The sequence below is a fragment of the Porphyrobacter sp. AAP82 genome, assembly GCF_000331285.1.
GTDB lineage: Bacteria > Pseudomonadota > Alphaproteobacteria > Sphingomonadales > Sphingomonadaceae > Erythrobacter.
Genome location: NZ_ANFX01000013.1, coordinates 112,651 through 212,580, shown reverse-complemented (window position 1 = coordinate 212,580; position 99,930 = coordinate 112,651). Strand labels below are relative to the sequence as shown.

The following is a 99,930-nucleotide window of genomic DNA, read 5'->3' as shown; positions in this document are numbered from 1 at the left end:
CGGCTGATCCCCGCCCCGGCCGAGCCCGCCGCCTGAGGCGGGGCGCGCGCGCCTAGGTAAACATACGCGGTTCGGGCTTAACCTTTCCTCTATCGCCCCCTTTAAGACTTAATTGGTGAAAATGCCGCTGCGGGCACGCGAGGACGGCATATACCCGATCGCCCTTCACGCGTGGCCGCACCGTTCACTCCGCGACGTCCGCAAGGGTGCGCGCTCCACGGGGAAAGGTGAGGAACGTGATCAAATCGGTGATCTTCGGCGCAATCGTATCGGCGGTGATTGCGGTGGTGATCGGATCGCAGGGCACCAGCGCGGGGCCCTTGGCGATCCATATGGTTTCGCTGGGCGATGTGCGGATGTTCTGGTCGTGGCCGCTGTTTCTGTCGGGCACCGGGCTGTTCTTCGCGCTGTCGCCGTTGCAACGCTAGTTCCCGGGGCGGTGCGCATGAAAAAGGGCGGCTCCCTTGCGGGGGCCGCCCTTCCTGTATTCGGTAAGGCCGAGCCTTAGCGCTTCGAGAACTGCCCCCGGAAGCGCGACTGGCGCTTCGAGAACTGCCCCCGGAAGCGCGATTAGCGCTTCGAGAACTGGAAGCTGCGGCGGGCCTTGGCCTTGCCGTACTTCTTGCGCTCGACCACGCGGCTGTCGCGGGTGAGGAAGCCGGCCGCCTTGACGGTGGTGCGCAGCTCGGGCTCGTACTTGGTGAGCGCCTGGGCGATGCCGTGCTTGACGGCGCCCGCCTGGCCCGACAGCCCGCCGCCGCGCACGGTGGCGATGACATCGTACTGGCCGGTGCGGTCGGTGATGCCGAAGGGCTGGTTGATCACCAGACGCAGGGTCGGACGCGCGAAGTACACTTCCTGGTCGCGGCCGTTGACGATGATCTTGCCGGTGCCGGGCTTGACCCACACGCGGGCGACCGCGTCCTTGCGGCGGCCGGTGGCGTAGGCGCGGCCCTGCGCGTCGATCTCGCGCTCGCGCAGCGGGGCGGCGACGCGGGCGATTTCGGCAGCGTCACCCTGCGGCACGCTCGCGGCGATGTCCTTCAGATCGGCGAGATCCGAGACGGTCGTGGTTTCGTCAGCCATTATGCGGCCACCTTGTTCTTGCGGTTCATGGAAGCAACGTCGAGCACCTGCGGCTTCTGGCCGTCATGGGGATGCTCGGTGCCGGCATAGAGGTGCAGCGCCTTCATCTGCTGGCGGCCCAGCGGCCCGCGCGGAATCATGCGTTCCACCGCCTTTTCGAGCACGCGCTCGGGGAAACGGCCGCCCAGCACCTTGGCGGGGGTGGTTTCCTTGATGCCGCCCGGGTGGCCAGTGTGCTTGTAATAGACCTTGTCGCCCATCTTGTTGCCGGTGAACTTCACCTTCTCGACATTGATGACGATCACGTGATCGCCGCAATCGACGTGCGGGGTGTAGCTCGGCTTGGTCTTGCCGCGCAGGATGTTGGCGATGATCGAGGCAACACGGCCGACGACAAGACCGTCGGCGTCGATGATGTGCCAGTTCTTTTCGACCTCGGCCGGTTTGATCGACCGGGTCTGCTTGCTGAGCGCCTTCATGGCATGTTCCTTGGTTTCGAATTTTTCCCGTGCGGCGCATTCTCGCAGGAATGTTGCCGACAAGAATCGCTCGCCCTGACCTGAGCCGGGGGAGCGAAGTGGCGCGCAGATGTCGTTTGGGGCGCGCGAAGTCAAGCAAAAGCGCCGTTTCTGGATAGGGTATAATAATACCGCTAGTCCGGGACGCTCCCCGCCAGCCATGCGAAAGTGGCCGGATGGACCGCATCGGCGTGCCAGCCGATGATCGCGGGGGTATCATAGGGATGGAGCTCGCCGAGGCGCTCCACCACGTCATCGAGCCGTTCGGCGGTGGTCTTGAACAGCACGCCGACCTCGCTCCCGGTGGCGCGCGCGCCCTCCCACACGAAGCGGCTCTCGATGGGCCCGAGGATGTTGGCGCAGGCGATCAGCCGCTCATCGAGCAGCGTGTCGGCAGCGGCGCGGGCGGCGTCGGTGTCGGGGAAAGGGCACCAGACCAGCGCGGCGCTCATGCAGCGGGCCGCGCCGTGCCGTAGGCGTGCATCGCCCGCGCGGCGGCAACCACGGTCAGCGCGCCGACCAGCTGGTGCGCGGCGGCGACCCACAGCGACACGCCGCTCATCACCGTGGCGATGCCGAGCAGCACCATCGTGCCGAAGGCGGTGTGGACGAGGATGCTCTCCAGCCGCGCGGTGGTCCGCACGGCGCGGGCCAGCCACACCAGCGCGGCGACCGCGACCCACGCCCACCAGCGGTGCATGAAATGGAGCAGGTAGGGATCGTTGAGCAGGGTGAAACCCGCGCCGTTCGACCAATCGGCCTCGGGCACCAGCTGCCCGTTCATCAGCGGCCAGTCGCTCGCCGCGTGGCCGGCATTGAGGCCCGCCACGAAGGCGCCGAGCAGCAGCTGGACGAACAGCACCGCGCCCACCAGCGCCGCGCCAATCGCCAGCGGCGCGGGCCGCGCGGCGGGATCGCGGGCGAGGGCGCGCAGGTCACGCGCGGTCCACACCAGGCCCGCCAGCAGGAACAGCGCGTTCAGGAGGTGCGCGGCGAGGCGGAAATGGCTCACGTCGGTGAGAGTGCTCGCCCCCATCCCCGAGGACACCATATACCACCCCAGCGCCCCCTGCCCGCAGATCAGCGCGAACATCGCGGCGAGCCGCCAGCCGTAGCCCGCCGGGATCATGCGGCGCACCGCGAACACCGCAAGCGGCAACAGGAAGGCGAGCCCGATCAGGCGCCCGAGAAGGCGGTGGAACCATTCCCAGAAGAAGATGGACTTGAAGGCGGCAAGGTCCATGCCCGCCGGCCCCGCTTCCATGCGGAATTCGGCCGTGGCACGGTATTTGGCGAATTCGGCCTGCCACGCCGCTTCGCTCAAGGGCGGAAGGATGCCGCTCACCACGTTCCATTCGGTGATCGACAGCCCGCTCTCGGTCAGCCGCGTGATCCCGCCGACGGCGACGATCATCACCACCAGCAGCGCAACCGCCTCAAGCCAGCGGGCGATGGCGAGCGGGCGGGCGCGGGTCCCGGCGGCGGGGGGGAAGAGGTTTGACACGGATGCGGAGGTGGCCATGACGGTCCGCTCTTTGTCCCCGCGCCGCCGCCCATGCAAGCCCGTTCGCCGCAAAGCGCCGTGCGCCAGGCGCAAGTGCACCTTGCACTATGTAACAACATAACATACATGCGCCCCCAAAGCCCATGACCCCCGATGCCCTGCCCCCTGCGAATCGTACCATCGCGCGCCGCCGACTCGACCAGCTCGGGATCGGGCTCGCGGGCCTGTGCGCGCTGCATTGCCTGCTGACGCTGGTGGTGGTCTCGGCGCTGGGCCTTGGCGGGCATTTCCTGCTCGACGAGAACATCCACCGCGTCGGGCTGCTGCTGGCGCTGGCCGTCGCCGCGCTGGCGATCGGGCGCGGCATGCTGCGCAGCGGGCGGCGGCTGCCGTTCGCGGTGGCGCTCGGCGGGCTTGCACTGATGGGCGTCGCGCTGCTGGTGCCGCACGGGACCGACGAGTTCCTGCTCACCCTTGCGGGCGTCGCCATCGTCTCGGCTGCGCACTGGCTGAACATGCGCGCGGCCCACTGATCAAAACGCGCGGGTTGCCTCGCGGGCGCGAGGGACTATGTCACCCGCCATGACCAAGAGCATCACCCTGAACGGCGCCCCCCATCGCTCGGCGGCCGCTACCATCGCCGATCTGGTGCGCGAGCTGGAACTGGTGCCCGAAAAGGTCGCGGTGGAGCGCAACGGCGCAATCGTGCCGCGCTCGACATTGGGGCAAGCCGCGCTGGCCGAGGGCGACATGCTGGAAATCGTGCACTTCGTCGGCGGGGGGGATCATGCGGGCGCGGACACCTGGACCGTCGCGGGCCGCAGCTTCACCTCGCGGCTGATCGTCGGCACCGGCAAGTACAAGAGCTTCGAGCAGAACGCCGCCGCGGTGGAAGCGAGCGGGGCCCAGATCGTCACGGTCGCGGTGCGGCGGGTGAATGTCTCCGATCCCAAGGCGCCGATGCTGACCGACTTCATCGACCCCAAGACAATCACCTACCTCCCCAATACCGCCGGCTGCTTCACCGGTGACGAGGCGGTGCGCACCCTGAGGCTGGCGCGCGAGGCGGGGGGCTGGGATCTCGTGAAGCTCGAGGTGCTGGGCGAGGCGCGCACGCTCTACCCCGACATGCGCGAGACCCTGAAAGCCACTGAAGTGCTGGCCAAGGAGGGCTTTCTGCCGATGGTCTACTGCGCCGACGATCCGATTGCAGCCAAGCAGTTGGAAGACGCGGGCGCGGTGGCGATCATGCCGCTGGGCGCGCCGATCGGCTCGGGGCTCGGCATCCAGAACCGCGTCACGATCCGGCTCATCGTGGAAGGCGCGAAGGTGCCGGTGCTGGTCGATGCAGGGGTCGGCACGGCGTCCGACGCGGCGGTCGGCATGGAACTGGGCTGCGATGGCATCCTGATGAACACCGCCATCGCCGAGGCGAAAGACCCGATCCGCATGGCCCGCGCGATGAAGCTGGCGGTCGAGGCCGGGCGCGAAGCCTATCTGGCGGGTCGCATGGCGCGGCGGATGTATGCGGACCCGTCCTCGCCATTGGCGGGATTGATCTAACCCACCTCGCGTATGGCGCTGTAACGGCTGCGCCGCAGCCGCAAGGCCGAACGGCCGCCCGCAGCGGAAGCGAAGCTGAACCGCCGCAGGCGGGTCACCCGACCTTCAGGCCGTGTGAGCGAGGATTTCGCAGCCCGGAGGGGCTGCGGACAACAAGAACTCTACCTAACCTTAAATTAACCATGTCCTGCGACGTTCTCCCTGTCCGAAGGAGACGCGCCATGATGATGCCGATTGCCGAGATGCGGGAATTTGCAGGGTTCGCCCCTGCCGAGCAGCGCTACATCAAGCGCAGCCTCGATATCGGTCTCGCCCGGACCGACGCTTTCCGCCGCTGGGGCCGCTCGGAAAGCGAGAACACCGCGATCCGCCGCCAATATGTCGCCTATCAGGATTTGAAGAGCCTGCGCGGGCTGATCCCCGAGGACGGCACGCCCTATGAGGTCGAGCGCTTCCTCGGCAAGTTGGTGCGCCTTGCCGCCTTCGATCTCGAACAGGAGCGGCTGGCGAGCTTTTCCGCCTTCCGCTTCCTCTACGAACGCCTCTTGGGCGCGGCGGTGCGGCCCTATCTCCCGGCCGCCTTCTGCGCCGCGAGCGCGCTGCCGGTGATCCGCCCGGAGCGCCGCAAGCTGCTGCTCCAATCGCTGAGCGAAGCCGCCGCCACCGCGCCCGGCTGGTCCGAGCGCGAGCCGGTGTTCCTCCCCGAATATGTGGACGACTTCGAAGCGGCCTGACCGGAGCATCGCGCAGAAAAGCGGGAACCGGTTTTCTGCAAGTAGCGATGCGACCACAAATAGCTGCTAACAGGGCGCGGATGACGTCGCCCTATCACCCCCCGGTCAAGCGCTCGCTCGCCATCGCGGGTCACCAGACCTCGATCAGCCTCGAACCGCTGTTCTGGGACATGCTCAAAGCCGCCGCCGCGCGCGAAGGGCTGGCGGTCGCCGCGCTGGTCGCCCGCATCGATGCCGAGCGGATCAAATCGCCGACGCCCCCGGGCCTCGCCAGCGCGATCCGGGTGTGGCTGGTGGTCAATCAACCGTAAAGCGCAACGCAGCTTGGGCTTGGGCTTCGCCGAAAATCGTGCCAGCGCAGCACCCGGCGCGCGGCGACCTTCAAGGTCGTGAGCACCGGAAGGTCGTGCTGGGGCGATTTGCAGGCCAGCACAAGGCCAGGCGTCAGTCGTCCACGCGCTCGATGTCCGCCCCCACCAGCTGCAACTTCTCCTCGAGCCGCTCGTAACCGCGGTCGAGGTGGTAGAGGCGCCGCACCGTCGTCTCGCCCTCGGCGGCGAGGCCGGCGATGACGAGGCTCATCGAGGCGCGCAGATCGGTGGCCATGACCTCGGCGCCGGTCAGGTGCTGGGTGCCCTTGACCACGGCCGTGCGGCCCTCGGTGGTGATGTTCGCGCCCATGCGCGCGAGTTCGGGCACGTGCATGAAGCGGTTCTCGAAGATCGTCTCCTTGAGCACGCTCGCCCCGTCCGCCTTGCACAAGAGCGCCATCAACTGCGCCTGCATGTCGGTGGCAAGGCCGGGATAGGGCGCGGTGGTGAGGTCGGTCGCCTTCAATGGGCCGTTCGCCTTGACCGTCACGCTCTTGGCGTCCCACGTCACCTCGACCCCGATCGCCTGGAGCGCGTGGATCGTGGCCATCATGTCTTCGGCCTTGGCACCTTCCAAGCGCACCTCGCCCCCGGTGATCGCGGCGGCGCAGGCGTAGGAGCCGGCCTCGATGCGGTCGGGCATCACGCGGTAGGTTGCGCCGTGGAGGCGCCCCACGCCGTGGATGGTGAGGTTGGAGGTGCCGATCCCTTCGATCTCCGCGCCCATCGCCACCAGCATGTTGCACAGGTCGACGATCTCGGGCTCGCGCGCGGCGTTGAACAGGCGGCTGGTGCCGTTGGCCAGCACGGCGGCCATCAGCGCATTCTCGGTCGCGCCGACCGAGACGACGGGGAAGTCGAAATCGCCCCCCGGCATCCCGCCATCGGGCTGGACCGCCTTCACATAGCCCGCCGCGAGTTCGATATGCGCACCGAAGGCTTCGAGCGCCTTCAGATGCAGGTCGATCGGACGGTTGCCGATCGCGCAGCCGCCCGGCATCGAGACCGTCGCCTCGCCTGCGCGGGCCAGCATCGGGCCGAGCACGAGGATCGACGCGCGCATCTTGCGGACAAGGTCATAGGGCGCGACGGTGGAGGTGATGCGGGTTGCCTCCATGCTCATCACCCGCCCGAAATCCTCGGGCCGCGTGCCCTGGATCACGGTGGTGACGCCGAACTGGTTCATGAGGTGCTGGAACCCGTCGATGTCCGCGAGCCGCGGCAGGTTGCGCAGCGTCAGCGGCTCCTCGGTCAAGAGCGCGCAGGGAATGAGCGTCAGCGCCGCATTCTTCGCGCCGGAGATGGGGATGGTGCCCTGGAGGCGGTTCCCGCCCTTGATGATCAGCTTGTCCATGGGAATCCGCCTTAGCGAAAAGTGCCTTTGGTGCAACTCGCACGCGCGCGAGGGGCCGCATGGGTGACGATTCCGAACAATCATTGACCTGCGTTGTGGCTCAAGGCACGGAGCCACGCGACGGACGCATGCGTTCCACCTGTTGACCAGCCGAAGGTGTCTGATGTCCTCCAAGCCGATCCGTAAAGCCGTCTTCCCCGTCGCCGGTCTCGGCACGCGCTTCCTGCCCGCAACCAAGGTGGTGCCCAAGGAACTGCTGCCGGTGGTGGACCGCCCGCTGATCCAGTACGCGGTCGACGAGGCGCGCGAGGCGGGGATCGAGCAGATGATCTTCGTCACCGGGCGCGGCAAGACGGGGATCGTCGAGCATTTCGACATCGCCTTCGAGCTTGAAAAGACCATGTCCGAGCGCGGCAAGGACCTGTCGGTGCTCGATCCGACCCGTGCGACGCCGGGCGACGTGATCGCGGTGCGCCAGCAGGTGCCCCTGGGCCTCGGCCATGCGATCTGGTGCGCGCGCGCGATCGTGGGCGACGAGCCCTTCGCGATCTTCCTGCCCGACGAGCTGATGGTCGCGAAGGACGGCGGCACCGGCTGCATGAAGCAGATGGTCGAGGCTTACGAGCAGGTCGGCGGCAACCTCATCTCGGTGCTCGAAGTGCCGATGGAGCAGGTGTCGTCCTATGGCGTGATCGATCCGGGCGCGGTGAACGGCGCGCTGACCGAAGTGAAGGGCCTCGTCGAGAAGCCCCCTGTGGCCGAGGCCCCGTCCAACAAGATCGTCTCGGGCCGCTATATCCTCCAGCCCGAAGTGATGCGGGTGCTGGAAAACCAGGGCAAGGGCGCAGGGGGCGAGATCCAGCTGACCGACGCGATGGCGAAGATGATCGGCACGCAAGCCTTCCACGCCGTCACCTTCGACGGCGCGCGCTACGATTGCGGCAGCAAGGTCGGCTTTGTCGAGGCGACGCTGGCCATCGCCCTGTCGCGCCCCGACATGGGCGCCGATGTGCGGGCGATTGCGCTGGATCTGCTGAAATAGGGGTTCAGGCCGGCGTCACCCGCAAAGGCAGGGTCTTCAATCCGCCGACAAAGGTGCTGCTCGCGCGCTTGGCCTCGCCCGCCGGCTCCACCGCCGCCACCTTGTCGAGGATCGCTTCGAACAGGATCCGCATTTCGAGCCGCGCCAGATGCAGGCCGAGGCACTGGTGTGCGCCTGCGCCGAACGCCAGATGCCGGTTGGGCGAGCGGGCGGCGTCGAACCGGCGGGGCTCTGCGAACTGCGCGGGGTCGTGGTTGGCGGCGACGTAGTTGATCATCAGCCAGTCGCCCTTTTTCACCTGCTGGCCGCCCAGTTCGCAATCCTCGGCCGCGGTGCGCATGAAGTGCTGGACGGGGCTGGTCCAGCGGATCGCTTCCTCGACGATGCCGGGGAGCAGCGAGCGATCGGCGCGGACGCGGGCATATTGCGCAGGGTCTCGCGCCAGCGCCTGCATCGCGCCTGCGGTGCTCGCCGAAGTGGTGTCATGCCCGGCGGTGGCGACGATGATGTAATAGCCCGCCATGTCGCGCGGGGGCAGCGGCTCGCCATCGACCAGCGCATTGGCGATAACGCTCGCCACATCCCCGGTGGGGTTGCGGCGGCGCTCTTCGGCCAGCGCCGCGAAGTAATCCTCGAAGGTCTGCACCGCGCCCGCGACGATGTGCACCACCTGTTCGGGGGTCATCTTGTCCATGCCGCTGCCCGACAGATCCTTGTCCTGCCCGCCGAACAGCTGCTGGGTGAGCATCTGCATCCGGAACTCGTCTTCTGGCGGCACCCCGAGAATCTGCATCACCACGCGCAAGGGATAGGGGCCCGAAACCTCCTTCACGAAGTCCACTTCCCCGCCCTGTTCGAGCATCCGGTCGACCGTCCGCGCGGCCAGCGCGCGCAGCTCGTCTTCCAGCCGCGCGAGGTTCCTCGGCATGAACCATTCCTGGGTCAGCTTGCGGTATTTGGGATGGACCGGCGCGTCGAACACCACCAGCGAATCGACCAGCATGTTCGATCCGGTGGCCGCGCGGGAAAATTCGATCGCCTGGTTGAAGCTGAACACCACCGGCCGCGGGTTGTTGAGGAAGGCGGCATTGTCCTTCGAGATGCGCATCACATCGTCATAGCGGGTGACGAGCCAGAACGGGTCGAACAGGCCCGGCGTGTCGGGCTGCACCCGGGCGACCGGCGTGCTCGTGCGGATGGCGTCGAAGGTGTCGAGCAACCCGTCCCACTCGGCATAGGCGTGGGGGTCGATGACCTTGCGGGCGAGGTCACCCGATAGGACTGCCTCCCCGTGTCTGGCCACGCTCACTGCGCGGCTTCCTTCGCCCTGGCTGCGAATTCATCGCGCAATTCGCGCTTGTAGAGCTTGCCATTGGCCTCGCGCGGCAGATCGGGACGGAAATCGAACAGCTTGGGCATCTTGATCTTCGACAACGAGGGCGCGAGGAACGCCCGCAGCTCGGCTTCGAGCGCCGGGCCGGCATCGGCCATGTCCTTGGGCTGCACCACCGCCACCACCTTCTCGCCAAGGTCGGGGCAGGGCGCGCCGATCACGCCTGCGTCCATCACCTTGGGGTGGGTGACGAGCAGGTTCTCGATCTCCTGCGGGTAGATGTTGACGCCCCCGCTGATGATCATGTGGCTCTTGCGGTCGGTGAGATAGAGGAACCCGTCGCCATCCACATGCCCGATATCGCCCAGCGTCATCCAGCCCCTGGGGTGCATCGCCTCGCGGGTCTTGTCGGGGTCGTTGTGATAGGTGGGGAGCAGCGCGTTCTCGAAATAGATGAGCCCGTCCTCGCTCGGGCCCACTTCCTCGCCATCGGGCCCGCAGACGTGGAGCGTGCCGTAGATCGAGCGGCCGACGGAGCCGGGGTGCGCCAGCCAGTCGGCCGCGCCGATCATGGTCATCCCGATCCCTTCGGAGCCCGCGTAATATTCGTTCACGATTGGGCCCCACCATTCGATCATCTCGCGCTTGATCGGCACCGGGCAGGGCGCGGCGGCGTGGAGCGCGCGCTTGTGGCTCGACAGGTCATACTTCGCGCGGATCTCGGGATCGAGCTTCAAGAAGCGCACGAAGTGGGTCGGCACCCACTGGCTGTCGGTGATGCGGTATGTCTCGATCGCGGCGAGCGCGGCCTCGGGCTCGAACTTTTCCATCACCACCAGCGTGCCGCCGAGCCGCTGTGCGGCCGAACACCAGGCCAGAGGGGCCGCGTGATAGAGCGGAGCGGGGGAGAGGTAGATCATCGAACCATCGGTCGGCATGCCGGCGCCCATCGTTGCAAGGCCGATGAAGGGGATGATCGCCTGCGGATCGGGATCGGCGGGCGGGGCCGGGCGGATGCCCTTGGGCCGCCCGGTGGTGCCTGACGAATAGAGCATGGTGAGCCCGGCGCGCTGGTCGGGGATCGGGCTCGCCGGATGCTGGCCGAGCGCGGCGGCGAAATCCTCCGCGTCGCCGCTGCCGGTCACCAGCACATCGAGATCGGGGCAATCGCGGCGGATATCGGCCATCACGCGATCGAAATAGGGCGAGGTGATCAGCAGCTTCGCGTTGCTGTCCCTGAGAATATAGGTGATCTCGGGCGCGGTCAGGCGGCTCGAGATCGGCACCAGCAAGGTGCCTGCGCGCTGCGATCCCCAGATCAGCGTGAAATATTCGATGCGGTTTTCGAGCAGCACTGCAAAGGCATCGTCCGGCCGGAACCCGCGCGCGCGCAGCAGCCGGGCAAAGCGGTTCGCCGCCTCGTCCATTTCGCGGTAGGTCATCCGCTCGCCTGATCCGGCCATGATGACCGCGGGGTGATCGGGACGGTTTGCGGCGTGCGCGATGGGGTGCAGCGACATGTTCTCTCTCCCGTTGGCAGGGCCCGCGCGGGGACTGCCGACACTTCTCTCGGGAGAAAATCTAGCGGGCGCGGGAACGCTCGCAAGGGAAAAGAGTATCTGAAGTGCTACTCAAAAGGCGCGCCGGCCCTCGATCGGATGGCGGCGCAGTGGCCGAGAGACAAAAAAAGGCGGCGGGATAACCCGCCGCCCATGTTCGGACACCCTCTCCAATGTCCGGCCCGTTTCACGGGCAATTCCTTGAGGCCTCGTGCCCGGGCGGTTATTCGCCGCCCTGGCCGGTGAGGCGCGCATCGCGGGCATAGGCCAGCTGTGCTTCGCTCTCCACCGTATACGGAATCGGATTGACTGCAAGACCTTCCACGCGAACCTCGTAATGGAGGTGCGGACCGGTCGAACGGCCGGTCGATCCGACATAGCCGATGAGGTCGCCCTTCTTCACGCTGTCACCTGCGGCAACCGCGAGTCGCGACAGGTGGGCATAGCGGGTCTGCATCGAGGCGCCGTGCTCGACGCTGATGTACAGGCCGTAGCTCGAATACCAGTCGGCGCGGCTCACCACACCATCGGCGGTGGCGTAGACCGGGGTGCCGCTCGGCGCGGCAAGATCGATGCCCTGGTGCTGGCGGCGGCCGCCGAGCACCGGGTGGGTGCGCATCCCGAAGCTGCTGGTCAGCGCCGCGCCTTCGAGCGGCATGCGCGAGGGCACCGAGATGCCGCGGGTCGGGATGGGCGAGGAAAAGGCGGTGAAACCGGGCGCGGCGATCTCGGTGCTGCCGGCGGTCGGCGCGGTCTTCTCGATCGCGGTGATGCTGGCGAACAGCGACTTGAAGCGGGTATCGCCGTTGTCGGCAATCTCGCCCGCACCGCGCAGCGGCTGGACGACATCGGCGCTGGCGGTGGTGGAGCTGGAGGCTGCCGAATTGGTGTTGGCCATCGCCGGCGCAGCGGCAGATACCAGAATGGCGCAGGCGGTTGTCCCAACCAGCTTCAGCGCACCGCGGAAGGCAAAAATCATAAAAAGACCCGGTCCCGATTGAGGCCCGCCTTTTCGGGGTCGGACCCTAGGAGTGTTCCGGCACGTCGATCGCGCGCCTTTCGCTGGGGAGGGGTTATCCGGCCCGATCGCTAATAGGCAATCGTCGCATAGAAACCGCGCGACAAACCGGCAGCAAGACGCGCCGAGTCGTTGAACGGCGCCTTAACCTGTCCTCGGAAATGCCGTTTTACGAGGTCCTGCCAGAAAGATTCGGGCTCCTTGCGCGCCATTTCGGCACATTGCAGAAAGTGCTTGGTGCCCGCCGCGACATGGCGGATTTCGTCGTCAAGTATCCGCCCGAGAATTTTCGCTCCATTCTGGTCCCCGCCTGCCGCGACCCGCTCGCGCGTTGCCGGCGTCACGTCGAGCCCGCGCGCCTCGAGCACCATCGGCACCACCGCAAGCCGTGCGGCGACGTCGTGGCGGGTGGCGAAAGCGGCCTCCCACAGCCCCGCATGCGCCGGGAGCGCGCCATAGTGGCTGCCGAGGCTGTGGAGCTTTCTGTCGAGCAGCGCGAAATGCATCGCCTCGTCGGCGGCGACATCGAGGAAGTCGCTGACGAATTCGCGCCCCATCTGAGCCCCGAATCGCCCCGCCATGTCGAGCGCGAGGTCGATGGCGACGAATTCGATATGCGCGAGGCTGTGCCACAATGCGATCCGCCCGCGCTCGCTCCCGGCCTTGCGGCGCTTGGGCATCTGGCCGGGCGGGAGCAGCACCGGCGTTTCGGGCCAGGCGGGCTGGTCGGGCATGGCGACGTCGCAGGCAAACGCCAGCCCCCCGCGCCGCCATTCCCGCACCAGGGCGCGGGTGGCAAGGCACTTTTCGCGCGGCCTAGGCGTCAGGAGCGCGGCGCGGATGGCGCGGGCGACACTCGTCACGGGACTAGAGAGCTCGGGCTGCGGCCAGCACGTCCTCGGCGTGGCCGGCGACCTTCACCTTGTCCCAGACCTGCGCGATCTTGCCGTCCGGGCCGACCAGATAGGTCGCGCGGACCATGCCCATATAGGTCTTCCCGTACATCTGCTTTTCCGCCCACACGCCGAGCGCGTCGCTGAGGCCGCCCTCCTCGGCGTCGGTCGCGAGCGGGGCGGTAAGACCGTGTTTGGCGATGAACTTGGCGTGCTTCTTTGCCGGGTCCTTGCTGACGCCGAGCAGCCTGGTGCCGGCCGCCTCGAACTGGTCCTTCAGGGCCGAAAAATCCTTGTTCTCGGTGGTGCAGCCCGGGGTGTCGTCCTTGGGATAGAAGAAGATGACGAGCTTGGAGCCGGCGAAGTCGGACGGCTTCACGCTCCCGCCCTCGGGGGTTTCCATGGCGATATCGGGAATGGCGTCGCCGACGCCGGGGAATTTGCTCATGACGGGGTCTCCTGTTCGTCTGCGAGAATGTCTGTGCCCAGAATTTGTTTCCACGCCCTGGCGACCTGGCTGCGCGCGGCGGCGAAGGCGTCCTCGAGGCCTGCGAAGCAATCGAAGCCGCAGGCCCGCGCTAGCGCCCGCGCGCCGCTTGGCGGGGGGATGCTGCCGTCGGGGGCCAGCAGGCGTCCGGCGACCAGCATGCGGCTCATCAGCGCATGCGGCCCGGCAAGCTGCGGCCCGATCAGCCCCGCCGCCGCCAGCCCTGCAAGCGCCTGTTCGAGATCGGGTGACAGCGCCCCGGGCTCGGCCTCGGCGAGCGGGCGGCCGTCCGCCGTCTCGCCCTTGAGCTGGAGGTAGTGCACCAGAAATTCGATATCGACGAGGCCCCCGCGCGCGAGCTTCGCATCGACCGGGCCGGTCGGCGGCTTGTGCTTCGCCATCTCGGCGCGCATCCCCAGCACCGCGCCGCGCAAGGCGTTCCGGTCGCGCCGCGCGTGGAGCACCTCGGCGAGCACCCCCTCCAGTTCGCTGCGCGCTTGCGGCGAGCCATACAGCACCCGCGCGCGGGCCAGCGCCATGTGCTCCCACGTCCACGCCGCCTCGCGCTGGTACTTGCCGAAAGCCTCGCAGCTGACCGCCAGCGGCCCCTGGTTGCCCTGCGGCCTCAGCCTTGTGTCGACCTCGTAAAGCGCGCCCTGCGCGGTCGGCACTGACAGAGCCGCGCTGACCCGGCTGGCGAGGCGGTTGTAGTAGATCGTCCCCCCCAGCGGCCGCTCCCCGTCCGACATGGCGGCAAAATCGCCGGTGAAGAGATAGACGATGTCGAGGTCGCTCGCATGGGTCAGCGCCCCGCCCCCCAGCCGCCCGAGGCCGAGGATCAGCAACTCGCTCCCCGCGATCCGCCCGTGCCGCAGGGCGAATTCGCGCGCGCTCGCCTCCGCCGCCAGTTGCAGCGCCGCCTCTGCCGTGCGCGACAGGGCGCGGGCGATGGCGAGCGGATCGGCCAGCCCCTCGATCAGCTGGATGCCGAGCGCGAAGCGGATTTCGCCGGTAACGATGCGGATCGCGTCGAGCAGCGCCTCGTAATCCTCGCGCACTGCCGCGCCCTGCATGCGCGCCATGATCGCCTGCGTGTCGCCCGGCAGGTCGAGCGCGTGGCGATCGATCAGGGTGTCGAGCAGTTCGGGTTTGCGCGCCAGCTCGTCCGAAAGAACCGGCGCGAGGGTGAGGGCGGCGACCAGTCGGCGGGTCAGGTCGGGGCGCGCATCGAGCAGGCGGAAGGTGGTGATCGCGGATGGCACGCTCTCGATGATCCGCTCCCAGCGGGTGATCGCGCGCATCGGATCATCGCTTGCGGCCATCGCGGTGAGCAGCGCCGGGGCGAGCCGGTCCCACGCCGCGATGGCCTGGGGGCTGCGGATCGCGGCGTGCCGCCCGTCGCGCCAGCTCTCGATGCGCTCGGCGAGGACTTCGGGTTCGGGGAAGTCCCATGCGGCAAGGCTGCCGGCGAGCGCGCTTGCCGGCATGGCGACGGGGGCGGGGGCGGCATCGCGGCGGCCGATCAGCTCTTCGTAGATGCGCGCCGTGCTGGCGGTGAGTTCGGTGAGTTCCGCCACCAGCGCGGCCCCGTCCGCAAGGCCGTCGAGGCGCGCGACATTGTCGAGCGCCTCGCCTTCGGGAAGCGCGTGGGTCTGGCGGTCGTTCACCATCTGCAAACGGTGCTCGATGACGCGCAGCCGGTCATAGGCCTCGCCCAGCACGCGCGCGTTGTCCGCCTCGATCCACCCCGCCCCGGCCAGCGCATCGAGCCCCGCGCGGGTGCCCCTGACCCTGAGCGACAGATCGCGCCCGCCGTGGATCAGCTGGTGGGTCTGGGCGTAGAACTCGATCTCGCGGATCCCGCCGCGCCCGCGCTTGAGATCGAAGCGGGGGCCGGGGGCGGGCGGACCCTTGCCGCTGTCGCGGATGCGGTGGGTGAGCGCGCTGATCTCGGCAATCGCCCCGAAATCGAGCTGGCTGCGCCATACGAAAGGCCGGATCGCATCGAGGAAGGCCTCGCCCGCCGCCACGTCGCCCGCCGCCGCGCGGGCGCGGGTGAAGGCGGCGCGCTCCCAGGCGAGCGCCTGGCCCTGGTAATGGGTGAGCGCCGCGCCCACCGGAACGGCGAGCGGGCTGACCTCGCTCGCGGGCCTGAGGCGCAGGTCGACGCGTAGGGCATAGCCTTCGGCGGTGTTGCCCGCGAGCAGCGCCACCACCCGGCGCGCATAGCGCTGCGCCGCCTCGCCCGGATCGTCCGTTGCCCGGCGTGGCAGCATCGCGCGGTCGAACAGCAGGATCGGGTCGATGTCCGAGGAATAGTTGAGCTCGCCCGCGCCCTGCTTGCCGAGGGCGAGCGCGATGAAGCCCGCAGCGGAATCGGCATCGCAGCGCTCGCGGATTGCGGTGCGGATCGCGCGGTCCAAGGCGCGGTCGGCAAAGGCGGTGAGTTCGCCCACCACAGCCGCGAGCGGGAAGGCGCCCGCCAGATCCCCTACCGCCAGCGCGGCGGCGAGCGCAAGGCGTTCACGGCGCAGGGCGACTTCGGTATCGGGGTGATCCCCTTGCGCCCGTGCCCAGGCCAGCGCCGCCGCGCCCTCGCCCGCCGCGAGCAGCGCGGCCAGCTCCGGCTGGCGATCGAGCGCGCGCGCGAGAAACGGCGCATGGCTGCGGGCGCGGTGCAGCGCGTGCTCCCAGTCGGGCTTGCGGTTCTCTCCCATTGCGCGCCTCTCTGGCCCCGCCAGCCTTTGCCCGCAAGGGAGGAGTCTTTGCTGCCCTACCGCTGCGCCAATCAAGGGCGGGTGTGCTTGCGCGTGCCGCGCCGCTCTGCGAAGGGAGGCGCGCAATTCAGGAGAGCTTGCCATGACCATCCGCCACCCAGCCCTCGGAGCCCTCGCCGCAGCAGCGCTCGCGCTCTCGGCCTGCGAGGGAATGCCTGCTCCCGGCACGGCGAGCGCGGCGCTCGACATTCCCGAGGTCGGGCCCGGCCAGATCGCGCAAGGCACCATCAAGGATGTCACCCGCACCCTCGCCAGCGACGCCTTCGAAGGCCGCGCCCCGGGCTCGGCGGGCGAGGAGAAGACCATCGCCTTCCTCACCGAACGCTTCAAGGCGGCCGGATTGCTGCCGGGCAACAAGGGTTCCTGGGTGCAGGAGGTCCCGCTGGTCGAGATCACCGGCAAGGAATTCGCGCCGCTTGCGATCACGGGCAAGGGCGCAGGCTTCAGCTTCCAGTACGGCAAGGACTGGGTCGGCGCGACCTATCGCGAAGAGGCCGAGACGACCCTCAAGGACAGCGAGCTGGTGTTCGTCGGGTACGGCATCAATGCGCCCGAAAAGGGCTGGAACGACTACGCCGGCCGCGATGTGAAGGGCAAGACGGTGGTGATCCTCGTCAATGACCCGGACTGGCAGACCCAGGGCCTCGAAGGGCCGTTTGGCGGCAAGGCCATGACCTATTACGGGCGCTGGACCTACAAGTACGAAGAGGCGGCGCGTCAGGGCGCGGCGGGGGCGCTGATCGTCCACCAGACCGCGCCTGCCGCCTATGGCTGGAACGTGGTGCAATCCTCGTGGAGCGGCCCGCAGGCCTATGCCCAGCGGGGCAAGGATGCAGGGCCGCTCACACAGATGAACGGCTGGGTGACCGAGGCCGCCGCGCGCGCGATGCTCAAGACCGCGGGGCAGGACTTGGACGCGCTGACCAAGGCGGCACAGGCCAAGGGTTTCAAGCCCGTGCCGCTCGGCATGACGCTATCGACCAGCTTCCGCAACGACGTGCGCAGCTTCCTGTCGCACAATGTGATCGGCATCCTGCCCGGCGCCGAGGCGCCCGGGGAATATGTCCTTCACACCGCGCACTGGGACCATCTCGGGCGCTGCACGCCCGCGCCCGACGGCGACGACATCTGCAACGGCGCGGTCGACAATGCGACCGGCACCGCGGCGCTGGTCGCGCTCGCCGAGGCCCACGCCAAGGCGGGCGCGCCGCGTCGCAGCCTCGTGTTCCTGGCGGTGACGGCCGAGGAATCCGGCCTGCTCGGGGCGACCTATTACGCGCAGAACCCGGTTGTCCCGCTCGCGCAGACCGTGGGGGGCGTCAACATGGACGCGCTCTCGATGGCGGGCCCGGCGAAGGACGTGACCGTGATCGGCGGCGGCAAGTCGCAGCTCGATGCGTTTCTGGACACCGCGCTGAAGGCCGCAGGGCGCGTCGCCACCCCCGATGCGAAGCCCGAAGCGGGCTACTACTACCGCTCGGACCACTTCGCCTTCGCAAAACTGGGCGTGCCGATGATCTATGTCGAGGGCGGCGAGGATCTGGTGACGGGCGGGCGCGAGGCCGGCGCTGCGGCGGCGGCCGACTACACCGAAAACCGCTATCACGGCCCCAAGGACGAGTTCGACGAGGCCTGGGACTGGACCGGGGTGATGGGCGACTTGCAGCTCTACTACCGCCTCGGCCGGATGATGGCGACGAGCACAAGCTGGCCGAACTGGAACGAAGGCGACGAATTCCGCGCCGTCCGCGACGAGAGCTGCAAGGCGTCCGAGGAGGGCTGCTGACCACCTCATGACCATGCTCATGCCCCCCGAATGGGCCCCGCAGGACTGGCTGTGGATCGGCTTCCCGCACCTCGCCGAGGAATGGCCCGGCTGGCTCGAACCTGCGCAGGAGCAGATGGCGGCCTTCGCCAGCGCCGTCGCCGAGAGCGGGCAGGAAGTGCGCCTGCTGGTGCGCGACGCGGCCAACGCGGCCCGCGCCCGCGCGCTGGTGAGCGGCAAGGTGACGCTCGACACCCGCGTCTACGGCGACGTGTGGCTGCGCGACACCGGTCCGCTGGTGGTCTCGGACGGGGCGACCCGCATCGCGCGGCGCTTCGGTTTCAACGGATGGGGCGGCAAATATCTGATGCCGGGCGACATGGAGATCGGCGCGGAACTGGCGCGCGATGCGGGGCTCCCCGTCACCCATACCCCGATGATCCTCGAAGGCGGCGCGGTCGACGGGGACGGCACCGGGCTGGTGGCGACCACCGAGCAGTGCCTGCTCAACCCCAACCGCAACCCGCACATGGGCCGCGCGGAGATCGAAGCGCAGCTTGCAGAACATCTCGGCTTTACCCGCGTGCTGTTGCTGGGCGATGGCCTGATCAACGACCACACCGACGGGCATGTCGACAACCTTGCGCGCTTCGTCGCCCCCAATCGCCTCGTGGTCCCCGAGCCGACCGGCAGGGACGATCCCAATGCCGCGATCTACGCCGATGCCGCCGCGCGCGCAGCTGACGCCGGGGTCGAGGTGGTGCGCATCCCCTCGCCCGGGCGAATCGAGCGCGACGGACGCATCGAGCCTGCCAGCTACGTCAATTTCGCGATCACCTCGCACCTCGTGGTGGTCCCGACCTTCGGCTCGCCCCACGACGCCGACGGTATCGCCGCGATCGCCGCGCTGTTCCCCGACCGCGACACGATCGGCCTGCCGGGCGATGCCGTGCTCGCCGGCGGCGGGGGCTTCCACTGCGCCAGCCAGCAGATGCCGACGAATTAACGCTTCGTTAGGGATTTGCGCCGAGAGTGTGCGCATGTCCCGCGCTCTTGCCCTTCCGTTCGCTGCCGCCAGCCGCCTCGATCCGGTGGAGTTCGCGCGCCAGCTGATCGTGCTCGGCTGCGCCCTGTCGCTGGTTCTTGCGGGGCGCGCGCTTCCGTTCTGATTTGGGCGGTTCTGATTTGGGCCGTTCTGATTTTTGCGGCCGCGTAACCGGACGCCGGTAGAACGCGAAAGCATCCTCGATCGCCTGATTCGAGGATGACCCCATGACTTTCAGCCGCCCCCTGTTCCTTTCGCTCGGTGTCGTCGCCGTGCTCGGCGCTGCCACGCTTGGCCTGCCGCAGGGCGCGCCGTCAGCCGCCCCTGCCAGGGCTCCCGCTGTTGCGGTTGCGGGCGAACCGGTGCTGCTCGAGCTGTTCACCAGCCAGGGCTGTTCTTCCTGCCCGCCCGCCGATGCCCTCGCCGAGAAGCTCAGCCCCAATCCCGGGCTCGTCGTGATCTCGCGTAATGTGACCTATTGGGACCGGCTCGGGTGGAAGGACACGCTCGGCAGAAAGAGCAATACCGCGCTCCAGCAGGATTACGCGCGCCGGGGCCTTGCGGGCCGCAACGGGGTCTATACCCCGCAGCTGGTGGTGAACGGAAGCTACGGGCTGGTCGGCTCGCACGGCTCCGAGGCCGCGCCGGGCGTCGCGCAATATGGAGGCAAGAGCAATGCCGCGATCCGCGTCACCCCGGGCGCGGGCGGGGGCTATGCCGTGGCGCTTTCGGGCACCGGCAAAGGCAAGGCCGAACTTGTGCTGGTCGCCGTCACCCGGCGCGTCGCGGTCGGGATCGGCAGCGGCGAGAACGGCGGGCGCACGGTCACCTATCCCAACGTGCTGCGCGCGGAACGCAAACTCGCCGACTGGGCCGGCGGCAAGGCGAGCGTGACGCTCGCCGCGAGCCAGCTCAAGGTGCCCGGCGCGGATCGCTATGCGCTGGTGCTGCGCCAGCCGGGCGGCGGGCAGGTGCTCGCGGCGCGCTGGGTGTCCTAAATCAACCGGGCGAGGGCGGCCACCGCCGCCCCGCCCAGCACGACGCCGACGGTTCCGCGCCAGACGGGATCGCTTATCGTCCCCGACACCCGCGCCCCCAGCCGGTTGCCCATGATGATCACCGGCAGCATCAGCACCGCAAACAGCAACAGCTCGAGCCTGAGGATGCCGAGCCCTGTCGCCGTCGCGAGGCCCGTCGTGGCGGCGATGGTGAAGATCAGCTGCATCGAGGCCTTGGCGATGCTGCGCGGCAGGTCGCGGCCCGCATAATAGGGCACCACCGGCGGCCCGAGCATCCCGGCATAGCCCGTCATCAGCCCGCTCAACATGCCGACGAAACCCGTCACCGCGCGCCCCGGCTGGGCGCTTCGGCGGCGGGGGAGCAGGATTGCGATGAAGGCCGACAGCGCGATCAGCGCGATGGCGAGCCGCGCCACGTCCCGTCCGGTCAGCGCCAGGGCATAGAGCCCGAGCGGGGTCGTCACCACCACCAGTGCCCCGATCACCCAGGCGCTCGTCTCGGCATCGCGCACGAGGCTGCGGATCTCGGTCGCGCCGATCATCAGCGACAGGGCATTGGTCAGCACCACCGCCTCGACCGGAGGCAGCGCGAGGGCCAGCACCGGCACCAGCAGGATCGCCATGCCGAACCCGGTCAGCCCCCGCACGAAGGCCGAACCGAGCGCTGCCGCCAGCGCGACGCCGACTTGCAGCGCGGTGAAGCCCCCGAAGACCTCCATCTAGGGCGCGGCGCTCTTGAAGATCAGCGTCACCGTCACCGCATGGAAGGCGGCGATGGCGAGGTTGCTCAAGACCACCGGATTGGCGAGCGTGCCGACGGTGAAGGGGGTCAGCAGCTTGTAGAGGATCTGCACCAGCAGCAGCGCGGCGACCATCTGCGGCAGCGGCTTCCACAGCAGCGCCGCCGATCCCGCCAGGATCGCAAGATAGACCGCCAGCAGGATGCCACGCGCGGGGCTGGGCGGGCCATAGGCCGCCTCGACCCACACCGCGTTCGCCATGATGCTCCCCGTCACCGGCACCAGCACCGCGATGTTGAGCAGCAGCGAGAGGGAGATCATGTTCGCCATCGGTCGCGCCGTCAGGCGATGTCGGGCGGGGTGCCCTCGGCCTTGAGCATCGCGATCGCCTCGGCGAGGGGCATCACCTTCTGGTGCTCGGCGCCCAGCGTGCGGACCGCGACGGTGCCTTCCTCGGCCTCGCGCTTGCCCACCACCAAGAGGTGCGGGACCTTGGCAAGCGAGTGTTCGCGGACCTTGTAGTTGATCTTCTCGTTGCGGGTGTCGGTCTCCACGCGGATGCCGGCGGCGCGCAGTTGGTTCGCCATGTCATCGGCGTAGGGATCGGCGTCAGAAACGATGGTCGCCACCACCGCCTGCACCGGCGCGAGCCAGGTCGGCAGCTTGCCGGCGAAGTGCTCGATCAGGATGCCGATGAATCGTTCGTAGGAACCGAAGATCGCGCGGTGGAGCATCACTGGGCGGTGCTTTTCGCCATCCTCGCCGATGTAATGCGCATCGAGCCTTTCGGGCAGCACGCGGTCCGACTGGATGGTGCCGACCTGCCAGGTGCGCCCGATCGCGTCGGTGAGGTGCCATTCGAGCTTGGGGGCATAGAACGCGCCCTCGCCGGGGAGTTCCTCCCATTCGAGGCCATTGGCCGTCAAAGCGTCGCGCAATTCCTGTTCGGCCTTGTCCCAATCCGCCTCGCTGCCGAAGCGCTTTTCGGGGCGCAGGGCGAGCTTGATGTCATAGGTGAAGCCGAAGTCGCGGTAGACCGAATCGGCGAGCGCGATGAAGGCCTGCACCTCGCCGACCACCTGAGCCTCGGTGCAGAAGATATGCGCGTCGTCCTGCGTGAACTGGCGCACCCGCATCAGCCCGTGGAGCGCACCGTGGGGCTCGTTGCGGTGGCAGCAGCCCATTTCGCCGAGGCGGATGGGGAGGTCGCGGTAGGAGGTGATGCCCTGCTTGAAGACCATCACGTGCGCCGGGCAGTTCATCGGCTTGATCGCCATCCACGCGGCGTCATCGGCGACCTTGGGGGAGGCGACGCCCGATTCTTCATCGACGTCCGGCACGATATCGGGGACGGCGAACATGTTCTGCGCATACTTCCCCCAGTGGCCGGATTGCGTCCACTGGCGCACGTCCATGAGCTGCGGGGTCTTGATCTCGCGATAGCCGCCGCCGTCCATCTTGCGGCGCATGTAGCTTTCGAGCTCGCGCCAGATGCGGTAGCCCTTGGGGTGCCAGAAGACGCTCCCGTGCGCCTCTTCCTGCAAATGGAACAGGTCCATCTCGCGCCCCAGCTTGCGGTGATCGCGCTTGGCGGCCTCTTCGAGGCGCGTGAGGTGCGCCTGAAGCTGCTTCTTGTTGAGCCAGCCGGTGCCGTAGATGCGGGTCAGCTGCGCATTGTTCTGATCGCCGCGCCAATAAGCGCCCGCGACGCGCATGAGCTTGAAGGCGTCGGGATCGAGTTTCCCCGTCGAAGGCAGGTGCGGCCCGCGGCACATGTCGAGCCAGGAGTTTTCTTGGCGAGGGGGGCCGCTCCAGTAGACCGTCAGCTCCTCGCCCTCGGGCAGTTCCTTGGCCCATTCGGCCTTGAAGGTCTCGCCCTCGGCCTCCCACTTGTCGATCAGCTGCTGGCGGCTCCACATCTCGCGGGTCAGCGGCTTGTCGGCGCGGATGATGCGGCGCATTTCCTCCTCGATTGTCGGGAGATCGTCCATGCCGAAGGGCTCGCGGCTCTCGGGCGCCTTCACGTCATAGTAGAACCCGTCGTCGGTCGCCGGGCCGAAGGTGATCTGCGTGCCGGGGAAGAGCGCCTGCACCGCTTCTGCGAGCACGTGGGCGTAATCGTGGCGGGCGAGTTCGAGCGCATCGGCTTCGTCGCGCGCAGTGACAAGCGCGAGCTGGGCGTCCCCCTCGAAAGGCCGCGCGAGATCGCGCAACTCGCCATCGACGCGCGCGGCAATCGCCGCCTTGGCGAGGCCGGGGCCGATCGCCGCGGCAATGTCCGCCGGGGTCGAGCCCTGCGGCACTTCGCGCACCGAGCCATCGGGGAGGCTGATCTTGAGCAGTTCGGTCATGTTCGCAGTCCGTCTCGTTTGCGGGTCGCCCTGCCACAAAGGGCCACGCACCGGAAGAGCGGTGTTGAGCGGGTTACCGGATCGGGGAGAGCACCGCGCCGCCCCGACCCGGGCGGCGGGCTGCTTCGCTTAAAGCGCGCGCCGCCGCCCCCGGATGGTAGTCCGGGTGGTGGAGGTGCGGTTGGTGGTCAGCAGCATGGCCATGCGGGAATATATAGGCCAGCGAGGGTTAAAAGTCACCTGCGGCCGAGTGGAAAGCCTCCTTGACAAAATTTGCGACTCAGATGTAAAGCTACCTTGCCATTATGAATAAGGAGCTTTCCATGTCGAACACCCTCTACGCCTTGGTTGTCGCCACGATTGCCATCGCTACCGCATTGCTCGCCGTGTTCGACGTCGTGCCTGCCACCGTCGCGCAGATGGTGCCGCTGTTGGTGGTGCCCTTCGTCATCAGCCGCGGGCGCCGCGGTTGCGCCGGGCGGGCGTGCTGAGCATGGACGATACGGCCAAACCTGCCGGTCGCAGCGCTTGGGTTTATGCGGCGCTCTACCTCGCCTCATCGGCTGTGATCGTCGCTCTGCAACTCACCGAAGCGATCGACACCACCACCGGCCTGATCCTGTTCGTCGGGGCGATGGGCCTGCTGATCCCGATGGTCCGCTCGACCGAGCGCAAATGCCGCGCCAATGCGGCGATCATCCGCTACAATCGCCGGATGCTGGCGGCGTCCTTCGGCTATGTGCTGGGCCTCGGCATTGCCGTCGCGCTGTTCAACAGTACGACACTACCCCCGCCCGCGGTATTCGCCATCGCCCTGCTGCCGACCCTGCCGACCTTCGTGATGATCTGGGCCATGGCGCGCTATGTGATCGAGGAGACGGACGAATACCTGCGGTACCGCAACGTAAAGGCGGCGTTGATAAGCCTTGGCCTGACGCTGGCGGTGGGCATCTTCTGGGGCTTTCTCGAGACCTTCGAGCTGGCGCCGCATGTCCCTGCGTGGTGGGTGCTCCCGGTGTGGGCGGGCGGCCTCGGCGTCGCGCAGCTGTGGATGTGGGCGCGCGAGCGATGAACAATCGCCTCAAGGTGCTGCGGGCAGAGCGCGACTGGTCGCAGCAGGATCTCGCCGACCGGCTCGGCGTGTCGCGCCAGAGCGTCAATGCGATCGAGAAGGGCCGCTATGACCCCTCGCTCCCGCTCGCCTTCACCATTGCCGACGTGTTCGGCCTGCCGATAGAAGCCATTTTCCTGAGAGAGGACACCCCCCGATGAAACGCTTGCCTCTCGCCGCGCTTGCCGCGCTGCTGCTGCCCGCTGCCGTCCACGCCGAAGACGCGCCCTGCCCGCCCTTCGAAGTCACCGGCACCGGCCCCGATCTGGTGCTGGTCCCGGGCCTCGGCTCCTCGCCGGAGACGTGGTCGGTCGTGAAGGAGAGCCTTGCCAAGGATTACCGCCTGCATCTCGTCCATGTCGCAGGCTTCGCGGGTCGGCCCGCGCAGGGCGATCCGGCGCGGGTGCTCGAGAATACCAAGGCCGAGATCATCCGCCACCTCGATTGCCAGAAGATCGCCAGCGCCGCCTATGCCGGCCATTCGCTCGGCGGCTTTCTCGGGCTGATGCTGGGCGCGGATCACCCCGACCGGATCACCCGCGTGGTGGTGGTCGATTCGCTGCCCTTCTTCCCGCTGATCTACAACCCGGGCGCCACCGTCGCGGGCACCCGCCGGATCGCCGAGGACACGCGCATCGGCCTCCTAGCGCAGGACCGTGACAGCTTTGCCGAAGGCCAGCGCCGCGGGGTGATGTCGCTGGTCAGGAACCCCGCCTGGCAGGGCAAGGTCGCCGACTGGAGCATCGCCAGCGACCGCGCGAGCTTTGCCCATGCGATCCATACGCTGATGACGAGTGACATGCGCCCGCGCCTTGCGGAAGTGAAGGTGCCGGTGCGGGTGATCGCGGCGGCGAACATCTATGCGCCGCGCGTGCGGGTCGAGCCGCTGTTCGCCGCCGCCTATGCGGGCACGCCCGATTTCCGGCTGACTGTCATCGAGGACAGCTTCCACTTCGTCATGTTCGATCAGCCCGCAGCCTTCGAGAAGGCGCTGCGCGAAGGGCTGGCCGAAACTGACCCCGCGCCTGCGCCAGCGCCAGCGCCTGCGCCTCAGCCCTAGTTGTCGCCCCACCCGCCGTCGGCGTGGGTGTCCTCGTAATCGGCCGGGCGCTGGGGCTTGGCCGACATCGTCGGCTTGCCGTAGGAGCCCGGCTCGCCATAGGAGCCGGGCTTGCCATATTCGCCAGCGGCATCGACCTCGGAAAAGTCGCGCTCTGCCTCCAGCATTTCCTTGTCGATGTTGTCGCGCAGCGATTTCTGCAAGGTGGCGACCTTGCCCGGGTTGGCGGCGATCATCGCGGCCATCCGGGCCTGCATCCGCCGCTTGTCGAAGGCGCGGCCGTCGAGGGTCGAATCGACCTTCTCCTCCATCGCGATACGGGCGATGTCGTTGACCAGCGGGTCTTCCTCGAGACCCATCATGTTGTCGCCCTCGGCGAACTGGAAGGTGACGCTGACCCGTGTGCCGGTATCGGCCGGAGCAAGGTTGGCGCGCACTTCGCCCGCGCGCTTGCCGTCGACCATCACATCCCAGCGCAACAGGCTCGGCCCGCGGCTGCGCAGCGCAAGGCGGATCGCCTCGTCACTGCCCTCGCCATTGACCTCGGCGCCGAAATTCATGTCCGCAAGGCGCGCTTCGACATCCTTGGGGGCCATGGCGTAATATTCGCCCCGGTCGAACACCCCGCCGACATAGGCGCCGGTGCCGAGCACCCCCGCGCCTGCGACCATTGCCAGAAACCGCATGCCAGACCCCCCAATTATTGGACGGGTCCGATCTAAGGCCTGGCGCTTAACAACTCGTCATCGCACCCGGGCGCGAGGCCGATCTCAGACGGCGAGCTTGGCCGAGCCCTTGTCGGTCGTGATCCGCCGGGTTCCGGCCAGCTTCGTCGAGCGCTGCTTGATCCCCGCGACAAAGCGGTATTCGGTGGTGGCGCGCGCCGGGGTCAGCTCGACCATCATGTAGCCGCGCTGCGCGGTATCGGCCCATTTGAGCTGCTCGTTCTCGGCGACCAGCGCGGCGGCCAGCACGTCGGGCTTGACGAAGGTGAGGTAGCTTTCGAACCCGGGCGAGCTCACCGAATTGCCGCCCAGCTCGACGCCGACGGGGGTGCCTTCATGTGCGAGGTCGAAGGCCCAGGCATTGTGGGTGTCGCCGGCAAGCACCACCAGGTTGGCATTCGCCTCGAGCGCGGCCTTGAACACGCGGGCGCGGGCGGCGGGGTAGCCGTCCCATGCGTCCATGTTGGAAGGCAGGCCCGCCTGGCTCGCCGCCGCTGCCGCAGCAAGGCGCTGCTTCACGAAATCGGGCAGCCCCGCGCCGATCCCCTCGGCAAAATCCTTGGGGGTGCGCAGCTGGCCCATCAGCACCTGCTGGAGCAGCACCTGCCACTGCGTCCCCGCCTTCGTCGAAGCAGCCAGCGCCGCGCCCAGCCATGCTTCCTGCGTCTCGCCGAGCAACTGGCGGTCCTTGGCGGCCCATTCGCCGTCACGGAACTTCTCGAGCGCGGCCATCAGCGCCTGCGGGTCCTTGGCCCCGGCCATGATCTTTTCCAGATCGAGCTGCTCGTCGCGGCCTTCGAGGCGGGTGTCGATCCGGAACAGCGTGGCAAGGCTGCCGACCTGATAGGTCGAATAGGCGGTGTCGGCCACGGGGAGCCATTCGCGGTAGGCCTGCTTCGCCGCCGCCTTGCGCACCGCCCAGGTGCCCTCGGGCCCCTCCTGATGGTTCTCCGCGCCGTTCTCCCACGAATCGTTCGCGCTTTCGTGGTCGTCCCAGACGGTGATCATCGGCAGCACCTGGTGGAGGCGCTGGAGATCGGGGTCGGCGCGGTAGGTGGCGTAGCGCAGGCGGTAATCGGTCAGCGCGACGATCTCGGTGGTCGGCGCGAGCACGCGGCCCTCCACGATCTTGCCCTTGTCCGGATAGTTCCCGGCGGCATATTCGTAGATGTAATCGCCAAGATGGACCGCAAGGTCGCAGTCATTCGCCTCGACTGCGTGACCATAGGCGTTGAACCAGCCGAACCCGAAATTCGAGCACGAGAACACCGCCATCCGGAACTGCGCCGAAGGACCTTCCGGGAGCGTGCGGGTCCGGCCCACGGGCGAGGCGGTGCCATCGGGCGCGAGGAAGCGGTAGAAATACCACTTGTCGGGCGACAGGCCGGTGGCGACGCCCTTGGCGCACCAGTCGCGTTGCGGAGAGGCGGTGACGGCGCCTTCGGCGACGGGTCTGGTGAAATTTTCGGTCTCGCTCACCTGCCAGGTCAGCCTGGTTTCCGCGCCCGCGACATAGCGGGTCCACAGCAGGACCGAGGTTGCCGCCGGCTCGCCGCTCGCCACGCAATGCGTGAAGCCGGTGCCGAAGCCGGTCGCAGCGGCAGGGGCCGATGCCATCGCGGCGCCCGCTCCGGCAAGGGTGAACAGCGAGCGCCGGGTGAGCGCGGTGGCAGCGGGCTGGGCCGCAGGTTCGGTCTTGATCATGGTCCGCTCGCTATCCCCCTCCGGTTGCGCTTGCGTGACAATCGGCCGCGCGCGGGGCATGGAGCGGCGCATGACTGCGCTTCTTCACCACACCCTGTATGACGGGCGCCGCGTCGCCTTCCGCTACACCCATGGGCGGGGCCCGTGTCTCGTGTTCCTGCCGGGCTACATGAGCGATATGAGCGGCAGCAAGGCGAGCGCGCTGTTCGCCGAGGCCGAATTGGCCGGACGCGCCTGCCTGCTGTTCGACTATTCGGGCTGCGGACAATCGGACGGCGACTTTGCCGACGGCATGCTCTCGGGCTGGCGCGACGAGGTGCTGGCGCTGGTCGCCTCCTATGTCGCAGGCCCGGTGCTGCTCGTCGGCTCGTCGATGGGCGGGTGGCTGATGCTGCTGGTCGCCGAGCACCTGAAGCACCGCCTCGCCGGGCTGATCGGCATCGCGCCGGCCCCCGATTTCACCCGCTGGGGCTATTCGGATGAACAGCGCGCGGCGCTCGCAGCGGGCGAGACAATTTTCGAGCCCAACCCCTACGGACCCGAGCCGACCCCCACCCACGCCAAATTCTTCGCCGATGCCGAATGCCACCTCAGGCTCGATTCGCCGATCGACCTCGCCTGCCGCGTGCGGCTCATCCATGGCAAGGCCGATGCGGACGTGCCGTCGGACATATCGCTTCGTCTGAAGGCGGCGCTGCGGTCGGGTGACGTTCAGGTAACGCTGGTAGAGGACGGCGATCACCGCCTGTCGCGGGACAGCGACATTGCCCTCCTCAAGGCCATCGTGGCCGAATTCTACGGATAGCGCGCCCCAAAGTGCCCTTATCGCCCTTCCTCCTCGGACTCGCCCTGCAACTCGGCCCCAACCCGATGGGGGGCGCGATCGCCAACGATGATCTGGTGCGCGACCGCCCGCCGCGCGAACAGGTGCAGGCCGAGCCCGCGCCCGAGGCCGGGCCCGATCCGGTCAGCGCATGGCTCGCCGGGTGCCTCGGCACGCTCGATGAAGACCCGGCGCGCGCCCATGCCATGGCGCAGATCCGCCGCGCCGAGACGACGGGCGCCGACCGCGTGCTCGCCAACCACTGCCTCGGCACGGCGGCGGCGCAGCTGGGGATGTGGCAGGACGCGCGCACCGCCTTCACCGCCGCGCGCGAGGAGACGCCCGCGGCCGAGCCCCGCGCCCGCGCCCGCTTTGCCGCGCTCGCCGGAGCCGCCGCGCTGGGCGGCGGGGATGCCGGGGGCGCGATTGCCCTGCTGGACCAGGCCGAGAGCGATGCGCGCGCCGCGAAAGCACCGCTGCTCGAAGCCATCGCCGCCAGCGACCGCGCCCGCGCGCTCGTCGCCCTCGGCCGCGGCGACGAAGCGCTCGCCGCGCTCGAGAATGCCACCGCGCTCGCGCCGGACCGCGCCGAGGGCTGGCTGCTCAAGGCGACCTTGCTGCGGCGGCTGGAACGCCTGCCCGAGGCCCAGACCGCGATCGAACGGGCTGCCACCCTCGCTCCCACCAACCCCGAAACCGCGCTCGAGGCCGGGGTGATCGCCGTGCTCGCGGGCCGCGACGAGGCTGCGCGCAAGAGCTGGCAATCGGTCATCGCGCTCGCCCCCGATGGCCCGGTCGCCACCACCGCCAAGGACTATCTTGCGCAGATCGGGGATGCGGGCGACACTGTGCCCGCGCCACAGGAGGCTCCCGAGGAGACCGCGAAGCCATGACCCGTTTCTCCGTGCTCGATCTGGTTCCGGTGCGCGAGGGCGGGACTCTGCAAGAGGCCTTTGCCGCCACCACCGACCTTGCCCGCGCCGCCGAAACCTTCGGCTGCGACCGCTTCTGGGTCGCCGAACATCACGCGATGGACGGGATCGCGGGCGGCGCAACCTCGGTGGTGCTCGCGCATATCGGCAATGCCACCAGCCGCATCCGTATCGGATCGGGCGGGATCATGCTCCCCAACCACACCCCGTTCCAGATCGCCGAGCAGTTCGGGACACTGGACGCGCTGTTCCCCGGGCGGATCGACTTGGGGCTGGGCCGCGCGCCGGGGGCGGGGCCGGAATTGCAGCGGGCGCTGCGCAAGAACCTCCACCAGGCCGCCGAATATTTCCCGCAGGACGTGGTCGAACTGCGCGCGCTGCTGACGGGCGACTACGACCTCCCGATCAGCGCCACCCCGGGTCTCGGCGCCAAGGTGGAATTGTGGATGCTGGGATCGAGCCTGTTCGGCGCGCAACTGGCGGCCAAGCTCGGCCTGCCCTACGCCTTCGCCGCGCATTTCGCGCCCGACCACCTCGATGCGGCGCTGGCGGTCTACCGCCGTGACTTCCAGCCCTCCGAGGCGCTTGGCCGCCCGCATGTGATGGTCGCCATGAACGTCTTTGCCGCCGATACCGAAGGCGAGGCGCGCCTCCTCGCCTCCTCGCAGCAGCAGAGCTTCGTGCGGCTGCGCACCGGCAACCCCGGCAAGCTGCCGCCGCCGGTGGAAGGCTACACCGACACGCTGCCGGCCACCGCGCAGGCGATGCTCGCGCATATCGGGCAGGCCGCCGCAGTCGGAACGCCCGCACAGGTGCGCGAGGGGATCGCGGCTTTCGTGGCCCGCACCGGCGCCGACGAGATCATGCTGTGCGGCGCGACCTATGATCCGCAAGCCCGCATCCGCAGCCTCGAACTGACGCTCGACGCCTGCCGCGCGATGGTTGCCGCTTAGGCGCCGGGCGGCTCCGCAATCATCGCGCTTGCACTGGGCGGGGGTAAAGGCGTATCGCGGCCAGACACGATAACAACAATCCGGCATAATAAAATTACAGTCGCTCAAGGCCGGATCCGCAGGAGCAGGAGCCGATCATGGCATCGAAGACCGTCGCCGCCGCGCCAGCAAAAGCGCTCGTCAAGGCCTTGCGGGTCGCGCTCGAAGCCTCGTTGCTGCCTGGCGATGCGGGCGCCGACAAGGCGGTCCTGGACGAGGCGGCCGGCTGGCTGCTCGCCGCCGCCGCGACTCGCCGCGCGGGCGAGCCCATCGTCCAGCTCGAATCCACCAGCGGCGCGCGGCGCCATCTGCGCATCGCGATCATCAACGACGACCAGCCCTTCCTGGTCGATTCGCTCGCGGCGACGATTTCGGCGCAGGGGCTCGGCATCGACCGCCTGCTGCACCCGGTGGTGCCTGTGGAGCGCGACGCGCAAGGCACGATCACGGCTCTCGGCACGTCGGGCACCAAACAACCCGGACAACGCGAATCGCTGATCTATATCGAGACCCCGCGCGTCGATGCCCGCCAGCGGCGCGAGCTGATCGAGGCGCTCGAAGCGACGCTCGGCGATGTCCACGCCGCGGTCGCCGACTGGCCGCACATGCAGGCAGCGATGGCCGCCGATGCCGCAGCGGCCGGAGCGCTCGATGCCGAAGCCGGCGCGCTGCTCGGCTGGCTGGGGGGCGGGATGCTCACCCAACTGGGCCACATGACCCGCCGCCGCGACGGCAGCACCGAAGCGCGCCTCGGCATTTGCCGCGCCTCCTCGCCCGATCTGCTCGCCGACATTTCCTTCGCCCGCGCCTTCGAATGGTTCGATGCGGCAGAAAAGGCCGGCAGCCCCAAGGCGATGCTGGCGATCAAGAGCAACGTTCAGTCGCGCGTCCACCGCACCAGCCCGCTCGACCTGTTCATCGTGCCGGTTCGCGAAAAGGGCAGGATCGCCGCGCTCTCGATCCATGCCGGGCTGTGGACCAGCGCGGCGATGAATGCGCGCCCGGGCGAGGTTCCGGTGCTGCGGGAGATGGTTGCCGATATTGCCGCGCGGCTCGGCTTTGACCCTGCGGGCCACAACGGCAAGGCACTGGTCCACGCCTTCACCTCGCTCCCCAACGATCTCCTCACCGCCTTCGATCCGGAGCGCGTCGCCGATCTTGTCACCGCCAAGATGGCGCTGATCGACCGCCCGCGCCCGCGTGTCATCATGGTCCGCGCGACGCTCGAGCGGCACCTCTTCGCCTTCGTGTGGCTGCCGCGCGACCATATGAACACCGACGTCAGGATGCAGATTCAGGCGATGCTGCTCGCCGCACCGGGTGCAAAGCTGCTCGACTGGAGCCTCGAGATCGAAAGCTCGACCCTCGCCCTGCTGCGCTTCCTGATCGACGTGCGCGCCTCGGCGAACCTCCCTGACGATGCCGCGATCGAGGCCCAGCTTGCCGATCTGCTGCGCGGCTGGAACGAGGCGGTCGCCGCCCACCTTGCCTCGCATGAAGATGACGGCCGCGCCGCCGCGCTCGCCGCGCGCTATGCGCCGGCCTTCCCGACCGGCTACCGCCTCGCCTATGGCCCCGAAGAGGCCGCGCGCGACATCGCCAAGCTGCGGACGCTGACCCTGTCCGAGGCCGACGCCGCCATCGCCCGCGCTTCCGAGCGCGCGGTGCGGCTCTACCGCCTTGCAGGTGACGGGGCCGATACGCTGCGGTTGAAGGTCTACCATACCCGCGGCGCGCTGGCCCTGTCGGACGTGGTCCCCGCCTTCGAGAATTTCGGCTTCCGGGTGCTCGCCGAAGTGCCGACCTATCTGACCGATGCAGGGCTCGGCTCGATCCACGAATTCCTGCTGACCCTCCCGGCCGGGCGCGATGCCGGGGCGCTGCTCGAACGCGCCGCGCTGATCGAGGCGGCGCTGGCGGACGTGCTCAACGGCGCGGCGGAGGATGATCCCTTCAACCGCCTCGTCCCCGCCGCGGGCCTCCTCCCGCGCGAGGCGAACTGGCTGCGCGCGGTCTATCGCTACCTGCGCCAGACGGGCCTTGCCTACACCATCTACACCGTGGTCGATGCCCTCGCCGCCGCGCCGCAGGTGACGGCCGCGATGATCGACCTGTTCGAGGCGCGCCACAATCCCGCCTTTGCGGGCAACCGCGATGAGGCCATGGCCGCGGCGCAGAACGCCTTCACCCGCGGTCTTGCGAAGGTGACGGCGATCAATGACGACCGGCTGCTCAGGCTCTACCGCGCGGTGTTGGGCGCGGTGCTGCGCACCAACGCCTTCGCCCCCGCCGCCGCCGAGGCGCTGGCCTTCAAGCTCGACAGCCATCTGGTCCCGGGCCTCCCCAAGCCGCTGCCGTGGCGCGAGATCTTCGTCTACAGCGCCCGCGTGGAGGGCATCCACCTGCGTTCGGGCGCGGTGGCGCGTGGGGGCCTGAGGTGGTCCGACCGGCGCGACGACTTCCGCACCGAGATCCTCGGGCTGATGAAGGCCCAGCGGGTCAAGAACGCGGTGATCGTGCCGACCGGGGCCAAGGGCGGGTTCTATCCCAAGCAACTTCCCAATCCCGCCATCGACCGCGAGGGCTGGGCGGCGGAGGGCCGCGCGGCCTATGAAATCTTCATCCGCACGCTGCTGTCGGCCACCGACAACATCGCCGCGGGCCGCGTCGTGCATCCCGAATGCGTGCGCGCGCTGGACGCAGAGGACCCCTATTTCGTGGTCGCCGCCGATAAGGGCACCGCGACCTTCTCGGACATCGCCAACGGCATCGCCCAAACCCGCGACTTCTGGCTCGACGATGCCTTCGCGAGCGGCGGCTCGAACGGCTACGACCACAAGGCGATGGGCATCACCGCGCGCGGCGCGTGGGTGAGCGTCCAGCGCCACTTCCGCGAGATGGGCATCGACGTGCAGACGCAGCCGGTGCGCGTTGCGGGCTGCGGCGACATGTCGGGCGACGTGTTCGGCAACGGGATGCTGCTGTCGAAGGCGCTGAAGCTCGTCGCCGCCTTCGATCACCGCCATATCTTCATCGACCCCGCGCCCGATCCGCTCGCCAGCTGGAAGGAGCGTGCCCGGATGTTCGCGCTCCCCCGCTCGAGCTGGGAGGATTACGACAAGGCGTTGATTTCCATGGGCGGCGGCGTGTTCCCGCGCACTGCCAAGGTGATCAAGCTGTCGAAACAGGCGCGCGAGGCCATCGGCATTGACGACGTTCTTGGCAAGAAGGGGGAAATCGAGCCCGAGGCGCTGATCTCCGCGATCCTGCGTGCGCCGGTCGACCTCCTGTGGTTCGGCGGGATCGGCACCTATGTGAAGGCCCCGGCCGAAAGTCACATCCAGGTCGGCGATCCGGCCAATGACGGCCTGCGCGTCGACGCCACCGAAGTGCGCGCCCGCGTGATCGGCGAGGGCGCGAACCTTGGCGTCACCCAGGCCGCGCGCATCGCCTTCTCGCTGGCGGGGGGGCGGATCAACACCGACTTCATCGACAATTCCGCCGGGGTCGACTGCTCGGACAACGAGGTCAACATCAAGATCGCGCTCGCCGCCGCGACCAACAGCGGCAAGCTCTCCGACAAGAAGCGCAACACGCTGCTCGCCGCGATGACCGACGATGTCGCCGCGCTGGTGCTGGAGGACAACCGGTTGCAGGCGCTCGCGCTGTCCATCGCCGAGAGCGGGGGGGCGGGTGCGATCCCTGCCTATGTCCGCCTGATCGAGCGGCTGGAAGAGGTCGGCGATTTCGACCGCCGCACCGAGGGTCTGGCCGAGGGCGAGGCGCTGGTGCGCCGCGCTGCCGATGGCCAGGGGCTGACCCGCCCCGAGCTCGCGGTGCTGCTGTCTTCGGCCAAGCTCGCGCTGCAAGCGGCGATCGAGGCGAGCGATCTGCCCGATGATCCGGTGCTCGAACCCCTGCTGCTCGCGCGCTTCCCGGCGGCGATGCGCAAAACCTTCGCGGCCGAGATCAGGGGCCACCGGCTGCGGCGCGAGATGATCGCGACGAGCCTCTCCAACCGCATCGTCAACCGGCTGGGCATGGTCCATCCGTTCGAACTCGCCGAGGAAGAGGGCGTGGGCCTTGCCGAGGTCGCGGCGGCCTTCGTGGTCACAGAGCGCCTGTTCGGCCTCGAGGCGCTGTGGCGCGATCTCGAAGGTGCCGCCATGCCCGAAACCGCGCGCCTCGCCCTGTTCGACCGGCTTGCGGCCGCGGTCGGCAATCTGATGAGCGACGTGCTGCGCACCGCTGCGGGCAAGGTCGCAGCCGGCGCGATGATCGAGGCCCTCGCGACCGGCGTGACCGCGCTGGTGGGGGCCCGCGAGGAGCTGCTCACCGAGGAACCGCGCGCGCGCTCCAGGGCCTTGCGTGACGGCTTTGTCGGCATCGGCGCGCCCGAGGGGCTGGCGGGGCAGGTCGCCGGGCTGTTCGATTTCGACGGCGCGGTGGGCCTTGCGCAGGCTGCGCGCAGCGGCGGGATCGAGCCGCGGCTCCTGACCCACGCCTTCACCGATATCGGCACCGCCCTGGGCCTCGACTGGGCGCAGGGCACGGCGGCGCACATGAGCCCCTCCGACGTGTGGGAGCGTCTTTTGATCTCGGGATTGGCGCGCGATTTCCAGCAGATGCGGATCGAGTTCCTGCGGCGGCTGATGCGCGGCGATGGCGGGGCCAAGGCAGACGGGGCCGACCCGCGCGGGGCTGTCGCCGAATGGACGGAGCGCAACCACCAGGGCGTCGCCCAGTTCCGCAAGCTCGTCGCCCGTGCCCAGGCCCGCCCCCCGGTGGGCGCGGCGATGCTCGCGCAGATCGCCGCCCAGGCGCGCAATCTGCTGGAGCGGTAAGCGCCGGTATCCAATCCTCCAGCTTGACCCTCCGGCAATTTGCGCCACATCAAGGGCCGCAACCAGCCGGAGGGGCACAAGACAGGTCATGGTATCCAATCACAGCCACGCGCCCGATCACGCCGACGTCGTGATCGTCGGCACCGGCCATGGCGGGGCGCAGGCGGCGATCGCCTTGCGCCAGCACGGGCACGAGGGTTCGATCATGATGATCGGCCGTGACGATGCGCCCCCCTACGAGCGCCCTCCGCTGTCCAAGGAGTATCTCGCCGGGGACAAGGGCTTCGAACGGATCATGATCCGGCCGGAAAAATTCTGGGCGGAAAAGGACATTGCATTGCGCCTCGGCGCTGCGGTGACCGCGATCGATCCGGTGCGGCGCACGCTGAGCCTGTCGGACGGCGGGCGGGTGACCTATCGCAAGCTGATCTGGTCGGGCGGCGGCGATCCGCGCCGGCTGCCGGTGCCCGGCGCGGTGCTTCGGCAAGTGTTCTACGTCCGCGACAAGCGCGATGCCGATGCGATGATGCAGGCGCTGGCGGACGGGGCCAGCCGCGCGGTGGTGATCGGCGGCGGCTATATCGGGCTGGAAGCGGCGGCGGTGCTGCGCAAGTTGGGGTGCGAGGTGGTGCTGGTCGAAATGCTCCCCCGCCTGCTCGCGCGGGTGGCCGGCGAGGCGCTGTCGGACTTCTACGCCCATGAGCACCGCCGCCAGGGCGTCGACATCCGGCTCGGGGCCGGCGTCCATGCGGTGCTGGGCGAGGCCGAGGGCAAGGTCACCGGCGTCCGCCTCGACAGCGGTGAGGAGGTGCCCTGCGACATGGTGATCGTCGGCATCGGCATCGTGCCTGCGGTCGCGCCGCTGATCGCGGCCGGGGCGGCCGGATCGAACGGCGTCGATGTCGATTTCTGCTGTCGCACCACGCTCGACGATATCTACGCGATCGGCGACTGCGCCGCGCACGCCAACCCTTTCGCCGATGGCGCGGTGATCCGCCTCGAATCGGTCCAGAACGCGCACGACATGGCGAATACGGTCGCCCGCGCGATCATGGGCGAGAAGGAGCCCTATCACGCGCTGCCGTGGTTCTGGTCGAACCAGTATGACCTCAAGCTCCAGACCGCAGGGCTCAGTCTCGGCTTCGACCAGACTCTGGTGCGCGGCGATCCCGACAGCCGCAAGTTCACCGTGGTCTATCTGAAAGGCGGAAAGCCGATCGCGTTCGACTGCGTGGGGACGATGAAGGACTATGTCCAGGCAAGGAAGCTGCTGGAAAGCGGCTGCGGCCGGATCGACCCGGCGCTGCTGGCCGATCCCGAGGTGGCGCTCAAGGATCTGATCTGAGCCGCGCGAGCGCCCAAGCGGCCGCATCGGCCACCACCGGATCGGGGTCGAGGGTGAGCGCCTCGACCTGGGCCGCCAGCGCCCGGTTCCCGCTATTGCCCGCCGCATAGAGGCAGTTGCGCACAAACCGGTCGCGCCCGATGCGCTTGATCGGCGAGCCCGCAAACAGCGCGCGGAAGCCCGCATCGTCCAGCGCCAGCAACTCGCCCGGCCGCGGGGCGACCAGTTCGGCGCGGGGGAGGAATTCGCGGCAAGCCTGCGCTTGCGAAGCAAACTTGTTCCACGGGCACACCGCAAGGCAATCGTCGCAGCCATAGATGCGGTTGCCGATCCCGGCGCGCAGGTCCTCGTCCACCGGCCCCTTGTGCTCGATGGTGAGGTAGGAAATGCAGCGCCGTGCATCGAGGCGGTAGGGCGCGGGGAAGGCGCCCGTCGGGCAGGCGTCGAGACAGGCGCGGCAGCTCCCGCATTGGTCGCGGTGCGGCTCGGCCGGGGCCAGATCGAGGGTGGTGTAGATCGCGCCCAGGAACAGCCAGCTGCCGTGGGTGGGGCTGACGAGGTTGGTGTGCTTGCCCTGCCAGCCGATCCCTGCCGCCTCGCCGAGCGGCTTTTCCATCACCGGCGCGGTATCGACAAAGACTTTCACACCGGCGCCCGGAACCTCTTCCACCAGCCAGCGGGCGAGCGCCTTCAGGCGCTTCTTTACCACATCGTGGTAGTCCCTGCCTTGCGCATAGACCGAGATGCGCGCGTGGGCTTGCGAGCCCTCCAGCGCCAGCGGATCATGCGCCGGGGCGTAACTCATGCCCAATGCGATGACGCTCTTCGCCTCGGGCCACAGCCCCTGCGGCGAGCGGCGGTGATCGCGGCGCGCCTGCATCCACTCCATCGACCCGTGGTGCCCTTCGCCCAGCCACTGCTCGAGGCGCTCCGAGCGCAGCGGGTCTTCGGCGGCCGAAGCGAACCCGCACACCGCGAAGCCCTGACCAAGCGCCTGCGCGTGCACCCTGGCGGCAAGAGTTGCGGGGGCATTAACCATGTCTGGAGAGGCTCCCGTTTAATCCTGTCCGCTAACCGCGTATGCCATGGACATGGCGGTAAGCGATCATATGGCGGCGGGCAATGACAGGCCGGACATTCAGGGGGCGCGCTTCAGCGCCGTTCCGGCCGATGGCCGTCCGCTCGCAATCGAGGCGCGCGGGCTGGTCAAGAGCTTTGACGGCACACGCGCGGTGGACGGGGTCGACATCTCGGTGCCCGAGGGCGCGATCTACGGGATTCTCGGCCCCAATGGCGCGGGCAAGACCACGACCTTGCGGATGCTGCTCGGCATCATCGACCCCGACGCGGGCGTGCGCCGTGTGTTCGGACATGACCGCCCGCACGACATCGGCCGGCTGATCGGCTACCTGCCCGAAGAGCGCGGGCTCTACCCCTCGATGAAGTGCATCGAGGCGATCGCCTTCATGGGCGCATTGCGGGGCCTGCCCTTGAAGGAGGGCCGCAAGCGCGCCGTGGCGCTGCTTGAACGTCACGGCCTCGCCCACGCGGCAGATCGCCAGATCCGCCAGCTTTCCAAGGGCATGGCCCAGACCGTCCAGCTGCTCGGCACGCTGGTCCACGAACCCCGGCTGGTGGTGCTCGACGAGCCCTTCTCGGGCCTCGATGCGATCAACCAGGGCAAGCTCGAGATGATGATCCGCGCGCTCGCCGACGACGGCGTCACGGTGATCTTCTCCACCCACGTCATCCACCATGCCGAGCGCCTGTGCGAGGGCGTGGCGATCATCGCCGGGGGCAAGGTGCCATACGCCGGCAGCGTCGAGGCGGCGCGCGACCGCATCCCGGCGCAGGTCCGGCTCGAGACCCGCGCGCGCGAGGGCGCGTGGCTTGCCGCTCTCCCGCCCGAGACCCGCCGCAATGGCGACTTCTTCCACTTCCCGCTGCCCGAGAGCGGCATCGAGCCGCTCCTCAAGGGGCTGATCGAAGGCGAGGCGGGGATCCTCTCGCTCTCGATCGAGCGCGCTGGCTTGCACGACGCCTTCGTCGCCATCGCGGGCGAGGCCGCCGCGCGCCAGCTTGCCGCCGACAGCGAGGAGACGGGCGCATGATCGACACCGTGATCCGCCCCCGCCTTTCGGCCATGGAGGCCGCCTGGGTCATCGCCCGCCGCGACTTCGTGGCGGTGCTGTTCTCCCGTGCCTTCCTGTTCTTCCTGCTCGGCCCGCTGTTCCCCGTCATCGTCGGCGGGCTGGCCGGCTCGATCGGCGGCGAGGTCCAGCGCGAGGCCGTCTCCTACGAAGTCGGCGTCGCGATGAGCGCCGAGGACACCGCGAGGATGGTCGCCGCGGGTGAGCGCCTTGCCCCGCAGCTGCCCTTTGCGCTCCCGCGGCTCACTCCCGTCCCCCAGGCCGCCGCCGATCCCGTCTTCGACGCGCGGGCCTTCATGGAGGCGCGCCAGGGCAACTACGCCGCGATCCTCACCGGCACGCCGCAGTTTCCCAAGCTGGTCGGCACCGAGGGGCAGATCGCCCGCTGGCAGGGCCCGGTCGGCCTGATCGCCGGCCACACCCTCGCCGCCGAGCCTGCCGCCTTCCCCGCGGTCAGCGCCGACCTCGTCGCGACCAGTGCCGCCGACGAGCGCACCACCCGCATCCAGACCGCCCAGATCGCGCAGATGCTGCTGTTCCTGCTGACCATGCTGCTCGCCGGCATGGTGCTCTCCAACCTCGTCGAGGAGAAGGCCAACAAGATCATCGAGATCCTTGCTGCCGCCATCCCCATGGACGCGGTGTTCTTGGGCAAGCTGTTCGCGATGCTGGCGGTCTCCTTCGTGGGCATTGCGGTGTGGGGCACCGCGGGCTTCGTCCTGTTCGGCGGAGCGGGCGAGGTCATCACCCGCGTCACCGGCTTCGACATCGCGAACCTGCCCGCACCCGCGGTCGGCTGGCCGCTGTTCGTCCTGCTCGGCATCCTCTACTTTGCGATGGCCTATCTCCTGCTCGGCGCGCTGTTCCTGACGATCGGGTCGATGGCGAGCTCGGTGCGCGAGGTGCAGACGCTCTCGATGCCGGTCACCATGCTCCAGCTGATGGTGTTCTTCCTGGCTGCATACACCATCAACCAGCCCGGATCGGGGATGGAGATGGCCGCGATCGCCTTCCCGCTGTCCTCGCCCTTCGCGATGCTCGCCCGCGCGGCGATGGAGCCGCAGCTGTGGACCCACGCCCTCGCGCTCGGCTGGCAGGCGCTGGCGGTGGTGGGGATCGTCAAGGCGGGCTCGCTGCTGTTCCGCAAACGGGTCATGAAGTCCGGCGGGGCGGGGCGCGAGAAGCGCGCCAAGGGCCTGCGCACCCCCGCCTGAGCCGCTGGGCGAAACGCGCACCCCCGCAGGCCGCGTGTAGGAGACACATGAGACACTGTCCTGGGAGCGAAAACCGGCTCCGGGATGCACCCCCCCGCGCTGCGCCTCGGGCGGCTCGGGGGGAAGGGGACAGGGCGCCTCATCCCCGCGATCATGTCAGGCCGGCGCCTTGTAGGAAAGCGCCGAAAAGGTCCCGTATCGCAACCCATATTGACATCCGTGTCAGTTGCGTCAGACTGCGACTCATCACGGAGCGGCGCACCTTGAAGATGCCGCCCGACGGGAGACAGACATGGCCACCATCGCCCCCACCCCGCCCGGAATTCAGCGCCCGCAAGTGCGCCGCGAGCCTTCCTCCTACGATGCGCTGAAGGCCCACTTCGCCGAGCATCCCGAGGAACGCCTCAAGCATTCCCACCCCTGGGATGTCAGCCGTTCGGACATCTATTTCGAGGACAGGTGGCAGCCGGTCTTCGCCGAGATGCGCAAGGCAGGCCAGCTCCACTGGATCCCCGAAAGCCCCTTCGGCCCCTATTGGGCGATTGTAGGCCACAAGGCGATCCAGCATATCGAGGCCCTGCCCGAAACCTTCTCGTCGAGCTGGGAGCACGGCGGGATCACGATCCTCAACCGCCTTTCGGAAGAGGAGCTGGCGGCCAGCAACATCGAGCGCCGCGAGCTGCCGATGTTCATCGCCATGGACCGCCCGCAGCACACCGGCCAGCGCCGCACCGTCGCGCCCAAGTTCACGCCCTCGGCGATGACCGACATGGAGGCCGAGATCCGCCAGCGGACCGGCGAGGTGCTCGACCGCCTGCCGCGCGGCGAAGTCTTCGACTGGGTCGATACCGTCTCGATCGAGCTGACCACCGGCATGCTCGCGATCCTTTTCGGTTTCCCCTGGGAAGACCGCCGCTTGCTGACCTTCTGGTCCGACTGGGCGGGCGATACTGAACTCGGCTCGATCCGCGCGCTCGATGAAGTGCGCTGGGGCATCCTCCAGGAAATGGCGGCCTATTTCCAGACCCTGTGGATCGATCGCACCATGGACAAGGAGCCGGGCAGCGATCTCATCTCGATGATGATCCACTCGCCCGCGATGAACCAGATGAGCCCGGAGGAATTCATGGGCAATCTGGTGCTGCTGATCGTCGGCGGGAACGACACCACCCGCAACACCATGAGCGGGATCATCCACGCGCTCGACAAGTTCCCCGACCAGCGCAAGGCCTACGAGGAAAATCCCGAGCTGATCCCCAATGCGGTGCAGGAAATCCTGCGCATGCAGGTGCCGCTCGCCCACATGCGCCGCACCTGCACGCAAGATACCGAGGTGTTCGGCCAGACCATCAAGGCGGGCGACAAGGTGGTGCTGTGGTATATCAGCGCCAACCGCGACGAGGAGGTTTTCGCAAACCCCGACAAGCTCGACATCACCCGCGAGAACGCGCGCCGCCACCTCGCCTTCGGCTACGGCATCCACCGCTGCGTCGGCGCGCGGCTTGCCGAACTCCAGCTGCGCGTGCTGCTCGAAGAGTTGCACAAGCGCCGGATGCGGGTGCATGTCGCGGGCGATGTCGAGCGGGTGCGCGCCAACTTCGTCCACGGCTTCCGCAAGCTCGAGGTCGAGATCACCACTTTCTGAGCGTGCTGAAACCTGCGGGGCGTTTTCGACGTAACAGGGGGGAGCGGGCGGCGTGCCCGCCACCTTGGGAGACTGCCATGCGCCTCATCGTCCTCAGCCGCCGCCGCCTGCTGACCGCCAGCGCCGCGATCGGCGCGATGCTGCCCTTCGTCAGCGCCTGCGGCGCCTCGCCCGCTGCGGCCAAGAGCTATCCCAAGGGCCGCCCCGATGCCGAGTGGAAGAAGCTGCTGACCCGCGACCAGTATTACGTGCTGCGCGAGGCCGGGACCGAACGTGCCTTCACCTCGGCCCTCAACAAGGAAAAGCGGAAAGGAACCTTCGTGTGCGCCGCGTGCAGCAATGCGCTCTATTCCTCGGCGACCAAGTATGACAGCGGCACCGGCTGGCCGAGCTTCTGGCAGGCGATCGACAAGGGGGCGGTCGGCACCAGCACCGACTACCTGATCGGCTACCCGCGCACCGAGGTGCACTGCGCCGATTGCGGCGGGCATCTCGGCCATATCTTCGGGGATGGGCCAAAGCCGACCGGCAAGCGCCACTGCATCAATGGCGCGGCGCTCAAATTCGTGCCGGCCTAGGCGGCAGAGGCGGGCGCGGCGGTCTCTTCGAGCAGCGCCGGGGCCTGGAGCAGCGCGGCAAGCCGTGCGAAATCGCCGAGCGTGAAGGTGTCGTCGAACACCACGCCGTAATGCTGGTCGCGCCGCCAGCGCACTTTCGCGCGCACCTCGCGCGGTTTGCCGCCGCCCGGCGAAGGGATGCCGATGCGCACGTTCTGGTCGATCGCCAGCAGCCGGTCGCAGCTCAGCCGCGCGCCCTGCTGGGAGAAATTCTCGACCATCGCCTCGAATTGCCCGGCGAGCATCCTCACCGTCACCGGGAAGCACAGCCCGAGCCGGAGGCCGCGCTTGGGATACTCTGTCGATTCGTTGACGAGCTTTTCGACCTCGACATTGTCGGCGAAGGTGAAGCCTGCCTCGTTGCCCTTGTTCCAGACCCGCGCGATTTCGTAGACCGCGCCCGCCGGCATGTGCAGCGCGAACTCCTTGCACGAGGGCAGGGCGTGGAACAGGCGCACGCTGACGCCGGTCTCCGACACGTCGCGGATCACGCACACGAACTCGCCCTGGGCCGAGACCAGCTTGGCCGCCCGGATCAGCAGCGTGAAGCGCGGCGCGACCCGCTGTTCGGCGCAGGGCTGTTCCGGTAGAGGTTCGAGGCGCGCTTGCTCGCTCGCTGGTTCCATGCCTGTTGTCCCAACCCGACAGCCCCTGGTCCTGGCACTGGCGAGACATGCGCAAGACGGTCCGGCCCCACGCTTCGCACAAGGATTACGCAGGAAGGCGTTAAGGGCGAGATAATGGCGAACGGGGGTGTCTGACGGAAGGCGCCTGTGGTGCGGGCGGCGGGACTCGAACCCGCACGATCGAGGATCGGGGGATTTTAAGTCCCCGGCGTCTACCATTCCGCCACGCCCGCATGGCTTGCGCCTTGCCACAAACCCCCATGCCATGGCCAGAGCCCGCCGCGCGCGCTTGCCAGCGCCGCTGCAAAGCCCCATTTCGGCAGTCAGGACCACTCTTCTCGAAGCGGGGCGCGTGATGGCGGGCGAAGTGACAGACGCGCATTCGGTGGTCGCAACGATCCAGCCGGCGATCACGCTGCTCGGGCTCGGCATTGCCGCGGCGCTGGGCAGCCGGGCGCTGCGGCTCAATCCGATCGTCGGCTATCTCGGCATGGGCCTCGGTCTGTCGGCGCTGGGGATGGCGGGGGATTTCAGCGGATCGGTGGTCGCCGCGATGGCCGAGGCGGGGGTGATGCTCCTGCTGTTCAACCTCGGCCTGCACTTCTCGTTGGGCCGCATCCGCGCCGAGGCGGGCAACATCTTCGGCTTCGGCAGCTTGCAGATGGTGGTCGCAGGCGGCGCCTTCGCCGCGCTGTTCTGGGCGCTGGGCCTGCCGCCGATGTTCGCGGTGATCGCGGGCTTCGGGATGGGGCTGTCCTCCACCGCCGTGGTCATCGGCCTGATCCGCGAGCGGGGGCAGGAGGACTGCCCGGTGGGCCGCGCCGCGCAATCGATCCTGATCTTCCAGGATATCGCCGCGATCCTGCTGCTGGTCACCGCCGGCGCGCTGGCGAGCGGGGGCGCTCTGGCTCCCGCACTGGGGATCGCCGGGGCCAAGGCGCTCGCCGCTTTCGCCATCGCGGTGCTCTTCGCGCGGTTCCTGACCGAGCCGCTGTTCGGCCTCATCGCCCGCGCGGGCACCACCGAGGTCTATACCGCCACGGCGCTGTTCATCGCGCTTGCCGCCGGGTGGGCGACGGGGATGGCGGGGCTCTCGCTGACGCTGGGTGCGTTCCTTGGCGGCATGGCGGTCGCGGATTCGCGCTACCGCATCCTCGTGCAGACCGAGATCGACGCCTTCCGCGGGCTGTTCATGAGCTTCTTCTTCATCTCGGTCGGCCTCGGCATCGACCCCGCGCAGCTCGCCCGCGACTGGCAGCTGGTGGTGGCGATGACGGTGGGGGTGATCGCGCTCAAATGCGCCTTCAACGTCGCGGCGGCGATGCTCAACCGCTGGTCGGTGCCGGGCTCGATCCAGCTGGGCTTCCTGCTCGGGCAGGGGAGCGAATTCACGCTGGTGCTGCTGGCGCTGCCCGCCGTCGCCGGGCTGGCCGAACCGCGGCTGGTTTCCGCCATGGTCACCGCGATCGCGATCAGCCTTGCCGCGACGCCCTTTGTCTCCAACCTCGGGCGCAGGCTCGCCGGCCGCCTGCGGCAGGGCCCGCCCGACACCAAGATGGCAGGTCACGATGCGCAGGTCGTCATCATCGGCATGACCGCGGCGGGCCGCGCGCTCGCCGATGCGCTCGCCTTCAACACGGTGGAATACCTCGCCTTGGAGCCCGATCACGACCGCTTCCAGATGGCGCTCGCCGACGGCTACCACGTCCACCGCGCCAACCCCGCCGATCCGCGCAGCTGGGACGCGATCGGGATGGACCGCCGCCAGGTGCTGGTGATCGCGACCGGGGCGACCGATGTCTCGCGCGAGCTCACCCCGCTGGTCGAGACCCGCGCGCCGACGATGACGCGGATCATCGCCGTGCCGGGGGGCGCCCAGGCGGGCGCGATGGCGGCACTCGGCATGCTGCCGGTCGACATGAGCCTGAGCGGCGGGGCCGAGCGTCTCACCGACCTCGTCTTCACCGCGCTCGGCATCGAGCGCGAATTGCCGGTGCCGGGGCTGGCGGCGTAATTTGCTTTGCGCTCGCCCCTCCGGGCGAGCGTCCTCGGCGCTGTTCCCTTCGCTGCGCTACGGGGCACCTGCGGCTCGCGCGCGTGCGCTCGCGGTTGCTACGCAACCGAAATCAGTGCCTTACCGTAAGAGTCGCGCTGACTCGGCCCGCCAACGGACGGGCCGCAAGGCCGCCCGCAGGCGCCCCGGACCCCGGCCTTGAGCCGGGGGGAGGGAACGGCGCCGAGGACGTGCCCGCGGAGGCGGGCACGCAGAACAGCAACTCTCCCCCTACTTGTTCAACCGCTCGCGGATTTCCTTGCCGGCCTTGAAATAGGGCACACGCTTTTCCGGGACGTCCACCGTCTCGCCGGTGCGCGGGTTGCGGCCGCTTCTCGCCTCGCGCTCGCGGGTCGAGAACGCGCCGAAGCCGCGCAGTTCCACCCGGCCGCCCTCGGCGAGCCGCTGCGCTATCTCGTCGAAGAAGATGTCCACCACCTGCTCGATCTCGTCAGCGCGCAGGTCTGGGTTGTCCTTGTGCAATTCCTGCAACAATTCGGATCTGATCATACCGATCTCCCGACGCCACGCACGGCCCGACCATGCTGACGCCGCTATGCGGGTTACCCCGTCGTTTCTCTTACTCGCCTCCGACCCGTGAGGCTGCCCCTTTAATCCCAGGCATGCGAGTTATGCAATCCCGCCGCCTGAAATTGCATGCAAAGTGTCACATTGCGGGATGAAGCGCAACCTACAGGGATGTAAGTTAGGAATTTGTCAGGAGACGATCACAAGATCCGCCGGATCGAGCCCCAGCCGCGCCATCCGGCTGCGGATTTCGGGCCATTCCTCGCGCAGGAAAGCCTCGCGCTCGGCGGCGCGCAGGCGTTCGGCCGCGCCGCGCACGACATACATGCCGACCCCGCGCTGCACTTCGACAAGCCCGTCGTTCTGGAACTGCTGGTAGGCCTTGGCGACGGTCAGCGGATTGGCCCCCTGTTCGGCCGCGAGCGCCCGCACCGAAGGCAGCATCGCGCCTTCCGGATAGGCCCCGTCGATGATCGCCGCGGCAATCTGGTCGCGCAGCTTCAGATAGACGGGACGATTGGGGTGCGCGCTCATGGGGTGCATCAGTGCCATAATACAGCCATGCGGTCAAGGCGCGGGAGCGCCTTGCGGGGTCCGTGTCTGTGTGCCCGCCTTGCGCGCCCCCGTCCTCGGTGCGGTTCCCTTCGCTGCGCTGCGGGGCACCTGCGGCTCGCGCGCGTGCGCTCGCGGCCCGTCTGTTGGCGGGCCGGGGTCGACCGCACGGCAGCGCGGCGCATTCAGCCGCGGTCAATTGCACCCTTCACACAAGTGAAACACGCGCTAGGGTGCGCGCCCATGGGACCGCGCCTGCGAGAGGGGCGCACTTCAGGGATTCAAACAAGCATGGCTTCACTAGAGCTTCCGCACGGGGACAGCGCCGGGACGATCCTCGGCCACCCCAAGGGTCTGTTCGTCCTGTTCTTCGCCGAGATGTGGGAGCGTTTCTCCTACTACGGCATGCGGGCGCTGTTGATCTTCTACCTCACCAAGCACTGGCTGTTCGACGATGCGCAGGCGGGCGTGATCTACGGCGCCTATACCGCGCTGGTCTACATCACCCCGGTGCTCGGCGGCTATCTCGCCGACAAGTATCTCGGCCAGAGGAAGGCCGTGACCTATGGCGCGGTGCTCTTGACCTTCGGCCATTTCCTGATGGGCTTCGAGGGCAATGGCGGGCAGGACGCGGCGAGCCTCAACATCTTCTGGCTGGCGCTCGCCTTCATCATCGTCGGCTCGGGCTTTTTGAAGGCGAACATCTCGGTGATCGTCGGCCAGCTTTACCCGCGCACCGATGTGCGGCGCGACGGGGCCTACACGATCTTCTACATGGGCATCAATCTGGGCGCGTTCCTCGGCTCGCTGCTGTGCGGCTATCTGGGCGAGACCTACGGCTGGTCCTACGGTTTCGGCGCGGCGGGCTTCGGGATGCTGCTCGGCCTTGTCGTCTTCACCGTGTTCAAGCCGCTGCTGCTGGGCCGCGGCGAGGCGCCGATCGCGCTGTCCAAGGGCCTTGAATGGGGCATCTACGCCATCGGCATCCTGGCGGTCGGCGTGTGCTGGTGGATGGTGCAGAACCAGTCGGTGGTGGGCACGCTGCTTGGCCTCGCAGGTGCGGCGCTGGTGGCTTACGTCCTGTTCACCGCGGTGGTGAAGCTTCCGGCCGAAGACCGTGACCGGATCTTTGCCGCGATGTTCCTGATTGTCGGCTCGATCCTGTTCTGGGCGCTGTTCGAACAGGCGGGCTCCAGCCTCAACCTTTACACCGATCGCTATGTCGACCGCGCGGGCGTGCCCGCTTCGACCTTCCAGTCGATCAACGCCTTCTACATCGTCGCGCTCGCGCCGGTCTTCGCCACCTTGTGGACATGGCTCGGCAAGAAGGGTCTGGAACCCAGCGCGCCGGCCAAGTTCGGCCTTGCGCTGATGCAGCTGGGCGGGGGCTTCCTCGTGCTGGTGGCAGGCGCGGCGACCGGCGAGATGACCCCGGTCGTCTTCATCTTCCTCATCTACCTGCTCCACACCACCGGCGAGCTGTGTTTGAGCCCTGTGGGCCTTTCGGCGATGAACCGTCTGGCGCCTGCGCACATGGCCTCGCTCATCATGGGCACCTGGTTCTTCGCTTCGGCCACCGGCAACTTTGCCGCCGGGCTGATCGCGGCGGCGACGGGTTCGGAAGCGGCCTCGGGCGAGGGTGCGGGCAAGGAGGTGGTGCTCGGCGTCTACAGCCAGATCGGCTGGATCGCGATCGCGGTCGGCATCGGCGTGCTGGTGATCAGCCCGCTGATCCGCAAGCTGATGCACCTCGATACGCTGCGCGATGACAGCATGCAGGCGCAGATCGACGACGTTTTCGGCGACGCCCCGGCGACTGCGCGCCCGGCCGAGTAACCCTCGGCGGACGCTAAATTCGTCCAGCAGGATAGACAAACCTCGCGTTTTCCGTTCCAAAGCAAGTGGAGCGGAATAACGCGAGGTTTGCATGTATCGAGAAACAAAGTGGCGCGCCCGGGCAAGCGCGCTGGTTACCCTGGCGAGCGCGCTGGCGCTGATCGCGGGGGCCACGGTGGCCGAAGCGAAGGACCGCAAGAAGAAGGACGAGGAGGCTGCCGAAGCCCCCGCCTTCGCCGCGATCAAGGCGGGCGATCCGGTCTTCCCCTCGACCTACAAGCCCTATCCCGGCGTCGCCACCGCGATCCGGGGCGCGACGGTCTATGACGGGCGCGGAAAGCGAATCGAGAACGGCGTCGTGTTCATGTCGGGCGGCAAGATCGTCGCGGTCGGCGGCCCCGACACGCCGATCCCCGCCGACATCGCGGTGTTCGACGGCGCGGGCAAGTTCGTCACGCCCGGCATCATCGACATCCACTCGCACCTCGGCAATTATCCCTCGCCCGGTGTGGACGCTCACGGTGACGGCAACGAGGCGACCGCGCCGACCACGCCCGAGGTCTGGGCCGAACACTCGGTCTGGCCGCAGGACCCCGGTTTCAGCCGCGCGCTGGCCAATGGCGGGATCACGAGCCTCCAGATCCTCCCCGGCTCGGCGAACCTCATGGGCGGGCGCTCGGTGACATTGAAGAACGTGCCCGCGCGCACCATGCAGGGGATGAAGTTCCCCGGCGCGCCCTATTCGATGAAGATGGCCTGCGGGGAGAACCCCAAGCGCGTCTATGGCGATCGCGGGCGGATGCCCTCGACCCGCATGGGCAACCTTGCGGTCAACCGCGAGACGTGGCTCGCCGCGATCGACTATGCCAATGACAAGAAGGCCAAGCGCGACCTTGCCAAGGAGACGCTGGTGGGCGTTCTGAAGGGCGAGATCCTGATCCAGAACCACTGCTACCGCGCCGACGAGATGGCGCTGGTGCTCGATATGGCCAAGGAGATGGGCTACAAGGTCGCCGCCTTCCACCACGCGGTCGAAGCCTACAAGATCGGCGATCTGCTGCGCGAAAACGACGTGTGCGCCGCGATCTGGGCCGACTGGTACGGCTTCAAGATGGAAAGCTATGACGGGATCCTCGAGAACGCCGCCTTCCTCCAGCGCGAGGGCGCCTGCGTGGTGATCCATTCGGACGACGCGAACGATATCCAGCGTTTGAACCAGGAGGCCGCCAAGGCGCAGGCCGCCGGGCAGCGGCTGGGGATCGACATTCCCGATGCGACGGTGATCGGCTGGCTGACCTACAACCCCGCCAAGGCGATGGGCCTCGAGACGATGACCGGCAGCCTCGAGACCGGCAAGATGGCCGATGTGGTGCTGTGGAACGGCGATCCGCTGTCGGTCTATTCGCGGCCCGAAAAGGTGTGGATCGACGGTGCGCTGATGTTCGATGCATTGAACCCCAAGACGCGTCCGGTGAGCGATTTCGAGCTCGGCCAGCCCGGTGAAGGAGATGTGAAGTGAAGCGGCTTCTGACCCTCGCGGCCAGCGCTCTGGCCCTCTCCGCCGCCGCGCCTGCCATGGCGCAGGACGTGACCATCACCAACGCCCGCGTCGTGATCGGCGATGGCAGCGACCCGGTCGAGGGCGGCACGGTGGTCGTGACCGGCGGCAAGGTGGTCTATGCGGGCCCGGCAAGCGGCGCCCCTGCGGGCGGCGGCACGCCGGTGGATGCCAAGGGCGCCTATGTCACCCCCGGCATCTTCGCGACGGTGACGACGCTCGGCCTTTCGGATGTCTCGGCGGTGAGCGAGACCGAGGATTCGCGCGCCGCCGCCTCGCCGTTCAGCGCCAGCCTCGATGCCGCCGCCGCGATCAATCCGGTCTCGCAGCACATCCTCGTCCACCGCGCCGCCGGGATCACCCGCGCGGGCACCACCACCGCGCCGACCGGATCGATCTTTGCCGGCCAGGGCGCGATCATCGACCTTGATGGCGATGCGAGGCCGGTGGTGCAGCCGCGCGCGTTCCAGATGGTCGACCTCGGCGAGAATGGCGCGCGGCTTGCCGGCGGCAGCCGCTCGGCCGCCCACGCGCTGCTGCGCGCAGGCTTGCGCGAGGCGCAGGCGCTCGCCGGCAAGACCGGCACGCCCCAGACCACCGAGATCGTCAAGGACGACGAGGTCCTCCTCAGCCGCTTCGATGCCGAGGCGCTGGTGCCGGTGGTGACGGGCAAGCAGAAGCTCTACGTCGCCGCCGAGCGCGCCTCCGACATCCGCGCCGCACTGGCGCTGAAGGGGGAATTCGCGAGCCTCGATCTGGTGCTGGTGGGCGCCGCCGAGGGCTGGCTGGTGGCCGGCGAGATCGCCGCCGCCAGGGTGCTGGTGATCGCCCACGGCCTCAACGATCTGCCCGAGACCTTCGAGCAATTGGGCGCGACCCAGTCCAATGCCGGGCGCATGATGCGCGCAGGCGTGAAGGTCGCGATCAACGCCGATTCGCTCCAGAACCCGCGCCGCTTGCAGCAGGTGGCGGGCAATCTCGTCGCGCTCAACCGGATCCCGGGTGCGGCGGGGATGAGCTGGGGGCAGGCCTTCGCCGCGATCAGTTCGGTCCCGGCCGAGATCAGCGGGATGGGCGGCAAGGCGGGGGTGCTGAAGCCCGGCGCTTTCGGCGATGTGGTGATCTGGAGCGAGGACCCGCTCGAAGCGGGCGCGGTGCCCACCCAGGTCTTCATCGGCGGGATCAGGCAGGACCTCACCAGCCACCAGAGCCGCCTGCGTGACCGTTACCGGACGCTCGACGAGAGCCAGCGGCCCGAGGCCTACGACTGGTGATGCGGGGAGCAGCCCTGTTGACGGCAGCCGCGCTCCTCGCTGCTGCCGCACCAGCCGCCGCGCAGGATCGCCCCGCCGGTCCCGACGCCCAGAACCCCGCGTGGCATGCGCAGCAGCAGCTCTACCTGCTCGCCCTCAAGGCCGAGGACGGCTGGTATGCCGCCGAGGACGGCCTGCGCTGGCGGTGGGTGAAATATCTCGCCGCCGAGGCAAGGCCCAAGGTCTCGGACGTGGTGAGCGTGCATTACGAGGGCAAGCTCATCGACGGGACGGTGTTCGACAGCTCCTATGCGCGCGGGGCTCCTGCCACCTTCCCGCTCGCCCGGCTGGTGCCGGGCTGGCAGATCGCCATTCCGAATATGGGCGTGGGCGAGATCATCGAGATCGCGATCCCCGCCGATCTTGCCTACGGGCCGATCGGGCGCGGGCCGATCCCGGGCAATGCGACGCTTCTGTTCAAGGTGGAATTGGTGCGCATCGGCGGCTAGTCTCCCCTTCCATCGGGGGAGACAGCATGGACGCCAAACTCATCACGCTCGCTGCGGCCAATGCCGCTTTCGTCGGCTCGCACTTCGCCATGTCGCACCCCTTGCGGGCGCCGATGGTCAAGGCCCTGGGGGCAGGCGGCTTCACGCTCGCTTACACGGCGGTGAGCTTTGCGACGCTCGGCTGGGTCGCCCATGCCTTCGCGCTCGCCCCGGGGGCTGACCTGCCGGGCTCGGGCGAGGCGGGCTGGATTGCGGCGAGCGTGCTCACATGGCTTGCCATGGTGCTGCTGGCGGGATCGCTGATCGGCAACCCCGCGCTCCCCACGCCGATGGCGGAAACGCAGGCGCGGGCCGAGCCCAAGGGTGTCTTCCGGGTTACCCGCCACCCGATGATGTGGGGGATCGGGCTGTGGGCGGCCTCGCACCTGATCCTGTTCTGGAGCACCCGGACGATGATCACCGCGCTTGCGATGGGCACGCTGGCGCTGGTCGGCGCGCGGTTGCAGGATGGCAAGAAGGCCGCGCTGATGGGCGAGGCGTGGGGCGAGTGGTCGGGCAAGACGGCCTATTGGCCGCGCCTTGGCGCCCTGCCGCGTGTCGGCGCGGTGCCGCTCGCGCTCAGCACGGCGCTGTGGCTTGCGGGAACCTGGCTCCACCTGTGGCAGGCCGGCATCCCGGCGGGCGTGTGGCGGTGGCTGGGCTGAGCGCCGATTGCGCGTTCAGCCCGATGAAGCGTCTCACCTTGCTGCGCGACATCGCCGGGGGGTAGCCGGGTCCGGCCTCCACCGCATCGCGCAGTGCGATCTTGCGGCCCCGCCGATCGGCGGGCACCTGCGCGGTGAGGGTGTCGAGCGCCTTGTCCGGATTGGCCGGGACGTGCTCTGAGGCCCGATCACTCTCCGGTAAACACCGCGCCCCGCTTTTCGATCAGCGCGGCGACGCCTTCGGCGTGGTCGGCGGTGGTGTGCATCATCGCCTGCGTGTTCGCGGCAAGCTCGAGCGCGGTGTCGTAGGAGGTCTGCTGGCCCTGGCGCAGCAGGTTCTTGGTGTGGCGCAGCGAATGCGGGGGGAGCGCCGCGATCCTGTTCGCCAGCGCGCGCGCCTCGTCCATCAGCGCATCGGCGGGCACGACGCGGCTGACGAGGCCCCAGTCCTTCGCGGTCGCGGCGTCGATCACGTCGCCGGTGTAGAACAATTCGGCCGCGCGGCTCATCCCGATCACGCGCGGCAGGATCCAGGTGCCGCCATCGCCCGGAATGATCCCGAGCTTCAGGAAGGTCACCCCGAACTTGGCGGCTTCCGACGCGATGCGGATGTCGGCGAGGCAGGCGACATCGCACCCCAGGCCGATCGCCGGGCCGTTGACCGCCGCGATCACCGGCACGCGGATGCCATACAAGGCGCGCAGCATCAGGTGGATATTGTCGCGATACCCGTCCGAGATCGCCGGCGTGGTGCCGCCGAAGGTGCCGGTCTTGTCGCGCATCGCCTTGATGTCGCCCCCGGCGCTGAAGGCACGGCCCGCGCCGGTCAGGATCACCACGCGGCACTCCATATCGCGGTTGATCGCATTGGCGACACTGACGAACGCGTCGCCATCGCCGGGCGCGCCGAGGGGGTTCATGCTCTCGGCACGGTCGAGCGTGAGGATCGTGACAGGGCCTTCGCGGGTGATCTGGATCAGGGACATGAGGGTCTTTCGCGGCTATCGTTGGCTGTTCAAGCTGGCGTAAAGGTCGAAGGGGTAAAGGGCAAGAAACGTGGAAGACGCGCGCCCGGGCGGGGAGGCAAAGGCGCAGGAGAAAGGAATGCCATGCCCGGGTTTGTGCTGCTTGCGACCTCGCCCGCGCTGATGAGCGCCGCGATCGGCTACCCCTTGCCCGATGCCGATCCGGCCACGCCGCCGCATATCGCGCTCGATCCCGGGGTGTGGAGCCTTGCCGGCGAAGCCGAGACGCCCGAGCGGCGCGCCGTGCTCCCGCTGGGCTGGAGCCTTGCCGCCGCACAGGATGCAGCGCGAGACCAGCCCCCGCCCCCCGATGGCGCGCCGCCGGTCGGCGAGATCGTCGTCGAGGGCGAGGTCGGTCCGCCCAAGAGCGATCCGGCCGAGGCGATCAACGAGGAAAGCTACCGCGTGACGCAGGCGGTCGATGCGGCGGTGGTCGAGCCGGTCGCCAATGCCTACCGCGATGCCCTGCCCGATCCGGTGCGCGATGGCCTCGGCAATGTGGTGCGCAACCTCGGCGAGCCGAGCGTCGCCCTCAACTTCCTGTTGCAGGGCAAGGTCGGCAAGGCAGCCGAGACCCTCGGGCGGCTGGCGATCAATTCGACGCTGGGTGTGGGCGGGCTGTTCGATGTCGCGGAAAAGCGCGCAGGCCTGCCCTATCGCCGCAACGGGTTTGCCAACACCATGGGTTTCTACGGCATCGGATCGGGACCCTACCTTTACCTCCCCGTGACCGGCGCGACGAGCCTGCGCGATCTGGTCGGCAGCACGCTCGATCAGGCGCTGTTGCCGGTGGCGGTGGGCGATCCCTTCAACCGGATCGAATATGCCGCGACCTATTTCCTCATCAACGGCCTCGACCAGCGCCTCGCCTTCGACGAGGAGATCGCCAGCATCCGCGCCTCGGACGATCCCTACCGTCTGCGCCGCGAGACCTACCTCGCCCAGCGCCGCCGCGACATCGCGCAGCTGAAGGGCGCGCCGATTTCGGAACGCGACCGGATGTGGCTGGAGGAGCTGGAGGCGCTGAAGGCCGAAACCGGAACCGCACCCCCGCCCGAAACTGCGCCCCCGGTCGAACCGCCTGCCAATCCGGACAGCCTCGCCGTCACCCGAACGCGCTAGGGTCTAGGGCGCGCCTTCGCCCATGGCCAGCGCCGCATCCTCGAGCGCCCACATCCGTCGGTCGAATTCGGTCGCGGGGCGGTGCGCCCAGATCGCCCGGATCACGGCGTCCACCGGCTGGTCGAGGTGGGTCGTCCAGATCCATACATCGCCGAAGAATTCGCGCGCGCCGCCGCCGTTCAGCTTCCAGATAAAGCGGCGGTGGCGGGTCTCGATCGGGTATTTGGCGGGCTTGAACAGGAAGATCGCAAGCTTGATCATGTCCGGCGAGAGCTGGTCGGTGCGCATCGTCTCGATCGAGCGCAGGGCGATGCGTTTCTCGCCATGCGAGCGCACGTAGAGGCCCTTGCCGTCGATGATCACCTGCGGCCGCCGGTCGGACAGGCGCAAGGCGAGGATGGCGGCGATCCCGCCGAAGAACACCGCGCCAGCGCCCCCCACCAGCAGGGTGAAGGTGCTGCCGCCGGTCGCCGCCATGAACAGGCCTGCCGCGCCCATCCCGGCTGACAGGGCGACCCAGACCAGCAGCCTGGGAACCGAGTAGCGCGCCACGAAAGCCTCGGGCGCGCTCTCCGGCGGCGCGTCAGGCACGCGCCTCTTCGCCCGTCTCGATTCCGGCAGAGTTGTGCTTCAGGGCCTTCAGCACGGTGTCGAGGATCTGCGGCGCGTTCAGCCCTGCCTCGTCATACTGCTTCACCGGATCGTCGTGATCGATGAAGGTATCGGGCAGGCGCAGCGTCCGCACCTTCAACCCGTTGTCGGTCAGGCCCTCGTCGCTCGCGAAGGTCAGGACATGCGCGCCGAGGCCGCCAATGGCGCCTTCCTCGACCGTGACGATCACCTCGTGAGTGCGCATCAGCCTGGCGATCAGCTCTTCATCGAGCGGCTTGGCAAAGCGCAGGTCGGCAACCGTGGTCGAAAGCCCCTTGGCCTCGAGCGTGTCGGCCGCCTTCAGCGCCTCGGCAAGGCGCGCGCCCAGCGAGAGGATCGCGACCTTGTTGCCCCCATTCTTGTTGGCGCGCACCAGCCGGCCCTTGCCGATTTCGAGCTTCACCGGAACCTCGGGCATCGGCACGCCGGTGCCGTTGCCGCGCGGGTAGCGGAAGGCGATGGGGCCCGCGTCATACTCGGCGGCGGTGTAGGTCATGTGGACCAGTTCGGCCTCGTCGGCGGCGGCCATCACCACCATGTTGGGGAGCGTGGCGAGATAGGTGATATCGAAGGAGCCGGCGTGGGTCGCGCCGTCCGCGCCGACCAGCCCCGCGCGGTCGATGGCGAAGCGCACGGGCAGGTTCTGGATGCACACATCGTGCACCACCTGGTCGTAAGCGCGCTGGAGGAAGGTCGAATAGATCGCCGCGAAGGGCCGCATGCCTTCCGCCGCGAGGCCCGCCGCGAAGGTCACCGCGTGCTGTTCGGCAATGCCGACATCGAAGGTGCGGGCAGGGTGCGCCTTGGCGAACTTGTCGACCCCGGTGCCGCTCGGCATGGCGGCGGTGATCGCGCAGATGCGATCATCGCTCTCGGCGAGCTTGGCCAGCGTCAGGCCGAACACGTCCTGATAGGCGGGCGCGGAAGGCGCGCTCTTGGCCTTCTCGCCGGTGACGACGTTGAACTTCGGGACCCCGTGATACTTGTCGGCCGAGTTTTCCGCCGGGGCATAGCCCTTGCCCTTTTCGGTCACGACATGGATCAGCACCGGGCCTTCGGAGGTGTCCCGCACGTTCTCCAGCACGGGCAGGAGGTGGTCGAGATTGTGCCCGTCGATCGGGCCGACATAGTAGAAGCCCAATTCCTCGAACAGGGTGCCGCCGGTCACCATGCCGCGGGTGAATTCCTCGGCCTTGCCGATGGTGTCATGCAGGCGGCGGCTCATCTTCTTCACGGCGCGCGAGGCGAGGCTGCGGATGCCGAGATATTCGGAGGACGACACCATGCGCGCCAGATAGGCCGATAGCCCCCCTACCGGCGGGGCGATCGACATGTCGTTGTCGTTGAGGATCACGATCAGCCGGTTGCCCGCCTGGGCCGCGTTGTTCATCGCCTCGTAGGCCATGCCGGCGCTCATCGAGCCGTCACCGATCACCGCGATCCCGCGGCCCGGCTTGTTCTGCAGCTTGTTGGCGATGGCAAAGCCCAGCGCCGCCGAGATCGAGGTCGAGGAGTGCGCCGCGCCGAAGGGGTCGTATTCGCTCTCGGACCGCTTGGTGAAGCCGCTGAGGCCCCCGCCCTGGCGCAGGGTACGGATGCGGTCGCGGCGGCCGGTGATGATCTTGTGCGGATAGCACTGGTGCCCCACGTCCCACACCAGCTTGTCGTCGGGTGTGTTGAAGACATAGTGGATCGCAACAGTCAGCTCGACCACGCCGAGGCCCGAGCCGAGGTGCCCGCCCGAGGTGCTGACCGCATCGATCATCTCGGTGCGCAATTCGTCGGCGAGCTGGCGGAGCTGTTCGGGCTTGAGGCGGCGCAGGTCGTCGGGAGTGTCAACCTGATCGAGCAGGGGAGTGTAAGGCGATTGTGTCATAACCGCTGGCCTTACACCTGTAAGTCTGGCCTGTCGATGTGAGGTTGAGCGAGATCAAACGCGGTTTGTCGTGGTCTTGCCGAGGACCGTGGCGCTCGGAAATCGCCTTGGTCCGCCCGATCAAGTGCAGCGTGGACGGGGCGCGTCTGCCACCGGCAAGGGCGCGTCAGCGATTTGCCGCAAGTGGCCTCAGGCGCAGGCTTTGCACAGCCCGCGGATTTCCAGCACCGGGCGGGTGGCGCGGAAATCGCGCGCGGCGGCGATGGTGCGCACGGCGCGGCTGACCTCCTCGTCGTCGACATGGGCGGCCTCGCCGCATTCGTCGCAGACCAGGAAGATGCAGTCATGCGCGCAGCCCGGGTGGGTATTGGCGAGGTAGGCATTGGCGCTCTCGACCCGCATCGCGAGGTTGCCCGCCACGAACAGATCGAGGATGCGGTAGACCGAGTTGGGCGCAACCCGCTTGCCGCGCGCGGCGGAAAGGTTGTCGGCGATGTCATAGGCCGAGACCGGGCGCTCGTGCCGGGCCAGCTCGGCGAAGACCGCCTCGCGCATCGCGGTCCACTGCTCGCCGGATGCGACCAGCGCACCCGCGGCTCCGGCGACGAGATCCTCCCCGGCGAGTTCCTTGTGCCGATGATCCCCATGATCGTGCGCGTGCTGTCCCATGCCTGCGAATATAATGAGACTTGCCGTGGAGCGCCAGTGGGGGGCGCTTTTGCTTGGCGGCCACCTTCCGTTTGGGGAGGTCCGCATCGCGCGCCAGCGCTATCGGAAACTAGGACGCGTCCTTGAGGAAGCCCGCCCGGTAGAAGGTCGGATACATGCGCTTCAACGCCGCCACCTTGGGCGCATCCCAGCGCAGGATGTAGCCGTGCTTCGGGTTGTTGAGCATGAAGTCCTGGTGATAGGCCTCGGCTGCATAGAAGGCCTTGTAGGGCTCGATCTTCGTCACGATCGGCTTTGCCCACACGCCCGATTTGCCCATTTGCGCAAGATAGGCCTTGGCGACCGCGCTCTGTTCGGCGTTCATCGGCACGATCGCGGCGCGGTACTGGGTGCCCACATCCGGACCCTGGCGATTCTTCAATGTCGGGTCGGCGACCACCGAGAAGAAGATCCGCAGCAACTGGTCATAGCGCACCACCGCCGGGTCATAGGTGATGCGCACGGCTTCGGCGTGATCGGTGACGCCGCTCGAGACGAGGTCGTAGGACGCGCTCGCCCTGGTGCCGCCGTGGTAGCCGGACACCGCGCTCTTGACGCCCTTCACATGGCTGAACACGCCCTCGACCCCCCAGAAGCAGCCGCCGGCGAAGACCGCCGTCTTGAGACCGGCCGGTTCCTTGGCGACACGGGCGGCGGCGGGGGCGGCGACGGGTTCCTCGGCCAGTGCGGGGCCCGCGCAGGCGCTCAGCGCCAGCGAACCGGCGGCGAGGAGAGCGGCAATCTTGTGCATGGGATCAGCCTTCGACAGGCGCGATCACGAACTCGCCGGAAGGAGCCGGATTGGTGCCGGAGGGGGCGGGCATCTCGGCGGCCTGCGCGGGCGAGGCCACCGCGGCGTTCCAGCCTTCTGCGTGTCCGCCGACGATCAGCACCGCCCCAAGGACGAAACCGATGCCGAAATTGCGGAACAGCTCGGAGGAAAAGAGGCGCATCGGGGGCTCGTGAATCGCGGTGTTTCTCGCCGGTTCCTTGCCCGCTGCCGGATTGCGGCGGGATGAACTGGCGACAGGCCGTATTAGGGACGCAGCCCTATACTGGTTACGGGACGGCTGAAAAATAGTTGCGCTTAAGGGCCATGCGGGCCGAGCCGTGCGGCGGATGCGACGAATGCGGGGGATTGCTTAGCGGGCCCTGTCGCTCGCCCCTCCACCACCTGCGGTGGTCCCCCTCCCCTGAAGGGGAGGACTGGAACGGGCCACAGGCCCGCGAGCGCACGGCGCGGGCCGCAGGTGCTCGCTAGCGAAGCGAAGGAAACAGCACCGAGGATGTGCCCGCGCAAGGCGGGCACACAAACATCAGTGCCTGAAATGCCGCATTCCGGTGAACACCATCGCAAGGCCCGCGGCGTCGGCGGCGGCGATCACTTCGTCGTCGCGGATCGAGCCGCCCGGCTGGATGACCGCGGTAGCGCCCGCGTCGGCGGCGGAGATCAGCCCGTCGGCGAAGGGGAAGAAGGCGTCCGAGGCGACTGCGCTGCCGACGGTGCGGGGGGCGGCCCAGCCGTGGGTTTCGGCAGCTTCCTTTGCCTTGATCGCGGCGATGCGCGCCGAATCGCGGCGGTTCATCTGCCCTGCGCCGATCCCGGCGGTCGCGCCGTCCTTGGCGTAGACGATGGCGTTGGACTTGACGTGGCGCGCGACGGTCCAGGCGAACAGGCAGTCCTTCAGTTCCTGCTCCGTGGGCGCGCGCCTTGTCACCACCTTCAGGTCGTCCGCGCTGATCGCCCCGTTGTCGCGCGACTGGATCAGCACACCCCCGGCGATGGTCTTGAGGGCAAGGCCCCCCCGCCGCGGGTTGGGAAGCTGGCCGCATTCGAGCAGACGCAGGTTCTTCTTCCGGGCGAAGATCGCCTTGGCCTCTTCCGAGACCGACGGGGCGATCACGACTTCGGTGAAGATCGCGCTGATCGCCTCGGCGGTCGCGGCATCGAGTTCGGTGTTGACCGCGACGATGCCCCCGAAGGCCGAGACGGAATCGCACGCCAGCGCCGCTTCCCAAGCGCTCAGCAGCGAAGGCCCTTGCGCCACGCCGCAGGGGTTGGCGTGCTTGACGATCACCACCGCCGGCTCTTGGCCCGCAAATTCCGCTGCCAGTTCGAGCGCAGCATCGGCATCGTTCAAGTTGTTGTAGGACAGCTCCTTGCCCTGCAACTGCGCCGCCTGCGGCACGCCGGCGGTGCCCGCGACCTGCGGCACATAGATCGCCGCCGACTGGTGCGGGTTCTCGCCGTAGCGCAGGGTATCGGCGCGCTTCAGCGCCATCGGCAGCGTCTCGGGGAACAGCGTCGGCTCATCCGAGGCGGCAGGGGAAAAGGCGAACCAGCTCGCGATCGCCGAATCGTAAGCGGCGGTGCGGGCATAGGCCTTGCCGGCCATCCGCGTGCGGAAGGCTTGCGTGGTCGCGCCGCCATTGGCGTCCATTTCCGCGACCAGCGCGGCGTAATCGGCCGGGTCGGTGAGGATCGTCACGAAGCCGTGGTTCTTCGCCGCCGAGCGCACCATCGAGGGCCCGCCGATGTCGATGTTCTCGATCACTTCCTCGCGCGACGCCCCCTTCCCGACCGCAGCCTCGAAGGGATAGAGGTTGACCACGACGAGATCGATCGCGCCGATCCCGTGGGCTTCCATCGCCGCGACGTGCTCGGGATTGTCGCGCAGGGCGAGCAGCCCGCCGTGAACCGCGGGGTGGAGGGTCTTGACCCGTCCGTCCATCATCTCGGGGAAACCGGTGAGGTCGGAGACGTCCTTCACCACGAGGCCTGCATCCCGCAAGGCCTTGGCGGTGCCGCCGGTGCTCACCAGTTCGACCCCGCGCGCCGCGAGGTCACGGCCGAGGTCCGCCAAACCGCTCTTGTCGGACACTGACAGCAGCGCCCGCAAAATCGCACCATCGGCCATGATCGAAACTACCCCGTTTTCTTGAAGCGCCAGGAGAATTGTCCCCCGCTGCGCTGTGCCAGTCCCTCGATCACCAGCTGCTCGGTCGCGTGCGGGCGGCCCTCGCCGTCGACCCACAGGCTGTCCTCGGCATGCAAGGTGATCTCGCCGGCCTCGCCCCTATCGCCGCCCAGGCGGAATTGCCAGAGCCGACCGTCGGGCAGCAGCAGGCTCGCCCCGCGCTTGTCGGGGGAAAGCTGCACCTCGACCCCGCGCCCGAGGTGAAAGCGGATCGCAAAGCCGATCTTGCCGCGCTTGCCGTTCTTGCTCGCGGGGACGAGGATATCCTCGCCCGCAAGTTCGGTGCCGTCGCCCGAAAGGGTCAGGATGCGCTGGTGGGTGAGGCCGAAGCGCCCCGCATAGCCGTTGTGCGCGGCCTCGATCCGGGTCGCCTCACGCCTATTTGAGCTGGGCCCGGGGCGGGCGATCTGGCGGCGGTCGAATTCCACCGTCTCGACCCCCTTGCCGAGCTGGCCGTGGAGCAGCACCGCGGTCGAATTGGCGTTGTCGAGCACCAGGCTCGAAAAGGCGGCTGTCGCCCGCAGGCCCTGCCCGATGCGTGCGGGCACCTGACCGCCGGCAAGCGCCGCGCCGCCGCAATTGACGATGATCCGCTGCGGCCCGTCGGAAAGCTCGAAGGCGAGGGTCGAGGCGCAGCCGGTGCGCGCGTGTTTGGCGCGCGGAGGCGGGGCGGTGTCGAATTGCAGCAGCGTCTCGCCCGCCTTGATGCGGCTGTAGCCCCAGCCGGCAGCGCTGGCGAGCGGGCGGGTGCGCACGCCCGAGGCCTCGATCACGGCATTGACGCGGTCGGCGGGGATCGCGCCCTGCCCCTGCCAGCTGCCAAGCGCCCCGTCGCCATGCCGGAGCGCCAGCAGCGGCGGCACCAGCAGCTCGCGCATCACGCCGAGCGCGGGGGGAGGGGTGACTTCGGCGGCATCGTAGCACGCCAGCAGATCGGTCAGCAGGCGGATCGCGTCGAGTTGCGCGGCAGGGCAGCGCGACAGCACGCCGCCATCCTCGCCCACCATGTCGCCCAGTGCCGTGACCAGCCCGGCCTCGCCGAACAGCCGTCGCGGCTTGCCGTGGGGGAGCAGCAGCCCTGCCGCGACCACGCCCGCCCAAGCGGCGACCTGCCCGAGCCCCGCAGGCTCCTTGGGGGCGCGCTTGTCGAGCCAGCCGGCAGTCGCGGCGATGGCGGCAAGCAGGCGCGACTTCAGCGTCTTGTCATTGCCCCCGAGCATCAGCGGGGCGTGGACCAGCCATGCGACGAGCCGCAGGCCCGCCAGCTCCGGCTCCCACGCCGGGCCTTTGCCGGGTGCGCCATGGCCGTGGAGCCACAGGCCGGCGATCCGTTCGGCCACCGCGGCGCCATCGGCGCGCGGGGCGCTGGCGGCAAGATCGGCGAGCCAGGCGAAGGAATGCACCACCCGCTCGACCCCCGGGGCGTGGTGCGCGCTCACCGAGAAATCGAAGCTCGCGATCGGCAGGCGCACGCCGTGGATCAGGAAGTGCCCGGCGCGCAGTGCAGTGCCCGCCATGCGGTCGCCGCGGTTCGGGCTCTCCACGGTTGCCGTCACCCGCACCGCCTGCGGGCGGCGGAACGGGGCGGCGATGGCGTGGCCGGGGATGCCGATGCGGTAGGCGAGCCGGATCAGCGCTTCGCCCGGGCCCGATCGGACCGCGATGACATCGCTGAGCGCCAGCGCGCGCGAGGGTTCCTTCACGGGCGGCGGTGCGGCCTCGGCGCCCGGTTCGGCCCCCTGCCCGAGCGGCAGCACCGGCGCATCCGCGACCCGTTCGACCAGCGCCTCGGCGCGGCTGGCAGCGGGGGAGCGCAGCAGCGTATCCATCACCCCGCCGCCTTCAGCACAGCGATGTTGGCGGCATAGGCATCAGGCCCGCCCCTGAAGGTGGCCGAGCCCGCGACCAGCACATCGGCCCCCGCCTCCACGCACAGCCTTGCGGTCTCGGCATTGACGCCGCCATCGACCTCGAGATGGATATTGCGGCCCGAACGGGTGATCATCGCGCGGATGCGTGCGATCTTGTCCAGTTGCGAGGGGATGAAGCTCTGCCCGCCGAAGCCGGGGTTGACGCTCATCACCAGGACGAGGTCGGCCATGTCCATGAGGTTGTCGAGCACCTCCACCGGCGTGCCGGGGTTGATGACCACGCCCGCTTTCTTGCCCAGCGCCTTGATCGCTTGCAGCGTGCGGTGGATGTGGGGGCCGGCCTCGGGGTGGACGGTGATGATGTCCGCGCCCGCCTCGGCGAAGGCGGCGAGGTAGGGATCGACCGGCGCGATCATCAGGTGGACGTCGAAGGGCTTGGCCGTATGCGGACGCAGCGCCTTCACCACGTCGGGGCCGATGGTGATGTTGGGCACGAAATGCCCGTCCATCACATCGATATGGATCCAGTCCGCCCCCGCCGCGTCGACAGCGCGCACCTCTTCGCCGAGCCGGGCGAAATCGGCGGACAGGATCGAGGGGGAGATGAGGGGTGCGGGCATGGCGCGGGCGATGAGCCTTTCTGGGACGCTTTACCGGACATAGGAGCGGGGCGATTCGCGCCACAAGGCGATTTGTCTGCTTTTCCACCGCGCCGCGCCCTGAACGGGACAAAAGCGGCCAATTAAGCCGCAATTCAGGCAGATGACCCCATAGGCCCGCTGCCATCCCGTCGGCGCGCGGCTGCCTCCCCCCTCTCTGCCGGCTTGCGCGCCGCTTGTGCCAGACCTAGCTTTGCGAGCCTGCCCATGACTGCGCTTTCGCCCTTCTCCGCCCCTCTCGCGCGCCGCGCCGCCGGGGCTGCCGTGCTGGCCGCGGCGCTGGCGCTGCCGGTCGCGGCGCAGGGCTATGCCTACGGGCGGAGCATGAACAACGACCTGTCGCAATGCGCTGCGGGCAAGGGCCCGGCGGTGCACGTCACGGTGACCGGCCTCAAGTCTTCGGCCGGCAACCTGTTCGTGCGCGCCTATCCCGCCACCAAGGCCGACTGGCTGGTGAGCAAGCGCTACGTCATGCGCGTCGACGCGCGCCCGCAGGCGGGCAGCATGACGGTGTGCGTGCCGCTGCCTGCGGCGGGCGACTTTGCCATCGCGGTCCAGCACGACACCAACGGCAACCGCAAGACCGACGTTTCGACCGACGGGGCGGGCATGTCGAACAATCCCGGGATCAGGAAGATCCTCGGCCTCGTCCCGCAGGCCCCTCCGGTCGACAAGGTGCGCTTCACCGCGGGCCCGGGGGTCACGCGGATGACGATCCGGATGCAATATCTCTAGGGAACCCGCTGGCGCCGGCGGTGCTGGCTGAGCTCCCCCGGCACCTTCACTGCCGCTCCGCCTCAAGTCGTTTCGGTGCCGCATGAGATCGTCGCCCGGATCAGGTGCGACGTTTGTAGTGCCATAAATCAAAGAGCACTTGCGGCGCTGCAAGCAGCGGGAAGCGCTCGCGGAACGGCGTGACCTTGACCGGCATGCCGGTGTGCCGCTCGATCTTCCATGCGGCATAGCGCGCCGCGCCCTCGAAGGTGGTGCTCGCCTTCACCAGCCGCAGCAGGTTGAGCGGCTTGCCCAGCCGGCGCCGGCGTTTCCACCAGCCGGTGATGCGCGCGCGCTGTGCCGACGGCAGGCGCGGTGCGAGGGTGGCGCCCTCCACCCCCGGATCGATCCCCGCTGCTTCGAGCGCGAGCGGGAGGAGCCCGGCGAAGTGATCGGCGTTGACGCTGAGGATATCGTTTTCGCGCCCCTGCTTCTCGACCCGGAATTCGGCGCTGTAGGTGGCGCGGAACAGCGCGCGCCAGTAATCCTCCGCCGTCCCGCTGGCAGGCCCGAGCGCGGCGGCCAGGCGCGCGGCGGTGGCGGCGGCGGCGGCGATCGCGGCGATGACCTCGCCGCGTGCGGCATCATCTTCGGCCCAGATCAGCGCCGATGGCTGGACGAAACGCGCCCAGATGGTGGTATCGGCGAGCGCGCCGCTGGCGGCCTTGGCAAAGGTCGCAAGGCGCATCGTTGCAACCTTGGCGCGCAGGGTTGCCGTGCCATGCGCCCGCTCGTGATAGGACACGCGCGGCCAGATCGCGCTTTCCTTCGCGCCCGGCAGCAGCAGGTAGAAATCGAGCACGCCCTCAAGCGCGCCCGTCCTCAGGTTCGATCCGTAGAACAGCACCGCCCGCGCCCCCGCAGCCTCGGCCAGCGCGCGCGCGAAGGTGGCGACGGCGGGATCGACGGGGACAGCAAGGCGCGCGGCAATGCGCTCGGCCAGCGCGCCCGTCATGGTGCCACGAAAGCGAGCTCCGGCCCCTGCTCGATGCGATAGTCGCCCGCCGGGAAGGCCTCGCCGTCGAGAATGAACTGGTCGTCGATCGCCAGGCTGAACTGGCTCGCGGCGAGCTGGTGGATGCCGCGGCTGCGCAGGTTGCCCTTGAGCTTGCCGGTCAGCACCAGCGGGATCAGCGCGGTGGTGCGGCGCGGGATCTGGTCGACCGCGACGAGCTTGAGCCCGCTGCGCAGCGCGCCGAAGGGCCGGATTCCGGCGGGGAGCCTTTCGAGGGTCGAGGCGAACAGCAGCTGGCGCATCGCCGGATCGCCATGGCCGCTATGGGCCATCGGCGCATCTGCGGTGCCAAGCCCGATCGCCATCCCTGCGCCCTTGCGCCAGGCATTGCCGCGCCCGGCGAACAGCGATTGCAGCAGCGCCCACACGCCGGTCACCGCCACGACCATGCTGTCGAAGGCGCCCAGCTTGTGCGCGCTCTGCCCGGTCTGGGTTGCCTTGGTGAAGGCGCCCGCGCCCATGATGAAGCCCGCCACGCGCTTGCCCGGCTCGCTCTTGGCCGACACCAGCATCGGGCGGCGATGGACGCGGCTACCGTGATCGAGCGCGTCGATCGCATCCTGCAGGCCCCAGTCCTCGGGCACGCCGAGATCGACGGTCAGCGCATTGGTCTTGCCCTTGGGGAGCACCGCGACCGCCGGCCAGTCATCGCCGAACACCGCCTGCCCGCAGGTCAGCACGTCGCGCACCGTGCCGTCGCCGCCGTTGATGACGAGCAGGTCAATGCCCTTGGCGGCGAATTCGGCAAGCGCCTGCGGCAGCTGCCCGCGTTCGCGCGGCTGGGCGATGTGGACATGCGGGCAGATGCCGCAGTCGAAATCGGCACCGAGATTGCGGTGGCTGCGCGGATTGTAGATGACGCCGACCGTCGGAGCCTGCCCCGCATCGCGCACGCGCCGCACCCGGCCGCGCGCCTTCACGGCGGGATCGAGCCGCGGAATCTGGGCAAATTCGTAGATCGGCGTTGCCATATTGGTCCTATACCTGTCGGAAAACTAACTTTCTACTGCAATCCTGACCCTGAAATGTAACAGAACGGATAGGCCCAGATCAGGCTTCCTCCACGGAAAACAAGGGGCATGCGACGAAACCTCGGTGGCGTAGGACGAGAGTCTTTCATCGCTTTGTCATGATTGTATCGGAATTGCCGCAATTGCCCACCCGCCCCGACCAGGGCGCGCGGCCGCGGGAGGCTCAGTCGCCGCCTTCGAGGGTGCGGATCGTGAACTGGCTGACCAGCCGCTGCACGCCGGGCAGCGCCGAGAGGATCTCGCGGTGGATGCGCTCGTAGCTGTCAGCGCCCGGCACCAGCACCTTGACGAGATAGTCCGACTGCCCGCTCATCAGGTGCGCCTCGGCAATCTGGCGGGTGCGGGCGAGGGCCTCCTCGAAGGCCAGCATGGTCGCCTGGCGCTGGTCGGTGAGGGTGACCTGCACGAACACGGTCGAGGGGTTGCCGCGCGCCGTGCGCGACAGCCGCGCGCGGTAGCCGAGGATCGCGCCGCTTTCCTCAAGCGCCTTGACCCGCCGGTGCGCGGCCGAGGGCGAAAGGCCGACCCGCTCGCCCAGCTGCTCGCCGGTGAGACGCGAGTCCTGCCCGAGCAGGTCAAGAATTTTCCGGTCGATGCGGTCCATGCGGGATTTTCATGCGCTCAGGCACGCCATGACGCAAGAATTTCCCGCAAAGCCCCCCCCCGCGCCGGCGATCATTGCGAAGAAGGCGCGCGGCCCTCCTGCTACAAGCGGCACACGAGACCTGGAGCAGGAGAGTTCCCATGCGCGTCGGCGTTCCCACCGAGATCAAGAACAACGAATACCGCGTCGGCCTGACCCCTGCGGCAGTCGGCGAACTGGTGCGCGCGGGCCACGAGGTGGTGGTGCAGGCGGGCGCGGGCGCAGGCGTCGATTTCGGCGATGCCGCCTATGTTGCCGCCGGTGCGAGCATCCTCCCCGATGCGGCCGCGGTGTTCGAGGCCGCGCAGATGATCGTCAAGGTCAAGGAACCGCAGGCGTCCGAAATCGCGCTGCTGCGTCCCCACCACCTGCTGTTCACCTACCTCCACCTCGCCGCCGACAAGCCGCAGACCGAGGGGCTGATGGCGTCCGGTGCGACGTGCATCGCCTACGAGACGGTGACCGCGCCCGACGGCTCGCTGCCGCTCCTCAAGCCGATGTCGGAAGTCGCGGGGCGGATGAGCGTCCAGTGCGGAGCGCATTATCTCGAAAAGCACCAGGGCGGGCGCGGGGTGCTGCTGGGCGGGGTGCCGGGGGTCGAGCCGGGCCGCGTGGTGATCATCGGCGGCGGGGTCGCCGGGCTCAACGCGGCGCAGATGGCGGTCGGCCTGCGCGCCGATGTGACGATCTTCGACATTGCCAACCGCCGCCTTGCCGAGCTCGACACGGTGTTCGGCAATCAGGTGCGCACCGCCTTTGCCTCCTCGGCGGCGATGGCCGAGGCGGTGGCGGGGGCCGACCTCGTGATCGGCGCGGTGCTGGTGCCGGGCGCGGCCGCGCCCAAGCTCGTCACCCGCGCGATGATCGCCAGCATGCGCCCGGGCGCGGTGGTGGTCGACATCGCGATCGACCAGGGCGGCTGTTTCGAGACCTCGCGCCCCACCACCCACCAAAACCCGGTGTTCGAGGTGGACGGCGTGATCCATTACTGCGTCGCCAACATGCCCGGCGCGGTCGCGCGCACCTCGACCATGGCGCTCGGCAATGCGACGCTGCCGTTTGTGCTGAAGCTCGCGGGCAAGGGCGCCGACGGGGCGATGGCGGCGGACCCGCATCTGGCGGCGGGGCTCAACGTCTCGGGCGGCAAGCTCCACATCGCCGCAGTCGCCGAGGCGCTGGGCCTGCCGCTCGGCTGAAGCGCGCCCATGGCTCGACGAAGGGGGCTTCATCGGGACCCCCTCTCCGGCTAGGCAGATCGCCTGCGCCGTCATGCGCGCGAAGGGGACTATCGATGACACACAAGCTGACCTTCAGCCTCGCCATGGCGCTTGCCGCAGCGAGCCTGCCCGCGGCCGTTTCGGCCCAGACCGCCGCCGCGCCCGCCGCGCCTGCACCCGCGATCAGCGAGGACACGCGGCTGACGATCTTCCTCGACGCCGAATTCGCCGCCTATGTGAAGACCCAGCCCCAGCTGGCGACGCGGCTCGGCATCAAGGACGGCGGCGACCGCTGGAACGACAATTCCGACGAAGCCGCGCGCGCCGACGCCGCATGGCGCAGGGCCAGCGTCGCGCGGATGCAGGCGATGTTCGACCGCGCCAGGCTTTCGCCGCAAGCCCAGGTCAATTACGACATCTGGGCGCTCGAGGCCGACCGCGCCGAGCAGAGCCTTGCCAACCGCATCTACCGTCCGCCGTTCTATTCGCGGCTTTATTCGGCACATAGCCAGCTGCCCGATTTCCTGATCAACACCCACACCGTCGCCGATGTGACCGATCTCAGGAACTACATCGCCCGGCTCAAGGCCATGCCCGCGCAGCTCGAACGCGCGCTGGAGCGGACCCAGGCGAGCCAGCAGGCCGGGATCAATCCGCCGCGCTTCCAGTTCGAGACGATCATCGAAGGCAGCCGCAAGCTGACTTCGGGCGCGCCCTATGGAGCCAATGACTCTGGGGCTCCGGATGCGGCGCTGTGGGCCGACGTGAAGGCCAAGACCGCCGCACTGGTCAGCGCCGGCACGCTTCCCGATGCCGATGCCGCTGCACTGCTCGAAGAGGCGAAGGCCGCCATTCTCGGGCTGAAGCCTGCCTATACCAAGGTCATCGCCTGGGCCGAGGCAAGCCTGCCCACCGCGCCCAGCGGCAAGGTCGGCGCGCTGACCCTGCCGGGCGGCCTCGAATACTACGAGCGCGAGTTGCGGCTCGTCACCACCACCGACATGACCGCGGCCCAGATCCACGCGACCGGCCTTGCCGAAGTCGCGCGGATCGAGGCCGAGCAGGACGCCCTCGCGCGTCAGGCCGGCTTCGCCGACCGCAGCGCCTTCTATGCGGAACGCAAGCGGCTCTACCCGCCGCGCCAGTATGACGATGCGGCGCGCAAGGAATATCTCGACACCGCCAACGCCTTCGTGGCCCACACCCGCACGCTGCTGCCCGCCTGGTTCGGCGAGCTGCCCGCCTACGGGATCGAGGTGGTGCGCGAACCCGCCTTTTCCGAAGTCGCGGGCGGCGCGGCCCACGCCTCGGCGCCGAGCCCCGACGGCAAGCGCCCGGCGAAGACCTATGTCCACCTCGTCGGCACGGTGCCCGATCCGGCCGCCATGTACACGCTGATGTGCCACGAGGCGGTGCCCGGGCATAACACGCAGGGCGATATCCAGGTGCGCCAGCAGGGCGGGTCCAAGTTCCGCTCGGTCACCGGCTATGTCGCTTTCGGCGAGGGCTGGGGGCTTTATGCCGAGGCTGTCTGCAAGGAAATGGGCGCCTATCCCGATATCGCGGCGGACTTCATGCGCCTCGATGCCGAACTGTTCCGCGCGGCGCGGCTGGTGGTCGACACCGGCATCCACGCGATGGGCTGGACCGAGGACGAGGCGGTCCAATACATGAACGAGACCGGCCGCCAGCCGATCGAACGCTCGCGCTCGGAAGTGCGGCGCTACATCACGCTCCCCGGGCAGGCGACCGGCTACAAGATCGGGATGCTCAAGATCATGGAGCTGCGCGCACGGGCGGAAAAGACGCTCGGCGGCACGTTCGATGTGAAGGGCTTCCACGATCTCCTGATCGCCAGCGGATCGCAGCCGCTCTCGATTCTCGAACGCCGGGTCGACGAATGGATCGCCGCGAAGCTGGCTAGCTGACCGAGAAGGTGACCTTGCCCGTCATGGCATGGCCGTCGGCAGCGGCGGCCTGCCAGCGCACGTCATAGGTGCCGGCGGGCAGGGGCTTCTTCAGCGCGAGCGTCAGCGTCTTGCCGTCGGCCGACCAGCTGGCGGTGAAGTTGCGGATCAGCATTTCGGGGTGATCCTTCATCCCCGGCATCGCGGTCATGACGATGGTGGCGCTCGCCTTGGCGGGGTTGACCTTCTCCGAGAAGGTCAGGGTCACGACCCTGGTGCCCTTGGCCGCAGCGCCCTGCGCCGGAGTGGAGGCGGCCAGCTTGACATGCGCAAGCAGCGGCGCGGCGGGCGTCAGGGCGGTGAGCGCGAGGGCGGCGAGGATGGCGGGGATACGCATGGGGAAATGACGTCCTTCGTCTTGTCAGAACCAGAAGCGGATGCCGGCGATGAGGCTGGTGGCCGATGTGCCTTCCCCCCTCGCCCGCGCGTAATCGGCGCCCTGGCCGGTGCGCCATGTTTGCTCGATGCCGATATAGGGCGCGAATTCGCGCTTCAACTCGTAGCGCAGCCGCGCGCCGATCTCGATCTGGTCGATCCCGGCACCGATGCCAAGAGCGGGGATGTCCTGGCCTGCCAGATGGGCCTCCACGCGCGGCTGGAGGATCAGGCGCTGGGTGATGCGCTGGTCGACCTCGGCCTCGATCCGCGCGGTCACATCGCCCCGCGTGCTGAGGAACAGCGCGGCGTCGATCTCGAACATGTAGGGGGCAAGTCCCTGGATGCCGATCACCGCATGGGTGGTGTCGGGCCCGGCGATATCGTGGCGCACCCCGGCTTGCAGGTCCCAGAACGGCGCGACGGCATGCGAATAGAGCGCCTGCACCTCCGCATCCCCGGGCGCGCGGCCCCATTCGCCCTCGCCCTCGGTCTTGAACCACAGGCGATCGGTCGGGCCGCCGTAATAGCCCTGAATGTCCCACAGATAGGCGTCCGAACCGTCCCGGACCTGCGCCTCGAGCCGGTCGCCCTGAAGCCAGAACAGCGGGAAATCGCCATGCATCTCCTTCAGGTCGGCGCGCGAGGCGGCCATTGCCTCGGCGCCCCAGATCGCATCGGCCGCACGCGGCGGCCCGCTGCCGGCCTCGGGCGGAGGCGGGGTTTCCATCACCGGCCCGGGCGAGGCGGGGGCTGCGGGATCGGCGGCCATCTCGTGCCCGGCATGCGGGTCCTGCGCGGCGAGCGCCAACATGGCCAACCCAAGCAGCGCGGCGCTCATGGCCCCATCACCGTCACGGTCTGCATCATCCCGCCGTGCATGTGGTAGAGCAGGTGGCAGTGGAACGCCCAGTCGCCCGGCGCATCGGCGGTGAGATCGAACTGCGCCGAGGCCCCCGGCTGGACGATCACCACCGATTTGCGCGGCTGGCGGGCGGGGCTCTCGCCGTTGACGAGGGTGAAGAACATCCCGTGCAGGTGGATCGGGTGCGCCATCATGGTGTTGTTGACGAGCTTCACGCGCACCCGCTCGTGGTGGGCGAAGCGGATCGGCTTGTCGGTAACGGCCGAATACATCTCGCCGTCGAAGGACCACATGTAGCGCTCCATGTTGCCGGTGAGGTGCAGCTCCAGCAGGCGTGACGGCTCGCGGGTGTCGGCATTGGGCTCGCGCGCGGCGAGCATCCGGTAGTTGAGCACGCGGTGCGCAACGTCGCGCAGGCCGAGCCCCGGATCGCCGAGCCTGTCGACCGGGTTCATCGAGACCATGTCGATGCCCGGGCCCACCTTCACATCGGGCTGCAGCAGCAGCGTGTCGCGCATCGTCATGCCCTCCATCGAATGCGCGCCCGGCCCATGATCCATGCCCATGTCGGCCATGGTCAGCAGCGGTGGCTTCCTCGGCGGCGGAATCGCCGCACGCGCGCCCGGGCGGCTGGCGAGCGTGGCGAGCGCCATGCCGGAACGGTCCATGCTCTCGGCGATGATGGTATAGGCCTCGGCGGTGGGCCGGATGATCACGTCATAGGTCTCGGCGGTGCCGATCTGGAACTCGTCGACCTCCACCGGAGCCACGTTCTGCCCGTCAGCGGCGATCACCGTCATCGCAAGGCCCGGGATGCGCAGGTTGAAGAAGGTCATCGCCGACCCGTTGATGACGCGCAGGCGGATGCGCTCGCCGGGATTGAACGCGAACTCCAGCCCCTCCTTCGGCCCGCGTCCGTTGGCGAGATAGGTGTAGGTGCTGCCCGTCACATCGGCGATGTCGGTTGCGGGCATGCGCATTTCGGCCCACATCCGGCGGTCTTCGGCCGAGAGCGGGTAGTCATCGGCCCAGGCGGTCTGCTGGTAGTTGAAATAGCCCTCGCCCTTGCGCAGGCGGTCCATGATCCGGTGAGGATGGAGCGGGGTGAACTCGCTGAGCAGCAGGATATAGTCGCGCTCGTACTGCGCCGGTTCGTCGCTCGCCGGGTCGATCACCAGCGGGCCGTAATGCCCCTGCTGCTCCTGAAGCCCCGAGTGGCTGTGATACCAATAGGTCCCCGATTGCTTGACCGGGAATTCGTAGGAGAAGGTTTCGCCCGGCGCGATGCCGGGAAAGCTGATCCCCGGCACCCCGTCCATGTGGAACGGCACCAACAGGCCGTGCCAGTGGATCGAGGTGTCCTCGGCCAGATGGTTGGTGACGTTGAGGCGGACGTTCTGGCCCTCCTTCAGGCGGACCAGCGGCCCCGGCACCGAGCCGTTGACGGCGACGGCGTGCCCCCGCCTGCCCTGAACCCTGCGCGGACCGTGCCCGACGGCAAGGTCGATCACCGCACCCGAAACCGCGTCAAAGCCCGCGCGGACCGGCGCGCCGCCCTTCATGGCGTGGAGCGAATAGCCCTGCGCCCAGGCGGGCATCGCCGCGGCGGCGGCGGCGGCTCCGGCTCTGGCGATGAGGTGGCGGCGGGTGAGAACAGGCTGCTTTAATTCTCCAAATCTCATAAGTGACATCATCCCCATCGATGCGAATATCCATCTCGTTCTTAGAGCTCCCAGTTGTGAGGGCGGATCCCGATTGGAAATCGTGAGCTCGTCACCAACCCTTGCCTTTGCCAATCTCAGTGGGCAACCTTCTTCCCTATCAAGGTGAGTGAATACCATGATTCTGAAAAGATTGGCAGGATTGGTAGGATTGGCTGCATGGGCAATGATGGCGCTGCCCAATGGCGCTGTTGCAAAGCCAGCCCCGAAGCCAAACTACATCTACACTGAAAATGGCATTTACTATTACGAAGCCGGCATCTCACCCCAGCAACGGGAGGCTGGACAGGTCGCTGGAGATGCCGTCGGCTATCGGTATTACGGCACAAATGCGAACGGCGAGCACGTGCTCGCTCGAGTTTGGAGCAACGGGGCTGTTGCGGAGTTTGTCTATTGCAAAAACCCTTGCCGTGTCATTCGAACGAGTGGCGGGGAAAGGTTGGTCAACAATAGTAGATTGCTAGTGAATTCCGTATTCGTAGACGCATTTCGTGGAAGGCTTCGGAATACTAACCCCGAGACCCAACAAAGGCGGGCACAAACTAATGTCAACATTCCAGCCCGATCACCCTCCGATTTAGGGGAAGGGGTCACGAGAACAGTGAAGGGGATCGCAATTCGCTCAGCCAGCGGCGCTCCCGTCTATGCTACAGCAGACGGAATTGTGAACTTCGCTGGACAATTAGATGGTTAACTGGTGCCCAACCTCGGCAAGTGCCTTCAGAGTATAGGTTTATTTATACGCCGAGAGCGGCTCAAAGCCTGAGAATGTGAAATATTTTTCGTCAGATCGACCGACTGCTGCCGCCCGATAGAGACGAGAAGCGGTAGAGGAATTTGCGGTTAGGGCGTGCATTGGTGCTGGGTCCGACAAAGACCCATATGTTGTCACCATCAATCTGCACGCCGTGCACCTTGTCGTGCGGCGGTCGAATGTTGGTGCAGGGGATGTACCGCTTCATACTTTCGCCTGGACGGATCACCTCCAGACGGTTTCGGCTTTGATCGTACAAGACATAACCAGCACTGCTCATCAGCTGATCCTATGGCTGGATGAACTGGTTATCAAATATCAATTCCATCATCAGTTGGCACAAGCCATTGATCGGAATCGGCAATCTCGACGCACTGAACGATGTACGGAATTTAGTGATTATATTACCATAAAATCATAAGGCAATATAATTACTTACGAGGTTTCGATGGCTCTGGGCAAACAGGCAAAAATTCTCAACCGCCAACAAATCGACGCACTGCTTCATCATGTCGGAAAGCGCCGTAACGGGCTCCGCAATCAGGTCATCGTCCTGCTATCGGTTCGAGCGGGACTTCGAGCGAAAGAGATCGCCAGTCTGAAGTGGAATATGATCGTCGGAGCTGGCGGTGAGGTGGGAGGCTACATCCACCTGACTGACGATGCCTCGAAAGGGCAGTCGGGTCGGATCATTCCAATCAATAAGCAGCTGAAGGCATCGCTGGTCGAGCTGCACGGGATTGATCGGGGTGAGTGGGTGATCCGTACCGAGCGGTCAGATCGCACCTCGGCACAGGCAATCGTGAACCTTTTTCAGCGCTGGTATCGTGATCTCGGGCTGATCGGCTGCTCATCTCACAGCGGTCGGCGGACCTTCATCACCAATGCGGCTCGGAAGATCTCGACTGTGGGCGGATCACTCCGAGACGTTCAGCATCTGGCAGGGCATTCCTCGCTTCAGACCACCCAGCGGTACATCGAAGGGGACAGCGAAGCGAGGAAGCGGGTGGTGGAGCTGGTTTGATGAACCAGTTAATTCACTGTCGGTTGATCCGTTTTTTCCTGAACTTTTGGGATCGGAACGCCGAAGCAGACGTAATCAAAGTATTCACTTCCAGGAGCACCCGTTTCTGTAATTCGCCAATCGCCAGGGGTGGAAGTAGTACTGGTCCCGCCATCCCGGAAAAAGATGGTCGATTGCAACACTCTCTCTCGGCTACTGTAGCAGTCAAATTCAACTAATTCTTCTTCTTTTTTTGAAGTGTGGAAATTTGGCATTTCCATGCGCAATTTTGCTCTTTTATAGGAACCTATCTGTTCGATTGAATTGCGATCAATGAAAAAATTTATACCATGACCGCTTCCAAAAAGCACCCAATCCGACCCGACTTTAGTGCCGTCCGAATGGCGTGTTACCAGCAGATAGGCGACCAGTATGACTGCGGACAAAAGGAATAGGACAAAGAAGATCCTTTTGGTTGTTTCACGAGCGACGCCACCCGCCCCATCCAGCCCCGCCTTAACAAATCGATCCGCTTTGCCAGTGAGCCCTGGGTCTATTTTAGGGGCAGGATCGGTTATCGCCTTAGATTGATTCAGACAATCGGAACGGGCGCACCCCTGATTGGCAGCCACGATCTCGTTGCAAACCGAGCAGACCTTCATGGATACCGCCTCACTTGTCTTTCAGAACACGGAATATCATCGGAAGCTTATTTAGCTCGCTCAATGGGATATCCGTACTCTGGCTCTCAAGGAATGATGGGGAGACAATAAAACCGACAACGGGATCGCCGGACTCACTCACGGTCACGAGGTTCCGCTTGTCGATAAAGAACAGATAGGCTGCGTACAAACCCAGCCCGAGCGCAATCATGAACCAGACCCATGCTGGTGCAATGCCGAGGAGCACCATGTTCACGAGGCTTAGGGTCATGCCAAATGTTGACGGCTCTTCGAATTCCGGCACCATGCCCGTTTCGTCGGTTCGAGCATCGCTTGCTCCTCCATCTGCATAGCCGCTGTCGCTTTCGTAATCTGCTTCGGCGGCGGCTTCGGCAGCAGAAAGTGCACCCATCCCTGCGAGATCCGGCTTGTGTGATGCCGCAATAACCAAGCCAAGTGACAGTAAGCCAAAGATTATTGCCTGGACCAGTGGTCGGACAAGCCCCACGGTAATGGTGTTCAATCCGTCGATCCTTGATGATGATAAAATTTGCGTGGTCGGCGAACCAAGCCTCTGAATGCACTGACTGGAACTCATTACAAATTCGAAGCGGCGGGATAGCCCGACGTGTTCTCGGATAAAGTTCCAGAGACCAGCCGGGCGACCTGTCACAGCAACATAAATTGCCTCATCGCTCGCCTGATTGGCGATTGGATCAGAAAGATCGATGAACCTGCTATTCGGGTCAGCGCCCATAGGTTTGAACGAGATGTAGAAATCTCGGACTACGATCTTCTTTGATGCCCAGTGCCCCATAACGTTGGTCTCCCCGTTTCCCGACGGCTATCAAATGAGCTTTAAAAGGCAACAGCCATTTGGGACTCGAGACGATCACTCAAACGGGTACACACCCGCCGCCTTGCCTGACCCCTTGGTCCTATTTGCCTTGGTGATCTGCGCCGCTAGTTCGGACGACACGGTCTGCCCGTAGAACTTTTCCAACATCTCGACCGAGGTCCCCATCTGCTTCGCCAGGAGGAACGGACTGGTGTCGTGCGATAGGCGCATCGTGGCGTAGAAGTGCCTTAGCGAGTAGATCGTCCGTGACCCACCATTGCGCTCGATGGGCACTCCCGCAAACTTGAGCAGCGAGTAGAAGGCGGTCTTCATTGTGTGAACAGGTTTGCCGTCCTTGTGACAGAAGATCACCTCATCGTCTGATGGAGAAGCACCAAGCTCTTCGAGGCGCAGGTCGTAAATCCGCTTGATGTAGTTCTCGGCACCGTCCTGAAACACGACCTCTCGAACGCCAGTCTTGCCACGAACCTCGGCAACGAGACGTGTCCCGTCAGTGGTCTGTACGGTCCGCAGATCACTCCAACGCAACCCTCGGAGCTCACCAACTCGCAGACCCGTGTTGGCAAGGACCAGCACATACTGTTGGGTCATAAATCTCTGACGCCACGTGGCGAGGGATTCGCCCGCCTTCACCCAGTCCCGTGCCTTGGTGTAGATCTTCCGCCACTCATCCTGTGTGAAGGTGGGTCGCCGTTCCAGTGTTGCCTTGGGCGGATCAGTCTCGGGCACCGATTGGAGGTACCCTCGGGTCACGGCGAATTTGAACACAGGTAGGATACTGGTCCGTTCCCGTCGCAGTGTTCCGTTGGACGGTCGAGACCGATTGTAGTTGGACTTCCGCCAGACCCAGAAGTCCGCAAACTCCTTGGGACCGATGGTATCGATCTTCATCGGTCCGAAAAACTTCACGGCGTAGGTCTCGATCCGATCGATGGTCGCATCCCACGATCCACCCTGCCGAGTATGCCCCATCGTGGTGACGGTCTTCTTCCACTCCTCGAAGACCTGCTTGAAGGTCCGAGACTGGATCGACCCGCCTGATTTCACGTGAAGGTAGAGGTCTTCATAGAGGTCGAGGGCAAATCGCTCTGCCTCCCGTCGATCCTCAGTCTTTGCACTGACGATCTTGTACCCCGTGGCGTTGGGGACTCGGATTCGGACCTGCCACTTGGGGTTCTTCAGGTCGGCACGTTTGTAGATGACGACCCGACCATCGCCTCTGACATCAACCTGATCTGCGTATTTGGACATACGGCAGTCTCCAAGACACCTTCATCAGGTATATCAGAGAGATGGTCTTGGACACCGTTTTTTGTCAACGTTTTGTCAATGGCAAAAATGGACAAAATGGGACCATTCGAGTTTTTGTTAAACTCGCAGATGATTGTTTCTATTGCAAAAATGTGGCGCACCCGACAGGATTCGAACCTGTGACCTCTGCCTTCGGAGGGCAGCGCTCTATCCAGCTGAGCTACGGGTGCATGGGTCGCCATGCGGGACGCATTGTTGCGCGCGGGCGGCCGCTTAGCAAGAGGCGGGGGGCGGCGCCAGACAATTGTGGGCGCCGCGCGCCTCGCGGGAATGGCGGGATGCCGGCTTAACCATTCGGCAAGCATGCGCCCATAGGCTCTGCCCCCATGGCAACGCTTCCGCCCGAGCCGATTCTCCCCCACGCCCCCGTCCCCGACGCGGCGGCGCCCGAGGTGCTGGCCGAGGCTCTCGCCGAGGCGCTGGTGGCGCTCCACGGGCAAGCGGCAAGGCTCGCTCTGCTGGCGCGGCTGGCGCCCGAGCCGGTCGAAATCGGCGGCGAGCTTGGCGCGGTGATCGTCCGCGCCGCGCCCTGGCAGCGCGCGCTGGTCGCCCGGACCGCTGCCGATTGCGCCGCGATGCTCGACAGCGGGCTGGCTGCCCTTGGCACCCTCATCCGCCGCGGGCAGGATACCTCTGCGCCGGCGCTGGTGCTGTGGCGCGAGTTCCACGCCGCGCGCGCCGCGATGGTGCGCGTGCTCGAGACCCCGGCGACCGAACCGGCCTGATTGCCGGGCTTGACGCCGTTCCGCTTTCGTTCCAACGCTGGGCCATGTCCGGCGCTCCAGAGATCATCGCCCCTGATTCGCCCGCACTCGCGGCCGGCGATGTCGCGCGCGGGATCGGTCGGCTGTTTGCGCGCAATGATATCTGGTGCCTCGCCGAAGTGCCGCTCAAGAACGGGCGGCGCGCCGATCTGATGGGGATCGATGCCAAGGGCCTCGTCGTGATCGTCGAGATCAAGGTCGCGCGCGCGGACCTCTTGGGCGATGCCAAGTGGCCCGATTATCTCGACTTCTGCGACCGCTTCTACTGGGGCCTGCCCCCGGCACTCGACCGCGCGCCGCTCGAGAGCGAGGCCTATCGCCCTGCCACCTGCGGGGTGATCGTCGCCGATGGCTATGATGCCGAAATCCTGCGCCCCGCCGCCTTGGAGCCGCTCGCCGCCGCCCGGCGCAAGGCGCAGGTCGAACATCTCGCGCGCACCGCGCTGCGCCGGCACATGGCGCTGATCGACCCGCTCGCGACGGCTCTGGACGCACACGGCTGAGTTAGCCCTGTCGCGGGCCCGCGAATTGCGGCATAGCCGGAGGCGCAATGCTCCCTGCCGACACCCCCGTCCCGCTCGCGCTGCTGATTGTCAGCCTCGCCGTGACGCTGATCGTGGCGCTGCGCTATGTGCTGACGAGCGGGCTGTTCGCCGTCGCCACCGCGCGGATGCGGCCCGGGCTCTATGCAGGCAAGCGCGCGCAGATCACCCGGGAAGTGCGCTGGTCGCTCCTCTCGGCGGCGATTTACGGGACGCCGGCGGGGGTCGTGCTGTGGGGGTGGAAGCATCATGGCTGGAGCCTGATGACCGCCGACTGGGCGGCCCTGCCGCTGTGGTACCACCCGCTTTCGGTGCTGATCTATCTCTTCGTCCAGGACACCTGCTTCTACTGGAGCCATCGCTTCATGCACCGTCCCAAGTGGTTCCGGATCGCCCACGCCGTCCACCACGACAGCAAGCCGCCCACGGCATGGACCGCGATGAGCTTTCACCCGGTAGAGGCGGTGACCGGCGCGGTGGTGGTGCCGGTGCTGGTCTTTCTTGTGCCGATCCACATCGCGATGCTCGCCCTGGTGCTGACGATCGCGACGGTGATGGGGGTCACCAATCACATGGGCTGGGAGATGTTCCCGCGCTGGCTTGTTCACTCGGCGTTGGGAGACTGGCTGATAACCGCCAGCCATCACGAGCGCCATCACGAGGAATACAGATGCAATTACGGGCTCTATTTCCGGGTCTGGGACCGGCTGTGCGGGACCGACAAGGGGCTCTCGAAGCGGATCGTCGCAGAGGCGGGGCACGCAAGGGGCGCTCCGGCATGAACGCGGCGCGCGCGCTGGTGGTGGCGGGATTTGCGGCGGGGCTGGCCGCGGCCGCGCCTGCGCAGGCGGGCGAGGTGGTGATCACCGTCACCGAGGTGCGCTCCACCAAGGGCGTGATCCGCGCCTGCATGACGACGCGCAAGGACATCTTCCCCAAATGCGTCAACGATCCCGCGGCGCATCGCACCGTGGTGCCCGCCACCACCAGGGAAATCCGTTTCACTGGGGTGAAGCCGGGCGCCTACGGGATCGCGCTGCTGCATGACGAGAACAACAACGGCAAGGCCGACCGCGCGATGGGGATGATGCCCAAGGAAGGCTACGGCTTCTCGCGCGATGCCCCGGTCAAGATGGCCCCGCCCAAGTTCACCGACGCGGTCCTCCAGATCGGCGAGGGCACGCAGCGGGTCACGATCAAGATGCGGTATTTTTTGTAAGAGCCACCTTCGGTGTCTGCGTTTCGCGCCAGCGAGACCGCAAACAAAGACTCCCCGCCCCCTTAACGCGATCTTTACCACGCCGCGCCAGAACGGGCCGACACAGGTTCACCAAGGGGCGGATTTACAGCCATGGACACTCTGCGCGGCACCTTCGGTTCCGATTCGTCCGCGGATCGCGGCTGGGAGGAAGGCGAGGACGAAGGCCTCGAGCCGGCCGCTTCGCGCGACCTTCCGCCGCACGCCATCGGCCAGGACGAGCGCCGCATGCAGGTGCGCGCCTACAACCACTGGGCGAGCCTCTTGGGCGAGCGGATGTTCCCCAATATCGACGACCTCGATCCCGCCAGCCTCCCCGATTTCGGCCCGCATTCGGTGCTGCTCGACTTCTCCTTCGGGATCGACAATCCGGTGGTGCGGTTTCTGGGCGCGAAGCTGTCCGAAGAATGCAGCGCGAACGGGGTGGTCATCACCCACCTTTCGGACGTGCCGCCGCGCTCGCTGCTGAGCCGCATTACCGATCACTACATGCAGATTCTCGCCAACCAGGCGCCGATCGGCTTCGAGGCGGAGTTCGTGAACCACGCCGGGACCGCGATCCTCTATCGCGGGATCCTGCTGCCCTTCTCGAGCAACGACGAGACGATCGATTTCATCTACGGCGTCATCAACTGGAAGGAAATGGCCGACCAGCTGACCGCCGACGAGCTGCTGGTCGAAATCGACCAGGCGCTCGAGCTCGGCACCGAGCTTGCGCCCGAACAGCACGGCGCGCCCGAACCGGCCGCGCGCGCTGCCGACCCGGTCACCGACTGGGCGGATTCGCCCGCCCATGAAGACGAACCGGACGTCGCCGTGCCCGATGCCGGTATCGTCCTGCCCGATTTCAGCCAATACGCGCTCGACGATCCCGACGAGGAGTATGACGAGGACGAAGGCGAGGGTGAGGACGCCGGCTACAACTTCGCCTCGCTGGCCGATTACATCGAGGCCCCGGCCAAGAAGGCGATCGACCTCACCGGGATCGAGCCGCTCCCCTATGCCGAAGAGGCGCCTGAATCCGACTATGCGCCCGATTACGCGCCCGATTACGGCTTTGCGCCCGAACCAGAAGCCGCGCCGGTGCCCGTGCCCGTGCCCGCGCCCGTTCCGGCGCCGGTTGCCGAGCCCGTCTTCGACCAGGCGCCCGAAATCGCCGGGGTCGATGAAGACGATGCAGACGATTTCGCCGCTTTTGCCGACGCCCTGTCCGGGGACGCGGGCCTCTATGATTGCCTCGCCGCCGCGCGCGAACTCGCCCGCGCTGCCGACAGCACCGAGGACCGCAGCCGCTCCGCGCTCTATGCCGCGGTCAGCCGCGCCTACGACTTCAGCCTCGCCGCGCTGGATGCGCCCGAAGACTATGCCGACCTCATCGCCGATGCCGGGCTGACCGTGCAGGAGCGCGCGCCGATGACCCCGGTGGTCAAGCTCGTCTTCGGCCATGATTACGACAAGACCCGGCTCACCGAATATGCCGCGGTCCTGACCCATGCCCACCGCTTGCAGCTCGAGCGCGGGAGCCTTGCGGGCTACCTCGCCGGGACCGAGGGCGGGGTGAAGGCGATCGTCAAGGCCGAACGCCGGTTGCGCCGCGAGGAGCAGGGCAAGCCGGCCATCGAGGATCACGCTGCGGTGCGCGAGGCGCTCGCCCAGGCACTGCGCGCGCTGGAGGCGATCAGCCTCGAAGAGCTCGACGGCGGTGCCAGCGAATTCGCCCTCGCGCTGATCCGCCGGGACGAGATCGGCTGCGCGGAAATCCTCGGCGAGATTCCCGAGAATGTCGCGCTGATCGAACGCGCGGCACGGAAGCTGGTGGGCTAAGGCGATCGGGCCTCCCCGACCCGCGGTCTGCGCACCCGAAGGCAGCTCCGCTTAAGATTGCGTTCAGCCGCCAACCTTCTAGGATTGCGGCAATGCGCCCGCGCAACAACCCCTTGGCCTATTGCCTCGCCATTCTGGCGAGCCTCCTGTTCGCCGCGCATCCGGCTTCGGCGCAGTCGATCCTGCGCGATGCCGAGACCGAACAACTGCTGAAGGACATGCTCGCGCCGATCGTCGAGGCGAGCGAGCTCGAACCCGGCAATGTCGAGGTCGTGCTCATTAATGACGGCTCGATCAACGCCTTCGTGGCCGGCGGGCAGGCGATCTATGTCCATTCGGGGCTGATCGGCGCCGCCGATACCGCGGGCGAGGTGCAAGGCGTGCTCGCGCACGAACTTGGCCATATCACCGCCGGCCACGCGGTGCGCTTAGAGGAACGCACCAAGGCGGCCAACGGCATCTCGATCCTCTCGCTGCTGCTCGGCGTGGGCGCGGTGCTGGCCGGCGCAGGGGATGCGGGCCTCGGCATCCTTGCCGCCGGACAGCAGGCCGCGCTCGGCAGCTTCCTGTCCTTCAACCGCGACCAGGAAGCCGCGACCGACCTTGCCGGCGTGCGCTACCTTTCGGGCGCGGGGATCTCGGGCAAGGGCATGATCGCCTTCTTCGAGAAGCTGCGCGGCAACGAGATCCGTTCGGGCTACAGCCAGGCCGACGAAGCCGCCTATTCGCGCACCCACCCGCTGACCGGCGACCGGATCCAGGTGCTGCGCGGGCTGCTCGACAAGGACCCGGCGTGGAACGCCCCGCCTGATCCCGATCTCCAGGAACGCTTCGTGCGCGCCAAGGCCAAGCTTTACGGCTTCCTGTCCGAGCCGCCGCGCACGCTCGCCGCCTATCCGCCCTCCGACACTGCTGTCCCTGCCCGCTATGCCCGCGCCTATGCCTATCACAAGGACGCGCGCATCGACCTGGCGATTGCCGAGACCGACGCGCTGCTGGCGGCCGAGCCCGACAATCCGTGGTTTCTCGAGCTCAAGGGCCAGGTGCTGCTCGAGAGCGGCCGACCGGGTGAAGTGCTTGACCCCCTGCGCCGGGCGACCGACCTGACGCTGGCGCATCCGCTGATCGCGGGGCTCCTCGGCCACGCGCTGATCGCCACCGAGGACCCGGCCAATTTCGCCGAGGCGGAAAGCGTGCTGCGCGCCTCTGTGCAGAAGGACCGCTACAATCCCTTCGCCTGGTACCAGCTTGGTGTCGTCTACGAAGCGCGCGGCGATATCCCGCGCGCGCGGCTGGCGAGTGCGGAACAGCAGGTGATGAACCGCCTCTATCCCGAAGCGCTCGCCAATGCGGTCGCGGCCGAGGCGAACCTGCCCTATGGCTCGCCCGACTGGATCCGCGCGCAGGATGTGGCGCTTGAAGCGCGCGCCGAACTGGAACGCGTGAAGAAGCGGCGCTAGGCGGACCGCGATCCGCCCGCTATCACGAAGGCCATCATGTCCACCGACGCCCCCAATACCTTGCGCAGCACGCTGCTGACCGCGCTTCTGGCGCTGACCTTCGGCTTTCTGGGCGCGGCGGCGTGGTCGGGCGCGGGTCTTGCCGACAACCGCACCCGCAGCTTCCTCCTCGATAACCCCCAGCTTCTGCGGGAGATGGCCCTCGCCCTCGAGGAGCAGGAAGCGGCCGAGCGGCTCGCCAAGATGGGCGGGGCCGTGTTCGAGGAGTTCCCCGGCGTCGTGCTCGGCAATCACGAAGGCAAGCGCGTGCTGGTCGAGTTCACTGATTACCAGTGCCCCTATTGCGAGGCGAGCCTCAAGGACGTGAACCGGCTGGTGGCCGAGGACCCGGACCTCAAGGTCGTGATCCGCGAATGGCCGATCTTCGAGGGCTCGGACGCGGCCTCGCGCATGGCGCTGGCGGCGGGCATCCAGGGCAAGTATCCCGCCTTCCACGATGCGATGTTCAAGATGAACGACATCGAGGCGGCGGCCAAGGCAGCCGGGCTCGACATGGCGCAGGCCCGGCGCGATGCGGCCTCGGAAGCGGTGACGAACGAGATCGCGAAGAACCTCGAACAGGCGCGCGCGCTGGGCTTCACCGGCACGCCGGCATGGATCGCGGGCAAGACACCGATCGGCGGGGCGGTGGGCTACGAGAAGCTCAAGGAAGCGCTCGCCGCCGCCCAAAAGGCGGGCTGAGGAAGCCGGGTGTTGCGCGCCGTCCTGCTCGCCGCACTGCTCGCGGCGCCGCCCGCCGAACCGGCACCCGTCGATTACGCCGCAGAGCGCGCGGCGATCGCCCGCTATCAGGATGCCAACCAGCGCTTGCAGGACGCCGGGTGGCGGCTCGCCCGCGCCAATGCGCCCTTCTGCGCGCAGGTGATCCCTGCCATCGGTCTGCAAGTGCAGGATATGGCGAGCTATGGCGGCCCCGATGTCGCCCGCAAGGCGCTGGGGCTGACGCGCGATTTTGCGGTCAATGCCGCAGCGGCAGGCTCCCCCGCCGCGCTCTCGGGGGCCTTCACCCGCAACCGCGAGATCGTGCGGCTCGGGAATTCCGACCCCAACGACTGGCCCGCCGCCCCGCCCATGGCATGGGAGCGCACCACCCGCGCGCATGAACATATCGACGCCATGCTCGCCGAGCACGGCGGCATCGCCATCACCTTCGCCGATGGCACCCAAGCGCGGATCACCCCGGTCGAGGTCTGCGCCACGCGCTTCGATCTCTACGCCGGCGAGCACCGCGCCTTTGCCAACGGGACGCGGGTGATCTTCGGCATCGATTCGCCGGCCTACGGCTATGCCGAGGCGGTCTTCACCGCGCTGGTCGCGCACGAGCTGGCGCATAATGTGCTCGGTCACGACGCCTGGCTCGACCGCAATGGACGCAAGCCTGGCAACGTGCGCCGGATCGAGCGCGAGGCCGACCGGCTGGTCCCATGGTTGCTCGCCAATGCGGGCTATGATCCGGCCGCGGGCGCCGCCTTCATGCGGCAATGGGGCAAGCAAAACGACGGCGGCATCAGGCTGCGCCGCACCCACGATGGCTGGGACGAGCGCGCCGAGAACATGGCCGCCGAGGTCCCGCTGGTGCGCGCCGTCTTGGCCGCCGAAGGCCGCGCCGACTGGGCAGCGCATTTCCGCCGCGAGATCGACCTGGCCTTGTGAGGCGACGCCGCCTTGTGCGGCGCGGTCCTCGGCGGGTCCCTGTTGCCCTCCCGCTTGGCTGCTTGCGGGCGCCCCGACCTGCGGCTCGGCCGCGTGGCCTTGCGGCCCCCGCGGGCCGGGCTTGCGCCCCGGCGCGCGCGTTGAAACGTGGCACACCCGGGGCGGCGCGGGCGATTAGCAGTGCCCTGTGCGACGAAATGAGTTAGACCGGCATCATTATGGCAGTGCTCCAGATCCAGGCAGCGCCGTTCTTCGCAAGCAAGAACCGGGCGTTCTGGAACCTCCAGCTGGCAGGCTGGGGCGCGGCGTTCCTGCTGCGCGCGGTCTCCGCGCTCGCCAACCAGCAGCCTTTCGATATCCTCGCGCTGATTCTGGTGACGACCGTCACCGGCTTTTCGATCAGCCTGATCCTGTCGGTGATCTATCGCCAGCTGATCCAGCAGCAGCCGCTGGTGACATGGGGGGTGACCGCGGTCGTGCTGTTCTTTGCGGTGCTGTTCCATGCCTCGATCGATGCCTGGGTGCAGGGCGTCTATTACGCCGCGGCGCGCGAAACGACCTTTGCGCAAAGGTTGATCGGCCTCCTCTATCTCCCCCTCACCCTGCTTGGCGGGTGGAGCGCGCTCTATTACGCGATCAATTTCTTCCTCACCGTCGAACAGCAGGCCGACCGGCTGGAGCGGCTGGAGGCGCAGGCCACCGCTGCGCAGCTTGCGATGCTGCGCTACCAGCTCAACCCGCACTTCCTGTTCAACACCCTCAATTCGATCAGCACGCTGGTGCTCCTGAAGCAGACCGAGCCCGCCAATGCGATGCTCACGCGCCTTTCGGGCTTCCTGCGCCATACGCTCATCGCCGAGCCCGGCAGCCAGGTGACGCTCGCGCAGGAGATCGAGACGCTCCAGCTCTATCTCGACATCGAACGGATGCGCTTCGAGGAACGCCTGCGCACCCATTTCGAGATCGAGGATGCCGCTCTGCCTGCGCAGCTGCCCGCCATGCTGCTGCAACCGCTGGTCGAGAACGCCATCAAATACGCCGTCAGCCCGCAGGAGGAAGGCGCGCGCATCGCGCTCACCGCGCGGGTGGTGGGCGAGCGGCTGCGCCTGACGGTCGAGGACACGGGCCCGGGGGCGGACGACACGCGTCCCGCGCCCTGGGGCGATCCGGCGGCGGCGCCGGTGCCCGGCCGTCCGGTCTCCACCGGCGTCGGCCTTGCCAATATCCGCAATCGCCTTGCACAGGCCTATGGCGACAACCACCTGTTCGAAACGAGATCCGAAGCTGGGGGCGGCTTCACCGTGCTGATCGAGATCCCCTTCACCCGCGCCGACAGAGCCGGGGAAGTGGCAGCACCCGCCACGCCAGAGACCGGGCCAAGAATCGGGAGCCCCGCGGGCGGGAGCGACAATATCGTCCCCCTCAACCCCCCTAAAACCATCGGAACAACCGCATGACCATCAGAACCATCCTCGTCGACGACGAGAAGCTCGCCATCCAGGGCCTCCAGCTGCGGCTCCAGCCGTTCGAGGACGTCGAGATCATCGACACCTGCGCCAATGGCCGCGAAGCGATCCGCAAGATCAAGACCGAGAAGCCCGATCTCGTCTTCCTCGACATCCAGATGCCCGGCTTCGACGGCTTTTCCGTCGTCAAGGGCGTGATGGAGATCGAACCCCCGCTGTTCGTCTTCGTCACGGCTTATGAAGAACACGCGATCCGCGCCTTCGAGGCGAACGCCGTCAACTACCTGATGAAGCCGGTCGACGAACAGAAGCTCGCCGACACCATCGAACGCGTGCGCCAGCGCCTGGCCGAGAAGAAGTCGTCGGAGGATGCGGGGCAATTGCTTGAGGTGCTCAGCGAAATCGCCCCCGAACGCGCGGCGGATTTCGTCGAAACCGCAGCGCCCGCGACAGAAAGCGCGGACCGCTTCGAGAAGCTCATCAACGTCAAGGACCGCGGCCAGATTTTTCGCGTGGAGGTCGATACGATCGAACACATCGAAGCGGCTGGCGATTACATGATCATCTCGACCGGCGACAATTCGCTGGTGCTGCGCGAGACGATGAAGGACCTCGAACGCCGCCTCGATCCGCGCAAGTTCCAGCGCGTGCACCGCAGCACGATCGTCAACCTCGATCTGGTGCGGCAGGTGAAACCCTACACCAACGGCGAATGCTTCCTGGTGCTGGATTCGGGCGCGGAGGTGAAGGTGTCGCGGAGCTACCGCGACGTGGTCGCCCGCTTCGTGCATTGATGGTCTCACACAAAGGCACAAAGGCACAAAGATGTCCCGCCCGGCCCGCAAGGGCCGCTTGATGGGGCAGGCATCCGAAAAGGAGCGCGGCTTCGCCGCGTGGAACGCCCTTTTTGTGTCTTTGTGTCTTTGTGTGAACCCCAACCCCCTCTCGACTTGGCGTGACGGCAAGGGGTAGGGAGGGGCATGATCGCCTTCACCCTCCCCGGCTTTGACTTGCCCAAGTTCATCCGCGCAACGCTTGCCGAGGACCTCGGCGAGGGCCTGCCCGGCGGAGGGCGCGACGTGACGAGCGAAAGCGTCATCCCTGCCGAGGCGCGCTTCTCCGGCGTCATGGACAGCCGCGATGCCATCACCGTCGCGGGGCTGCCGCTGGCCAAGGCCTTCTTCCGGCATCTTGATCCCGAGTGCCGCATCGAAGCGCTGGTCGCGGACGGCGATCAGGTGGCCTCGGGCACCGACCTGATGCGCATCGAGGGCCGCGCGCGGGCGCTGCTGACGGCGGAGCGCTCCGCGCTCAACATCGTCCAGCACCTCTCGGGCATCGCCACCCTGACCTGCGCCTATGTCGGCGCGATGCGTGAGGGCAGCGCGACTTGCACGCTTCTGGACACCCGCAAGACCATCCCCGGCCTCCGCTTCCTCGAGAAATACGCCACCCGCCAGGGGGGCGCGCAGAACCACCGGATGGGGCTGTGGGATGCGGCGATGATCAAGGACAACCACGTCGCGGTCGCCGGGAGCGTCGGCGAAGCGGTGCGCCGGGCGCGCGCGGCGGGGGTCGAAAAAATCATCTGCGAGGTCGACCGGCTCGACCAGATCGAACCTGCATTGCAGGCCGGCGCCCATCACCTGCTGCTCGACAACATGGACCCCGCCACCCTTGCCGAGGCGGTCGCGCTGGTCGCAGGCAGGGTGCCGACCGAGGCGAGCGGGGGCGTCAACCTCCAGACCATCGCCGCCAAGGCGGCTTCGGGCGTGGATTTCATCTCGGTCGGCCGGTTGACGCAAAGCGCGCCCGCCGCAGACATAGGCCTGGATTTCAAGCCGCTGTGATGCTGGCGAGGGGGCCACGACCGCTGGCAATCCGCGTCTTTGCCGCCGCCTTCCTTGCCGCGGCGCTGCTGCGGCTGGTGCGCGGGCTTGGCGATCTGACGCTCGCGCAGGCGGTGTTTGCCGCCCATGCGCCATGGTTTGCATGGGACCGCGACTGGACCATCGTCACCCTGTCTGCCGAGTTCACCATCGCGCTGATCCCGCTTGCGTGGATATACCTTTTCGCCGCGCCCTTTGCGCGTTGGCTGGTGCTCGGCTTCGGCGCGCTGCGGCTTGCCTTCCTCGATCCGGCGGCGCTGGTCGGCGCGGTGCTGGTCGCGGTGGCGATGGCGAGCCTGCTGACGCCGGGGGCCGCCCGCTGGTTCGCGCGCAGAGAGGAGGATGGCCATGCGGTGTTCGAATAGCCTGCTTGCGGCCCTCGCGCTGGCCGCGCCATCGCTGGCGAGCGCACAGGCCTACCAGTGCCGCTTGCCCGAGGTCGTCGCCGTCCCGCGCGTCACCCCGGACGGCGCGCCGCGCTCCATGGCCGTCACCGGCTACACGCTCGCCTTGAGCTGGAGCCCCGAGTTCTGCCGCACCCGCGCCGAGGACCGCGCGCAAGCCATGCAATGCGGCGGGCACAGCGGCAGCTTCGGGCTGGTCGTCCACGGTCTGTGGCCCGAAGGGGCGAAGGGCTATCCCCAGTGGTGCGGGGCGAGGAAAGCGCTTACCCCGGCGCAGGTCCGCTCGGCGATGTGCATGATGCCCGCCGAACGCCTCGTCGCGCGCGCCTGGGCCAAGCATGGCAGCTGCATGGTTTCCGATCCCGGCGCTTACCTGAAGGTGACGCGCATCCTGTTCGAAGGCGTGCGCCTGCCCGATTACGACCGCATCGCGCGCGAGGAGGGCCTGACCGCGGGCCGCATCCGTGCCGCCTTTGTCGATGCCAATCCCGAATGGCCCGAGAGCGCCGTGGGCGTCCACCTGGGCCCGCGCGGCTGGCTCGGGGAAATCCGCCTGTGCTACTCCAAGCGCTTCCGCCCCGCCCCGTGCACCGCCTCGCGGCGCGGCGCGAAGGATGGCGCGCCGGCGAAGATCTGGCGGGGGTGTTAGCGGATGCTGCGCGGCCCGATCCGGCGCGCATGACCTTCGCTGACCAGCGCAAGGGCCCGAAGCCGCGCCTTGGACAGCGCATCGGGCTCGGCTGCCTTGGCGTGCTGCTGCTTTTGGTCGGCAGCTGCACCGCGGTTGACTACGGTTCGCGCTATGCCTCGTGGGCGCGGCTCGACAAGGCGGGAGTGATAGCGGCCGCAAAGGCCTATCAGCGGGACGATGCCCCGGGGCAAAAGCTGTGCCTTTATGTCGCCGTGTGCGACAAGGGCCGTGCGCGGCTGGTGCTGGTCAAGGATCTCGCCGCGTGGGACGTCGCAGCGACCCGCCGGCTCGCATGGGACCGGCGCTTCGGCGACGTGTGCCCCGGCTATACCGCCAATCTCGGGCTCGCGGTGGACGAGGGCGGCCCCCCCGTCCGCGAGGAGGTTCGCGAGGCGGCTTGGTCGTTCTACAATGACCGCTTTGTCCCGACCCTGCGCAGCAACGGCGCGCCGCTGTCCTTCAGCGAGAAGCCGGCCGAACCCTGCACGCCCCAACACGCCATCGCGCCCTAGCGCCGCTGCCGGAAGAACCCCCTGAGCAGGTCCGCCGCCTCCTCCTCGCCGATGCCGGTGTAGACCTCGGGGCGATGGAGGCACTGGGGCTGGTCGAACACCCGCGCGCCGTGTTCGACCGCGCCGCCCTTGGGATCGCTCGCGGCGTAATAGAGCCGCGCGATCCGGGCATGGGCGATGGCGCCGGCACACATCGCGCAAGGCTCGAGCGTGACCCACAGCTCGCAGCCGGTGAGCCGCTCGTCGTCCAGCACCCGCGCGGCGGCGCGGATCGCGAGGATTTCCGCATGGGCCGTGGGATCGTGCAGCGCGCGCGGCGCATTATGCGCTGCGGCGATGACCTGCCCATCCTTCACCACCACTGCGCCGATCGGCACCTCGCCCGCTGCTGCCGCATCGCGGGCGAGGCCGAGCGCGCGGGGCATGAAGCTGCGGAACGCGTCCGCGCTCATGCCCCGCGTGCCCGCGCAGGCTTACTCGTCGCCGGTTGCGGGCGTCCCTTCGGCATCGGGCTGTTTGACATCGACAGTGGGAACCTCGATCGTTTTCTTCTCGGTCTTGACCTCGACCTCGGCTGGCTCGACGTCATATTCGGGCATCTGCCCGCCCTTGACCTCGACCTCGGGCAGCTCGGCTTCCTTGGTCTGGTCGACATCGCACGCTACAAGCCCGATTGCCAAGGGGGCGATGAGGCCGGTGATGATGATGCGCTTCATGGTGTGTGTCTCCTGTAGAGGTCGGGGCGCGAATGCAGGGGACGGGCGGACTTGCGGCCATTACATGGGTTACCCACATGGTGGGCACGGGAAGCTGCGCGGGCCGGTGCGACGAGCAACCGGCTTGACGATTCGCCCCTTGCCCGTTATGCGCGCCGCTTTCCCAGCCCGGCCTTGAGTCCGGGCCCGCTTTTTACGAGAAGAGACCAGACCATGTCGCGCATCTGCGAACTGACCGGCAAGGGCCGCCAGGTCGGCCACAACGTGAGCCACGCCAACAACAAGACCAAGCGCGTGTTCCTGCCCAACCTTCAGAACGTGACGCTGATGAGCGAAAAGCTCGAGCGCAGCTTCAAGTTCCGCGTGTCGACCCATGGTCTGCGCTCGGTCGAGCACAATGGCGGCCTCGACAACTGGCTGCTCAAGACCAGCGACGACAAGCTTTCCGCCAATGCGCAGAAGGTGAAGCGCGAACTGATCAAGGCGCAGGCTGCCGCCTGATCCTCGCTGCCCCGCCAGGGGCAGGCGTATCGAAGGGGCGTCCGGGTTTCCGGGCGCTTTTTCGTTTTTGCTGTCGGCCACCTGGGGCGGTCTGCGTTTCGCGCCAGCGAAACCGCCAGACAAACCCTCAGCCCGGCCAGTCGAAGCGCAGCAGCAGGCTGCGCTGGAAAATCGACATATCGTCGTCCGAGATCACCCAGATGCTCCCGCGCGCCGGGTCCGTGGCTGAGGGGACGAAGGCGAGCCCCTCGAAATTGTCGGCGAAGATGCCCCCGGTCATGCGCTGGATGACGCGCCCCTGCCATGTCCCGCCTGCCGTGATCGCGCGCGGATCGGCGATGGCGATGGCGGTGTCGAAGCGCGCGGGGAGGGCATATTCCACGCGCCGCAGCAGGATCAGCACCCGCCCGTCGGGAAGCCCGGTCACATCGACCGGATCGTAATCGGCGGGCGCTGCAAAGCGCAAGGCGAGCGGCGGCCTGCCCCGCGCCAGCGGATCGCCCGGGAACAGCAGCGCCTTGTGCGCCGTCCGGCTGCCATCCTCGGCCTCTTCGGCAATCACCAGAAAGCGCCCGTCCGCCAGCCGCGTCATCGCCTCGGGCCCGCTGTTCTGTGCCCAATCGGCCATCGCCGGGGGCGCGGCGCGCTTCACGGTGCCGTCCGCGTCCCAGCGCAGCACCAGATTGTATTTTTCGAACCCGCCCCACAGGGTTCCCGTCGCCGGATCGCGTGCGAGGGATTCGAGATCGACGATCTCGTGGCGGCTGCCCTTGCTCAGCCCGATGAAGCGGAAGCTGCGCGGGCGTGCGCGCGGGGTGCCGGAGGCAAGATCGATGTCGAGCAGGAAGCCGCGGTCGGTCCCCGCGACGAGGGCGGCCTCGCCGTCCTTGCCGGTGCTGTGCACCAGCGCGGAAAAGCCGCCGAACCAGCCCTGCGGCGAAGCGAGCGCCCAGACGCCCGTCAGCGGCAACTGACCCGTGACGCCGGCCCGCTCGGCGAGCGGCGTGACCGTCACCGCCGCCACGTCGGTGCGCCGGCCGGTCGCAGTTCGCACGAAGGTGCCCGGCGCCAGCGCCAGCGCGACACCCGCGATGAGCGCCAGCCGCCAGCGGCGCGCACGGGCAGCCCCGGCGGTGGTCACGGGAGCGTCAGGCGAGGCCGAGCAGGCGGCGGGTCGCGATCTCGGGGGAGGCATAGGCCTCCTGCCGCTCGGCGCTCCAGTAGCGCAGTTCGGCAAGCGGGATCGCCGCGCCGGTGACCGCGCACAGCACATGGCTCCCCGGCCGCAGCACGCGGAAGCTGGAGGGGCCGTAGTAGAGCTTGGCGACCTTGTCGGCAGGAGTCATCAGCATGGGGTCCCTGATAGCACCGAGCGCTCAGCCGAACAAATCATCTTGGGCGGGCGAGGGCGAGGATGGTCGCGAAGGCCTGCGCGGGGCGGGAGCGGGCGGGGGCGCGGGCGGGGCGCCCTCGGGAATGGCGGCGAGCGTCCCGTCGCGGAACTGCACCGCAAGGCGCGCCTCGCCTGCGGCCTCGGCGCAGGTGGTGAGCGCGCGGCCCGCGGCGCCGCGGACGATGGCGTAGCCGCGCTCCAGCGGCTTTTCGGGGTGGAGCTGGCTCATCACCCTGGCGAGCGCATCAAGCCGCCGGGTGCCCTCGCGCAAGGGCCGCTCGGCGAGCGCCGGGTGGAGGCGCGCGCGTTCGAGCCGGCGCGCGCCCTCGGCTGCCGAGCGCGCCAGCAGCGTGGGCGAGAGCCGCGCGGCAGCGCCTGCCAGCCGCTCGCGCCCCTTCGCCGAACGGTCGCCGAGCGCGCGGCGCAGGCGTTCGGACAGCTCGTCCAGCCGCTGGGTCTGGGGCGCGAGCAGGTTCTCGGGGCGCGGCAGCAGGCGCGCACGGGCGGCGAGGCGCTCGCGGCCCAGCTCGACCGGGCGATACACCGCGCGGCGCTGGCGGGCGGTAAGATCGGTGAGGGTGAAGGCGAGATCGGCGCGCACCGGCACGGCCATCTCGGCGGCCGCGGTGGGGGTGGGCGCGCGGCGGTCGGCGGCGTAATCGGCCAGCGTCGTGTCGGTCTCGTGCCCCACGGCGCTGATCACCGGGATGCTGCATTCGGCGATGGCGCGGACCACCACTTCCTCGTTGAAGCTCCACAGGTCCTCGATCGATCCGCCCCCGCGCGCGACGATCACCACATCGGGGCGCGGGACGGGGCCGCCCTCGGCGAGGGCCGAGAAGCCGCGCACCGCCGCCGCCACCTGCTCGGCCGCGCCATTGCCCTGCACCAGCACCGGCCACACGATCACGTGGGAGGGGAAGCGGTCGGCCAGCCGGTGGAGGATGTCGCGGATCACCGCCCCCGTCGGCGAGGTCACCACCCCGATCACCTGCGGCAGGAACGGCAGGCGGCGCTTCCTCTCGGCATTGAAGAGCCCCTCGGCGGCCAGCCTCGCGCGGGTCTTCTCGAGCAGCGCCAGCAGCGCGCCCTCGCCCGCCAGCTCGAGCGAATCGATCACGATCTGGTATTTCGAGCGCCCGGGGAAGGTGGTGAGCTTGCCGGTGGCGATCACCTCCAGCCCGTCTTCCGCGCGGAAACTGAGGCGCGCGGCGCTGCCCTTCCACATCACGCCGTCGATCACCGCGCCTTCGTCCTTCAAGGCGCAGTAGAAGTGCCCCGAAGCGGCGCGCTTCACCCCCGACAGCTCGCCGCGCAGCCGCACGAAGCCGAAGCGGTCCTCGACCGTGCGCTTCAGCAGCGCGGATATCTCGCTGATGGTGAGCGGCTGGGCGTTGTCGCCCGGCGGCGTGCGCGCTACCAGCCCGGCGTCATCATCACTGGTCGGCGGAGGCGCCATGAATATCCTGCTTCTGGGCTCTGGAGGCCGCGAACATGCGCTGGCGTGGAAGCTGGCGCAATCCCCGAGCCTCACAAAGCTCTACGCCGCCCCCGGAAATCCCGGCCTCGCCGAGGAGGCGGAAGTGGCCGCGCTCGACGTGACCGACCACGGCGCGGTGATCGCCTTTTGCGAGGCCCGTGCCATCGGCCTCGTGGTGATCGGCCCCGAGGCGCCGCTGGTCGACGGGCTGTCCGACAGCCTGCGGGCAGCCGGCGTGCCGGTGTTCGGCCCCTCGCAGGCCGCAGCCCAGCTCGAAGGCTCCAAGGGTTTCACCAAGGACCTGTGCCAGCGCGCGGGCATCCCCACGGCGGGATACGTGCGCACCCACAGCCTTGAAGAGGCCCGCGCCGCCCTCGCCCGCTTCAGCGCTCCTTACGTGCTCAAGGCCGATGGCCTCGCGGCGGGCAAGGGCGTGGTGATCGCCGCGACCCTCGCCGAGGCCGAGGAAACGCTCGCCGACATGTTCGGCGGGGGCTTCGGCGGCGCAGGCGCGCAGGTGGTGATCGAGGAATTCATGGAAGGCGAGGAGGCGAGCTTCTTCGCGCTCACCGATGGCACCGCGATTGTCCCTTTCGGCTCCGCGCAGGACCACAAGCGGGTGGGCGACGGCGACACCGGCCCCAACACCGGCGGCATGGGCGCCTATTCCCCCGCCCCGGTGCTGACGAGAGAATTGCAGGCGCGCGTGATGGCCGCAATCATCGAACCCACGGTGCGCACCATGCGCGCGGAGGGCAATCCCTATCAGGGCGTGCTCTTCGCCGGGCTGATGCTGACGGCCGAGGGCCCCAAGCTGATCGAATACAACGCCCGTTTCGGCGACCCCGAATGCCAGGTGCTGATGATGCGGCTCCAGAGCGACCTCGTCCCGATCCTCCTCGCCTGCGCGACCGGCACGCTGGAGGGGGGCGCGATCGACCTCGCCGAGGAAACCGCGCTCACGGTGGTGATGGCCGCCAAGGGCTACCCCGGCACCCCCGAAAAGGGCGGCCCCATCGCATTGAACGATGCCGAGGCGGACGGCGCGAAGGTCTTCCACGCCGGGACCGCGATTGCAGACGGCGCGCTGGTGGCGAATGGCGGCCGGGTGCTCAACGTCACCGCGATGGGCGCGAGCGTCACCGAGGCGCAGCGCAAAGCCTATGCGGCGGTCGACACAATCGCCTTTCCGTCCGGTTTCTGCCGCCGCGACATCGGCTGGCGCGAAGTGGCGCGCGAGGCCGAAGGCTAATCCGCGCCAGCCACCTCCCGGGCGTCTCCGGCAAAATTGATCCCGATCAAGGACGCCGGCCCGGGGCAAGCCCACAAGGACAGCATGACCCATCGCCCTCTGCTCCTCGCCGCGCTCGCCGCCTGCGCCGCCGTGCCGGGCTCGGACAACCCGCCGGCGATGGTGGGGAAAGCCACCTCGCCCTCGCCCGATACCCGTGCGCCGGCCTTCATCGAGGCGGCTTGCGGGGGGTGTCATGCGGTCGAGCCGCCGTTCTTGTCGCCCAACCCCGCCTCGCCCAGCTTTGCCGCCATCGCCAATCGGCGGGGCCTGTCGGAAAAATCGCTCGGCGACTGGCTGGCCGATGCGCACAATTACCCTGAGGACATGGACTTCACCCTCACCGCCAAACAGATCGACCAGATCGCGGCCTATATGGTGACGCTGCGCGAGGCGGGCTACGTGCCGCCGAAATAGCCGCTCCCAAGGCGGCTTTGCCCGCGCCTCGCGAACATGATACACCCCGCCCGGTTGCAATCGGGAAAGGGGGGTCTCGATGCCGTATCGCCATGCGCCTTATTTCGTGGGTTTCGTGCTGCTGGTCATCATGGCCGGTTTCTGGGCGAGCTATTTCGGCGCGAGCGAGCCGATCCCGCTCGCCTTCCATGTCCATGCGATCTCCTCGATGACCTGGCTGGCGCTGCTGATCGTCCAGCAGGTCGCGATCCAGCGCCGCGCGATGGCGTTGCACCGGATCCTCGGCAAGGCGAGCTTCGTGCTGTTCCCGTTCCTGATCTTCGGCTTCGTGATGATCATCAACTATACTGCGGGCCACTTTGCGTCCGGCGAGGGGCCGGTGACGATGGTGCTCGGCCCGGCCTTCGGGATCGGCATGGGGATCGCGATCGCGGCCTATCTGACGCTGTTCACTCTGGCGCTCAAGCATCGCCGCAACGTGAAGCTCCATGCAGGCTACATGCTGGCGACCCCGCTGATCCTGTTCGAGAGCCCGTTCAGCCGGGTGATGGGCGAATATCTGCCGTGGATGAACGTGATCGGGAGCGATTTTCCGCAGGCGATCCTCGACACCATCCTGCTCAGCGACCTGATCGTGGCCGCCTTTGCGCTGGTGCTGTGGTGGCGTGGCCGCAAGCACGGCGCGCCGTGGCTGGTGGCGGCGGGGTTTGCGGGGGTGCAGGGGGTGGTGATGTGGATTGCGCCCTCCGTCCCCGCGATCACCGCGGGCTTTGCCGCCTATGCGGCGCTGCCGCCGGCGGTCACGCTGGCGCTGGGCATGGCGGCAGGCGGCGTGGCGGCGTGGCTGGGGTGGGAGGCCGGCAGGACCCCTGCCCGCCCCCGCACGGCGGCAGCGGCAGGCTGAGCGCGCGAAACCATTTTCCTACAGGGGTGACAAAGGGTTATCAGGAGGCAAGGCCGGCTTGCGGCCCTGCGCTCTTTGCCATCGTCAGCCCCCTCCACCCCGCGCCGGAACGCTATCCGATAGGCCGAGGTTTTCCGCCCCAGGACAGTGTCTCATGTGTCTCCTACAACGGGAAACCGGGCGCCAGGCTGGACGCGCGACCCTGCCGAGCGGCCCCACCCCGCCGCTCCACAACCGAATCGGCAAGCGCAAGCTCGGCTGCGCAGCAGCCGCGAGCGCACGCGCGCGAGCCGCAGGTGCCCCGTAGCGCAGCGAAGGGAACAGCGCCGAAGACGCTCGCCCGGAGGGGCGAGCGACAGACCTACAGCCGCGCGTCCATCAGCGCGATCATGTCGGTCTCGGGCCGCGGGCCGAAGTGCGAGATGACCTCCGAGGCGCAGATCGCGCCGCGCTTGAGGCAGCGCTCGAGCGGCTCGCCCCGGACATAGCCGGTCAGGAACCCGGCGGCGAACTGGTCGCCCGCGCCGGTGGTGTCGACGACCCTGGCGACCGGCTCTGCGGCAACCTCGGCGCGCTCGCCGTGGGCGATCGCGACCGCGCCCTTCTCGCTGCGCGTGGCGACCAGCACCGGCACCTTGGCGGCGACGGCGGCAAGCCCGGTCTCGAAGTCGGCCTCGCCGGTGAGCGTCGCCAGCTCGTGCTCGTTGACGAACAGGATGTCGAACTGGCCGGCGTCGATCAGCTCGAGGAAGTCGGCCCGGTGGAGCGAGATGATGAAGCTCTCGCTCGCGGTGAAGGCGATCTTGCGGCCGGCCTCGCGGGCCGCCGTCATCGCCCGGCGCATCGCCGCGCGCGGCTCCACCGGATCCCACATGTAGCCTTCGAGGTAGAGGATGCCCGCGCTGGCGACGAGGGCATCGTCGATCGCGCCCTTGTGCAGGAACTGGCCGGCACCCAGCATCGTGTTCATCGTCCGCTCGCCATCGGGCGAGACCAGGATGAGGCACTGCCCGGTCGGCACGTCGCCGGCGAGCGGCGGGGTCTCGAAGGCGATCCCGCCGGCGCGGATGTCATGGCGGAACACGTCGCCGAACTGGTCCTGTGCCACCTGCCCGACAAAGGCGCAGCGCGCACCCAGCGCGGCCATGCCAGCGAGCGTGTTGGCTGCCGAGCCGCCCGAACGCTCGGTCGCCGGGCCCATCGCGGCGTAGATCTCGCGGGCCTTGTCGGCATCCACCAGGGTCATGCCGCCGCGGTTGAGCCCGAGCCCGGCGATCACCGCGTCCTCGCAGGGCGATAGGACATCGACGATGGCGTTGCCGATGGCGATGACGTCGTAACGGGGCGGAGTGGTGTCGGACACGGCGCGGCTTCCTCGGTTGGTGGGTCGCGCGTGCGCCTAGCCGCCTTCGCCGCGCTCGCCAAGCGATCTGTGTGCGGTGCAGCAGGCCTGCGTTGACTTCGCATCGCCGGGTGCGCATCGGAAGCGGCATGTCCGCCGTCCCCGCCGCGATCGTGAGAGGCTTCGCCCAGCTGGGCGACCGCGCCGTCCTCCGCGTGGCGGCGAAGAGCATTGCGGTGACGCTGGCGGTGTTCGCGGGGGCGAGCGTCGCGCTCTACGCCGGGCTCGACCGGCTGCTGCGGAGCGAGTGGGTCGCTGCGGTGGTCCCCGCCGGATACGCCGCGACAGCGCAGGTGCTGGTGTGGCTGGCGGCAAGCGTCCTTGCCTTCTGGCTGCTGCTGCGGGTGGTGGCGCTGGCGGTGCTCCAGCTGTTCGCCGACGACGTGGTGGCGGCGGTCGAGGCGCGGCACTACCCGGCGCTTGCCACCCGCGCGCAGCCGCTGCCGCTGCACCGCGAGGTGGCGGTGGCCTTGCGGGGGCTGACGCGGGCATTGGGCTACAACCTCCTGGCGCTGCCCATCGCGGCGGTGCTGGTGTTCACCGCGATCGGCCCGGCGCTGGTGTTCCTTGGCGTTAACGCGGTGCTGCTCGGGCGCGAGCTGACCGACATGGCGTGGCTGCGGCACTGTGCCGGCGAGGAACGCGCCAACCCCGTGCCGAGGCCTGAGCGCATCCTGCTCGGCGCGGCGATCGCGGCGATGATGGCGGTGCCGGTGCTGAACCTCGTCGCCCCGCTGGTGGGCGCGGCGGCGGGGACGCATCTGGTGCTGCGGCGGATCGGGACGCAGAGGTGATGCGGGGCGCGGCGATCGTGCTCGCGCTGCTGGCGGCGGGGCTTGGAGGGTGCGCGGGCGGCGGCAGGCCTGCTCCCGCGCCGCGCCCCGGGTTCCGCCCCGCCGCGCCTGCTCCGGCGCGCAGCACCATCGTCGTCGTGCCCGAGGTGATGGCCCCGGCAGGGCTCGCCGGCGTGATCGGCTCGCCCGCCGCGGCGCTCACCAGCCGCTTCGGCAGCCCGCGCATCGACCTTGCCGAGGGCGATGCGCGGAAGGTCCAGTTCGCCGGGCCGAGCTGCGTGCTCGACATCTACCTCTACCCCGTCGCCGCCGCCGCCGAGCCGACCGCGACCCATGTCGAGGCGCGCCTCAGGCAGGGCGGCGCGGCGGTCGATCCCGGCGCCTGCATCCGCGAGTTGGAAACAAGGTAACCCGCCCTTAAGCCTGCCTGTGGCATGGAGCCTCCCCAAGACCACAGAGGACCCTGCCACCGTGACCACCCACTTCCTCCAAGTCGCGCGCGGCGCTGCCGCCGATGGCCAGATCACCGCCGACGAACTCCTCGCCCTGCGCCGCGAAGGCTGGGGCGATGGCATCATCACCCGCGAAGAAGCCGCGGTGCTGTTCACGCTCAACCAGGCGCTGCGCGAGCGCACGCCCGAATGGACCGACTTCTTCGTCGAGGCGATCGGCGAGTTCGTGCTCAATGGCACCCCGCCGCGCCTCCAGTGCAGCCTCGAGGAAGCCGAGTGGCTGATCGCGCAGGTCGATTGTGACGGCAAGGTCGAGAGCATGGCTGAGCTCGAAGCGCTGGTGCGCGTCCTCGAGCGCGCCGAGAACACCCCCGACCGGCTGAAGGACTACGTGCTCGCCAAGGTCGAGCATGCCGTGCTCCACGGCGAGGGCCCGACCCGCCACGGCGGCGATCTCAGCGCCGCCCATATCACCGCTGCCGAATGCCGGATCGTGCGCCGCGCGATCTTCGCGAGCGGCGGCCACGGCCCGGCGGCGGTCACCCGCCACGATGCCGAGATGCTGTTCCGCCTGAAGGACGCGACCCTCGCCGACGAGAACGCGCTCGAGTGGGAGGACCTGTTCCTCGACGGTGTCGCCAACTTCATGCGCGGTTTTGCGCTCCCCAGCGCCCAGCTGAGCCATGATCGCAGGCGCGAGCTGGAAGCCTTCGTCGCCGACAACGAGGCCAATCTCGGCCGTTTCCTCGGCCGGGTCGCGCGCGAGGTGCCCAATGTCGGCAACCATTTCGGCAAGGTGTTCGGGCGCAAGAAGCCCGCCGGCCCCGATTACGGGGCGCTCGCGGCCGAGGGCGACAAGATCACCGCCTTCGAGAGCGAATGGCTGGACCGCATGGTCGAGGCCGACGGCGAGGTCGACGAACTCGAAACCCGCCTGATCGCGCGGCTCGCCGAAGCGGACTAACCGCCGGAGTAGTGCCCGCCGCGCAGCTCGCCCAATGCGAGCGCGAGGTGGAGGATTTCGGTCTCG

General features: G+C 68.0%; 101 protein-coding genes and 2 tRNA genes (1 of these 103 only partly in view). 55 read left to right on the top strand and 48 right to left on the bottom strand.

All coding sequences use genetic code 11. From position 1 onward, the window contains the following. The first annotated feature begins 236 nt into the window (after positions 1 to 236). Positions 237 to 428: a hypothetical protein gene (locus D620_RS0104150; RefSeq protein WP_017664532.1), complete on the top strand. Its 192-nt coding sequence runs from the start codon at positions 237 to 239 to the stop codon at positions 426 to 428. A 142-nt stretch (positions 429 to 570) separates the two neighbouring features. On the opposite strand, the gene rpsI is transcribed toward D620_RS0104150, so the two are convergent. From rpsI to D620_RS0104130, 4 genes are all read right to left on the bottom strand, one after another. Continuing rightward, positions 571 to 1,086, bottom strand: coding sequence for a 30S ribosomal protein S9 (rpsI, locus tag D620_RS0104145; protein ID WP_017664531.1), 516 nt, complete (start codon positions 1,084 to 1,086; stop codon positions 571 to 573). Then, positions 1,086 to 1,565 carry a 50S ribosomal protein L13 gene (gene rplM, locus D620_RS0104140; protein ID WP_017664530.1) on the bottom strand — a complete coding sequence of 160 codons (480 nt, stop codon included), beginning with the start codon at positions 1,563 to 1,565 and terminating at the stop codon, positions 1,086 to 1,088. The genes rpsI and rplM overlap by 1 nt, the downstream gene beginning before the upstream one ends. Before the next feature lie 173 nt (positions 1,566 to 1,738). Then, a complete protein-coding gene (cutA, locus tag D620_RS0104135; RefSeq protein ID WP_017664529.1) occupies positions 1,739 to 2,056 on the bottom strand; it encodes a divalent-cation tolerance protein CutA in 318 nt (105 codons plus the stop codon). Then, on the bottom strand, positions 2,053 to 3,126 hold the full coding sequence (locus D620_RS0104130) for a COX15/CtaA family protein (RefSeq protein ID WP_017664528.1): 1,074 nt from the start codon (positions 3,124 to 3,126) through the stop codon (positions 2,053 to 2,055). Before D620_RS0104130 ends, cutA begins: the two co-directional genes overlap by 4 nt. A gap of 125 nt (positions 3,127 to 3,251) precedes the next feature. Between D620_RS0104130 and D620_RS0104125 the strand changes: the two genes are divergently transcribed. The 4 genes from D620_RS0104125 (at position 3,252) to D620_RS0104110 (ending at position 5,716) form a co-directional block, all read left to right on the top strand. Continuing rightward, entirely contained in the window at positions 3,252 to 3,641 is a 390-nt protein-coding gene (locus D620_RS0104125) for a MerC domain-containing protein (protein WP_017664527.1), read from the top strand. Between the two features lie 49 nt (positions 3,642 to 3,690). Continuing rightward, positions 3,691 to 4,671, top strand: coding sequence for a sulfur carrier protein ThiS (gene thiS, locus D620_RS0104120; RefSeq protein ID WP_017664526.1), 981 nt, complete (start codon positions 3,691 to 3,693; stop codon positions 4,669 to 4,671). Positions 4,672 to 4,892: 221 nt separating this feature from the next. Continuing rightward, positions 4,893 to 5,405 carry a hypothetical protein gene (locus tag D620_RS0104115; protein WP_017664525.1) on the top strand — a complete coding sequence of 171 codons (513 nt, stop codon included), beginning with the start codon at positions 4,893 to 4,895 and terminating at the stop codon, positions 5,403 to 5,405. Positions 5,406 to 5,485: 80 nt separating this feature from the next. Next, on the top strand, positions 5,486 to 5,716 hold the full coding sequence (locus tag D620_RS0104110; protein ID WP_017664524.1) for a ribbon-helix-helix domain-containing protein: 231 nt from the start codon (positions 5,486 to 5,488) through the stop codon (positions 5,714 to 5,716). 133 nt (positions 5,717 to 5,849) lie between these two features. On the opposite strand, the gene murA is transcribed toward D620_RS0104110, so the two are convergent. Continuing rightward, positions 5,850 to 7,130 carry a UDP-N-acetylglucosamine 1-carboxyvinyltransferase gene (gene murA / locus D620_RS0104105; RefSeq protein ID WP_017664523.1) on the bottom strand — a complete coding sequence of 427 codons (1,281 nt, stop codon included), beginning with the start codon at positions 7,128 to 7,130 and terminating at the stop codon, positions 5,850 to 5,852. A gap of 163 nt (positions 7,131 to 7,293) precedes the next feature. Here murA and D620_RS0104100 point away from each other — a divergent pair, with 163 nt between their 5' ends. Beyond that, a complete protein-coding gene (locus D620_RS0104100; RefSeq protein WP_017664522.1) occupies positions 7,294 to 8,172 on the top strand; it encodes a UTP--glucose-1-phosphate uridylyltransferase in 879 nt (292 codons plus the stop codon). A gap of 4 nt (positions 8,173 to 8,176) precedes the next feature. Here D620_RS0104100 and D620_RS0104095 read toward each other — a convergent pair whose 3' ends face one another. From D620_RS0104095 to glnE, 6 genes are all read right to left on the bottom strand, one after another. Continuing rightward, a complete protein-coding gene (locus D620_RS0104095) occupies positions 8,177 to 9,481 on the bottom strand; it encodes a cytochrome P450 (RefSeq protein ID WP_017664521.1) in 1,305 nt (434 codons plus the stop codon). After that, positions 9,478 to 11,025, bottom strand: a complete 1,548-nt coding sequence (locus D620_RS0104090) for an acyl-CoA synthetase (protein ID WP_017664520.1) — start codon at positions 11,023 to 11,025, stop codon at positions 9,478 to 9,480. The genes D620_RS0104095 and D620_RS0104090 overlap by 4 nt, the downstream gene beginning before the upstream one ends. A gap of 262 nt (positions 11,026 to 11,287) precedes the next feature. Then, on the bottom strand, positions 11,288 to 12,043 hold the full coding sequence (locus tag D620_RS0104085; RefSeq protein ID WP_017664519.1) for a M23 family metallopeptidase: 756 nt from the start codon (positions 12,041 to 12,043) through the stop codon (positions 11,288 to 11,290). Between the two features lie 110 nt (positions 12,044 to 12,153). After that, on the bottom strand, positions 12,154 to 12,945 hold the full coding sequence (locus D620_RS0104080; protein ID WP_026091928.1) for a ferritin-like domain-containing protein: 792 nt from the start codon (positions 12,943 to 12,945) through the stop codon (positions 12,154 to 12,156). A 4-nt stretch (positions 12,946 to 12,949) separates the two neighbouring features. Next, entirely contained in the window at positions 12,950 to 13,423 is a 474-nt protein-coding gene (locus tag D620_RS0104075) for a peroxiredoxin (protein ID WP_017664517.1), read from the bottom strand. Beyond that, the gene (glnE, locus tag D620_RS0104070; protein WP_017664516.1) at positions 13,420 to 16,179 is read right to left on the bottom strand and encodes a bifunctional [glutamate--ammonia ligase]-adenylyl-L-tyrosine phosphorylase/[glutamate--ammonia-ligase] adenylyltransferase; all 2,760 of its coding nucleotides are present in this window, start codon (positions 16,177 to 16,179) and stop codon (positions 13,420 to 13,422) included. Before glnE ends, D620_RS0104075 begins: the two co-directional genes overlap by 4 nt. Before the next feature lie 142 nt (positions 16,180 to 16,321). On the opposite strand from glnE, the gene D620_RS0104065 reads away from it, so the two are divergent. From D620_RS0104065 to D620_RS0104050, 4 genes are all read left to right on the top strand, one after another. Next, positions 16,322 to 18,025: a M28 family metallopeptidase gene (locus D620_RS0104065; protein WP_017664515.1), complete on the top strand. Its 1,704-nt coding sequence runs from the start codon at positions 16,322 to 16,324 to the stop codon at positions 18,023 to 18,025. 7 nt (positions 18,026 to 18,032) lie between these two features. Beyond that, complete coding sequence (locus tag D620_RS0104060) at positions 18,033 to 19,010, top strand: agmatine deiminase family protein (RefSeq protein ID WP_017664514.1); 978 nt, start codon at positions 18,033 to 18,035, stop codon at positions 19,008 to 19,010. Between the two features lie 34 nt (positions 19,011 to 19,044). Next, positions 19,045 to 19,173: a hypothetical protein gene (locus D620_RS16870; RefSeq protein WP_017664513.1), complete on the top strand. Its 129-nt coding sequence runs from the start codon at positions 19,045 to 19,047 to the stop codon at positions 19,171 to 19,173. Positions 19,174 to 19,276: 103 nt separating this feature from the next. Continuing rightward, positions 19,277 to 20,047 (top strand): DUF1223 domain-containing protein, encoded by a 771-nt coding sequence (locus D620_RS0104050; RefSeq protein ID WP_017664512.1) that lies wholly within the window; start codon positions 19,277 to 19,279, stop codon positions 20,045 to 20,047. Here the strand turns inward: D620_RS0104050 and D620_RS0104045 are convergent. Genes D620_RS0104045 through thrS form a run of 3 tightly spaced genes read right to left on the bottom strand, consistent with a single transcriptional unit; the run spans position 20,044 to position 23,159 of the window. Beyond that, positions 20,044 to 20,787, bottom strand: coding sequence for a TSUP family transporter (locus D620_RS0104045; protein WP_017664511.1), 744 nt, complete (start codon positions 20,785 to 20,787; stop codon positions 20,044 to 20,046). The genes D620_RS0104050 and D620_RS0104045 overlap by 4 nt on opposite strands. Further along, positions 20,788 to 21,138 carry a hypothetical protein gene (locus D620_RS0104040; protein ID WP_017664510.1) on the bottom strand — a complete coding sequence of 117 codons (351 nt, stop codon included), beginning with the start codon at positions 21,136 to 21,138 and terminating at the stop codon, positions 20,788 to 20,790. 11 nt (positions 21,139 to 21,149) lie between these two features. Further along, positions 21,150 to 23,159: a threonine--tRNA ligase gene (thrS, locus tag D620_RS0104035; protein WP_017664509.1), complete on the bottom strand. Its 2,010-nt coding sequence runs from the start codon at positions 23,157 to 23,159 to the stop codon at positions 21,150 to 21,152. A 323-nt stretch (positions 23,160 to 23,482) separates the two neighbouring features. Here thrS and D620_RS0104030 point away from each other — a divergent pair, with 323 nt between their 5' ends. The 4 genes from D620_RS0104030 to D620_RS14620 are packed head-to-tail and all read left to right on the top strand — an operon-like array spanning position 23,483 to position 25,330. Continuing rightward, the gene (locus D620_RS0104030; protein ID WP_155799975.1) at positions 23,483 to 23,650 is read left to right on the top strand and encodes a hypothetical protein; all 168 of its coding nucleotides are present in this window, start codon (positions 23,483 to 23,485) and stop codon (positions 23,648 to 23,650) included. Positions 23,651 to 23,652: 2 nt separating this feature from the next. Beyond that, positions 23,653 to 24,231: a hypothetical protein gene (locus D620_RS14625; RefSeq protein WP_017664507.1), complete on the top strand. Its 579-nt coding sequence runs from the start codon at positions 23,653 to 23,655 to the stop codon at positions 24,229 to 24,231. Beyond that, positions 24,228 to 24,431, top strand: coding sequence for a helix-turn-helix transcriptional regulator (locus D620_RS0104020; RefSeq protein ID WP_017664506.1), 204 nt, complete (start codon positions 24,228 to 24,230; stop codon positions 24,429 to 24,431). Before D620_RS14625 ends, D620_RS0104020 begins: the two co-directional genes overlap by 4 nt. Then, positions 24,428 to 25,330: an alpha/beta fold hydrolase gene (locus D620_RS14620; RefSeq protein WP_017664505.1), complete on the top strand. Its 903-nt coding sequence runs from the start codon at positions 24,428 to 24,430 to the stop codon at positions 25,328 to 25,330. Before D620_RS0104020 ends, D620_RS14620 begins: the two co-directional genes overlap by 4 nt. Here the strand turns inward: D620_RS14620 and D620_RS0104010 are convergent. Both D620_RS0104010 and D620_RS0104005 read right to left on the bottom strand, forming a co-directional pair. Further along, on the bottom strand, positions 25,327 to 26,016 hold the full coding sequence (locus tag D620_RS0104010; RefSeq protein ID WP_155799974.1) for a hypothetical protein: 690 nt from the start codon (positions 26,014 to 26,016) through the stop codon (positions 25,327 to 25,329). The genes D620_RS14620 and D620_RS0104010 overlap by 4 nt on opposite strands. A gap of 84 nt (positions 26,017 to 26,100) precedes the next feature. Then, positions 26,101 to 27,759, bottom strand: a complete 1,659-nt coding sequence (locus tag D620_RS0104005) for an alkaline phosphatase D family protein (RefSeq protein ID WP_033376091.1) — start codon at positions 27,757 to 27,759, stop codon at positions 26,101 to 26,103. A 70-nt stretch (positions 27,760 to 27,829) separates the two neighbouring features. Between D620_RS0104005 and D620_RS0104000 the strand changes: the two genes are divergently transcribed. The 5 genes from D620_RS0104000 (at position 27,830) to D620_RS0103980 (ending at position 36,695) form a co-directional block, all read left to right on the top strand. Beyond that, on the top strand, positions 27,830 to 28,564 hold the full coding sequence (locus D620_RS0104000) for an alpha/beta fold hydrolase (protein ID WP_033376089.1): 735 nt from the start codon (positions 27,830 to 27,832) through the stop codon (positions 28,562 to 28,564). Between the two features lie 11 nt (positions 28,565 to 28,575). After that, positions 28,576 to 29,475 carry a tetratricopeptide repeat protein gene (locus D620_RS0103995; protein ID WP_233991962.1) on the top strand — a complete coding sequence of 300 codons (900 nt, stop codon included), beginning with the start codon at positions 28,576 to 28,578 and terminating at the stop codon, positions 29,473 to 29,475. Next, positions 29,472 to 30,467 carry an LLM class flavin-dependent oxidoreductase gene (locus D620_RS0103990; protein WP_017664500.1) on the top strand — a complete coding sequence of 332 codons (996 nt, stop codon included), beginning with the start codon at positions 29,472 to 29,474 and terminating at the stop codon, positions 30,465 to 30,467. The genes D620_RS0103995 and D620_RS0103990 overlap by 4 nt, the downstream gene beginning before the upstream one ends. Positions 30,468 to 30,604: 137 nt before the next feature. Continuing rightward, positions 30,605 to 35,350 carry an NAD-glutamate dehydrogenase domain-containing protein gene (locus tag D620_RS0103985; RefSeq protein WP_017664499.1) on the top strand — a complete coding sequence of 1,582 codons (4,746 nt, stop codon included), beginning with the start codon at positions 30,605 to 30,607 and terminating at the stop codon, positions 35,348 to 35,350. An 88-nt stretch (positions 35,351 to 35,438) separates the two neighbouring features. Continuing rightward, entirely contained in the window at positions 35,439 to 36,695 is a 1,257-nt protein-coding gene (locus D620_RS0103980; protein WP_017664498.1) for an NAD(P)/FAD-dependent oxidoreductase, read from the top strand. Here D620_RS0103980 and queG read toward each other — a convergent pair. After that, the gene (gene queG / locus D620_RS0103975) at positions 36,679 to 37,734 is read right to left on the bottom strand and encodes a tRNA epoxyqueuosine(34) reductase QueG (RefSeq protein ID WP_026091926.1); all 1,056 of its coding nucleotides are present in this window, start codon (positions 37,732 to 37,734) and stop codon (positions 36,679 to 36,681) included. The two genes, D620_RS0103980 and queG, sit on opposite strands and share 17 nt — an antisense overlap. Positions 37,735 to 37,780: 46 nt before the next feature. Here queG and D620_RS0103970 point away from each other — a divergent pair, with 46 nt between their 5' ends. The 4 genes from D620_RS0103970 to msrB all read left to right on the top strand — a co-directional run bounded on the left by D620_RS0103970 (position 37,781) and on the right by msrB (position 42,282). Continuing rightward, positions 37,781 to 38,806 (top strand): ABC transporter ATP-binding protein, encoded by a 1,026-nt coding sequence (locus tag D620_RS0103970; RefSeq protein ID WP_017664496.1) that lies wholly within the window; start codon positions 37,781 to 37,783, stop codon positions 38,804 to 38,806. Further along, entirely contained in the window at positions 38,803 to 40,059 is a 1,257-nt protein-coding gene (locus tag D620_RS0103965; RefSeq protein WP_017664495.1) for an ABC transporter permease, read from the top strand. Before D620_RS0103970 ends, D620_RS0103965 begins: the two co-directional genes overlap by 4 nt. Positions 40,060 to 40,351: 292 nt before the next feature. Next, positions 40,352 to 41,704 carry a cytochrome P450 gene (locus D620_RS0103960; RefSeq protein WP_017664494.1) on the top strand — a complete coding sequence of 451 codons (1,353 nt, stop codon included), beginning with the start codon at positions 40,352 to 40,354 and terminating at the stop codon, positions 41,702 to 41,704. Positions 41,705 to 41,781: 77 nt separating this feature from the next. Beyond that, positions 41,782 to 42,282: a peptide-methionine (R)-S-oxide reductase MsrB gene (gene msrB, locus D620_RS0103955; RefSeq protein ID WP_017664493.1), complete on the top strand. Its 501-nt coding sequence runs from the start codon at positions 41,782 to 41,784 to the stop codon at positions 42,280 to 42,282. Here msrB and D620_RS0103950 read toward each other — a convergent pair. Next, positions 42,279 to 42,947, bottom strand: a complete 669-nt coding sequence (locus D620_RS0103950; protein WP_017664492.1) for a PilZ domain-containing protein — start codon at positions 42,945 to 42,947, stop codon at positions 42,279 to 42,281. The genes msrB and D620_RS0103950 overlap by 4 nt on opposite strands. Before the next feature lie 148 nt (positions 42,948 to 43,095). Beyond that, positions 43,096 to 43,180 (bottom strand) — tRNA-Leu (locus D620_RS0103945). Positions 43,181 to 43,212: 32 nt separating this feature from the next. Between D620_RS0103945 and D620_RS0103940 the strand changes: the two genes are divergently transcribed. Then, positions 43,213 to 44,961, top strand: a complete 1,749-nt coding sequence (locus tag D620_RS0103940; protein WP_233991960.1) for a cation:proton antiporter — start codon at positions 43,213 to 43,215, stop codon at positions 44,959 to 44,961. 270 nt (positions 44,962 to 45,231) lie between these two features. On the opposite strand, the gene D620_RS0103935 is transcribed toward D620_RS0103940, so the two are convergent. Continuing rightward, on the bottom strand, positions 45,232 to 45,510 hold the full coding sequence (locus tag D620_RS0103935; RefSeq protein ID WP_017664490.1) for an integration host factor subunit beta: 279 nt from the start codon (positions 45,508 to 45,510) through the stop codon (positions 45,232 to 45,234). Between the two features lie 207 nt (positions 45,511 to 45,717). Then, on the bottom strand, positions 45,718 to 46,062 hold the full coding sequence (locus D620_RS0103930; protein WP_233991958.1) for a GntR family transcriptional regulator: 345 nt from the start codon (positions 46,060 to 46,062) through the stop codon (positions 45,718 to 45,720). A 309-nt stretch (positions 46,063 to 46,371) separates the two neighbouring features. Here D620_RS0103930 and D620_RS0103925 point away from each other — a divergent pair, with 309 nt between their 5' ends. The 5 genes from D620_RS0103925 to D620_RS0103905 all read left to right on the top strand — a co-directional run bounded on the left by D620_RS0103925 (position 46,372) and on the right by D620_RS0103905 (position 51,940). Beyond that, complete coding sequence (locus D620_RS0103925) at positions 46,372 to 47,916, top strand: peptide MFS transporter (RefSeq protein ID WP_017664488.1); 1,545 nt, start codon at positions 46,372 to 46,374, stop codon at positions 47,914 to 47,916. 91 nt (positions 47,917 to 48,007) lie between these two features. Further along, positions 48,008 to 49,435, top strand: coding sequence for an amidohydrolase (locus tag D620_RS0103920; RefSeq protein ID WP_017664487.1), 1,428 nt, complete (start codon positions 48,008 to 48,010; stop codon positions 49,433 to 49,435). Beyond that, positions 49,432 to 50,748, top strand: coding sequence for an amidohydrolase family protein (locus D620_RS0103915; RefSeq protein ID WP_017664486.1), 1,317 nt, complete (start codon positions 49,432 to 49,434; stop codon positions 50,746 to 50,748). The genes D620_RS0103920 and D620_RS0103915 overlap by 4 nt, the downstream gene beginning before the upstream one ends. Before the next feature lie 17 nt (positions 50,749 to 50,765). Then, the gene (locus D620_RS0103910; protein ID WP_017664485.1) at positions 50,766 to 51,236 is read left to right on the top strand and encodes an FKBP-type peptidyl-prolyl cis-trans isomerase; all 471 of its coding nucleotides are present in this window, start codon (positions 50,766 to 50,768) and stop codon (positions 51,234 to 51,236) included. Between the two features lie 26 nt (positions 51,237 to 51,262). Beyond that, entirely contained in the window at positions 51,263 to 51,940 is a 678-nt protein-coding gene (locus D620_RS0103905) for an NnrU family protein (RefSeq protein WP_017664484.1), read from the top strand. A gap of 188 nt (positions 51,941 to 52,128) precedes the next feature. Here D620_RS0103905 and D620_RS0103900 read toward each other — a convergent pair whose 3' ends face one another. Next, entirely contained in the window at positions 52,129 to 52,926 is a 798-nt protein-coding gene (locus D620_RS0103900; RefSeq protein ID WP_017664483.1) for a crotonase/enoyl-CoA hydratase family protein, read from the bottom strand. A 123-nt stretch (positions 52,927 to 53,049) separates the two neighbouring features. Between D620_RS0103900 and D620_RS15690 the strand changes: the two genes are divergently transcribed. Continuing rightward, a complete protein-coding gene (locus tag D620_RS15690) occupies positions 53,050 to 54,087 on the top strand; it encodes a VacJ family lipoprotein (protein ID WP_017664482.1) in 1,038 nt (345 codons plus the stop codon). A 3-nt stretch (positions 54,088 to 54,090) separates the two neighbouring features. On the opposite strand, the gene D620_RS0103890 is transcribed toward D620_RS15690, so the two are convergent. The 8 genes from D620_RS0103890 to rpe form a co-directional block, all read right to left on the bottom strand. After that, positions 54,091 to 54,678 carry a hypothetical protein gene (locus D620_RS0103890; RefSeq protein WP_017664481.1) on the bottom strand — a complete coding sequence of 196 codons (588 nt, stop codon included), beginning with the start codon at positions 54,676 to 54,678 and terminating at the stop codon, positions 54,091 to 54,093. Further along, complete coding sequence (gene dxs, locus D620_RS0103885) at positions 54,671 to 56,614, bottom strand: 1-deoxy-D-xylulose-5-phosphate synthase (RefSeq protein ID WP_017664480.1); 1,944 nt, start codon at positions 56,612 to 56,614, stop codon at positions 54,671 to 54,673. The genes D620_RS0103890 and dxs overlap by 8 nt, the downstream gene beginning before the upstream one ends. Before the next feature lie 189 nt (positions 56,615 to 56,803). Beyond that, entirely contained in the window at positions 56,804 to 57,283 is a 480-nt protein-coding gene (locus tag D620_RS0103880; RefSeq protein WP_017664479.1) for a Fur family transcriptional regulator, read from the bottom strand. A 109-nt stretch (positions 57,284 to 57,392) separates the two neighbouring features. Beyond that, entirely contained in the window at positions 57,393 to 58,073 is a 681-nt protein-coding gene (msrA, locus tag D620_RS0103875) for a peptide-methionine (S)-S-oxide reductase MsrA (protein WP_017664478.1), read from the bottom strand. Between the two features lie 4 nt (positions 58,074 to 58,077). After that, entirely contained in the window at positions 58,078 to 58,275 is a 198-nt protein-coding gene (locus D620_RS0103870; protein WP_017664477.1) for a hypothetical protein, read from the bottom strand. Positions 58,276 to 58,638: 363 nt separating this feature from the next. Then, positions 58,639 to 60,240, bottom strand: a complete 1,602-nt coding sequence (gene purH / locus D620_RS0103865) for a bifunctional phosphoribosylaminoimidazolecarboxamide formyltransferase/IMP cyclohydrolase (RefSeq protein ID WP_017664476.1) — start codon at positions 60,238 to 60,240, stop codon at positions 58,639 to 58,641. 8 nt (positions 60,241 to 60,248) lie between these two features. Further along, entirely contained in the window at positions 60,249 to 62,129 is a 1,881-nt protein-coding gene (locus tag D620_RS0103860; protein WP_017664475.1) for a heparinase II/III family protein, read from the bottom strand. After that, on the bottom strand, positions 62,129 to 62,791 hold the full coding sequence (rpe, locus tag D620_RS0103855) for a ribulose-phosphate 3-epimerase (protein WP_017664474.1): 663 nt from the start codon (positions 62,789 to 62,791) through the stop codon (positions 62,129 to 62,131). Before rpe ends, D620_RS0103860 begins: the two co-directional genes overlap by 1 nt. 246 nt (positions 62,792 to 63,037) lie before the next feature. Between rpe and D620_RS0103850 the strand changes: the two genes are divergently transcribed. Further along, the gene (locus D620_RS0103850) at positions 63,038 to 63,565 is read left to right on the top strand and encodes a DUF2141 domain-containing protein (protein ID WP_017664473.1); all 528 of its coding nucleotides are present in this window, start codon (positions 63,038 to 63,040) and stop codon (positions 63,563 to 63,565) included. 100 nt (positions 63,566 to 63,665) lie between these two features. On the opposite strand, the gene D620_RS0103845 is transcribed toward D620_RS0103850, so the two are convergent. The 3 genes from D620_RS0103845 to D620_RS0103835 all read right to left on the bottom strand — a co-directional run bounded on the left by D620_RS0103845 (position 63,666) and on the right by D620_RS0103835 (position 66,254). Then, the gene (locus D620_RS0103845; protein WP_017664472.1) at positions 63,666 to 64,559 is read right to left on the bottom strand and encodes a hypothetical protein; all 894 of its coding nucleotides are present in this window, start codon (positions 64,557 to 64,559) and stop codon (positions 63,666 to 63,668) included. Then, entirely contained in the window at positions 64,556 to 65,590 is a 1,035-nt protein-coding gene (locus D620_RS0103840) for a diacylglycerol/lipid kinase family protein (RefSeq protein ID WP_017664471.1), read from the bottom strand. Before D620_RS0103840 ends, D620_RS0103845 begins: the two co-directional genes overlap by 4 nt. 223 nt (positions 65,591 to 65,813) lie before the next feature. Further along, complete coding sequence (locus D620_RS0103835; protein ID WP_017664470.1) at positions 65,814 to 66,254, bottom strand: Lrp/AsnC family transcriptional regulator; 441 nt, start codon at positions 66,252 to 66,254, stop codon at positions 65,814 to 65,816. Positions 66,255 to 66,394: 140 nt separating this feature from the next. Between D620_RS0103835 and ald the strand changes: the two genes are divergently transcribed. Together ald and D620_RS0103825 are read left to right on the top strand one after the other, a co-directional pair. Next, positions 66,395 to 67,489, top strand: coding sequence for an alanine dehydrogenase (ald, locus tag D620_RS0103830; protein WP_017664469.1), 1,095 nt, complete (start codon positions 66,395 to 66,397; stop codon positions 67,487 to 67,489). 95 nt (positions 67,490 to 67,584) lie between these two features. Then, positions 67,585 to 69,438: a DUF885 domain-containing protein gene (locus D620_RS0103825; protein WP_017664468.1), complete on the top strand. Its 1,854-nt coding sequence runs from the start codon at positions 67,585 to 67,587 to the stop codon at positions 69,436 to 69,438. On the opposite strand, the gene D620_RS0103820 is transcribed toward D620_RS0103825, so the two are convergent. From D620_RS0103820 to D620_RS16240, 4 genes are all read right to left on the bottom strand, one after another. Continuing rightward, entirely contained in the window at positions 69,431 to 69,814 is a 384-nt protein-coding gene (locus D620_RS0103820) for a copper resistance protein CopC (RefSeq protein ID WP_017664467.1), read from the bottom strand. The two genes, D620_RS0103825 and D620_RS0103820, sit on opposite strands and share 8 nt — an antisense overlap. Positions 69,815 to 69,838: 24 nt before the next feature. Continuing rightward, a complete protein-coding gene (locus D620_RS0103815) occupies positions 69,839 to 70,693 on the bottom strand; it encodes a copper resistance protein B (protein WP_017664466.1) in 855 nt (284 codons plus the stop codon). Continuing rightward, entirely contained in the window at positions 70,690 to 72,399 is a 1,710-nt protein-coding gene (locus tag D620_RS0103810; RefSeq protein WP_267878679.1) for a copper resistance system multicopper oxidase, read from the bottom strand. The genes D620_RS0103815 and D620_RS0103810 overlap by 4 nt, the downstream gene beginning before the upstream one ends. A gap of 824 nt (positions 72,400 to 73,223) precedes the next feature. Beyond that, entirely contained in the window at positions 73,224 to 73,472 is a 249-nt protein-coding gene (locus D620_RS16240) for a hypothetical protein (protein WP_155799973.1), read from the bottom strand. A gap of 168 nt (positions 73,473 to 73,640) precedes the next feature. On the opposite strand from D620_RS16240, the gene D620_RS0103805 reads away from it, so the two are divergent. Continuing rightward, positions 73,641 to 74,216, top strand: coding sequence for a tyrosine-type recombinase/integrase (locus D620_RS0103805; protein ID WP_017664464.1), 576 nt, complete (start codon positions 73,641 to 73,643; stop codon positions 74,214 to 74,216). Between the two features lie 8 nt (positions 74,217 to 74,224). Here the strand turns inward: D620_RS0103805 and D620_RS16235 are convergent, their stop codons facing one another. The 4 genes from D620_RS16235 to D620_RS0103790 all read right to left on the bottom strand — a co-directional run bounded on the left by D620_RS16235 (position 74,225) and on the right by D620_RS0103790 (position 77,197). After that, on the bottom strand, positions 74,225 to 74,857 hold the full coding sequence (locus D620_RS16235; protein ID WP_155799972.1) for a hypothetical protein: 633 nt from the start codon (positions 74,855 to 74,857) through the stop codon (positions 74,225 to 74,227). Positions 74,858 to 74,867: 10 nt separating this feature from the next. After that, complete coding sequence (locus D620_RS16230) at positions 74,868 to 75,674, bottom strand: hypothetical protein (protein WP_155799971.1); 807 nt, start codon at positions 75,672 to 75,674, stop codon at positions 74,868 to 74,870. A 75-nt stretch (positions 75,675 to 75,749) separates the two neighbouring features. Continuing rightward, positions 75,750 to 76,967 carry a tyrosine-type recombinase/integrase gene (locus D620_RS0103795; protein WP_017664462.1) on the bottom strand — a complete coding sequence of 406 codons (1,218 nt, stop codon included), beginning with the start codon at positions 76,965 to 76,967 and terminating at the stop codon, positions 75,750 to 75,752. A 153-nt stretch (positions 76,968 to 77,120) separates the two neighbouring features. Then, positions 77,121 to 77,197, bottom strand: a tRNA-Arg gene (locus tag D620_RS0103790). 156 nt (positions 77,198 to 77,353) lie between these two features. Between D620_RS0103790 and D620_RS15685 the strand changes: the two genes are divergently transcribed. The 14 genes from D620_RS15685 to D620_RS0103720 all read left to right on the top strand — a co-directional run bounded on the left by D620_RS15685 (position 77,354) and on the right by D620_RS0103720 (position 89,550). Beyond that, complete coding sequence (locus tag D620_RS15685; RefSeq protein WP_017664461.1) at positions 77,354 to 77,752, top strand: hypothetical protein; 399 nt, start codon at positions 77,354 to 77,356, stop codon at positions 77,750 to 77,752. A gap of 44 nt (positions 77,753 to 77,796) precedes the next feature. Further along, positions 77,797 to 78,294, top strand: coding sequence for an MmcB family DNA repair protein (locus D620_RS0103780; protein WP_017664460.1), 498 nt, complete (start codon positions 77,797 to 77,799; stop codon positions 78,292 to 78,294). A gap of 47 nt (positions 78,295 to 78,341) precedes the next feature. Further along, entirely contained in the window at positions 78,342 to 79,115 is a 774-nt protein-coding gene (locus tag D620_RS0103775; protein WP_017664459.1) for a sterol desaturase family protein, read from the top strand. Beyond that, positions 79,112 to 79,552 (top strand): DUF2141 domain-containing protein, encoded by a 441-nt coding sequence (locus tag D620_RS0103770; protein WP_017664458.1) that lies wholly within the window; start codon positions 79,112 to 79,114, stop codon positions 79,550 to 79,552. The genes D620_RS0103775 and D620_RS0103770 overlap by 4 nt, the downstream gene beginning before the upstream one ends. A gap of 132 nt (positions 79,553 to 79,684) precedes the next feature. Beyond that, on the top strand, positions 79,685 to 81,415 hold the full coding sequence (locus D620_RS0103765) for a hypothetical protein (RefSeq protein WP_017664457.1): 1,731 nt from the start codon (positions 79,685 to 79,687) through the stop codon (positions 81,413 to 81,415). Between the two features lie 92 nt (positions 81,416 to 81,507). Then, complete coding sequence (locus tag D620_RS0103760) at positions 81,508 to 82,875, top strand: M48 family metalloprotease (RefSeq protein ID WP_017664456.1); 1,368 nt, start codon at positions 81,508 to 81,510, stop codon at positions 82,873 to 82,875. A gap of 36 nt (positions 82,876 to 82,911) precedes the next feature. Next, positions 82,912 to 83,616: a DsbA family protein gene (locus D620_RS0103755; protein ID WP_017664455.1), complete on the top strand. Its 705-nt coding sequence runs from the start codon at positions 82,912 to 82,914 to the stop codon at positions 83,614 to 83,616. Positions 83,617 to 83,625: 9 nt separating this feature from the next. Further along, complete coding sequence (locus tag D620_RS0103750) at positions 83,626 to 84,588, top strand: hypothetical protein (RefSeq protein ID WP_017664454.1); 963 nt, start codon at positions 83,626 to 83,628, stop codon at positions 84,586 to 84,588. 218 nt (positions 84,589 to 84,806) lie between these two features. After that, positions 84,807 to 86,045 carry a sensor histidine kinase gene (locus D620_RS0103745; RefSeq protein ID WP_017664453.1) on the top strand — a complete coding sequence of 413 codons (1,239 nt, stop codon included), beginning with the start codon at positions 84,807 to 84,809 and terminating at the stop codon, positions 86,043 to 86,045. Next, complete coding sequence (locus tag D620_RS0103740; protein ID WP_017664452.1) at positions 86,042 to 86,848, top strand: LytR/AlgR family response regulator transcription factor; 807 nt, start codon at positions 86,042 to 86,044, stop codon at positions 86,846 to 86,848. Before D620_RS0103745 ends, D620_RS0103740 begins: the two co-directional genes overlap by 4 nt. 186 nt (positions 86,849 to 87,034) lie before the next feature. Next, a complete protein-coding gene (nadC, locus tag D620_RS0103735; RefSeq protein WP_017664451.1) occupies positions 87,035 to 87,904 on the top strand; it encodes a carboxylating nicotinate-nucleotide diphosphorylase in 870 nt (289 codons plus the stop codon). Next, complete coding sequence (locus D620_RS0103730) at positions 87,904 to 88,308, top strand: hypothetical protein (RefSeq protein ID WP_017664450.1); 405 nt, start codon at positions 87,904 to 87,906, stop codon at positions 88,306 to 88,308. The genes nadC and D620_RS0103730 overlap by 1 nt, the downstream gene beginning before the upstream one ends. Continuing rightward, on the top strand, positions 88,292 to 88,996 hold the full coding sequence (locus D620_RS0103725; RefSeq protein ID WP_155799968.1) for a ribonuclease T2 family protein: 705 nt from the start codon (positions 88,292 to 88,294) through the stop codon (positions 88,994 to 88,996). The genes D620_RS0103730 and D620_RS0103725 overlap by 17 nt, the downstream gene beginning before the upstream one ends. Positions 88,997 to 89,025: 29 nt before the next feature. After that, entirely contained in the window at positions 89,026 to 89,550 is a 525-nt protein-coding gene (locus D620_RS0103720; RefSeq protein WP_155799967.1) for a hypothetical protein, read from the top strand. Here D620_RS0103720 and D620_RS0103715 read toward each other — a convergent pair. After that, entirely contained in the window at positions 89,547 to 90,002 is a 456-nt protein-coding gene (locus D620_RS0103715; RefSeq protein WP_017664447.1) for a nucleoside deaminase, read from the bottom strand. The two genes, D620_RS0103720 and D620_RS0103715, sit on opposite strands and share 4 nt — an antisense overlap. Before the next feature lie 21 nt (positions 90,003 to 90,023). Next, a complete protein-coding gene (locus D620_RS0103710; protein WP_017664446.1) occupies positions 90,024 to 90,266 on the bottom strand; it encodes a hypothetical protein in 243 nt (80 codons plus the stop codon). Positions 90,267 to 90,479: 213 nt separating this feature from the next. Here D620_RS0103710 and rpmB point away from each other — a divergent pair, with 213 nt between their 5' ends. Next, positions 90,480 to 90,767 (top strand): 50S ribosomal protein L28, encoded by a 288-nt coding sequence (gene rpmB / locus D620_RS0103705; RefSeq protein WP_017664445.1) that lies wholly within the window; start codon positions 90,480 to 90,482, stop codon positions 90,765 to 90,767. Positions 90,768 to 90,894: 127 nt separating this feature from the next. On the opposite strand, the gene D620_RS15680 is transcribed toward rpmB, so the two are convergent. From D620_RS15680 to xseA, 3 genes are read right to left on the bottom strand one after another with little or no spacing between them, the layout of a single operon-like run. Then, on the bottom strand, positions 90,895 to 91,908 hold the full coding sequence (locus D620_RS15680) for an esterase-like activity of phytase family protein (protein ID WP_017664444.1): 1,014 nt from the start codon (positions 91,906 to 91,908) through the stop codon (positions 90,895 to 90,897). Positions 91,909 to 91,915: 7 nt separating this feature from the next. After that, on the bottom strand, positions 91,916 to 92,119 hold the full coding sequence (locus tag D620_RS0103695) for a DUF2093 domain-containing protein (protein ID WP_017664443.1): 204 nt from the start codon (positions 92,117 to 92,119) through the stop codon (positions 91,916 to 91,918). Positions 92,120 to 92,143: 24 nt separating this feature from the next. Beyond that, on the bottom strand, positions 92,144 to 93,619 hold the full coding sequence (gene xseA / locus D620_RS0103690) for an exodeoxyribonuclease VII large subunit (protein ID WP_017664442.1): 1,476 nt from the start codon (positions 93,617 to 93,619) through the stop codon (positions 92,144 to 92,146). On the opposite strand from xseA, the gene purD reads away from it, so the two are divergent. From purD to D620_RS0103675, 3 genes are all read left to right on the top strand, one after another. Beyond that, positions 93,618 to 94,892: a phosphoribosylamine--glycine ligase gene (gene purD / locus D620_RS0103685; protein WP_017664441.1), complete on the top strand. Its 1,275-nt coding sequence runs from the start codon at positions 93,618 to 93,620 to the stop codon at positions 94,890 to 94,892. The genes xseA and purD overlap by 2 nt on opposite strands. Positions 94,893 to 94,976: 84 nt before the next feature. Continuing rightward, positions 94,977 to 95,348: a c-type cytochrome gene (locus tag D620_RS0103680; RefSeq protein WP_026091921.1), complete on the top strand. Its 372-nt coding sequence runs from the start codon at positions 94,977 to 94,979 to the stop codon at positions 95,346 to 95,348. Between the two features lie 79 nt (positions 95,349 to 95,427). After that, complete coding sequence (locus tag D620_RS0103675) at positions 95,428 to 96,252, top strand: hypothetical protein (protein ID WP_017664439.1); 825 nt, start codon at positions 95,428 to 95,430, stop codon at positions 96,250 to 96,252. 361 nt (positions 96,253 to 96,613) lie between these two features. On the opposite strand, the gene D620_RS0103670 is transcribed toward D620_RS0103675, so the two are convergent. Further along, the gene (locus D620_RS0103670) at positions 96,614 to 97,615 is read right to left on the bottom strand and encodes an adenosine kinase (RefSeq protein ID WP_017664438.1); all 1,002 of its coding nucleotides are present in this window, start codon (positions 97,613 to 97,615) and stop codon (positions 96,614 to 96,616) included. A gap of 128 nt (positions 97,616 to 97,743) precedes the next feature. Here D620_RS0103670 and D620_RS0103665 point away from each other — a divergent pair, with 128 nt between their 5' ends. The 3 genes from D620_RS0103665 to D620_RS0103655 all read left to right on the top strand — a co-directional run bounded on the left by D620_RS0103665 (position 97,744) and on the right by D620_RS0103655 (position 99,864). Next, the gene (locus D620_RS0103665; RefSeq protein ID WP_017664437.1) at positions 97,744 to 98,448 is read left to right on the top strand and encodes an EI24 domain-containing protein; all 705 of its coding nucleotides are present in this window, start codon (positions 97,744 to 97,746) and stop codon (positions 98,446 to 98,448) included. Next, entirely contained in the window at positions 98,448 to 98,858 is a 411-nt protein-coding gene (locus D620_RS0103660; RefSeq protein WP_017664436.1) for a hypothetical protein, read from the top strand. Before D620_RS0103665 ends, D620_RS0103660 begins: the two co-directional genes overlap by 1 nt. Positions 98,859 to 98,919: 61 nt before the next feature. Beyond that, positions 98,920 to 99,864, top strand: a complete 945-nt coding sequence (locus tag D620_RS0103655; protein ID WP_017664435.1) for a hypothetical protein — start codon at positions 98,920 to 98,922, stop codon at positions 99,862 to 99,864. Here D620_RS0103655 and D620_RS0103650 read toward each other — a convergent pair. Continuing rightward, on the bottom strand, positions 99,861 to 99,930 hold the final stretch of the coding sequence (locus D620_RS0103650) for a hypothetical protein (protein ID WP_017664434.1). It continues 143 nt past the right edge of the window; the window shows 70 of its 213 coding nt (coding positions 144–213); its start codon lies beyond the right edge, outside the window — the gene reads right to left on this strand; it ends in the stop codon at positions 99,861 to 99,863. The genes D620_RS0103655 and D620_RS0103650 overlap by 4 nt on opposite strands.

Excerpts from the sequence above, each read along its gene's own strand:
- rpsI (WP_017664531.1), bottom strand. The coding sequence starts at position 1,086 with ATGGCTGACGAAACCACGACCGTCTCGGATCTCGCCGATCTGAAGGAC.
- rplM (WP_017664530.1), bottom strand. The coding sequence starts at position 1,565 with ATGAAGGCGCTCAGCAAGCAGACCCGGTCGATCAAACCGGCCGAGGTC.
- cutA (WP_017664529.1), bottom strand. The coding sequence starts at position 2,056 with ATGAGCGCCGCGCTGGTCTGGTGCCCTTTCCCCGACACCGACGCCGCC.
- D620_RS0104130 (WP_017664528.1), bottom strand. The coding sequence starts at position 3,126 with ATGGCCACCTCCGCATCCGTGTCAAACCTCTTCCCCCCCGCCGCCGGG.
- D620_RS0104125 (WP_017664527.1), top strand. The coding sequence starts at position 3,252 with ATGACCCCCGATGCCCTGCCCCCTGCGAATCGTACCATCGCGCGCCGC.
- thiS (WP_017664526.1), top strand. The coding sequence starts at position 3,691 with ATGACCAAGAGCATCACCCTGAACGGCGCCCCCCATCGCTCGGCGGCC.
- D620_RS0104115 (WP_017664525.1), top strand. The coding sequence starts at position 4,893 with ATGATGATGCCGATTGCCGAGATGCGGGAATTTGCAGGGTTCGCCCCT.
- D620_RS0104110 (WP_017664524.1), top strand. The coding sequence starts at position 5,486 with ATGACGTCGCCCTATCACCCCCCGGTCAAGCGCTCGCTCGCCATCGCG.
- murA (WP_017664523.1), bottom strand. The coding sequence starts at position 7,130 with ATGGACAAGCTGATCATCAAGGGCGGGAACCGCCTCCAGGGCACCATC.
- D620_RS0104100 (WP_017664522.1), top strand. The coding sequence starts at position 7,294 with ATGTCCTCCAAGCCGATCCGTAAAGCCGTCTTCCCCGTCGCCGGTCTC.
- D620_RS0104090 (WP_017664520.1), bottom strand. The coding sequence starts at position 11,025 with ATGTCGCTGCACCCCATCGCGCACGCCGCAAACCGTCCCGATCACCCC.
- D620_RS0104085 (WP_017664519.1), bottom strand. The coding sequence starts at position 12,043 with ATGATTTTTGCCTTCCGCGGTGCGCTGAAGCTGGTTGGGACAACCGCC.
- D620_RS0104075 (WP_017664517.1), bottom strand. The coding sequence starts at position 13,423 with ATGAGCAAATTCCCCGGCGTCGGCGACGCCATTCCCGATATCGCCATG.
- glnE (WP_017664516.1), bottom strand. The coding sequence starts at position 16,179 with ATGGGAGAGAACCGCAAGCCCGACTGGGAGCACGCGCTGCACCGCGCC.
- D620_RS0104065 (WP_017664515.1), top strand. The coding sequence starts at position 16,322 with ATGACCATCCGCCACCCAGCCCTCGGAGCCCTCGCCGCAGCAGCGCTC.
- D620_RS0104060 (WP_017664514.1), top strand. The coding sequence starts at position 18,033 with ATGACCATGCTCATGCCCCCCGAATGGGCCCCGCAGGACTGGCTGTGG.
- D620_RS16870 (WP_017664513.1), top strand. The coding sequence starts at position 19,045 with ATGTCCCGCGCTCTTGCCCTTCCGTTCGCTGCCGCCAGCCGCCTCGAT.
- D620_RS0104050 (WP_017664512.1), top strand. The coding sequence starts at position 19,277 with ATGACTTTCAGCCGCCCCCTGTTCCTTTCGCTCGGTGTCGTCGCCGTG.
- D620_RS0104045 (WP_017664511.1), bottom strand. The coding sequence starts at position 20,787 with ATGGAGGTCTTCGGGGGCTTCACCGCGCTGCAAGTCGGCGTCGCGCTG.
- D620_RS0104040 (WP_017664510.1), bottom strand. The coding sequence starts at position 21,138 with ATGGCGAACATGATCTCCCTCTCGCTGCTGCTCAACATCGCGGTGCTG.
- thrS (WP_017664509.1), bottom strand. The coding sequence starts at position 23,159 with ATGACCGAACTGCTCAAGATCAGCCTCCCCGATGGCTCGGTGCGCGAA.
- D620_RS0104030 (WP_155799975.1), top strand. The coding sequence starts at position 23,483 with ATGTCGAACACCCTCTACGCCTTGGTTGTCGCCACGATTGCCATCGCT.
- D620_RS14625 (WP_017664507.1), top strand. The coding sequence starts at position 23,653 with ATGGACGATACGGCCAAACCTGCCGGTCGCAGCGCTTGGGTTTATGCG.
- D620_RS0104020 (WP_017664506.1), top strand. The coding sequence starts at position 24,228 with ATGAACAATCGCCTCAAGGTGCTGCGGGCAGAGCGCGACTGGTCGCAG.
- D620_RS14620 (WP_017664505.1), top strand. The coding sequence starts at position 24,428 with ATGAAACGCTTGCCTCTCGCCGCGCTTGCCGCGCTGCTGCTGCCCGCT.
- D620_RS0104010 (WP_155799974.1), bottom strand. The coding sequence starts at position 26,016 with ATGCGGTTTCTGGCAATGGTCGCAGGCGCGGGGGTGCTCGGCACCGGC.
- D620_RS0104005 (WP_033376091.1), bottom strand. The coding sequence starts at position 27,759 with ATGATCAAGACCGAACCTGCGGCCCAGCCCGCTGCCACCGCGCTCACC.
- D620_RS0104000 (WP_033376089.1), top strand. The coding sequence starts at position 27,830 with ATGACTGCGCTTCTTCACCACACCCTGTATGACGGGCGCCGCGTCGCC.
- D620_RS0103990 (WP_017664500.1), top strand. The coding sequence starts at position 29,472 with ATGACCCGTTTCTCCGTGCTCGATCTGGTTCCGGTGCGCGAGGGCGGG.
- D620_RS0103985 (WP_017664499.1), top strand. The coding sequence starts at position 30,605 with ATGGCATCGAAGACCGTCGCCGCCGCGCCAGCAAAAGCGCTCGTCAAG.
- D620_RS0103980 (WP_017664498.1), top strand. The coding sequence starts at position 35,439 with ATGGTATCCAATCACAGCCACGCGCCCGATCACGCCGACGTCGTGATC.
- queG (WP_026091926.1), bottom strand. The coding sequence starts at position 37,734 with ATGGTTAATGCCCCCGCAACTCTTGCCGCCAGGGTGCACGCGCAGGCG.
- D620_RS0103970 (WP_017664496.1), top strand. The coding sequence starts at position 37,781 with ATGGACATGGCGGTAAGCGATCATATGGCGGCGGGCAATGACAGGCCG.
- D620_RS0103965 (WP_017664495.1), top strand. The coding sequence starts at position 38,803 with ATGATCGACACCGTGATCCGCCCCCGCCTTTCGGCCATGGAGGCCGCC.
- D620_RS0103960 (WP_017664494.1), top strand. The coding sequence starts at position 40,352 with ATGGCCACCATCGCCCCCACCCCGCCCGGAATTCAGCGCCCGCAAGTG.
- msrB (WP_017664493.1), top strand. The coding sequence starts at position 41,782 with ATGCGCCTCATCGTCCTCAGCCGCCGCCGCCTGCTGACCGCCAGCGCC.
- D620_RS0103950 (WP_017664492.1), bottom strand. The coding sequence starts at position 42,947 with ATGGAACCAGCGAGCGAGCAAGCGCGCCTCGAACCTCTACCGGAACAG.
- D620_RS0103940 (WP_233991960.1), top strand. The coding sequence starts at position 43,213 with ATGGCCAGAGCCCGCCGCGCGCGCTTGCCAGCGCCGCTGCAAAGCCCC.
- D620_RS0103935 (WP_017664490.1), bottom strand. The coding sequence starts at position 45,510 with ATGATCAGATCCGAATTGTTGCAGGAATTGCACAAGGACAACCCAGAC.
- D620_RS0103930 (WP_233991958.1), bottom strand. The coding sequence starts at position 46,062 with ATGAGCGCGCACCCCAATCGTCCCGTCTATCTGAAGCTGCGCGACCAG.
- D620_RS0103925 (WP_017664488.1), top strand. The coding sequence starts at position 46,372 with ATGGCTTCACTAGAGCTTCCGCACGGGGACAGCGCCGGGACGATCCTC.
- D620_RS0103920 (WP_017664487.1), top strand. The coding sequence starts at position 48,008 with ATGTATCGAGAAACAAAGTGGCGCGCCCGGGCAAGCGCGCTGGTTACC.
- D620_RS0103905 (WP_017664484.1), top strand. The coding sequence starts at position 51,263 with ATGGACGCCAAACTCATCACGCTCGCTGCGGCCAATGCCGCTTTCGTC.
- D620_RS0103900 (WP_017664483.1), bottom strand. The coding sequence starts at position 52,926 with ATGTCCCTGATCCAGATCACCCGCGAAGGCCCTGTCACGATCCTCACG.
- D620_RS15690 (WP_017664482.1), top strand. The coding sequence starts at position 53,050 with ATGCCCGGGTTTGTGCTGCTTGCGACCTCGCCCGCGCTGATGAGCGCC.
- dxs (WP_017664480.1), bottom strand. The coding sequence starts at position 56,614 with ATGACACAATCGCCTTACACTCCCCTGCTCGATCAGGTTGACACTCCC.
- D620_RS0103880 (WP_017664479.1), bottom strand. The coding sequence starts at position 57,283 with ATGGGACAGCACGCGCACGATCATGGGGATCATCGGCACAAGGAACTC.
- msrA (WP_017664478.1), bottom strand. The coding sequence starts at position 58,073 with ATGCACAAGATTGCCGCTCTCCTCGCCGCCGGTTCGCTGGCGCTGAGC.
- D620_RS0103870 (WP_017664477.1), bottom strand. The coding sequence starts at position 58,275 with ATGCGCCTCTTTTCCTCCGAGCTGTTCCGCAATTTCGGCATCGGTTTC.
- purH (WP_017664476.1), bottom strand. The coding sequence starts at position 60,240 with ATGGCCGATGGTGCGATTTTGCGGGCGCTGCTGTCAGTGTCCGACAAG.
- D620_RS0103860 (WP_017664475.1), bottom strand. The coding sequence starts at position 62,129 with ATGGATACGCTGCTGCGCTCCCCCGCTGCCAGCCGCGCCGAGGCGCTG.
- rpe (WP_017664474.1), bottom strand. The coding sequence starts at position 62,791 with ATGCCCGCACCCCTCATCTCCCCCTCGATCCTGTCCGCCGATTTCGCC.
- D620_RS0103850 (WP_017664473.1), top strand. The coding sequence starts at position 63,038 with ATGACTGCGCTTTCGCCCTTCTCCGCCCCTCTCGCGCGCCGCGCCGCC.
- D620_RS0103845 (WP_017664472.1), bottom strand. The coding sequence starts at position 64,559 with ATGACGGGCGCGCTGGCCGAGCGCATTGCCGCGCGCCTTGCTGTCCCC.
- D620_RS0103840 (WP_017664471.1), bottom strand. The coding sequence starts at position 65,590 with ATGGCAACGCCGATCTACGAATTTGCCCAGATTCCGCGGCTCGATCCC.
- D620_RS0103835 (WP_017664470.1), bottom strand. The coding sequence starts at position 66,254 with ATGGACCGCATCGACCGGAAAATTCTTGACCTGCTCGGGCAGGACTCG.
- ald (WP_017664469.1), top strand. The coding sequence starts at position 66,395 with ATGCGCGTCGGCGTTCCCACCGAGATCAAGAACAACGAATACCGCGTC.
- D620_RS0103825 (WP_017664468.1), top strand. The coding sequence starts at position 67,585 with ATGACACACAAGCTGACCTTCAGCCTCGCCATGGCGCTTGCCGCAGCG.
- D620_RS0103820 (WP_017664467.1), bottom strand. The coding sequence starts at position 69,814 with ATGCGTATCCCCGCCATCCTCGCCGCCCTCGCGCTCACCGCCCTGACG.
- D620_RS0103815 (WP_017664466.1), bottom strand. The coding sequence starts at position 70,693 with ATGAGCGCCGCGCTGCTTGGGTTGGCCATGTTGGCGCTCGCCGCGCAG.
- D620_RS0103810 (WP_267878679.1), bottom strand. The coding sequence starts at position 72,399 with ATGAGATTTGGAGAATTAAAGCAGCCTGTTCTCACCCGCCGCCACCTC.
- D620_RS16240 (WP_155799973.1), bottom strand. The coding sequence starts at position 73,472 with ATGAGCAGTGCTGGTTATGTCTTGTACGATCAAAGCCGAAACCGTCTG.
- D620_RS0103805 (WP_017664464.1), top strand. The coding sequence starts at position 73,641 with ATGGCTCTGGGCAAACAGGCAAAAATTCTCAACCGCCAACAAATCGAC.
- D620_RS16235 (WP_155799972.1), bottom strand. The coding sequence starts at position 74,857 with ATGAAGGTCTGCTCGGTTTGCAACGAGATCGTGGCTGCCAATCAGGGG.
- D620_RS16230 (WP_155799971.1), bottom strand. The coding sequence starts at position 75,674 with ATGGGGCACTGGGCATCAAAGAAGATCGTAGTCCGAGATTTCTACATC.
- D620_RS0103795 (WP_017664462.1), bottom strand. The coding sequence starts at position 76,967 with ATGTCCAAATACGCAGATCAGGTTGATGTCAGAGGCGATGGTCGGGTC.
- D620_RS15685 (WP_017664461.1), top strand. The coding sequence starts at position 77,354 with ATGGCAACGCTTCCGCCCGAGCCGATTCTCCCCCACGCCCCCGTCCCC.
- D620_RS0103780 (WP_017664460.1), top strand. The coding sequence starts at position 77,797 with ATGTCCGGCGCTCCAGAGATCATCGCCCCTGATTCGCCCGCACTCGCG.
- D620_RS0103775 (WP_017664459.1), top strand. The coding sequence starts at position 78,342 with ATGCTCCCTGCCGACACCCCCGTCCCGCTCGCGCTGCTGATTGTCAGC.
- D620_RS0103770 (WP_017664458.1), top strand. The coding sequence starts at position 79,112 with ATGAACGCGGCGCGCGCGCTGGTGGTGGCGGGATTTGCGGCGGGGCTG.
- D620_RS0103765 (WP_017664457.1), top strand. The coding sequence starts at position 79,685 with ATGGACACTCTGCGCGGCACCTTCGGTTCCGATTCGTCCGCGGATCGC.
- D620_RS0103760 (WP_017664456.1), top strand. The coding sequence starts at position 81,508 with ATGCGCCCGCGCAACAACCCCTTGGCCTATTGCCTCGCCATTCTGGCG.
- D620_RS0103755 (WP_017664455.1), top strand. The coding sequence starts at position 82,912 with ATGTCCACCGACGCCCCCAATACCTTGCGCAGCACGCTGCTGACCGCG.
- D620_RS0103745 (WP_017664453.1), top strand. The coding sequence starts at position 84,807 with ATGGCAGTGCTCCAGATCCAGGCAGCGCCGTTCTTCGCAAGCAAGAAC.
- D620_RS0103740 (WP_017664452.1), top strand. The coding sequence starts at position 86,042 with ATGACCATCAGAACCATCCTCGTCGACGACGAGAAGCTCGCCATCCAG.
- nadC (WP_017664451.1), top strand. The coding sequence starts at position 87,035 with ATGATCGCCTTCACCCTCCCCGGCTTTGACTTGCCCAAGTTCATCCGC.
- D620_RS0103730 (WP_017664450.1), top strand. The coding sequence starts at position 87,904 with ATGCTGGCGAGGGGGCCACGACCGCTGGCAATCCGCGTCTTTGCCGCC.
- D620_RS0103725 (WP_155799968.1), top strand. The coding sequence starts at position 88,292 with ATGCGGTGTTCGAATAGCCTGCTTGCGGCCCTCGCGCTGGCCGCGCCA.
- D620_RS0103720 (WP_155799967.1), top strand. The coding sequence starts at position 89,026 with ATGACCTTCGCTGACCAGCGCAAGGGCCCGAAGCCGCGCCTTGGACAG.
- D620_RS0103715 (WP_017664447.1), bottom strand. The coding sequence starts at position 90,002 with ATGAGCGCGGACGCGTTCCGCAGCTTCATGCCCCGCGCGCTCGGCCTC.
- D620_RS0103710 (WP_017664446.1), bottom strand. The coding sequence starts at position 90,266 with ATGAAGCGCATCATCATCACCGGCCTCATCGCCCCCTTGGCAATCGGG.
- rpmB (WP_017664445.1), top strand. The coding sequence starts at position 90,480 with ATGTCGCGCATCTGCGAACTGACCGGCAAGGGCCGCCAGGTCGGCCAC.
- D620_RS0103695 (WP_017664443.1), bottom strand. The coding sequence starts at position 92,119 with ATGCTGATGACTCCTGCCGACAAGGTCGCCAAGCTCTACTACGGCCCC.
- purD (WP_017664441.1), top strand. The coding sequence starts at position 93,618 with ATGAATATCCTGCTTCTGGGCTCTGGAGGCCGCGAACATGCGCTGGCG.
- xseA (WP_017664442.1), bottom strand. The coding sequence starts at position 93,619 with ATGGCGCCTCCGCCGACCAGTGATGATGACGCCGGGCTGGTAGCGCGC.
- D620_RS0103680 (WP_026091921.1), top strand. The coding sequence starts at position 94,977 with ATGACCCATCGCCCTCTGCTCCTCGCCGCGCTCGCCGCCTGCGCCGCC.
- D620_RS0103675 (WP_017664439.1), top strand. The coding sequence starts at position 95,428 with ATGCCGTATCGCCATGCGCCTTATTTCGTGGGTTTCGTGCTGCTGGTC.
- D620_RS0103665 (WP_017664437.1), top strand. The coding sequence starts at position 97,744 with ATGTCCGCCGTCCCCGCCGCGATCGTGAGAGGCTTCGCCCAGCTGGGC.
- D620_RS0103660 (WP_017664436.1), top strand. The coding sequence starts at position 98,448 with ATGCGGGGCGCGGCGATCGTGCTCGCGCTGCTGGCGGCGGGGCTTGGA.